This is a genomic window from Pseudarthrobacter sp. Pseusp20, assembly GCF_059492155.1.
Genome location: NZ_CP168521.1, coordinates 895985 through 1011327, shown reverse-complemented (window position 1 = coordinate 1011327; position 115343 = coordinate 895985). Strand labels below are relative to the sequence as shown.

Sequence of the window (115343 nt, the reverse complement as noted above, 5' to 3'; positions counted from 1 at the left end):
GGTTCTCATCACTGGGCATGCCGGTCTATGAAGAAGCGTGAGGTCTGGGTTGTCACCGACAGGTTGAGCGGTGGCGGGGTCCTCCGAATCGCGGGTGCCGCTGAGGTGCATCGAACTTCCGATGCCGGCGAGCTGGCCTGGATTTGGGTACACCCACTCCGTCGTGGTGCAAACAAGAAGTGCACGCATTCGCTGGTAGATCGCCTACGGCACGAGTACGGTACTTTAGTTCCTCTCCCTGAGGACACCGCTAATGGAGACATCACGCAGGCCGGACGTCGGTTCTTAGATCATTACTTTCCTGGTCCGCAGACCTGACCTGTCCGGCGCCGGTCCTCTCACCCATGAGCGCCTCCAATCGAACCTTCCAGGCCGCAGACGCAATTAAATCGATCAAGTGGGTCCCACGGAGTAGGTTGCCATGCGCACGAAGGCCGAAGTCCTGACGGGGGGCCCTCAGTTGCAAACCCGCGTCCAGGAGCCCGAATCCCGGTCTCGGCCTGAATCTAGTGCCGACGGTTCACACTTATGGTAACGCCGGAGGGCGTTACGTTGAGCGTGCCACCGGCATATGCAAGGACCGCTAGCGCCGCGACCGCGAGGCCAACCCCGACGAGGTTGCGCGGTGAGCGGGTACTGTCCCCGGAGACGTGGTTCGTGTCGCCGACGTGGTGACGATGACGTGTCTGGTCGTCCATGTTCGTAGCTCCTATCGTTAGCCGTTGAGTAGACAATGCTACGCATAACTCAGTAAACGATACAAGTGCATACACCTCTGATATTGTTGCCTCTATGAGTCAAGGTATGAGACGCGGAACACCAGCAGCAGAACTCTTCGGTAACCTGCTCGCCATGATCCGAACCGCTGGGACCGCCGACTCCATGCGGTTGCTCGGGCAAAAGATCAGCGCGCCAGCCGCCACCGTCTCCCAGATCGAGAAGGGCCAACGTGCACTCAAGATGCCGAGGATCGCAATGTGGTCCAAGGCTCTCCACATGGACGAAGGTGACCTTCTCGAACTCTGGTGGTTGTCCCAGGGCGAGGTTCTCGTCGGCGATCGGCGCAAGTTCTACACCGAGGCAGGCGAGGGACTCGGCACAGCCATGCTGGATGCCGATATTGTTGAGGTCTTGCGTGAGCGGCCCGATCTGGAACCAATCTATCGTCTCGCTGAACTGATCACAGCAGTCTTGAAGAAGGTTCTTCCGTCCGCGTCGCTCCAGATAGATCCGCTCGAGTTCGAGCCGCTTTACATCGACAATATGTACGCGGGCTTGGCGCTTACCGAGTCGGAGGCAGACGAGCAGAACGAGCATGCCGCAGCCTTTGTCCCTCTACCCGTCATCGGGTGTTACTGGGACACGCCGGGTGGGCGTGATCCTTCAGAGAGATTTCGTCTGCTAGTGCCTCTCCTCCAGAAACCCACGCCGATAGCGCGGCCTCGCGGAAGGTCTGTGAAGTCCGTAGAGCTGGAAGACCTCATCCGTGACCTGTCAGGGCCTGAGCGGGAGCGCGTACGTGGCTACATCGAAGCAATCGTTGAACAACGACGCCCGGAACCTAGGACCGCTTGACGGGCTGCAGTGTCGGACGGCTTCTGCCGTTCGACACTGACCAAATGGGAGCGTTGACAGCAGCCTTAGGGCTTCAAGGCCAGCATGGCACAGGAGGCCTCGTCCGTACCCCCGGGCAGCAGCCGCCGACTACAGGTCTCCGTCGGGTGTGTTGACCCACCGACGTCATCGCGTCGAAGCTTTCTAGGGCCTCCAGGCAGGGTCCGGAAGGAATTCTCCCCAGTCCGTTAATTCCCCATAGGTACGTCCCCGTCCGATGAGTCCGCAGGAATGGTCTCTGTCGAGGACCAGCCGGCTTCCACCGTCAATCAGAACCCACGCAGTCTCGTCCTCGTAACCGTATTCCGCAACGGTGTAATCCTCGCACTGCCCGCCTCCCAGATCGGCGCCGACGCCTCGTAAGTGATGGATCTTGCCTGTTCTAACGAGACGATGGTCCTCCAGCCAGTTACCTCTTAATTCTGACGACCGGAGACGAAAAAGGGCTGACCTTCTATCCACCCCTGCACTGTCCAGCGCCACACTTCAAAGGTGCACCTCGTAGCCACCCCACATCTCGCCTCGTGCTAGGATCAATAGGGGATGTCCGTTGCCCCCGTGTCGTCCGGCAGATCTCCGCCACTCAGGGCCAGCACAGCGGTGCTCTTTCCACTTACTAGGGAAGCGCGGGACTGCAGGAAGCCTTTGGCGACGAAGCGGACAAGAGGACTGCCGTCCTGGGCCAGGGCGTCAAGAACCTCCTGCGGGACGTCCGGGTTCATCGCGACGAGAATGGCCAAGTCGATGCTTCGACCCGCGAGCTCAAAGAGCAAATCCGGTGGGGTTCCGGCATTGAAAGCGACCGCCTGGCGGACTTGGTAGTCGTCGTCGACGGCAAGCGCGCGCATGACTTCGATAGGAGCGTTCGGATTGGCGGCCACCGCACGGCGAACCTGAGCACTCCGCCGTTCGCCACCAAGCATCCTCAGCAGGTCAGCATTTGCCGCCGGGCTGAAAGCCACTGTCATCCTCACTTCCGCCTTCTTATCTGCAACCATCCGCTCCAGGACCGCACGGTCCGGTCCCGACCGCTGTCGGGCCAACACCAGTTCGGCTTCCGCCTCCCGAACAATTTCCTCGGGCGCCGCAGGGTTTTGCATCGCGGCTGTCCGGACACTGTCCGCGGTGTCGCTGAGCAGGGCTTCCAAGATGCTTTGCGGGAGGCTCCGATTCGCGGCCGCCCCGGCCCGGACCTGAGGCTCCTGGTCGTGGGCAAGCTGCTCGAGAACTGCCGCGGTTGTACCCACGTTAGCGGCTATCGATGCCCGAACGCCGGGATCGGGGTCTCCAGCGAGCTGCTCCACCAGGGAGTCTGAAATACGTGGATTCGATGCGACCTCCCGGCGTAGGTCCTCCTCCGTGCTTCGGGCCAGGCGGGCCAGGGTCTTTCCGCTTGTGCGGTCATCGCCAGCCACCATAAGGCGAATGTCGGGGCCGCGCCTTCGGCTCTTCGATAGCCGGTCAAGGGCACCTTCAATCACCGGGGCCGGCAGGTCAACGTTGGGTCGTCCTCTCACTAGTCCAAGTACTTCCAGCAGGGCTTCATCTTCGTCTGCCAGCAGCAGGGATTCTGCGATGGACCCGGCCGCTTCAGCGGGACTTACCGGGTTTTCCAGTACCGCCAGTCGGACATCGCGATGACGGTCCCCGGCCAGACAGGTGAGGGTGGACGGCGGTGTTGCGTGATGTCGGGCCACCGCCGCGCGGACGCTGGCGTCTCTGTCCGAGGCCAATCCGATCAGGGCGGGCTCCGGCGCAGACCCGAGCGACGCGAGCATCACCCGGACTGCGACTGATCTGTGGGCCTTCAAGGCCCCGATAAGTCGCTCGTGATCTTCGGCCTTCAGGGTCGGGTTTTCGGCCAGCATCGCTAGCACCTCAGGCGGGGAGTCTTCCATCAGTAGCAAGAGTGCGCTGTAAGGGGTCGACGGGTGCGCGGCAAGAACGCAGAGTGTTTGGCGCTCATATTCGGCGGCGGTATATGGCCACTCGCGCCGGGGACCCAAACCGGCGGTGCGGAACCGCAGCCTCGCGTCCCTAGATGCCCCGAGATCGGCCAGGAATGCCGTCAAATCATCGGCCCGGTGGTGAACAGAGCGTTCCAACGCGTGCCAGCGTATCTCAGGATCAGGATCGCTGAGAAGTGATGAACGCATCGCGGATTCGATTAGTGGCAGCTGGCCGGCGGCCACCCTTCGCACCCACGCAGGCCGGTCCGCGCGGACAAGATCGGTGAGGACCTCTTCCGGGAGACCAGCCCGCAACCACTCCTGGACGTCCAGGCTCCGGCCAGTCTGCCAGCCCCAGCGGTAGCTCGCCCAGGGAATCGAAAGCTGGGGTCCGCCACCGAGCATGAGGAGGAAGTCCGAAAACCAGCGCGTTTCCAGCGCCGATTCGTCCCGGTCTTGATTGATGCGAATCCGGCTTGGGTCAAGCGTTGTGCCCGTGTGCATCTCCGGGGTTGCCCCGGCGTCCAACGCGGTTCCTGCATCGGTCACATGGGCATCCTGGTCGCCGTCGTGGCTGATGCCACCAGTGACGGCCTTCAGCTGGGGCCGCGGAGCGCGTGGATTCCGCTCTGCGGCGCGCCTAACGGCCAGGCTCCGATCGTGGGCGAGAGCCTCCAGCAGGTCCTCAGGTGCATTCGTGTTGCTGGCAACCCCCTCGCGCACCAGCCAGCGGGCGTCCTCGGCCAACATCCGGACAATGGGCTCCGGCGTCGACTCATTCCGTCCCACGCGGCGGCGGATGTCGGCGTCCTCGTTCCGCGCGAGCTCGGCCAGCATGTCGAATGGGGTGTTCCGGTTGTCGGCGACGTACTGGTGGCGACGCCGCTCCGGTACAGGCTCGCACCGTCCAATCTGTGTCTTGGCGGTCGCCTTGATGAACCCTTGCCGCAGGGATGGCAGCAGTTCCTCTGCGTTCCCGCCCAGGAGATCATTAAGGCTCCAGCTGGGCATCAGCCGCTGGCGCGGCAGCCAAACGCCGACGCGGCGGATTCCGAGGCCGTCTTCCGTGTCCAGCATTACGTAGCCGAGCAGCTGACGCAGGAAGTCTCGGAGTCTGCTGACCGTCAATGTGCTGTAGACCTTGCAGTCGATGAGGGTCAGCCCAATCATCCAGTCCGCGTCAGCGCCACCGACAAGTTCAGACCCGGCGAACTGCGGGTTTGGTTCGTAGCGGACTCCGGTGGCGATTTGCCCCTGCCAGGCTTCCAGCTGATCAGCGTTGGAGGACATCAACGATCGCAGGTTGGCCAGGTCCCGCGGATCAACTTGGTCGGCGAACGCTTGTCCGTCCATTGCCTGGTCGCAGGACGTTCCCAGCAAACCGGTCATCACCACCGCACCCTTCCGGGCCACCTGGTCACAGAAGGCCAGAAGAATGGCCGCCCGGTCTCGGTCTACGTCGTTGGAGGGTTCCTGCAACAGCATGCCCGCGACGTCGAAGGCTTCGGCGAGGATGCGTGTGCGGTGCGCGCCGTTCTCGAGGGAGGGAGCAATGACCGGCAGCACTGAAACGCCGGCGGCTGCCATGGAATGGCGTGGGTCGAAGCCGCCCAGTTCGATGCGTGCGCGAAAGTCGAAAGCCGTGCCAGCCAGGCGGGGGTCAGCCCCTTGGAACGGGGACACCACGGTGCTCATGCTGGCTAGCTCCGGCAGTCCCAAGTCCGCCGCGGCCGTGCGGGACGACTCAGTGCGTCCGACCGAGGCTTCAAGGCGCGGGGATATGCGGTCCAGGTAAGCACGCTCCGGCGACTGCGGGTCCTGGAGCAGCGATGTAAGGCTCATCGCCTGACACTCTATCCGTGCGGGAGGGACGCTGCGCGAGATCCATCAGCACTTGAATGCCGCGGCCGCCAGACGCATTGCTTCCCTTCTCAAACTAACGTTGATTAGTTCAGCGGGCTTGGTTTCAGCTGATTCCCTGCCTGGGAGTTCAAAGCACGGGCCGCCTGCGACGATCTCCACTGGATTCCCGGCACAGACCCAAGCTTCGGCAGAGGAACGGCTGGATACTCCCGAAACAAAGGTGTCTCACTAACCCTCTAGGGTTTGTGAGACCCTACGGTGAGACCGACTTGGTGAGACACTTTTCAACGCTTAAATGTCTCGTGGGGCCCATGTGGACACTAGTCTCAAAAGCTAGAGTTTGTGAGATGGTCCGAGGGCCTGCGGTCGACTACTGCCAGGCGGTGATCGGGAAGACGGGCGACGCCTCCCCTTCCTGGCCAGCAGCCTCCCAGGCGAAACGCTCGTACAAGTCGTCCAGGGCAGTCCACCGGAACAAGTTGCCCGCGGTGTCGATCGCGTAGAACTCGTAGCGGATCCCGTCCACGAGATCCTGGCGAGGAAGGATGGCCCCGCCTCCGGGGATCAGCGTCGGCAGGCCCGGACCGGCGATGACGTAGGCCGGCAGGACGACGCTCTGATCGGCCGGGAAGGTCCCGCCCGATCCGATGTCACGGAAGCCCCCGTCACCGTCCGCCACGGCGTGGCAGTCGTCGGAGTCGATGGTGATGGTGCCCTTGGGAAGCTTCTCCCTGGCTTCCGCGGTCAGGACGCGGCGCTCGGCGGGCAGCAGCGCATTGAAGCCATGGACGATGGATACGAGGGACGGTATGACGGTCATGGCTGACATGTGTGCGGTAGCTGCGGCGGGCCTCCCCGCCGAAGTCAGCTCTGCGGAACCTTCAGCACATAGGTCTTTTCGATGGAGCCTTTGTCCTCCTGGCCGCGTACTTGCCAGCCCCACCAATAGGTTCCGACGTGCTTGCCGAGGAGGGGTGCCTCCTCCGTGAACGTCTTGAAGTGTCCTCGGGCGAGGTGGCGCCGGCTGACACCTTCACTGGCACGCCCTGCCGATCCAGCTGAGCCACCGGAAGTACCGTCAATGACCACTTCATGGAAGGCATCACCTGCGGGGCCGTCCCCTGCCGCTGCGCGCGATCCACGTTCACGCAGTGTGACGTTGCGGCAGTTCATTAGGGCCAGCGCGAAGAAGATTCGGTTCATGACCTCGACAGCCGGTGCCGTCTGCGCGCTTCCTAGGTCGTAGGGAGTGAGCACCATGTTCGACAGGTTCTCCCCTTGCAATTTGGACATGAAGTCAATCGTTTGGGGGGTGACGAATTCCTTGCCGCACAGGAAGCCGTTGTCATCGAGTCGGAACCGAACCTCGTGCTCGAGCTTCGCAGCGATGCCATCAGCGTCCCTGACGTAAGCTTCGATCCAGTACTCGTGGTCGGCGCCCGTCCAGGGGCTCGTCTTGAAGCTGGTCCGCGTCCGGCTACGATGGACCATCGCCCCGATCCGTCGGGCTTTGGGTCGTGACGGAAGGCCGCCAGGGACTTCGGCTTCAATCCAGACTGCTTCGCCGCCCGGCCTTACTGGTCCGATCCTCTCGATAAACGACGGATGCTCCACCCCGGCCGGCAGGAAGTCCATCATCTCCGAGGCATCGACCATGAGCGGAACCCCGAAATCCGGGGTATCGAGGTAGATACTGATTTTGGCCCGGTAGATCTTGAAGTGACGCCTCCACTTCTCCGGCATCCTCTTGGTGTTGAACACCATCTCGCTCTTCTTCACGTCTCCCCCGTACTTCTGCGAATCACATCGCATTCTATGAGACGGGCCAGCTGGCTCGTCCCATCACCACCAGGCAAACGGTCTAACGCCTCGAGGTTGTGCGGAGGCAGAAACGGCGTTATCAGCACGAAAACATTTGCCAACCTAACTATCAGCATGCTTATGATGAACGCAACGGATGGGGATCCGGGGCAAGGGAAACGAAAAGGGTGCGCTCAGCGAACGGGGCGCACCCTTTCCCGTGTCTCCTGCGGAAGCTGCCCACCGAGTAGCCTTGGGTCCAACGACTACTTGGGGGTAGCAATGTTTAGTCTCAGTCCTGTCGTTGGCATCCTAGGCATCCTGTACGCCATCTTCACCGTCGTCGTGGCTGGCCTGGCAGTGTACGCCCTGGTCCTGGCCATCGTGTTCCTCCGACTGCGGATCGCCGAGCTGAAGCGGGCCGGGCGCCCCCGAGGTGGCTCACCGGAATGATTTCGCGAACCAGCTGATGACCCAGGCCAGGCGCAGCGCCCCGGACGCGGAGTGGGTGCTGATGTACCGCAGCGGCATTCCGACGCCGAAGATTGCCGCGGTCGTCGGTGCCGCAGAGTCGACCGTCCGCTACCATCTGGCGGTCGCCGCCCGGCAGGATGCCGGCCTCCGGACGGCCCACAAGGCTGCCCTCTCCACGCGCCAGCGCTTGACGGCCCCCGGCCAACGGAACCTGGACGACATCCTGGCCCTCTATGCGAACGAGGGCCGTCTGCCGGCCAGGGGCGGCACCGACCGGGAACGGGCATTGGCCACGTGGCTGCAGAGGCGCCGGGAAGAGGCCGCGGACGGGGACCTCTCCCCCATCTACGCCCACGCCCTGGACACAATCCCCGGCTGGCGGGAGCAGGCCACCAAGCGGGACGCCGACGAGGCCCGCTGGAAGCAGCGCCTTGGCGAACTGGTCGCCTACCTGGCTGCCGGGAACGAGCTCCCGCGGCATAACAAGACCGACGATCAGGAGGAACGCACCCTCGGGGTTTGGCTGCACACCCAGCGCATCACCCTCCGGGCCGGGAAACTTACCCCGGCCAGGGAGAAGCTTCTGAATGAGACCGTCGCTGGCTGGCGGCAAGGGCGGCCGCGGCGGGGTGCGAACAGCCGCCGTTAGGACCGGTCGGCGTTGTGTGTCGTCAGCTCCGGCAGATCGCCCGCGAAGATCGTCCGCGGGTCAAGGCCCACTGCCTCCAGAATGGCCCGGGCAATGGCAGGCGCGTGTTCGGCCCGGTATTCCACACGTGCCGTGACCCCGTCAGCCTGCTCAATCTGGATTGAAGCCTCGACTCCCCCGCGCGGGACTGGCCGCCATACATCCAAGTGGTCCTCCTGAATGAAAGTGTCCCGGTGGCGGTGCACAAAGAAGTCCTCGGCGGCCATGATCGTCCTCTCCTGAAATGGGCAAGAGAGAACTATAAGCACGCCACCGGACCGACCGCCATAGCGGCTCGACCGCTCTGAAAATCCAGTCCGTTTGGGGTCTTGGACCAATCCGCGGCGCGGATCAGTCTTGTGCCCATGGGCGGAGAATCATTGCCGAAGTAAGTCGTTTTAGTCAGCGGCGGTGCGGCCGGCGGCGAGCGTCGTGGCCCACCAGGCCAGCCCTTCAGCCAGGGCTGTGAGACGGCCTTCGAGGGGCTCGAACACGCTGAAGTCGGCCGGGTCATTGGACCGGAACGCCGGACGAATGACGTCGGGCAGGATGTGCACAGCCTGACGGATTGGTGCCATGTCCAGCTCCACAGCCACCATTCTCAGCTGTTCGATCACCCGGGCGCCGCCGACGCCGCCCCAGCCCACGAAAGCGACCGGTTTGCGCTGCCACTCGAGGAAGGTGTGATCAATGGCGTTCTTCAGCACGGCAGGGTAGCCGTGGTTGTACTCCCCGGTCAGGACGACGAACCCGTCGGCCTCATCCAGCTTCCGACCCAGGCGGGCCATGTCCTCCGTCGGGTAATTGCGCCCGGTGACTGAGGGTGGCTTCTGGTCGAAGAAGGGCAGTGGGTAATCACGGAGGTCCAGCAGTTCCACGTCGAGGCCATGCTCGGCAAGCCGCTGCATCACCCATGGTGCAACCCGTTCGCCGAAGCGCCCGGTCCTGGTTGTTCCCATGATGACGTGAATCTTTGTCACGGGGCACCTCCAACCTTCCCAGCGGTCACTATGAAGAACGCCTTCGTGGCTTCCCACATTCCAGGGGAGAGGGCGCGCGCCGGCCCAGGCTTTCGTGAGCCAGTTACCGCAGCCCCGCCCGCAGCCGCTCTGTAAGGTCATCGAGGGATTCGCGCCATTCGGGTTCGTCGGCGTCGTCCCACAATTCGGCCAGTTCCGACTTCTCCGCGGCCACCCGTTCGACCGCTTCCACGGCCATTTCCACGTCCTCGGCGGTTATCTCAAGACCGTGGGCGGTCACCCAGTCGGTGACGTTCTCCGGCAGGTCCCCCAACGGGTTTCCCTGGCTGGCCGCGGTCACCTCGGCGGCGGCGAGGGCAATGGCCCCGTCCGGCGCCTCCACGTACCGGTCGCCGGCCTTCGCCAGGGCTTGGCGGATGACGTCCGCCCCGCCGGCTTCGAGTTCCTCCAGCCAGTCCAGCGCGTCGTCGTTCTCAAACGGCAGGTAACCCCATGCGCCCATCGTCGTCCCTCTCGATGTCAATTGTGTTGGCACCAATATGGCAGATCCGCACTCATCGCCGAGCAAGTAAGCATCCGAAACGTTCGGGCGTTTCACCCGCAACCTCGTCCCCCAAATCAGGGTCCCCTGGCTCTTGAAAGGAACTGTGGCGGGGACCAGTCTTTTCCCATGAACGGAGAATCATTGCCGCAGGGCGTCGTTCTGGTCCACGGCCTGTGGGGCGTTCCGGAAGACTGGACCTGGGTCAGGCGGGAGCTAGAACGCAGGCACCCGGACGTCCACGTGGAGGTACCGGACCTGCCCTCGCACCGTCTCCCGGACGCGGGGCTGCTGGCTGACGCAGTCGAAGTGCGCGAAGCAATCGCGGCAAGCCCGGCGCCGACAGTGGTCGTTGGCTGGTCCTATGGCACCGACGTCGTAGGTCTAGCCGCCCATAGCGTGCCGAACGTCGCCCGGCTCGTGTATGTTTCCTCGCCGCCCATCAAGGCCCAGCCGGATGAACGCGATGCCAGCTATGTAGACACGATGGAGCATATGCTCCGTGACGAGCACGGCCGGTTCGTCCTGGACGGCGACTGGTGGCTCAACGAGGACGACGCCGGCCGACGGCTTCCCGACGAAGTCCGCGAGAGTCTGAAGGAGCATCCCCGCCGGTACGCCACGAAGAAGACCCGCACCGATCCGGTCCCGGCCGAGGCCTGGACCGAGATCCCCACGACAGTGCTTCTCGGTGCCCGGGACAACCTGACGGGGGCAGATCAAAGAGCCTGGGCGCGGGAAGCGGTCGCCGATGTCCGGGACATCGACACTGATCACTTTGCCCTCTTCAACCTGCCGGAGCTGGTCGCGGAGGTCATCCTGGAACCGTTGCCTGGACCGGCCAAGTAGGCCAACCGTCCACAGGCCCCTGTCTGCGCTCAACTGCGGGCGGCTAGGCTGTGGCCATTCGCTTGAATGACTGAATACCTCAGATGGGGGACCGTTGGATTCAGCAAGAAAAACCGCGCTCACGGCGGGACTGTTCTACCTCGCTACCTTTGCCAGCTCCATTCCTGCCGTCTTCCTTCTGGGACCGGTGCTGAGCGATCCGAACTACGTCACCAGCACAGGCAATGACACCAGCGTGGTCTGGGGCTGCCTGCTCGACCTGGTCAACGCCGCAGCCTGCGTGGGCACCGCAGTGGCCCTGTTCCCGGTGGTTAGGCGGCAGAATGAGAGCCTCGCGCTGGGCTTCGTCACCTCGCGTATGTTCGAAGCCGCCGTTATCGCAATCGGCGTCGTCAGCCTCCTGGCAGTCGTGACCCTGAGGCAGACAGGAACTTCCGGAACAGACCACAGCTCACTGACCGCCGCCGCCCGGGCACTCGTGGACGTGCGGGACTGGACGTTCCTCATAGGACCCGGAATGGTCCCGGCCATCAATGCTCTGCTGCTGGGCTACCTGCTGTTCCGCTCCCGGCTCGTACCGCGCATCATCCCTGTGATGGGCCTCATCGGCGCCCCGCTACTGCTCATCTCGGCAATAACAACCATGTTCGGCATCAACGACCAGCTTTCCGTCCTGTCGGCGGTTGCTACCCTACCGATCTTCCTCTGGGAACTGTCACTGGGGCTCTACCTGACCTTCAAGGGATTCAAGCCGGCAGCTGTCCTCACCGGCCCTGATTCAAGGCCTACGCCCCCTGACCACCACTAGCCCTTACGGCTTTACTCCGGCGGGTGAAGAAGCGGGCCGGGTCGTCAGCGCCCAGGATGTCGTGGTGGAAGGCGATGGCGTCTTTTTACCCGGTGGACCGATACGGACGCTTAGCCGTGACGCCGGACGCCAGGAGGTTGGGGACGCCCGGCTATAAGCCAGGCCAGCCCACCGACCACGCTTCCGAGGACAAGGAGTAGCAACCAGGCGTCCCTGCTGAAAGTCCGCATGTCACGCTCGTCTGTCTGGCTGACTATGTCAGTCTGATCGGAGCCCACCAGGACGGCTTGATTGGTACCCACCTCAGCGACATGCCGAACCTGATGACGGCTTGATTGGTACCCACCTGTGAACGTAGACCCCATCCAATTGGGATCTACCACGGGAGGACCAGGATGGGGTCAAGAGTGGAGTTGTTCGCGGGAATTCGGAGAGACGCCAGGGTTGAGGAGCTGTCGATCCGAGAGCTTGCGCGCAGGTACCAGGTATCAAGGAAGACCGTCAGACGGGCTCTGACTTCACCGGTTCCACCGCCGCGCAAGACTCCGCAGAGAATCTCGCCCCGGCTTGAGCCCTTCAAGTCAGCGATAGATGCAATGTTGATTGAGGACACGACAGCACCGAGGAAGCAGCGCCACACCGCGAAAAGAATCCTTGCCCGGCTGATCGAGGAGCATGCAGCGCAGGATCTGTCCTATTCAACGGTGCGGGATTACGTCAGGGTGCGTCGGGCCCAGATCGATGTTGAAGCGGGCCGGCGGGTTGAAGTGTCTGTCCCGCAGGAACACGCACCAGGCGCCGAGGCCGAGGTTGATTTCGGTGAAGTCTGGGTCGTGTTGAACGGGGTGAAGACGAAATGCCACATGTTCGTGTTCCGATTGTCCCGATCCGGCAAGGCTATCCACCGGATCTATCCCACGCAGGCGCAAGAAGCTTTCCTTGAAGGGCATATCGAGGCGTTCAACGAGATCGGCGGCGTCCCAACGAAACACATCCGGTATGACAACCTGACCTCCGCTGTGACGGCCGTGGTGTTTGGGCAGGGACGGCAGCGGGTCGAGAACGAGAGGTGGGTCCTGTTCAAATCGACCTTCGTTTTTGACGCCTTTTACTGCCAGCCCGGAATCGCGGGGGCTCACGAGAAGGGCGGTGTTGAAGGTGAGGTTGGTTGGTTCCGACGGAACCGTCTCTCGCCCATGCCGGTGGTGGAGTCTCTGGATGAGCTCAACGACAGAATCCGAGTCTGGGAGGCACAGGACGAGCGGCGCAGGATCAGCCACAGGATACGAACGATCGGTGAAGACTTCAGCGCCGAGCAGCCTTTCCTGGCGCCTTTGCCGCTTGAAGGTTTCGACCCCGGGCTGGTCCTGACCCCCAGAGTTGACCGATCTTCGATGATCACAGTCCGGATGGTCAAATACTCCGTCCCGGCCCGGCTCATCGGTAGGAAAGTCCGCGTCTCACTCCGGGCTTCCGAAATCATCGTGTTCGACGGCAACACGGTCGTCGCCCGTCATGCCAGGCTCTCTGTCAAGGGCGGGCAGTCGGTCCAGCTCGATCACTATTTGGAGGTCCTCAGAACCAAACCTGGTGCCCTCCCCGGATCCACGGCCTTGGCCAGGGCGCGCGAGACTGGCGTGTTCACCTCGGCGCATGAGGCGTTCTGGGAAGCATCCCGCAGGGTCAACGGTGACGCGGACGGGACAAGGGAACTGATCGAGGTTCTGTTGCTGCACCGATCCATGGACGCGCTGGATATTCAGGCAGGGATCGCCGCGGCTCTCTCCGTTGGCGCGGTCAGTGGCGATGTCGTGGCTGTAGAGGCACGCAGGCACGCAGCCAGTGTCCTGGCTGAGACCGCAGGCGGGTCCGATTCAGACCGTCGTTCCGGTGCTCGCGACGAAGTGAAAGTGCAACGAGTTGTCAGTCTCACCCAACGCCGCCTCATGGACCCCGCTGCGGTCATTGCCGGCCTGCCTCAGGACAAACGTCCGCTCCCCACGGTCACCATCTATGACGAATTGCTGGCCAAACGCACTCCAACCCCGGCACCCGCAGGAACTGCCCCAAAGGAGAACATCTCATGACACCCACGGCCCCAGCTGCTTCAATCACCCCCGCTCTGCGGAGACGCCGTGGACTCACGGAACAGGCCGCCGTCGCGGCCGTCGACCAAGCCTGCCGGCGGCTGCGCTTACCTACCGTCCGGGCTGTCTTGGATGAGGCCCTTTCCGTAGCAGGGAAGGAACAGCTGAGCTATCAGGGATTTCTGGCCGAACTGTTGTTGGCAGAGTGTGATGACCGGGACAGGCGTTCGTCCGTCAGGCGGGTCAAGGCAGCTGGGTTCCCGAGGGATAAATGGCTTGGTGACTTCGATTTTGAAGCAAATTTCGAACATCAACCCGGCTACCATCCACACTCTGGCCAGTGGCGAATGGATCCGCAAAGGCGCACCCCTGTGCCTGATCGGGGATTCCGGGACCGGAAAATCCCACCTCCTCATCGGACTGGGCACCGCGGCCGCGGAGAAGGGCTTCAGGGTCAAATACACTCTCGCGACCCGGCTCGTGAATGAGCTCGTCGAAGCCGCAGACGAGAAGGTGCTGGCCAAAACCATCGCCCGCTACGGCCGTGTGGATCTGCTCTGCATCGATGAACTTGGCTACATGGAGCTGGATAAACGAGGCGCAGATCTACTCTTCCAAGTCCTTACCGAGAGAGAAGAGAAAGCATCCGTCGCGATCGCCTCCAATGAGTCCTTCTCCGGCTGGACGAAGACCTTCACCGATCCGCGCCTCTGTGCGGCCATTGTGGACCGCCTCACGTTCAATGGGACTATTATTGAAACCGGGACCGATTCCTATCGCCTTGCACATACCATTGCGCAACAATCTGCATGATGTCGCGAAGTTGACCGGGAGTGGGCGGCAAAGCCGGGCAGCCCATGTAAGGTTCATGCGCGGCTGAGGATCGGATTGGACGCTTAGCGCAGGGGCGCCGGGGTTATTCGCGACCCCGTTCCAAGCAAATGGGATAGGGCGGACCGTTACTTCCAACACCCCTTTACCCTGACTGTCTTACCGCGAAAAGAGAGAGCCTGCACCCCTAATCGGGGTGCAGGCTCTCTTTTGACCCAACGCCTTGGTTCTACCTGGGGCGGAAGGTCATTCTGGCGAGGAGACGGACGTCTTCGTAGGTGCTGCCCTCGACCCCGGTGTCTGCTGGATTGAGGCCAGAGCCGTCACCAGCAGAGCCGCCACGGCGAGGAGCACCATCTGCGATTGAGAGCCACCTATGTAGCTTCTGAGAAGAACGTTACCCACAAGGGCTTCACCCCCTGTAACCGTCGCACCAATGACATATGACACGGTCAGGAGCACAGCCGAAACCAGGGCCGCGACGAGTCTTCCCAGCCCAAACAAGCCGCCCAGGACCTGACGCAACAGTAGAACCGCTGTGAAGCTGATAACTACGATAACGAATTGGAGTTCCCACGGAAAACGCGGTGAAACACCGGCCGTCGGTCTTCCCATAAGGTCAGCCACGTAGCCCCCGAGACTGGCATCGATGAAGATGCCTACATAACCAACGACGGTGAGGGCGACCAAGCTAATCAAGCTGGACAGCAATGTTCGAATAGCCATTTGACTCCTATTCAGGGAATTTCACGAAAGAGAAAGTGTCCGCTGTGCCTTCGATGGGAAGCTCACTAACAGCCGGGAGCCCGTCATTGGGACGCTGAAGAACAAGCTGTCCGGATCCTTCCGAACGCACTTGGTGTAGCACTCCGGCCTCTCGGCGGGCAGCGACGGACGTCAGAGCACTGGTATCGACGTCTGCCGGCAACAAGTGAGCAACGACCTGCGAGGCTGGATCGGCGCCTGAGGCCATGGCCGTGAGCCCGCTGTGTACGAACTTTTCAACGGCAATACACGAAGCTGTACTCGCCTGCTCCGGGCCATTCGTTTGGACGATAAGGCAAACCTCACGGCCTGAATGATCCTGACCAGTCGAGTACGTTGCCTTGTCGTCGACCGCGATAACTCTGACAGAGGCTTTGTCCACGCGGCTGATGATTGGTTTGCCCAATTTGTCCGCAGCTGCGGAATCGGTTTGAACCTGCGCGGCGGCGAGAACAGGAACGAGATCCGTTCCGCTGATGCTTCGCTGCTCTCCGGCAAGCGCAGGGGAAACCCCGACGCCAATGCTGACAACCGCAACGGCGCCAACGGAAACGACTAACGCGGATGCTTTAGAAAAATTCATTTTTCCCCCAAAATTTTGAGTAGCTACTAACCAACATACTGATCACAAAGAAGCTGCGGGTTATGACGGGCTTCAGGGTAGGACGTGTTCCACCAGCACTTGCTTTCGCCATAGCGATACAGGGCATGGCTATAACTGGACCAAGCTTCGCCCTGAGCAGCGCCCGTACTGTATGCGTTGCCGTTGGCGTAGTTGTATGTGCCGCCGTAGGACCAGGACTGGAACCCCAATGGCGGCGTGTACCCGACGTGGGTACCCCCGCCGGACAGGTTGTCAATGAACCCGCTGCCACGAACCTGGTTCGCGTAGTTGAAATCAGCGTGGTAGCGGCGGGTGTAGGCCTGAGCCGCCGTTGAGGCCATGATGACGAATACCAGCGCGAGCAGCGCTGCTACTAATAGTGTGATTGGACGTGTGATTTTAGTCTTACTCGCCTCTATTACTAATGCCGAGTTATTCATAGAAACCCCCAAATCTAGCTTTTGCTTCGGACGTGGTGAGGCTAACACGAACTCGGATTCTCCGCTTGTCACGTTCTATTGCCGGCTAGTCTGTGTAATTGACTGGAATTCAAAGAAGAAGTATGCATTTCTGCGTTCGGAAGGCGGAAGGCGGAAGGCGGAAGGCGGAAGGCGGAAGGCGGAAGGCGGAAGGCGGAAGGGCCAAGCTGGATCATGCTCGACCTCGTCCGCTGGCGTGCTTGATGGATGGATCAAAGCCGTCCTCGCGGCCCAACTCGGTTGACACAATCAGTCGTCGCAGACCGTGGTTAGGCGTTGCACTGACCACTGAGGTGCCCTAAACGCTAAACAGCCTCGTCCCACTTCCTCAGAACTAGAAATCCCAGCGCGGAAGAGCGCTCCGCAGTCATGAAATCGAAACGTATCGGTCAATGCCTGTCACCGATCGCATTCAGGCGAGTAGCAGCATTAAGCCGCTGATGCCGACGTGCCTAATGATGGGCCGAGCATACAGATCGATCCATCCTGTCCCAAGTCCGCTCACATGTCTGCGCCAAACTTGGGCTTGCAGAACTGGCATCCGGAACATTGCCCTAGGCCCGCCCATTCAGGAGGTAGGCCGCGCGGAACATCGGGGGAACATGGCGGGGATAGCAAGTATCGGAGCTTGGCTGTTCACGACGCCCGGCCAAACTAGGTTTCCCAGTCCCTTGCAACTGCCGCGCCCCAGGTGGGTGCCAATCAAGCCGTCCTGGTGGGCTCCAATCAAGTTGACACAGTCAGTCTGGCTGAAATCGACGAGGCTGTACGCCCAGATGGCCAGGCACGGGATGAGGACCAGCCAAGGCAGCAACGCGTTGAGACTTGCCGTGCTCACAACACCAGTATGCGCCCGTTTTGCCCGGGCGGCGTGGAGGGCCAAACGGCGGATGCGCCGGGGCGTGTCAGGTGCGGCAGAACCCAGCGGATTTGATAACCCCGATGATCCGGTCAGCTGCACCTTCGGGGATGGCGCCGGCAGGGTTGCCGTCGCGGAAGAAGACACGCTCAACCTGCTCCCGCTTCGCACGCTCCGGCATGCCGCGGGCCATCGTCTTGCACAGCATCATGGCGTTGGGCAGCACCCGTGGTGTATCCAGGGCCGGGTCGATCGCGCGCAGTTCGCCGCGCAGGCTGTTCTCCTGGGCCGGGGTGATCACCACTGGCTTAGCCGCCGAGGGGCCTGGGCTGCTTGCCTCCGCCGCGCCCTGGGCGCAACCGGTCAGGCTGAGAGCCGCCAGGGTCAGCACCGCCGCGAGGGCTGTACTTCTTGTCATGGGGTTCCTCCGGGTGGGTCGTTGGCCGTTTTCCTGCTGGGCGCGCGGCGGCACATTCACAGGGATCATGCGTAGGCCTGGACTACGGAGCGTCTCTTCGGGCCACTGTGGCTAGACTGGGCCGGGTAAGGACGGATTGGGGGATCCGCAGCGGGTTCGCACCCGGTGTTCCGCTGGTCGGTCGCAGCCAGCGAACCAAGGATGCCCGTGACTTTCTTCCAGGATTACTCGATCCCTTCGCCGCCTCCCCGCCCAAGAGTGCCGCAGTTCACTCCGCCCCCTTGGGTCGCGCCTCCCCGGTACGAATTGCCGGCAATCGTTCCTGTGGGACGGTTTGTCTACCAGTCCCCCACCTTCGTACTGGCAATCGAGTCCGCAAAGGTCTCCTCCACCGGGTGCACCTTTGACGTGACATGGATGCTGCGCCGTACTGACCAGGAAGATCGGAAGTGGGCGGAGCTCAACGCCGTCTTCCACCGCCCGGCGCCCCAGGTGCGCGATGGCGGCCTCTCTGCCGATTCCGTACTTCTGTTCGGAGTTCAGTTCCCGGACCGCACGAAGGCCAGCAGCTCATCGCTTGCAATGTACGAGCCAAAATCATTGGACCAAGAACCTGACGGGCCGGTCTTCGAATACCGACCCAGGGGCGGCAACGGCGGCGAGGACGACATGTCCGCCAATGGTGCGCTGTGGCTGTGGCCACTGCCGCCGGCCGGGGACCTGCGCCTGGTCGCGCAGTGGACCGACATGGGCATGCCCGAATCCTCGATCACCCTCGACGGCGCCCAGCTCCGGGGGGCCGCTGCCGGCGCGCAGAAGTACTGGCCGGAAGAGAAACAGGGATGATGGCCCTCGACACCCTGGCCCTGGTCGTAGTCTTCGCGGCGGTCTTCTTCTACGTCCTCTACGGCGTCATCCGCGCCCCGTCCGTGACGGCATCTTTCAAGCCGACGAACGGCGGGAGAAGGCCTCGATTGGTGCCAGCGGGGACCGGACGTGAGCGCCCGCGGCTGGCTCGTGGCCGTCATCGGGACCGCCCTCATTGTCTTCGTACTGCCATACGTCCTGGCAGTCTTCGGGCTGTCCCCCAATGACCGAGACGCTGCTGCTTGTCGCCCTGCTCTGGGCCGGCAGTTGGGCCACCAGCCGCCGGTCTACCCGGAGGGACGCTTAGTAGTCCAGCGGACCTGGCCGGCGGTGGCTCATGGCACTTTGCGGGCTCGCCTTAGCCATAATTGCGGCTGCCAGGAGCGTGAATGCAGCAGCGAGGAGGACGTCGAACAGAATATCTGTGATGCCCACACCTGTGACAGCGGTGATGACTGCCGATACCAGGAAGTACGCCGCGATCATGATGCCGAGCGCGGATCCGATCCGGGCCCAATACGGAAGTGCTCTCTGGTGAACCACAATTCCCCCTTATGTAGTAAAGGGAGCCTAGCGGGGATCACTGCCGAAAACTAGGGCCTCGCCGCGTCAGGGCGCTGCGCCTGCACAAACAGGGGCTTGGGCCGGTCGGGAAGCGATTCACTCACGCCTCTTCGGCCTCCGTGCCCTCGTCCTGAAGCTCGCCAGCGGCGATCCGTTCGGCGGTGCGCCGGTACGCCTCGGCGATGTAGTCCTCAACGTCCTGCCGGCCGATGCGCCACATGGCGCGGCCACCCACCTGAAAGGCCCGAAGCTCGCCCGCCTTGATCAGGGCATGGATCTGGTTCGGCTTCACGTTGAGCTCGTCGGCCACCTGCGTTGGGGTCATGAAGCGAAGGGGCTTCTCGGGTACATCGGTCACCCGGCAATCCTATGCGTGGCAGGTCCTGTGCGGCCGTAGACTCGGCCTATGAGAACGGGGTGGGGGATCCTGGGAACTGGGCTATTGCTTGCGGCCACACTGGCCAATGCCGGCTGCGGCACCGCATGCTCGACCATGGGTTACGTCAGCGTCATCACCGTCAAACTTGAGGGGAATGCGGACGCAGTCGACGAAGTGCAGATGTGCAGCGATGAGGGATGCTCCCAGCGACTGCCGGACTACGGGCCTGCCGTACCCATGAAAACCGTGCAGCCAGGTGTTCCGGGGTCAGACACACCGACCCCGTTTATCCCCGCCACTCCCCCGGCCGCGTTCCTTGGCACGAGGACCGACATCGACACCTGGGCGTTCAGCATCTCCCAAGCTGGCCTGCCCGAGCACGTCACGGTCCGCGCACTCGGCGCAGACAAGGCCTTCCTGGCTGAGCAGCGGAACGATCTGGTATGGACCAGGGTTGGCGGGTCCGAACAGTGCGGTGGACCTGTGACTACTCCGCCGATCATCCTCAGAGTTTCCTGAGATGGCCTAGTACTCGATGGCCTTCCGGTCCATGGACTTCAGGGCCGCGAGCCGGGCTTCCACTTCGGTCTGCTCGCCGAGGTCTTCGAGGGTGGCGAACTGGGCGTCCAGGGAAGAGGCGGAGAGTTCCTGCTGGCCGCGGACGGTGGCTTCCTTCCGGCGGATGTTCTCCTCGTAGCGGCCGATCGCCGACGTCGGGTCTCCGGCGTCCAGGGCTTTGAGGGCGTCGTTGACCTGGGACTGGGTGGCGGCCACCCGGGCCCGGTTGACCAGCTCGTTGCGCTTGGCGGTCAGCTCACCGAGCTTGCCGCGCATCTGGTCCAGGCCCTGCTTGAGCTTGTCGACGACCTCGTTCTGGGTGGCAAGGGACGGCTCCAGTGCCTTGGCGGTGGACTCGGCGGTCATCTGCCGGCCGATGGCCACCTTGGCGAGGGCGTCGAACTTGTCGGCGTCGACGGGGTTGCCGGCGGCGCGGAATTCGTCGGCCTTCTTCGAGGCTGCGATGGCCTTGTTCCCCCAGGTGTTGGCCTCGGTCATGGTCCGGTTGTAGTCGTCCTCGGCCATTCGGAGGTTGCCGATGGTGGTGGCGACGGCTGCCTCGGCTTCGCGAATGTTTTCCGAGTAGTCGCGGACCATCTGGTCCAGCATCTTCTGCGGGTCCTCGGCGGAGTCGAGGAGGGCGTTCAGGTTGGCCTTGGCGAGCTGGGCAACGCGGGCGAAAATACTCTGCTTCACAGGTGTCTTTCTATCAGGAATGGGCTTCGGATCCCATGTGTACGGCACTGGTTGGGGCTTGAATCAGGTCTTATCCCCGCTGCCGGCGGCCGCGGGCCCAGATGACTTCGGTGACGCCGCCCAGGCCCAGCGGGAAGGACACGACGGCAGCCAGGTGACGTGTCAGGTGGTACGGGTCATCCAATGTCGCCCATCCCACGAGGACGCCCGGCAGGGCAACGCAGACGGTGACCCATACCGGGTTTCCCCGGACGTGCGACCACACCGCCGACACTAGGGACACTGTGCAGCCGGTTAAGACGTACCGGCTGCCGGCCCAGGACTCATTTTGCTCCGCCGGCGACGGCAGCCAGAGGTGCCAGCCCCCGCGCACAATCCCGTAGGCGATGAGGACCAGCGAAACGAGGACGAGCAAGACCCAGGCGGCAGTCTGCGCCCACCGGCGCCCGGCCCCAGTGCCGAGCATCCCCGTCTTCACCTATTTCGCAGCCAGGTCATTCCGGCGGAAGGTGCCGGCGATGGAGAGCTTGCGGCCGTATTCGATGGACCCGTACCGGAATAGGTGGACGGCGAGGCGGATGATGAGGGCCCCGACGACCAGGAGCTCGACGATGACGATGGTCGCTTCGACCGGATTGAGGGTGCCGAAGGCGTTGCGGAGCAGCGCGGTGACCGGGGCGGTGAGCGGGAAGTAGGTGAAGACCTGCACGATGAGGGCGCCGGGGTTGGAGATGACGAGGCTGAATGTGTAGAAGGGGATGAACATCATGGCCATCAAAGGCCCGAAGATGGTGCCGGCTTCCTTGGCGGTCGGCATGATCGCCCCTATCGCGACCAGGACGCCGGTGAAGACGGTGAACCCGCCCAGCAGCAGCAGGGCCCCGGTGATCATGGACCCGGGTTCGAAGACCAGGGAGGACAGGTTCAGATCCGGCAGGGCCAGGGAGTCGCGGAAGAACAGGTAAGCGAGCCCGACCGGGGCCAGGAACACCAGGATCTGGACGACCCCGACGGCGAACAGGGAGATGATCTTGCCCGTGATGAGCGTGGTCGGGTTCAGGGTGGTCAGGATCATCTCGGTGACTCGGTTCTCCTTCTCCTCCAGGGTGGAGTTCAGCATCTGGTTGGAGAGCAGAATCATGGAGATGTAGAAGACCACGAGGAACAGCATCGGCGGGATCACTCCCCCGATGCCGGCGGCGACCTGTCCGTCCTTGAACGTCTCCGAGTCGAATTTCACGGTCCCGGTCAGGGCCGCGGTCAACTGGGGTGAGCCGACCTGGTACTGGGCGGAGGCTGCCAGCAGCTGCTTGGCGACGGCCTCGTACTTGCCGTTCTCGAACATTCCCTTGTCGGCCCCGTAGACCTTCACCGGCTCATTAGTGGGGTCCGCCGGGTACAGGAAGAAGGCGTCCGATGCCCCGCTTTTGACTGCCTCGATGGCGGCCTCGGGGTTGTCGGTGTAGGTCCCGCCGGCGACCTTGGCGCCCGGGGCTTTGATGATTCCGGAGGCGTCGCTGTAGGTGAAGGCGAACCGGGCTTCCTTCTGGGCGTCCGCGCTGGCATGCGAGCTGGCATTGGAGGCGTAGACGAGGGCGAAGACGACGATCAGGAGGACCGGGATCGCCAGGGTCGCGATCGCGAAGCCGCGCTTCTTGATGGTCCTCACGAACTCGAAGGCGACCACGGTGCCAAGGTTGTGCCGTGCCAGTGCCATTACTGTGCCTCCGCCATTTCATGCTGTTCGCCGTAGACCTTGATGAAGATTTCATCCAGGGAAACCCGTGCCGGAGTGAAGGACCGGATGCCGGCCCCGGACTCCACGAGCTCGCGCAGGACCGCGGCCTCGCCCGCGCCGGCCCGGGGTGCCAACTCCGCCCGGCCGTCGCTGGCCGAGATGATCTCGTATAGGCCAGAGGCGGGCAGGACGCCGTCATAGGCGACCCGGTAGACGGTGCCGCCGAACTCTTCCTGGACCTCCTCGACCGTGCCGTAGGCGCGGGAGACGCCGTCCTTGAGCAGGATGATCCGGTCGCAGAGCCGTTCGACCTCCTCCATCTGGTGGGTGACCATGATGACGGTCGCCCCGGCCCGCTTGTGCTCTTCGATGATGTCCATCAGCAGCCGCCGGTTCACCGGGTCAAAGCCCTTGGTGGGCTCGTCCAGGATGAGCAGCTCCGGGTTGTTCATAATGGTGACCCCGAGCTGGACTTTCTGCTGCTGGCCGCCGGAGAGCTTGTCCAGCCGGATCTTGGCCTTCTCCGGGATCCCGACCCGCTCCAGGTAGGACTCCGACCAGGACCGGGCCGCGGACTTGGACAGGCCCTTGAGCCGGCCGAAGTAGACCATCACGTCCAGGACCTGTTCCTTCTTGTAGAGGCCTCGCTCTTCCGGAAGGTACCCGAGCCGTGCCCCGTCGCGGGGCTGGAAGAGATTCCCGCCGATGTGCAGGGTCCCGGCGGTGGGCTGGTAGATGCCCAGCAGCCCCCGCAGCGTCGTGGTCTTTCCCGACCCGTTGGACCCCAGGAACCCGAACGTCTCCCCCGCACGGACATCGAACGACAGATCCCGGATGACCGTGGTGTCCCCGAAGTCCATCCGGAAGTCCTGAATGTGCACAAGCGGCTCTGCCGCGTCCCCCAACGTCATGGTCTCAGCCTATCTCTGGCAGGTGGGTCCGTCCCCGTCAGGCATGCGTAGAGGAGGCCTCGGGCCAGTCTTGAGCGAAACTTGCAGGGAACGTGGGCTGGAATTCGGGAACCGGCCTTAGCGTTGGAGCACGCGCCCGTCTGTTTGGTCAGAACCTTGCCCTTGGGACAGGGCCGGCGGCACGCATCCTAGACCCGATGCTGCCCCGTGGCTTCTACATGTCTGGGGGAAATATGAGCTCAACCAGCGCCGACTACCGCGGCCAGATGCCTCGCCATAGCCGGGGTTTCCCAGAACCGGCCTACGCTCTGCTTGCTCCACTCCTGGTTGCGGCGTTGGCTGGCTGCGGAGGTCCGTCCAGCGCGTCAGACCCTGCCCCGACGCCGTCTCCCGCGACTTCGCCTGCCCATGTCGAGCCCGAAATCCATAAGGCTGCCTTCTCATGTGGCCTCAACAGCAGCCCATATGCAACCACCGGCGATGCCGGCTACACCATTACCCTCGAGGGCGCACCGAAAGGCGGCTACAGCGGTCTCAGCATTGGAAAGATAGCCTGCGTTCTCAATGAGCTATCGGTTCCAGACAGTGTGGTGAGCCAGATGGATGGGACTCGAGCCTTGGATGGCACGCAGAAGGCGTCCTGGGGAAAATACTCGGCTACCTGGACATACCATCCCGACAACGGACTTCGGATAATCCTGACAGAGTCAAAGTAGGCAGGCCCTGCATGCGGTATGCCCAGACGGCGTTCCGCTATAGGAACCTCGACCGGGCCAATAAGGGCCTCCAGGGCCAACCAGCGATACCGTTACGTTCAAATCGAGCTTGTTGAGAGGTGGGTTGGAAACCGACCCGGGCGGCAACGGAGGCATTTCCCGTCTGGATGCCCCCAGTCGCTGGCCCAACGATGTCCCCGTACTGCCCTTGCCCAAATCGGTGCAGCACCGTCTGGTGGAGCCCAGACCGGGCACTCATCGGGAAGCGCAAGTCGGCGCCGAGGGTGTCGTCCTGAGACAACCAAGCTCATCCCACGCCGTGGCCGGCTCCGTTTACACCGCTTCCTCCAAGTGGAATTCAACCCGGTACTTCATGAACCGGATGTTCCGTGTCACAGACAGGGCCCGGCGGATCTTGTTGTCGTCTTCTTGGGCGATGATGACACCCTCGACGGTCTGACCGGGTTCGAGTAGTTCGTGCTTGACGTAGCCCATGTAGCGTTGGATCTGACCGACCACGGCGTCACTGGCCCGACCCCGTTTCAGCTCAACCACCAGGAGCTTCCTCCCGTCCTTGCTGATCGCAAGGATGTCCATAGGGCCGGTGTCGGTCAGGTACTGCTGGCCGGTCTGCTCCCCGTCAGAGTAGATGTCGAACTCCCGGCCAAGCGACGTGCTGGCCCAGTTGTGGACCAAAAACTCCTCCAGCTGCTTCTCCAGCTGAAAAGCTAACTGCTCCTGAATCTCCGAGGTGATGGCCGGGGCCGCCGGCTGCACCAGCTGTTCTCCACCCTGCGTCAGGGTGGCCAGCTCCACGGCGTGGGGCGACAGGTCAAGGAGCGTTGCAGGGTACTTCAAGGATGCGGCCAGTGCTTCGCTCACCTCGTCCCGGCTAAATGATCCTGCCCAGTTGACGCGGCGCCGGTGTGGGACGCCGGTTCCGGGATGATATTCGTACCCGCCTGCTATGGTGCCGTAATAACAGTCGGTGCCTCCGGTCTTCGGCGATGCCACAATGAGATCGCCCTCGGTGATCACTTCAGCGGCGCGCCAGAGGCTATTGACGCCCTGGCTGATGGCAATCTTCGCGGCGCCCGGGTTAGTCTCCCGAAAGAGGTCGGATACTGGCGGCCGAAAGCCCTCGAGTCCCCTGCCGAGATGCGGGGTGAGGTCGTGGTCTCCAATGAAATCCACCCCCATGTACCCGGCATCGATCATCTCCCGGGCGTACGAACCGCCCGCACCCTGCCGCACCATCCATGCTGCTGTCATTGCTCTCCGATCTATGGGCCCACAGGCGGGCCGCAATTGAAGGTATCAGGGAGCATGCGGCGGCACACCGGCGGCCCAACGTTCAGCAGGTAACGAAGGCAGGACTCGCGGTCCTGCTCTTCTAAACGTTTTACGCAGGCACAGATTAGCCTTGGACTCTGCGCCGAGGAAGAGCCTCTACCAGCGGGGTAAGGAAAGCTATTCTGGTGCGGCCGTCAAGAAGGTGCGGATCACGATCAGCTTGTGCCCCTCGGGCACGGCAGCTTCTAGAGCCTTCTTCGTAGTTACCGCCTTGCACGGTCGCACGAGGACTGACACTAGCGGCTTCGATGAACGGAGGGGAGAATGACGTATGCCCTGTCGCCGAGCTCCTGAAGAGGTTCCGGTTGCACTCGGTGACAAGCCGAATCAAGAGGAACCAGATTCTTTGTCACACGTTCACGCGGCCGCAGTGGATCCGGCTGACTTGGCAATTTGGATCGCGGCCGCTGAGCTGAGAGTCGTTACCGACCGTCGGCTGGGCAAGATTACCCCGAGCTGGGTAGAGCTGCTCGCGCGTACAAAAATTTGAAGTTGTGCGTTCGCCTGTGCGGCCCCCCGGCCAGGGTCGACAGCCGCGGACCACCCCGGCGGACCAGACGCAACCCACCACGGACCACCCCGACGGACCGGACGCGGACCACTTCCGGGGACAAGACGCGGACCGTTCCCGCAATCCGTCCCTCGTGGATCGTCCGCGGACCAGTCCAAGCGCCAGGACCAGGGCTAAACCGAGAACGTTCGTGAGCTTGTCAGCGGACCAGACCTGACCCGACGTGCCTGTACCAGCAGCGTGCGGACATACTTGGTCCGTCGACCAAGCTGTTTATATCTTGGCGCCCCCAAAGTCACTGTCCGGGAGCGCCATGAGGATGTAGGCAACCGAGACTCACAGAACCCAGACATCGGTTGCCAGTGCATGGCCGTTACCCGGCCCGATTACCCGGTGCCGCGGCTCGGTCTAATTCACAGCCGGGCCCGCTCACTACACGGGCTGGTGTTCGAAGCCGCGAAGTGGACCCTCCCATGTGACACGCAGAGCACGTCAGGCCGCAACTGGCCGTTGCCACCGATTTCGGGGACGTGAGTGCACCAGAATGCACGGTTGCTGGCGCTGTTAGCGAAGCCGTCTCTTGTACAGCAGAGGGGGTAATTGTTGGTGGTCCACGTTGGCTGATCCCTCTGGACCGGGTGGTCCACGGCAGTGGTCCGTAGTTTGGTCCAAGTGGTCCGTGCAGTGGTCCACACCTTCGGATGTGTGCCTAGACACGCCACCGAGACGATGGTTCAGCTGGCCGTCGCTCCCCCGGTTGGCTTCGGGTCGCAGGGTCGGATGCGGGCGCTGCCCCGGTTGGTCCAGGAACAAGGTGGACCAGAAATCGTGGACCAGTTTGGGGCAGTTTCCGGACCAACTGCGGGGCAGCGGGGTCCAGCGGGCGGACCGGTGCTTGGACCACTGTGGACCACCCCGGACCAAGGCTGAGGTGAAAACCCGAACCCATTCTGGAACTGGCCGAGCCGAAGCTCTCGCAGCGCGCAGTCGCGTAGCAGCCGCGGACCTCCAAGACGACGCTGGCGCCCGTCCTCGGCGACCACGGGGAGCCCTGAGCTGTCTCAAAACATAGGGTGTTCCACCCGCCCCCAGGGCTCCCACACACATCCGCTTCGGGGTGGGCCGTAGTAACCCGCCGCAACCTTTTGGCGACGCCCTTCCGACACTGTTCCACCCGCACCCAGGGGCTCCAACACACATCCGCTTCGGGGTGGGCCATAGTAACCGCCGCAGCCTTTTGGCGACGCCCTTCCGACACTGTTCCACCCGCACCCAGGGGCTCCAACACACATCCGCTTCGGGGTGGGCCATAGTAACCGCCGCAGCCTTTTGGCGACGCCCTTCCGACACTGTTCCACCCGCACCCAGGGGCTCCCACACACATCCGCTTCGGGGTGGGCCGTAGTAACCGCCGCAACCTTTTGGCGACGCCCTTCCGACACTGTTCCACCCGCACCCAGGGGCTCCCACACACATCCGCTTCGGGGTGGGCCGTAGTAACCGCCGCAACCTTTTGGCGACGCCCTTCCGACACTGTTCCACCCGCACCCAGGGGCTCCCACGCACATCCGCTTCGGGGTGGGCCGTAGTAACCGCCGCAGCCTTTTGGCGACGCCCTTCCGACACTGTTCCACCCGCACCCAGGGGCTCCCACGCACATCCGCTTCGGGGTGGGCCGTAGTAACCGCCGCAGCCTTTTGGCGACGCCCTTCCGACACTGTTCCACCCGCACCCAGGGGCTCCCACGCACATCCGCTTCGGGGTGGGCCGTAGTAACCGCCGCAGCCTTTTGGCGACGCCCTTCCGACACTGTTCCACCCGCACCCAAGGCTCCCACACACATCCGCTTCGGGGTAGGTCCTGCTTCGCATCATCCTCCCGCCAGTGCGAGATCAGCCACCCGCTCCGGATAACCATCTCGCTGACCATTTCGTGGTTTTTTGGATCTCTATGGAATTATCAAACAGCTCACCAACGAGAATCTCGTGGCGTACTACCGTCTATGCACGAACTCCGGCCACGGCTGTCCGCCGCGAGTACGAACCCATTTTGGCGCGACTCGCAACACGTTCAGGCAAGTGGTTCTGGTGGGTGCATTGAACGCTGCGGCGCGTGGAGTGAGCTCATGCCCAGTAGTGTGCGGCCGCTCTCCAATTGGCGCAGCGCCGGGAGGATCTTTTCGGAATGGCCTTCAAAGACCACCACGGAACGCGGTACGCCAGAGCTCATGGATGTGGAAATCGGTCCACGAAAGTTCTGCTAGGTCGGTGCCGAGCCGGAAGACTCCGCCGCAGCCCGGACATCTTACGGTGAACAGTTGAAATTTAGCCGTCCATGCCAGGTCGAGCCAAACCGACCGGGACCGACCGAGACCGACCGAGACCGACCGGGTGGTCGGTCTAAATTCCGATGCAAAAAGCCCGTGAATAAAGGGAAGTAGGCCCCATCTATCTATCTATACCTACTTACCTACCTTAAAACACACACACATACAGGGCCTCACAGTGATGATGTTTTCTGACTCTGGAATCATTAACATCACTGCTCTCTCATGGAGATGTTGTTCCCCGGTCGGTCTGGTCGGTTTACCCCCTCTCGAGGACCCAAAAACCCCTAGAATCCGCGTCAAAACGGGGTATAAATTAGACCGACCGGGGGTCGGTTTGCGGCCGGTACGCGGTGGGTTTTGGCCCAAAAAGGGTGGGTTTTCGGTCTGAGGGGCCTGTTTCGGCGTTCGCTAGGCTCGATCCCCGAGGGACGAAAAGGCCCGCCTCCTCGTCCAGAAACAGGGCTGCGGGCCGGTCGGTCTAAACCGTCAGCCCATCGCGCAGCTCTCCTCCAGCATCGTGTGGGCGTTGATCCACCTGTCCCGTAGGCGTCGGCGCCGCAGGCTTAGATGCGTTCAGATGGGCCACAACAAGGTGCCGCCACGTTCCAAGCAACTGCTGGCCATGTACCGCTGCCAGTTTGCACTTTCATGGCTCTGAATTCCGACGGGCCCCGCCCTGATCCTGCTGACCCGGAAGATGGAACCTTTAACCGGTTTTGGTCCAGCTGCCGCAACCACGGCTTACAAAGCCTTCGCCGGACTTGACCGCGACGACGGGGCTTTGGGGCGCGAACGTGATGAAGTCATTGTCGATCGTCGCGCCTTGGGCGGTCGTCCGCTCCCAGTAGCAGTTATGCACACCGTTGGCCCCGCTCGGGATGCTGAGCTGGTAGCTGCCTGCGGCGATGTCCTTGCCAACAACGTAGGTTCCGTCCACCATGGACGTTTTCGGTGCTGGAGGTACTCCGCCTGCGACCCTGACCAGCTCGGCGGCGAACGGGGCATCTGGGCACATGGCAGCGGCTGCATTGGCTTCGGCCCTGACCTTCGGTCCGCCCGACGGGTATTCGCCGTACTTGGTGTCCCACCCCTCCTTGGGCGGCAGCGCGCACAGCATCAGGACGTTCCCGAACGCGCCGGAGGGTACGCTGATGTCCCCGCCATCGGCACCGATCTGCTGAACGATGGCGGCTTCATCGGGTTCAAGGGCGAAGCGGTCCCGGTACCAGGTTCCACCAACCCGGAGGTCACAGGACCTGAACTTCGAGAACGAGGGGGCTGCCCAAATCTGCTGAGGAGAGTTGAACAACTGGTTGTCGGACGCACCGATGGCGCTTCCCGTCGTGGAGCATCTGAAGTCGTAGCGCAGGGCGCGTTTCCTCGCAGCTTCCTTCGCGTCAGCAGCGGCCGTCGATTGCGCTTGGGTGCCGTCGATCTTGAGGGTCACCTTCCCGCCGGACTGAACCTGCTCGCCGGCGGCTGGGTCAGACCCGAGGACCTTGGACGTATCGAGGGGAATGCCGGTGAACTTCACCCCGTCACTGCCGACCGCCTCATACACGATCCCGGCACCGACCAGGATGTTCCGCACATCGGGGAAAGACTTACCGGCAACCTCAGGCACGGTCTTCGATGGCGCCGAGGTCGTTGCAGTGGTCGAGGGTGGAGCACTCGGGGACACCCCGCATCCGGTCAGAACAAGCCCGGCGGCAATGACAGCCGTCATCAGAATTTTCAAACCCACATCATCCCCCAAGTGCACACCCCAATTTGGGGCCATCATATGTGCCCTAGACCTCCAGCGTGCGGAAGCTCTCGCCCAAAGGCACATTTGACGGGAAACGAGGAACACCATGGGCTACACGCACTACTTCGCCGGCCTGCGGGCCACACCCGAGGTGATCGACGATGCGCGCCGCATCATCGCGGCCAGTCCGGTCACGATCTGTGGGCCGCAGGGCCGGGGGCTTCCGGTCATGAACGAGGCCGAGGGCATCCGGCTGAACGGCTTCGGGGCCGCCGGCGAGGCGTACGAGACGTTCCACCTGCGAGGTACCGAGGAGCCGAAGCACCCGGGAACGGCCTGGTTCTGCAAGACCGAGAACCGGCCATACGACGAGGTGGTTACCGCCATCCTGATCGCCGCTGCCTTCAGGTCTCCGGAAGTCGCGCCCGGCATGACAAGCGACGGTGAGTGGGACAACTGGTCGGCCGGCGTCGCCCTCTACGAGTCAGCTGTCGGCCCCCTCACTGAGGACGAGAAGCTGGCGTTGGAGCTCGACGTTGAAAGCAAGCGGCCGGAGCAATGACAGGCCTGGGCTTGCGGGGAAAACTAGCCCCGGCACTCCACGCGCTGACGGAGCCCGACCGGACATCACCCTCGAGGAGTTCATCGCCCGCCACACAGACGGATAAAACCCGCCGGTCAGGGGGTCGGACCTTCGACCCCTCCTTGGTCGTTGATGAAGACCTGGACCGCGACCACGTGTGCCTCGGTCAGGCCCTCGTCAGGGTTCGGCTTTTCCAGCAGGACCGGCCGGCTGTAGTTGTGGGCCCACTCGTGCACGTCCGGGCCGAGCACGTCATCGATCCACACGACTGCGTCCCAGTCCGCCTCGCCGTCGGCGTCCATCCGTTCCAGCCACCGCGCCACCGACCGGAGCTTCGGCGTCGGCTGGTCATCGTCGCCGGGCTTGGGCGTAATCGTCACCCGCAGCGGTTCCTCCTCCAGCTGCACGCGCGCTTCCAACGCGGCCACCACCTCCGGCGTCGCCGTCGAAGCCCACGCGATCCGGCCCTTGGTCGCCAGCCGCCGGACCAACGCAGCTTTCGCATCCGCAGCTCCACGTCCGAGGCGTCGCCCTCGCCCTTGATGACTTTGGGGTTCAGCACACCGTCGATGTCGAGAAGGATGATCGGCTTCATGACGTGACACTAGTCCGTCCGCCCGGCCCGGCGATAGCCGCCACCCCGTCCGCCTGTCTGCTCCGCTGGCTGGCTCCCCGGCCGCGAAGCGGACGGCGGGCGATAGCCCCAGTCGGTCTGCGGTTGAGTGCGGGACTTGCCGGTGCTGGGTTGGATGTCGCCATATTTAAGAGGGGTTCAGGAGCTTCGCGCCTTCGCCCAACCCGTGAAGTTTCCCGGCTCGTTCTCCTTCTCGTCCGTCACACTGTCCGCTTTCTTCTCGTTGAACTCTTGGCCGCTGCGCGGCCTGGCTGTTCGTCGGCGCGGTACGCCGGGCGGCGCGAGGACCTGGGCGCTGCGCGCCCGGGTCCGTTGCGGGGCCCGCCCGCCTGTGCCGGCGTCGCTGCGCTCCTTGGGGCACCGGCTGGCTGTCTTCGCTGGATGGCCTGGCCTTCCCTGCGGGGCTGAGGCGGCTGCGCCGCCCGTTGCGTGCCACTCTTCGAAGGCTTCTCGTTTTCCCCGTGGGCTTCTGGCTGGCTGGAAGGCGCTTCGCGCCAGGGAGTTGGCCCTCAAGATCTGCGGATCGTGGTCCGTTGCGCTGCACTCTGCGGTGGCTTTGCGTGGTTCTTGGCCCGGCTGCCGCCGGGCCGCTTCCTTCCCGTCGGCCTGTTCATTGTCGGTCCGTTGTCCTCGCTGCTTCGCAGCGGGGCTTCACGGGGATGGCCTTCCTTCAAGGACGAGGGCTTCGCCCTTGAAGACGGACTTCGTCCGTCGGGGCCCCGGTCCGTTGGCGATGCGGATCGTCCACCGATTCGTGGCACGCCGAGATGACTGAGAGGTTCCCCTCGCTGCTGGCGCAGCGTGTCCCACGTTCCGGTGACTCTGCGCCGAGCGCATCGGTGACCCACACCTTCCCGGGGCGAAGCCCCTTCCACCACCAGGGCTCCGCAGGACGAGGGCATGACCGGTCCACGACGTGCCTGCGCGCAGCGCCATCCAACCGGCTCACGGTCAGCCGAGGCTGGGGACAAAAGTGAAGACGCTCACCACCGCCCACTTCCTCCTCAAAGAGTTATCCACTGAGACATCCCTCCGTCGTTGAGAATATCGACCCGACCCTGAATAGTCCGTGCACAAGCTGATTGTCGCGCAGCACCAACCGCCGGAGGGTCTATATGATGATCGAGCGGCGGCTACGTACCGCTGAAAGATCTATTTGGGGGAATCTTGAGAGCACCACTTGTTTCCGCGCTGCTGATCGCATCCACACTGTTGGTCACAGGATGCGGCGGACCGGGCAGTCCGGCTGCGGCAGAACCGTCCGCGACACTCACGAAGCCTGCTGGCGACACCGTGAAGAAGGTCTCCCTGGACGATACCTGCATGGAGCTGTTCGGTTACACCAGCCTGGCAACAGACGCGATAACGTTCCTCGCAAACGTCTCGTCCCTGAACGCTGACACCGCGAAGCAGGCGGACTCCTTGGACGCCAAGCTCGGGGATGTAGAAGCTAAGGCTCAGTCGGAACTGGCCGAACCCCTCCAGGATTTCCGGTTGGTCTTCCAGGACTTCTCCCAGGCGTGGGCAAACCGCGGCACCTGGGAGCTGGACACTGCATCCATTCAGGCCGCCAAGGACGAGATTTCCGCCGTCTGCAATCCGCGGATTGATGCCCTGGCTTCGCCGGCCCCGGCGACACCGACGGCTGCTCCCGCCTTGACGGCCGAAGAAAAGTTAGTAGCTAGCGTGCGAGCTGCGCACCCTTCAATGAAGTCCACCGACGACGCCAACATGGTCAGCGTTGCGAAAAACTTCTGCACAATTTACGACACCGCCACGGCCAACGGCAAGGCCGGCCAAGCGCCCTCGACCGTAAAGGCGCTGATCACCGCGGCCGCCGGGATCACGTATACGCTCCCGGAGTTGCAGACGATCCACAAGAAAGGCGTAGAGGTTTTCTGCCCGCAGCACACCGACAAGCTAAGCTGACGCGTTCCTCAATACCAGTACCCATCTGGGCATGAGCACATAACCCGACAGCTCTAGGGGATTCCCGCCGCCGGACAGTTCGCCACCGCATGCCATGCCGAGGCGGCCTTGGCAGTGGATCGCGTCCTCTTGTCGGTGAGCTGCAGGATTTCGTTGCCCTCCTCGTCATGCCAACGTGTACATGCCGCCGGTCGACCAGGACCGGCTTGACGCACCAGTCCCCTCCCCCACCGCTGACCGGATGCGCTACACGGCGCTTAGAGCTATCCGGACCTCTCACTGCTCAGCTGACGACACTCACCGCGCAGGATAGGGCCGTGGCCCGAGTCCGAGAAGAGGAGGGCTCCTATCCAGCCAAACCAAGCGTGGGAGGGGCCTGAAGCGGAGGCGTGGGTTCCAACCCCCGCTTCCCGTGATTTGCGGGTCTTGTGTTGCCAAGACGTTGATTGGGGATCGCGGTTATCCCTGGCCTGAGGTTTCTCGGCGTCCGGGGCAACTGCGGTCTGACCCTTGAGTTGCCACCTACGCATGGTGATGAGTGCTGGGACTGAGGTGGGTGCCTAACTTCGAGTCCAGCATCCCCGCCTAACCGATCGCCCAGGGCTACGCCCGCCCCGTCACCGCAGGAGCTGCACCATCGCCACGCTGACCCCACGCCGCGCCGCGGCCGACGCAGTCCATGCTTCCCTCGTCCCCTCCGCCTGCCCCGACGACGAGCTGGCCACCCACTCCCGCCGCGACCCGTACTGGGACCGGCTGTGGGCGCCCGGCTCTCAAGCCACATGGTCCAACCGCCCCCTGCTCCAACAGCGCAAGATGGCCAAGCCGTCATCGGTGAACGCCCGCTATGTCATGGACGAGGAAGAGGCCATGCGCCTGCTCACCATCAATCAGGGCCGGCGCGAACGCCTCGCGGCGTGGGGCGTCATTGATTCCTGGCGGACCGTCTCCGCCGAACAGCTGGCGGCGATCACCGGCAGCCGACTGTTCCTGAACTCGGCGTCCTCCAATCTCGCCGCTTCCATCTCCCTGCACCTGCTCGACGTCGGCACCTACTCAGCGCCCGGCGTCTCGGAAGCCGCTCTGGACCGCAACTGCCTGTACCGTCCGTCGAACTCGGAAGCGTTCGACAAGCTCATTGCACCGGAGCTGACGTGGCCCGAGTGGATCTCCGTCACCGGCGGCTACCCGTGGTCAGGCGGCGGACAGTACGACCGGCACAACGTGCTCTCCACCGAGCTGGCTCTCCGCGCCGCAGAATACCTGCCCATCGGCGCAGTCCTGGGCGAAAAGTTCTCCACCGTCGACCTGCTCGCCGGCACCGGTCTGGGCAAAAAGGTGAAGAACCCCGACAACCGCCGGGCCGACGGCATCATCGTCCGTACCGACGGCATGCGCGTCGCCTTCGAGCTCACCGCGACCACGTCCAAGTCCCTAGAGAACAAGGTCCGCCGCTGGGCACAGCTGATCAGCGAACGTCCCCTGGAAACCTCCGGGCTCACCATCCTCTTCATCGCCGCGCCCCACCCGGACCGTCCCAAGGGCCGCGCCGGCGACCCCCGCCACGAGATCTACCGCCGGGTCGGCGCAGTGCTGAGGGAATTTCCCGGCACCGGCACCGACTCCCCCGCTGCGCGCATCGGCATCGCTGCCTGGGATGAATGGTTCCCGGCACGGCACGAGCTCTCCGAGGACTTTTTCTCCCTCTCCGCCGACTTCGCCCTCAACAGCGTCCACGGCCCGGGCAAATGGGTGAAGCGCAGCCTGCTTGACGAGTACCCTTTCGCCGCCTGGGAAACGTTCGAGGCCACCGCAGTTGTGGAGCATGCCCCGCTGCTGGCGGCCACCCCGCACTGGATGCGCACCGGCGACCGGACCCACCTCATCGGCTCACCCATGGACCGCTACGGACAGACAGCTCCGGTCCCGGTGCCCGTGCGGCCAGAACTCTCCCGCGGCCGCCCCCTCGGACAAGGAACTGGCACCGCAGGCGACGCGAAGCTCCCGTCCAGACTGAGGCTGTAATCTCCACTCGATACCGGGCTTGGTTCGCATGTGGATGGTATAGACCACAACTTCTGAGGACATGAATGAGCACGAACAATTGAGCATCTAGTCCCGCAACAGGACAGTCGAACCATACTAGGATCGCCCCAGACCATCCCGACACCGGGACCTTCAGCAACGGACGGGTCGAACCCCTCGTCACCGGCGCAGAGGCGCTGCTCGGCCGCCGGGACGCTACAGTACCTGTGTGAAGACCGCCCTCATCGCCGTAGCTGCCGCAGCCTTTGCAACAGTGGCCGGGGCTTCGCTCCACATCGCCCGCACCCTGACTACCCCGGCCGGTGAACGCCCGGAGCGAGTCCGCATCCTGGCGGCCGAGCCCGGCACCGTCACCCTTGCCGCCGACACCGACACCCTGGCCCCGGGCATCTTCAGCCTCTACTGGGGCAACCGAGCCGGACACGCCCGCATCGGGCCCATCCTCGCTCACGACCCGCGAGCCGGCACGGTCATACGCTGCGCTGAGCAGGTCTACGCCGGCCAGCTTGAACCCGGCACCTCCGGCTACTGGTCCGGATACGCCTACCCCTCCCCTGACGCGGTCGGACTGGCCGCCAACGACATCACCCTGCCGGGCCCGGCCCCCGCCTGGATGATCCCCGGGCGAGACGCAGACAGATGGGTCATCCACATCCACGGGCTCGGCGGCCGCCGGGCGATTGGTGTCAGGAACGCCCCTTTCTTTGACCGGCTCGGCTTCACCCAACTGCTGATCTCCTACCGCGGGGACGGTGACGCTCCAGCCACCACTGACGGCAAGCACCACCTCGGGCACACCGAGCTGGACGACGTCGAAACTCGCCACCAGCGCCGCCTACGCCGCCAAGTACCCCCAACCAGGTGCGGCTTGCACGATTCCCGGCTGGCCGGCACACCCAGGAATGGAACACCGACCCGCGGCTCTGGGAGGACTGGCTGGCTGGGCTGCCATAGCCCTCGTGCTCAGCTGACTATTGAACGGGCTGTGCCACTTCTTCTTCAAAAGCACCCTTCGGCGCCACCGTTACACGCGTGAATGCAGCAGGGAGGTCAACATCTTTTGACGCCAGGACAAACGTTGCCCGTTCGGCAATCTGGGCCCCATTGATATGCGCGTTATACAGGTCGACGGATTCCTTCTCCAGGGCGTTACCCGTCGCCGCATCGAGGATTTGCCCGTTCAGGCCCCTGTAGTTACCGTCTGCCCCGTACTTCGGTGACCATTGGTCGATGAAGGTGTCCACACCGATAAACGTGTACTTTCGGCCAGCCTGATCGAAGGCGGACACGCTGTACATGTTGATGAAGTCTGTCCCCAGGCGGTTGTCCACGTCGGCTACGAGGTAGGACACCGCGGCCGCGCCGGTCTTCACCCGGAATGCTTCCACGGCGGCGACTTCCTTGTCCGTAGCCGGAGTCGGCAGGGTGAACGCGATCTGCGCCCCGGACTTCGTCGTCAGCTTGAACTTACCGGCTGGCAAGAGCGACGGCTGGTTCGTCGTTGTGGCTGCTGCAGAGGAACTCTGGACTCCGGCCGTGGGTGAATTCTGGGCAGGAGGGCTTGATGAGCATCCGGCAAGCGCCAGGAGCACAAGTGCACACGATAGCTGCCGTTTCATGGTCCACCCCTGGTACTGATCGAGGACTCGTAAAATATTCTTCCACTCCGCTGCTCACGCCTCCAAAGGGCCGCAAGTCCCAAGGGCTTGTACCCTCGCAACCTTCCCTGAGCCGCACCTACGAAGGGCATGAGCACCCACACCGCACGCCAGCCCAAGGGAGTCCCGGTGGTGCACGCGAAAGGGCAGAATCCACGGCAGTCTGGATCCGCAGGAGGAAGCGATCGCGGCCGGGTCTAGGCGGAATGGCCTCCGCCTCCGCCCGGTGATTGCTCCAGGGGGCTCCGTTGGTCCACCCGCGTCCCGGGCCTAACAGTGACTGCAAATCGGCGGACGAGGTTCGCTGGCAGCAATGACTAGATTAACTGGTCGAGCTTCGTCCAGAAGGCTTCCCGGAGCGCCCGACGGACGCCCTGCAGGTCGGTCTTGTACTCACCGATCCGCTGGGCGCAGTCCTTCAGCAGGACCCTGTCGATCTCCACGGGGAGGATGGGCCGGTCGGCCAGGAGATCATTCAGTTCGCCCTGGGTGATGGTGCCGTACCAGCTGGTGGCCACGCTCTCGCCGACCTCGTAGGCGACATCCATAGGGCTGTCCTCGGCCGGCAGGATGGACGGGCCTGTGCCGCCGGAGCTGTAGACCAGATGGGCTTCCGAGCGGTGCGGCCGCGGCGTGGGAAGGACCAGGCGTTCCCGGGACGGCGGCCCCGGCCTGGCCGCCAGATCGGACGGGCGTGGGCCGGGAGCTGGAGATGGTGCAGGTGGTACGGGTGCCGGAGCAGGTGGCTGCCGCAGGGCGGTCAGGTCGGGAGTGGGCCGCGGCTCGTCGGCGACCGTCTTGGTGAAGCAGGCCTCAATCAGCTCGGTGGGCAGCGTGATGATGCTGTCCACGCGCAGCGCCAGGTGCTCGGCCACAGAGGTGACGCCGAGGCGGTGGTTGGGATTGTCCAGCCCGACAAGGACAACCTTCATGCCCAGGTCCTGGGCTTCCTCCACGGCTTCGGCCAGGTCGTCATCCCCGGACATCAGGAACGCCACCGACGCGGCCCGGTTGCGGGCGACACCGACCAGATCCAGGCCGAGCTTGAGGTCCACGCCCTTCTGCTCCCCGTTGAAGGAGATCCGGCCCAGGCGGACCTTCACGTCCGGCAGCAAGCCGATCCGCTTGTGCTCGTCGGTGAACAGGGCGTCCTTGGAGGCGTCGTACCAGTAGACCCGCAGGACATCGAGGCCTGAGTGCTCCGCGGTGCGCTTCAGGATGCCCTGGACGAGCTTCTCGTAGTCGACACGGAACGCCGAGCGCAGGGAGGTTCCGGCGACGTGGGTGCCGCCGACCGCGATGAGGAAGCCGGCATCAACAAAAATCGCACTCTGGGTCATGGGTCCACCGTAGTGAAACACTTCAACCCTTGATACAAGCCATCAACGTTTGACTCCCGTGTCGAACCGACAATAGCCTCCCCCAAGGCCGGCTGCGAAAAAACACCCAGCCGCTCAGCGCTCGATAGTTCTTATCCACTGCGCCGAAACCACACACCTCTTGCTGAGGCTCAGTCGTCTTCCCGATCCCCTTCGTCGACAGCTAAACGCCCATGACAGCTGGCTTTCTCTACCGGTTTGTGACGAGGTCCAGCAACTCAAACGGCTGCGCGGTGCCGTAAGATTCGGTGTTTCATCGAACAAATGGGGAAAAATTGAACAAACCACTCCCGGCCGCCGCCCTGGCGGCCATCTTCGCACTCACCGGCTGCGGCGGCGGAGCAAACGCTGGCCCATCTCCAGCAGCGGAAACATCGGCCGCAGTTGATCCGGCCGATGTCACCTGCAACAAGCTCTTCGACAAAGACGACGAGGGGCGCATGTTCGGCGCCGTTACCTTCCTGAGTAATCTTCCGGACCGCATCATCAAGTCAGATCAAACCAGGGCAAAGATCCTCGCCACCGACCTCGAGTATGTCAGCAATACGGCCAACGATGAGCTGAAGCCGCTCATAAACACCATGGCCAAAACACTTAATGATCTTGCCTCAGCACAGGGAACCAACTACTCGTACGACGCTGAACCTTTCAAGACCGCCGGCAAGAAGATCATCGACGACTGCCCGACCCAAGCCGCATCATATGGACAAGCCAAGCGCGACAAGGAAGCCCAGGCAAAGGCCGCCGCTGACGCCGCTGCAAAAAAGGCAGCTGATGAGGCCGCCGCAAAGGCTGCTGCAGAGGCTGCTGCCGCCCCGAAGGATTACTCCGGTGTCGGCGATGACGTCGTGAACATCACCAAGCACGGCACTGGGGCCGAGGTCGCCATCATTCAGCACAGCGGCGGCAGCAACTTCGCCGTGCACACCTTGGACTCATCCCTCGAGAAGACCGATCTGCTGGTCAACGAGATCGGCCCATACAGCGGCACAGTCCTGTTCGACGTACGTTCCAGCAACGGCCAGACCACGGCCCTGAAGGTTACCGCCGGCGGCGCCTGGACTATCAAGCTGCTTCCTCTGACCAGCGTCCGGAAGCTAGACGGTTCGGCGCCAATGACAGGGCACGGGGATGACGTCTTTTACTACACCGGCGCGGCGAAAGCGGCAACGTTCACGCATAACGGGACGTCCAACATTGCGGTCCATAGCTATGGCACACGGGCGGACCTCCTCGTGAACGAGATCGGCGCCTACACCGGGACGGTGGTTTGGACGCCCGGGCTGTACCAGGTTACCGCCGACGGCGACTGGTCAGCGACCATCAAATAGTCCTCTGGACCGGCACCTTGCCAGACCGTCAAATCGCACGGACAGCCGAGGGCTTAGCAGGCGCTTTACGGACGTTCAGAGAGCCGTCCCGCACCCGAGCGGGGCGGCTCTCGTGCTTGAAAATTGGGTAGCCTCAATGAAGGCGGCAACTGCCTGAGCCAAAAACGATTTGCAGCTAGGGCAGAATGGGCCCATGTGCGGCAGATACGTGATGTCCAAGGCCACAGGTGACCTTCTGTCCTCCTTTGAGGCCAAGGAGGTGGAGGGCACTCCGCCGCCGCCGAGCTGGAACGTGGCGCCCACCCAGGCCGTGCCGATCGTCGCCGAGCGGCTGGACGAGGGCAGCATCGAACGGCACCTCCTCATCGCGAAGTGGGGACTGGTCCCGTCATGGGCGAAGGACGCCAAGATCGGCTCCAGGATGATCAACGCCCGCAGCGAGTCGATCCTGGAGAAGCCCTCGTTCCGGAAGGCCGCGGTCAAGCGCCGGGCGATCATCCCGGCCGAGGGCTACTACGAGTGGCAGAAGACCGATGACGGGAAGAAGATCCCGAACTACCTGTACTCGGAGAAGGAGCCGCTGCTCGGCTTCGCCGGCCTGTACGAGTGGTGGGCCGACCCGTCCCTGCCCGAGGACGACCCGGAACGGTGGCTGCTCAGCTGCACCGTGCTGACCACCACCGCGCAGGACGCCCTGGGCCACGTCCACGACCGCAGCCCGGTCATCATTCCGCGGGACCGCTTCGCCGAATGGCTGGACCCGGACCTGACCGACAGGACCGACGTCCAGCATCTGCTGGACTCCCTGCCGGAGCCGGCCCTGGTCCCGCGGATCGTCAGCACCCGGGTCAACAGCGTCCGGAACAACGGGCCCGAGCTGATTGAGCCGGCCGAGTGAGCGCCTTCAGTGTCACCGTCGCGTTCCCGAACGCCCTGCTGTGGCTCATGGCAGAGGACGACGGGGATCTCGTCATCCCTGACATCGACGGCGTCGCCAACTTGTGGACCAGCCAGAACGCCTGGGGCGTGGCTGTCCAGCACGACGCCGAAGGCGAAGTGGAGCTGACTATCGGGCCGAACCCGCCGGAGGGCCGGTCCCTGATGCGGCTCCATGAGGGCGTCCTGCACACCAGGCGGCGGCTCATCGACGTCCAGACCGTCTACCTCGACAGCATCGCCAAGCTCCGGACCAAAACCCAGGACGCCGCTATCGTCATCTGGGGCGATGACCCGCGTCAGCCGGAACACGTCCACCTCCAGTGCCAGGACATCGAGGAGATCCAGTGATCGAGGACCTGCGGGCCCACTACGCCAAGACCATCGGCACCGAGCCGATCCTGCATGAAATGAACACCCGGTCCGGCAAGCGCATGGGCGTCTTCGAATGGCCGACCGGCACCTCACGGCTGAGTGTCCACTTCTACGCCTCCGCCGGCGCCGGGCACTACTGGAAGGACAATCACCCGCACGCGGTGGAGCTGTTCGCCGGGGTGAACCACGGGAGCCAGGAAGTCCTCGAGGCCTTCGCCGACATGGCCCTGCACGTCCACGACTCCGGTACCGTCCCCCAGCACGGCGTCTTCGTCGCCGGCAACTGGACGATCATCGAGGGCCGCAAATTTACCGGATGGGTCCTCACCGAGCGGCCCGACAACTTCATGCCGAACCTGGACCTTCCCGACGGTGGCCACGTGACCTTCCTGGACGCCCTGCCCGTCTTCCCCGAAGAGGCTGAGTACAGGCACGGCGACCGCTCAGATGACCTCTTGGACATCTGGGAGGCCGAAGGCGTCAGCTCTTGGGATCTGGATCGCGAGTTGCCAGCGGGGATCGAACCGCGGCGGAGCGGTGCCGCCGCCATGCTGGGGCGAGTCTTGGGACGCAGTTAGACACTGCTACCCGCCATACTCTGAGTTGCCAGTGCTCACCTCGGACCCACGGAACAATGGTCTGCAAAAGCAGGGGCGGAAGCAACAGCACCAATGGCGAATCGGCTGCTTCTAAGCTGATCCATGGCGTTTGAGCCCCCCCACGGTAGGGGCCGCTACGATTAGAGGTAGATGTCAGGCTGCCACAAGACCCGTCGCTTCCCCTGTCGGTGGTCAGCGTTAGCCTGTGACTGATGTTGAACTCTTGCAGAGCTGAGGTGGGTGAACCAAATCATGGATCTAGCGTCCGAACGTGCAGCCCTCGTCTCGCTGTTACATCCTCCTCAGGAGTTCAAGTGGGCCCCCCTCCGCGATGTCCTGCTAGAAGACGAGGTTCTGCCCAGTCAGATGCTGGAGGAAAGAGCTCGACGTGGACTGTTTTCTAGTACCACTGAATCGCTGGAGCATTCCTCCGCTCTAATTGCCAAGTGGGAAAGCAGCGGCACCCGTTTTCTTACCTATCTCGATCCCGAATACCCTCGCCAGTTGCGTGAAGTCCACGACCTTCCGCCTTTCGTCTTTGCCCGCGGCGAGCTTAGTCCCCCGGGTGTTAGTGAGCGCGGAATCAGCATCGTTGGATCTAGAGAGGCTTCGGCCGCAGCACTCTCCGACGCTTCCAGCCTCGCCTTTCGACTTGCGCGCATGAGTATCCCGGTGGTGTCCGGGCTTGCTGCAGGCGTTGACTCCGCGGCTCACACTGCAGCACTTCGGGCATCGGGTCGAACTGTGGGGGTCATAGGCACAGGGATCGACCGCTTTTATCCGAAGTCATCAGAACACCTGCAGAAGGAGATCGAGCGTAGGGGCGGGATGGTGTTGTCGCAGTTTTGGCCTGGCACAGGCCCGACTAGGTACAACTTCCCAATGCGGAACGCCGTTATGTCCGCCTTCTCGGCAGCAACGGTGATAGTTGAGGCATCCGAGAAGTCGGGGACAAAGCACCAGGCTATGAGGGCGGTCTCCCATGGCCGGCCCCTGATCCTTTCCGCCGTTGTCGCAGCTACCACCTCCTGGGGCCGTAAACTCTCAAGCGATCCCGATCGGTTGGATGTGACCGTGGTGTCTTCCGTGAGCGAGGCGGCGGAAGTAGCAGCCTTTAAGGCGAGGCCGGTGCGTGCCATACCGCCGATGCCCGTAGAGATGGCTGCAGCTTGGTAGGCCTGCCTGAGCAACTGAAAGGGACGCTCCCAGAGGTAGCTCAGATCATGCGCAACCCGGGTCGGCCTATCGCCAGCGGAGCAGGCAATTCCGGGGCAACCTTACCTAGCCTGGACTACTGCGAGTTGTGTATGCGGCCCATCGAGTTTGGCTACTCATACTGTTACCAATGCCTTACGGCGGTGCGAAAGTTCGGGATGGAAATGCCCGACTTGGTGCTACCACTCACGTATGCCGGGGCGACAGAGCAGTCCAGGCGTGACGTGTATGACTATAAGGGAACGCCCCAGAATGTCGCCGCTGTAAGGCGCCTTTCCATCCTGGTTGCGTATTTCACCAATTTCCACTCAGGATGTGTCCGTCGGCATACGGGTGCCCCTCTGACTTCCGTCGTAAGCGTCCCGTCAGGGCGGAACCGAAATCCCCACCCGTTGAGCGAATTCCTGCGCTACTTCCCCGAGTCGCTGAAAAAGTCCCAAGCAATCTTCACTGGCGTGCCCCGTCAAGGACGAGCGGCGGGAATTAACCCAGATGAGTTCGACTTCTCCAGTGCGCCCACTGGGGATCACTTGCTAATACTCGAAGACTCATGGGTGTCTGGGAGCAATGTGCTGTCACTGGCAGTTCAGGCAAAACGTCAGGGTGCCGCACGAGTGTCGATACTGTCAGTGGCGAGATACCTCACTCCTGACACAGTTACGAGTGAGTGGCTGCAGACCCAAGCTGCGAAGACGCCGTATGACCCATTCTTCTGTCCGGTGACGCGCGGCGCTTGTCCGCAACCCTTAGCAGGAGAGTCACTACCCAACCGGACCTGATCACCTTGCCAGCACGTACACACCGTCTCAATCTGCCACGAGATGCGCCCCTACCCCACCCCTCTTAGTCCGGAAGGACCCCCGTTCTGGCGTTCAAACCGCCCATCCTTCCAACTCAGGTGGTCGGTCGCAAAAGGACCAGCGGCTAGCACCAGGTAGGCGCTCAAGATTCATCCATCAGATTCAACTGATGTGGGACGGAGAGTCTCAACGTGCGCCACCTGACTAAGGACGGTAAAATAGCCATAAATCAACCATGCTGGGGCTAGTTGTGGTCCCACAGAGGCCGACACTACCAGCGAGAACGTGGGTGCGTCCGGGGGGAACCTAGTCTTCAAGAAGCCAAGCCATGTCTATGCCGGATGAGTAGTCGGGCACGAGGTCTGGGCGCTGGATGTAATGCTTTCGCGTTGTCGCAGGTGATGAATGCCCCAACTGTTTCTGCGCTGCCTCATCGCTGAATGCCTCGGCAATAACGCTGCCCACGGTGGATCGAAAGGTATGCGGTGTGATCTTCTCGCTCAGGCAGGCGTCCTTCATCGCTTTCTTGAGATCCGATCGAAAATTGCTCAGCCTAACGAAAGTACCGTTGCGGGTAGGGAACACAGCGTTTGTACGCGTCTCGCCCCTATTTGCATATCGCCGACGCAGCATCTGCTGCAAGACCGGATTAGTCAGCTGGAGCGTCCTGTGGCTTTTCGACGACTTCGGATAACTCTGCCGATAAAAGGCGCCCTTCCGTTCCACGAGCGTTCCACTCACGGTAAAAAGAACCCGGTCACCTTTAACGTGCACGTCGTCCCACCTAGCTCCCAGCGCTTCTCCGATGCGGAGTCCGGTACCTCTAAGCAGCAGGATTACGTCTGACAACCTGCTCGTCGGTCGTGGACCGCCAATCCCTGACTCAGGATGACGCGGCTGCACGGCTTCTTGAACTGCTGCCAACGTGGCAGGCGCCAGTCTAACCGGCACTTTCTGTCTGTTAGGGACTTTCGAAACAAAGCGGACCGGGTTGTCGAGTCGGTGGCCTTGTCGAACGGCGTAGTCCATGATTTGGCTGAGAACCTGCTTGGCCATGTCAGCGGTTCTGTAGCCCTTCCCAGGTTTCTTCTGGTAAATGCCGTGGATAGCCTTCTCGAAATGAGGAGTCCTCAACTCGTCAAGAAGGAAATGCCCGAGGAGCGGAAGTACATGGATGCGCAGGTTGTTCTCGTAGGACGTCCATGTTTGAATTCGTATTTGGTCGGTAGGGGGAGTACCGGTTTGCTTGGCCTCATCAATCTCTACTGGCGCAGGTTTACGCAAGACCAGCCAGTCTTCGGCAACTTCTGCAAAGGTCAGAGAAGTCGCCTGATTTGCCTGCTCGACCTCCTTCTTCAGACGTTCGGCTTCCTCCTTCAGCCGCTCGGACCGTGCTCGGGCCTCAGCGACTGCGCGGCGCATTGCTGCTTCCACAGCAACTTTGGTACGTCCCGCGCGCCTGACCGGGTGTCGAACTCCGGCGTCATCGTTGTAGTAGCTCCTGGCTATCCACCGTCCGTCCGCCCCCTGCTTCGGGTCGTTGCCAAATAACTGCCATGCTGGGGTCTTTGCGCGAGCCATCAGGAGACCTTCTTCGTCTGGTGCTCCACCCAGGTATTTACATCGTCCCTGCGGTAAAGGACGCGGCCACGGCCGATCCGGATGTAGTCAGGGCCGATGTCCTGGCTTGCCCAGTTTGCAAGCGTGGCAGGGCTGAGGCGCATATGCTCAGCGGCTTCCTTGCGCGTCAGCCAGATGGTCTTGTCAGTGTCTTCATTTTGGTAGGTCACGCTGGTCTCTATGCAGGAACCGGCGTGGCGGCTGCTCCGGGTGGGGTGTGCGGCCCGAGGGCACACTTTCGGACACACTTTGAAAAGTGATGAGCAGGGACGTCCGTGAATACTTCGTATGGGAAAAACAGCTAGATGATGGGCTCCATGGCATGAACGGGAATAGGCAGGACCATGCGGGAAACCTTCACTCGTAATGAAAAGGTCATCAGTTCGATTCTGATAGGAAGCTCGGGATAAACCCCGGACAGCCCCTGTTTTCAGGGGTTTCCGGGGTTTTTCGCTGGTTAAGCGGGTAGTACTGCCTGAGGGCAGGGCACATGATGGGAACCCCTCCCGGCCACGATCCAAAGACAGTGCTGGCCGCCCGGAACGTGCGCCAAGCAGGCCCTGGACGTCAGTCCGCCAGGGCTATTGACGGGAGCGAGCTGCCGCTGAAACCACCACAACGCGCCGTTCTACGCCCACTTCGCACGAACCGGGGGCGTTCCCCGAAAACTGCTGCAGCGACTTTGGCGCGAACTCCACACCTGACCATCTGCTCATGGTCGGCGGGCCAATCACCGACACTGCGCAACCCGTCCCGGACCAGCCGCCGCCGCTGTGGGACATGCCCAAATGGACGCCCCGTAACCCCAGTTCCACGTACGGACCCGGACTACAATTGGCCCGTTCGTGCGCTTCGATTCGTCGCCGACCACCCTGGTCATCAATAGAAAGTCCTCAATGACACCCCCTTCTGACCACCCGGTTCCGGCCCAGGTCTCCCTGAAGCAGGACTCAAGCCTGGACCAGGCTCCCCTGGTCCGCTGGCTGCTCGCCAACCAGGTGGCCCCCGCCGGCCCGGAGGCCAAGGAAGACCATAAACCCAACGCCTGGTGGAAGGTCATGTGCCTGACCGGAGTCGACTACTTCTCCACCTTGTCCTACCTGCCAGGCATCGCCGCCCTGGCTGCCGGCGCCCTCTCCCCACTGGCCACGTTGCTGATTGTGGCCCTGACGTTGCTGGGGATGCTTCCCATGTACCGCAGGGTCGCGCAGGAAAGCCCCCACGGGCAAGGATCGGTGGCAATGTTGGAGAAGCTGCTGCCGTTCTGGCGCGGCAAGTTCTTCGTCCTGCTGCTCCTGGGCTTCGTCGCAACCTCCTGGATCATCACGATCACCCTCTCCGGCGCTGACGCGACCGTCCACCTGCTCGAGAACCCGCTCATCCCCGAGGCCCTCAAGGGCAGCGCCGTCATCATCACCGTGATCCTGCTTCTGATCCTCGGCGGGGTGTTCCTGCTCGGCTTCAACGAAGCTGTAGGTGTGGCGATCCCCCTGGTGGCCATCTACCTGCTCCTCAATGCCGCCGTTGTGGTGGCTGGGTTCCTCCACCTGGCCGCGGATCCGTCGCTGGTCAGCGGCTGGACCGACCGGCTGTTCTCCAGCGGCGGCGGCCCGATCGGGCTGGTCAGCCCTGCCATCATCGCCTTCCCGCTGCTGGTCCTGGGCCTGTCCGGCTTCGAAACCGGCGTCTCCATGATGCCGCTGATCAAGGCCACGGGACGCACACCCGAGGAAGCGATGGCCTCCCGGGTCAAAAACACCCGCAAGCTGCTCACCACGGCCGCCCTCATCATGAGCGTCTACCTCATGTCCACCAGCTTCATCACCACGGTCATGATCCCCGCCAAGGAATTCGAGGAGGGTGGACAGGCCAACGGACGCGCCCTCGCGTTCCTCGCCCACGACCTGTTCGGAGCCGGGTTCGGTACCGTCTACGACATCTCCAGCGCCCTGATCCTCTGGTTCGCCGGCGCGTCCGCCATGGCAGGGCTGATCAACATCGTGCCGCGGTACCTGCCCGCCTACGGAATGGCACCGGAATGGGCCCGCGCGGTCCGCCCCGTGGTGTTGGTCTACACCGTCCTGAGCATCGGCATCACCATCGCGTTCCGCGCTGACGTGAACGCCCAGGCCGGCGCGTACGCCACCGGGATCCTGGCCATGATGGTCTCCGGGGCGGTCGCCGTCACGGTCTCGGCCATCCGGCGCCGGAGCAGGGCCGGGGCCGTCGGCTTCGGCATCCTGACCCTGATCCTGCTGTACGCCCTGGGCGACAACGTCCTCGAAAAACCGGACGGGATCGTCATCTCGGCGTTCTTCATCGCCGGGATCATCGCGGTCTCGCTCATCTCGCGGGTCACCCGCTCCACCGAACTGCGCGTGGACACCATTGAATTCGATGAGGCCGCCCGCCAGTTCATCACAGACTCGATTGCCTTCGACGGCGACCTGCACATCATCGCCAACAAGAAGCAAAGCGGTGATAAGGCTGAGTACGCCGAGAAGGAGTACGAACAGCGGGGGCTGAACCCGGTTCCGGGCCCAGCCGACGTTATCTTTCTCGAGGTCGAGATCTCCGACCCGTCGGACTTCACGCACACGCTCCGGGTCGAAGGTCTTGAAGTCGAGGGCTACCGGGTGCTTAGGGTGAAATCCCCGGCCGTGCCAAATGCCATCGCGGCGGTCCTGCTGGCGATGCGGAACTCCACCGGCGTGAAACCGCAGTGCTATTTCGAGTGGTCCGAGGGAAGCCCGGTGGCGCACCTGATGCGTTATCTTTTCCTCGGGCAGGGTGACACCCCGCCGCTGGTGCGGGAGATCCTCCGCGAGATTGAACCCGACCAGGCGGCAAGGCCAGGCATTCACGTCGGCTGACGAGCGCGGCGCGGAAGGCCAAGCCGGTGTCCGCAGGATTGAACGTGAAGGGGGCGCTCCGGCGTCCCCTACCGGCCGCCGAACCTGGTCAGCTACCTTCAGGGCCGCCCTGACAACCGCTCCTGTCCGGGCCGCCCAGGGAAGGGAACTTAGGAACGGCCTGCCCCGAACCGGGACGCCGAGCTGCCACCGCCAGGCCCGGATCCGCACTTTATTACGCCCGCCACCCCGGGTGCAGCGCGAGGTTCAGGGAACGGCAAGAAAGCCAAGGTATCCTCCCCACATGACCACCCGCTTCCAGGCTGCTGTTCCGCGCGCCGCGGCACATGCAAGCAGCTTCGGCCACGTCCTGCCGTACACCCCCGGAGGCCCGGCCCGGCGGGGCAGGACAAGCGCCCACTTCGCTGCGTTGGGGGGATCCCAGGGGTGAACCAGCACGCACCCCGGCACATGAACCAGGACGGGAAAGGACCCGCCCGCAGGACCATCCTCCTGGCAGCCGTGCTGACGTTGTCGGCCGCCGTGCCCGACCTGCAGCCGCAACCAGGGCACCCTTCCGCGGCACAGGACACGTCCGCGGACACCGCCAACGGTCCGGCGGACGGCTCCGCGCCGCTGTCGCATACCGGCTCCGACGGCGACGGGCCGGCATCCAGGACGCCGGCAGGCACCGTGCCCGCCCGGGCACAGATCATCGACACCTATGCGAAGCGCCAGGCCCACTACTGGGGCCTGGAGGCACCCGGCGTCCTGACGCGGCTGCCGCCCGGATCACAGGGCATCGCCCTCACCTTCGACTTTTGCGGCGGTCCCGGCGGCAGCGGTTACGATCAGGTGCTGATTGATACCCTGCGCCAACGGCACGTCCCGGCAACGCTGTTCCTGAATTCGCGGTGGATCACAGCCAACCCGGCCACGGCCCGTCAGCTGGCAGCGGATCCGCTCTTTGAGATCGCCAACCACGGGACGTCCCATAAGCCGTTGTCCACCGTCGGCAACACGGCCTACGGCATCCCGGGCACCAGGAACGCGGGGGAAGTCTATGACGAGGTCATACCCAACGACGGCGTCCTGGCCGGCATCACCGGTAAGCGTCCCCGGTACTTCCGCCCGGGCACCGCGTACATGGATGACATCGCCGTGGACATCCTGAATACCTTGGGCGTGAAGCCGGCAGGCTTCAGCATCAATGGCGACGGCGGCGCCACCTATCCCGCCGCCGTCGTCGCCAAAGAAGTGGGAAAGGCCCGGGCCGGAGATGTGGTCATCTGCCATGGAAACCACCCCAACGGCGGAACGGCGGAAGGCGTGAAGCAGGCGGTGGACAAGCTGCTGGCAGCAGGAATCTCCTTCACCCATCTGCCCTGAGCATGCCTCCGGAGCTCCGCCGGCCGGGTAGGTGCTGATCCATACGTTAGCGAACGCAGGACCCCGTCGATGCGCGATGGCGGGCGCCACCTTCCGGGTTTCGCCGGGAACTAATCCGGCCTGCCCACCACCACCTGGGCCGGGCTGTGGGTGACGTAGCCGTTGGCCCAGGAGAACAGCGCCCTGACTTTCTGCTGGAATCCGGGCAGCAGGGCCAGGTGGACCGCCAGCCAGGACACGAACGCCAGTGGGCCCTGCAGTTGCAGGCGGCGGCGCCCCAGCTCCGCGACCGCTGCGCCGCGTCCCACCATGGCCATATACCCCTTGTCCCAGTACCGGAAAGGCTGGCGCACACCGCCGGTAAGGTCTGCATAGATATTGCGGGCCGCCCACTTGCCTGATTGCTGCGCAACCGACCCGAGCTGCGGCAGTTTGTTTCCAGTGGCATCGGTGATGTTGGCGGAGTCCCCCAGCACGTAAACGCCGTCAAAATCAGGGACTGTCAGATCGGCCTGCACGTCCACCCTGCCGCCCTTGCCCTGTTTCAGGCCGGACCCGGTAATGATCCGGCCGGCCTGGAGGCCACCGGCCCACACCACCACCCGGCCGGGAATAACGGTGCCGTCCTTGAGGGTCACGCCGTCCGGGCGGACCTCACCAACAGGCTGGCCCATGTGCAGCTGTACGCCCAGCTTGGTCAGGCGGTCCCGCGCATACGCCTGCGACTTTTCGGAGAACGCGGCAAGGACGTTCGGAACCATATCCACCAGGTGGACATGGCACCGGGCAGCCAGCCCCGGCGAGAAGTATTTTGGCACGATGTATTTGACGTTCTCCGCCAAGGCGCCTGCAGTTTCCACACCAGTGGGACCCCCGCCCACCACGACCACGTCGGCTTCCGCCCCGGGCTCGCGGTCAGCTTCGTCCAAAACAGCAGTGATCGCGGCGCTCAGGCGCGTTGCGTCCGCCACCGAGTACAGCGGGTAGGCGTGCTCTTCGGCGCCCGGGGTGTTGAAGAAGTTCGGTACGGCCCCGGTGGCGATGACCAGGATCCTGGCCCGGTAGCTGGAGCCGTCTGCGGTGGTGACGGTGCGGTTGGCCGCATCGATAGACGTCACCTCCGCGGTGAGGACGCGGACATTGTTGACCTTGCGGAACTCCGACCTGAGCGGCCGGGTGACCGCCGAGACGCCAATCTGGGATGCAGCCACCTGGTACAGGAGCGGCTGGAACTGCTGGTAATTGTTGGCATCGAGCAACAGCACCCGGACTCCCTTGCGGCCCAACTCCTCAGCCGCCGTCTTTCCGGCGAATCCGCCGCCAACCACGATGACCTGGTATGAATCGTCCATTCGTGCAACTTACCCCTCCGGGCCGATGAGTAACAGAGTGCCGAGGCCACTGGCAGGGCGGCCGGCGTCCGGCGCCCGCCGGGACCGGACGCCGGCGGGAGCACGGCACCTAAGATGGCGGCATGGAAGACGAAGCCCTGGCGGACATTGCGGACAGGCTGTACGGCGGGACGCTGGACGACTTCATAGCGGCCAGGACCGCCGCTGCCAAGGATGCCGGGCGGCAGGACAAGGAACTGGGGGCAGCGGTCCGCGCCCTGCCGAAACCATCCGTCGCCGCGTGGGCGCTCAACATGCTGGCACGGCACCGGCCGGACGTGCTGGCCGCGCTTCGCGGACTTGGCGAGCGCATGCGGGCAGCGCAGGTGTCGCTGGATGCGCCCGCCCTGCGCGAACTGGGCCGGGAGCGCCGCACCATGCTGGCTGACGCCGTCGACGCTGCCCGGTCTGTTGCCCAGGAGCAGGGCCGCTCCATCAGCGACGCGATGGCCGCCGACGTTGAGGAGACCCTGCGGGCACTGACGGCAGACGAGCGTGCGGCGGCTGCGGTGGGCAGCGGCCGGCTGCTGAAAGTCCTGTCAGCCGACGGCATCAACGACGTCGACCTGGACGGGGCGGTGGCCCTCCCCGGGCTGCTCCCGGCCGCGCCGGCCACCGCCCGCGCAAGTGCTCCCCCGGCTCCAAAGACGAAAACGGAGGCGCAGGCAGCGGGGCCAAAGGCAACAGCGGCAAAGACACGCACGACGGCGGAGCACCACACCCAGCCAAAGCCCGCCAAGCCCCGGCTTGAGGCAGTGCGGCAGACTCCCCGGCCGGCCTCGCCGCCGGCGCTGGAAAGGGCCAGGGCCGCGCTGGCCGAGGCCCAGGCCGCTGAAGAGGAGGCCTCCCGGCTCGCGGGCGAGCTGCAGGACCGGGAGGAGCAGACACGTGCGGAAATTGCGTTACTGCAGCAGGAAACGGCTGAGCTTCGAAACCGGCTCAAGGCCGCCGAGGAAAGCCTGGACCGTTCCCGGAAGCGGCTCGCCGCCACCACCGCAGAAGCGAAACAGGCGGTCCGGGCGGCCGACAAAGCCAGCCGCACGGCCATGCTGGCACAGGAACGCGTACTCCGCCTGGCCAGCACCTGAGGGGCGCCAACTACTTGGCATGCCCTCTCGCCCCGGGCATCGGCGGGACCTACTGTGGAGCTATGGACGCCGCAGCAGCACACGCCTTTGCGATCCCGCCGGTATCGGTTCACCGTCCCACCACGGCCGTGGAAGACGCCGTCACCCTCGCGGCCGGCGTCTGGCTCCTCACGGGGACCTACGTTGACGGCTGGGCGCACAACAACCTCCGCGGCCTGGAGACGTTCTTCACACCGTGGCACGCGATCCTCTACTCAGGCTTCGCCGCCTGCGCCCTCTGGATCGGCGCCTTGACCTGGCGCCGGCACGCCCCGGGGACGAGGTGGCGGGAAGCAGTCCCTGCCGGCTATGGGGCAGCCGCGGCCGGCGTACTCCTCTTCCTTGCTTCCGGGCTGGGCGACTTCGCCTGGCATTCGGTGTTCGGCATTGAGCAGAACATCAGCGCCCTGTTCAGCCCGTCCCACCTGGGTCTGGCTACCGGCGGCTTCCTCATTCTTGGTGCACCTTTCTCGGCAGCGTGGCACTCACCTGCCCGGCCATGGGCCCGGCTGGTGCCGGCGTTCGTGAGCGCGATGCTCGCCGGCATGGTTGCAGCTTTCATCCTGCAGGAGTTTGCGGTCTTCTCCCGCCATGGCCTCATCCAGACGTACTCCGGCCCCGCCGGGACCCAGCCGGCGGTGACGGGTCCAACGTCGTCGAGCATCATGGTCTCCTTGGCGACATTCCTGGTCTCGACGTTCGTGCTCTTCGTTCCCATCCTGTTGCTGTCGCTGCGGTGGCGGCTGCCGACCCTGGTGCCGGCGGCGATGGTGCTGGTCCCCTCCGCAGCCCTGCAGATCATGGTGGCCCTGCGGGATGCCTGGCTGTTGCCGGCTGCCCTGGCCGGTTCACTCCTGGTAGGAGTGGTGTGGGCGGTGGCGCGGCCGGTCCCGGACAGTCCCGCGCGGCTCCTGACCGCGGCAGGACTCTCACCTGTCGTCTTCTGGGCCCCCTATTTCGCTACTGTGGCGCTTCACGACCGGGCGCTCAGCTTCCCGCCCGAGATATGGAGCGGAACCCTCACATGGAGCGGGCTGGCAATGCTGTCCGTGGCCGCACTCGTGCTGAAGGTGCGGGCCACCGGCGCCGCAGTCCCGGATCCACGGGCCCTTTAGCCCGCCAGGTGCGCGGCCTGGCTTCAGCCGGGTTGGCAAATCCCAACAACACGCGGCGCTGCTTCCGGTGAATGTCAGACCCCGGTTGCACACTGGATTTATGGAAAACCAAGCCGTACAGGAATTTCACGTAACGTACTTCGACGCCGACTGCGGCCGGGCCCGCTCCGAGTATTTTGACACCCTCGAAGAGGCCGAGCGCTTCGCCTCCCGGCACTGCCACGGCGAAGACAGCTGGGCCGTGGTGGACGCCGTCACCGTGGAGCACGTCCGAATCGCCGCCTGACCGGTTCAGCCAAAAAACCCCGCGGTCCACTGCCCAGGCCAGCCGCGGCCCAGCTCCGCCAACCAGGGTGCAAACCAGGCAGGACAGCCACGCCGGTTACGGGCGCCAGCCTCGCATTAAAGCCGTCAGCCCGCGCTGCCTGGCGGTTGCCGGCAGCACGGGCTGACGTTGGTTCGGCGGAGGTCCCCGGCCGGCTGGGCCGGCACCGCCGGTCGCGGGTTACGCGAAGTCGGAGACCGCGGGATCGGGTCCGATGCGGCCCTCGCCGCCGGCGGTGCGGTCCAGGTTGTTGATGGCTTCAACGTCCCCGGCGTCCAGGGAAACCTCGAGTGCCGCGAAGTTCTCCTTGATGCGGGACTCAGTCACGGACTTGGGGATGACCACGTTGCCGATGGCCAGGTGCCACGCAATGACCACCTGGGCGGGAGTCGCCTGGTGCTTGGCAGCGATCGACGCAACAACAGGGTCCTGCAGCAGTTCCCCGCCCTGGCCCAACGGGGACCATGCCTGGGTCAGGATGCCTTTTTCTGCTCCAAATTCCCGCAGTTCACGCTGGCTGAAGTAGGGGTGCAGTTCGATCTGGTGGATGGCCGGAACCACTCCGGTTTCATCGATCAGGCGCTGCAGGCCCTCGGCGGTGAAGTTGGAGACACCGATGGACTTGACCCGGCCGCGCTTCTGGAGTTCGATCAGCGCCTTCCACGTGTCCACGTATTTGTCCTGCTTGGGCTGCATCCAGTGGATCAGGTAGAGGTCCAGCGTTTCGAGGCCAAGCCGGTCCATGGATTCCTCGAAGGCGGCGAGGGTGGATTCGTACCCCTGGTCCGCGTTCCACAGCTTGGTGGTGATGAAGATCTGTTCCGGTGACAGGCCGGAGCCGGCGATTGCACGGCCAACGCCTGCCTCGTTGCCGTAGATCTTCGCCGTGTCGATGTGCCGGAAGCCGGCTTCGAAGGCCTGGCGGACAACCTTTTCAGCCACGCCGTCCTCAACCTGCCACACACCATAGCCGAGCTGGGGGATCGTGTTTCCGTCGTTGAAAGTCAAGGTAGGTGAAGAAGTCATCTCTTCATCCTGCCAAACGTCCCCCGCTTCAGGCTCCCGTTTGGTTCGATGTCAGCCACACGCGTAACCGCGATATTTACGTCCCAAACCGGGAATATTTGCGCGGCACCGGTCCAGCTACTCCCCGCGAAGCTGCCTCTCGGCGTCGTTCACCTGCTGGAACACCGCCTCAGCCCGGCGCCGGACCGACACCGCACCAACCGGTACCGGCCCCACGGCGAGCCGCAGCATTGCCGCCGCCTCAGCCGTGGTGGCCAGCGAATTGCCCGCCTTGGAGAGGGACCTGTGGACGTCCGCAAGGCCGGCCGGTATGTCCAGGCCGTCACTGGGCGCACGCCGCTGCGCTTCCATGCATACCGTCCGGACACGCTGCAGGAGGCCGGCCAGTTCGTTGGCGATATCCACCAGTTCCCCGTACAGCTGGTCGTCCTCCACCCCTTCGAGCACCTGGTGGAAGCGGTCAAGTCCCCGCTGGAAGCGGTCGTGCGCGCGGCGCCACAACCCCTTGCCCAGTTCAACATCATCCTTGCGCCCCTGCCGCGCGGCGCTGAAAAAGCCCAAGCGGAGCCTACAGGTACTGCCCGGGACCGTGGTCCGGTTCGTCACGCTGGTTGGGCCGTGCCTGCGCCCCCGGCCGTGCTCCGGCCGGGGCGCGCTGCGGCTCGCCGTTTTCGCCGATGACGACGCCGGGCGCAATCATGGTGCCTGGCGGCAGCTGACGCAGCTGCAGCTGCGCGGCGGCGTGTTCGCGGGCGGCGTTCTGCGCCGCGATGGCGGTCTGGATCCCGTGGAACAAGCCCTCAAGCCAACCCACCAGCTGCGCCTGGGCGATCCGGAGCTCGGCGTCGGAGGGCGTGGCGTCGTCCGAGAAGGGCAGGTTGATCCTGTCCAGTTCTGCAACCAGCTCCGGCGCAAGCCCGTCCTCCAGCTCCTTGATGGAGCGGGCGTGGATGGCGGCCAGCCGGCCCCGCGCAGCGTCGTCAAGCGGCGCGGACTTCACCTCTTCGAGAAGCTGGCGGATCATGGTGCCGATCCGCATCACCTTGGCAGGCTCGTCCACCAGATCCTGCAGGCTGCTGCCCCTGGGCTTGCCGTCCGCGGCGGACGGAATCTGCACGGGGTCCTGGGTGTCGTCAACGGGAGTGCCTTCTACCGGGAGGTCCTCAGCTGCCTGAGTGTCGTTGGGATCGCTCATGCGTTCATACTCTCACGGCCCATCCGCCCGGAGTCCACCCGTGAACGCCTGTGGCGGGCTTGTCCGCTGCCGGCTCAATCAGCAGGCCCAATCAGCAGCACCTGCCCTGCGGGTTGTTGTCCTGGCGGTCCGTACGGTCCCGCCAAAACTCGCGTTCGCTGAGGGGCTCCTCCTGGTGCCCGGCTGCCCTGTGGTGCTCGAGGTACTTGGTGTAGGCGTCCGCGCCCATGACGCCGCCCAGGTAGCGGGCGAACCCGCGGAAGCCATTGGCCACCAAAGCCACACCGGTGCCCATCAGTGCCTGGCCCGTTCAAGCCGTGCGTCTGCGGGCACCCTGTCCCACTCGGCTGCCAACTCACGTTCGGCCGTCGTCGGCACCAGTCCGGCGGGGGCGAAGACGCGCGAGGGAACCGCCGGGTCCTCGTTGTCCGTGGTGGCAGTGCCGGCCGCCCTGTCACGGAATGCCTTGACCGTGGCCAGCACCGCCGTGGCAATCACGATGATGCTCAGCACCACGAAGATCACGGACAGCCAGCCCTGGATGGCCGTGTTGCGGACCACAGCTTCCATGGCGGCCCCGGTCTTGGCGGTACCGAACTCGGTCTTGCCGTCCGCCAGCGCCTTGCTGAAGGCGGCGTTGTTCGCGAAGTACCCCACGGCAGGGACGGGCGAGAAGATCTTCAGGTAGCTGGCGGTGATGGTGACCACGGCGGCGAAGGCCAGCGGCAGGGCAACGATCCACAGGTACTTGAAGGTGCCGCGCTTGGCGACGATGGCCAGGCATACAGCCAGCGCGATGGCGGCCAGGAGCTGGTTGGCGATGCCGAACAGCGGGAACAGGGTGTTGATGCCGCCCAGCGGATCGGTCACGCCCATCAGCAGCACGGCACCCCAGGCAGCCACCATGATGGCCGTGCAGAGCCAGGCCCCGGGCCGCCAGGAGGCTTCCTTGAACTTGGGGACGAAGTTGCCGATCGAGTCCTGCAGCATGAAACGTGCAACGCGGGTGCCGGCATCCACGGCGGTGAGGATGAAGAGCGCCTCGAACATGATGGCGAAGTGGTACCAGAACGCCATCATGGCCGTCCCGCCGATGAACTGCTGCATGATGTGCGCCAGCCCGACGGCCAGCGTGGGTGCGCCGCCGGTGCGGGAGACGATGCTCTGCTCCCCAACGTTGGCGGCGGTTTCGCTGAGCAGGCCGGGGGTGATGTTGACGCCGCTCAGGCCCAGGCCGTTGACCCAGGTGGCTGCCGTTTCCACGGTGCCGCCCGTCAGCGCCGTGGGGGCATTCATGGCGAAGTAGAGGCCGCGGTCGATCGAGATGGCTGCTACCAGCGCCATGATGGCCACGAAGGATTCCATCAGCATGCCGCCGTAGCCGATGTACCGGGTCTGCCGTTCCTTCTCCACCAGTTTGGGGGTGGTGCCGGACGAGATCAGGGCGTGGAAACCGGACAGCGCACCACAGGCGATGGTCACGAACAGGAAGGGGAACAGTGCGCCGGAGAACACGGGCCCGTTCTCGCGGCCGGCGAATTCGCTGAAGGCCGGGACGGTGATTTCGGGCCGGACCACGATGATGGCCAGCGCGAGCATCACGATCACGCCGATCTTCATGAAGGTGGAGAGGTAGTCGCGCGGAGCCAGGAGCAGCCATACGGGCAGGATCGCAGCAATGAAGCCGTAAACGATCAGGCCCCAGGCGATGGTGACCTTGTCCAGGTGGAACACGGTGGCGCCCCATTGGGTCTGCGCCACCAGGCCGCCGCCGATGATGGCCGCCATCAGGAGGACGAAGCCGATGATCGAGACCTCCATGACCTTGCCGGGGCGCAGGTAACGGAGGTAGACACCCATGAACAGGGCGATGGGGATGGTCATGCCCACCGAGAACACGCCCCACGGGCTTTCGCCCAGGGCATTAACGACGACGAGCGCCAGGATGGCCACGATGATCACCATGATGAGCAGGGTGGCGATGAGGGCGGCCGTGCCGCCGATGACGCCAAGTTCCTCGCGGGCCATCTGGCCCAGCGACCGGCCGCCGCGGCGCATGGAGAAGAACATGACCAGGTAGTCCTGGACGGCCCCGGCAAGGACGACGCCGAGGATGATCCAGATGGTGCCGGGCAGGTAGCCCATCTGCGCCGCGATGACCGGCCCCACCAGCGGGCCGGCGCCGGCAATGGCGGCGAAGTGGTGGCCGAACAGGACGTTGCGGTCGGTGCGGACGTAGTCCTTGCCGTCTGCCTTGTATTCGGCAGGGGTGGCGCGCCGGTCGTCAGGCTTGGTGATGTAGCGCTCGATCACCTTCGAGTAGAAGCGGTACCCGATGAGGTAGGTGCAGACGGAGGCAAAGACGAACCAGATGGCGTTGACGGTTTCCCCGCGGACGATCGCCAGCATGAACCAGGCCACCCCGCCGAGGAGGGCGATTGCTGCCCAGAGCGCGATCTTGCCTGGCGTCCACCTCCGGTCTTCGGCGTCGAGCCGTGCCTCGTCCACAGCGGGCGGGGGAAGATTCGGGTCAGTCGCCAACCCGCCCTCCGCCCGGGATCCGTTGTTCCGCTGGTCAGGCATTCCGGCCATGTCTCCTCCTTGAGAGTTTTCCCTCGTTTGCTACTGGGCACCCTACCAACGCCGATCCTGCCAAAAGGGTCCGACGGCGGCGCGGCGCCGGCCTGTGCGGCGAGCGGCGGCAGTCCGGCGCTGAATGAGCGGTGACGGACGTACGACGGCGGGCTGCGGCAAAAGCGAAGGCTCCCGTCCGGATTCCGGACGGGAGCCTTCGCCCTTCGCATGGCGGCAGGGACGGTCAGGCGTGGGCGTAGGTGAGGCAGTCGGCGTTGTCGGCTCCCGGCCCGACGTGCACCTCCGGGGCGTTGCACATCAGGTGGTCGTTGTGGACGCACTCGGCCCGCTGGCAGGCTCCCACGTCGGCGAGGACCTTGGGCAGGCCGCCGTGGATGCCGGTCTCGATGAACGTGGCACAGGATGCGTGGTCCTGGCTTCCCCCCACGGTGATGGCATGGGCGGTGCAGCCTTCATGGTCGTTGAATGAACAACGGGTGACACTGCAGTCGGCAACATGGGTCGTCATGAAGTTCCTCCGTAAGTTCCACCGCCCGGGCGGGCGGCTCGTGCACCTACGGTAGGCCTGATCCCGGTGATCAAAAAGACCCAATACTTTGACCTAATGCCCCTCCACCAGGCTGCGCCTGGACAGGGGCAGCCCGGACCGGGTGAAGGCCCAGGCGAGCGCTGCCGCCGTCAAGGGCACTGCCACCAGCAGCGCGGACAGGTGCAGCCAGGGAACCTCGAGGGCTGTCCGCATGTCCGTGGAAAGGACCAGCAGGACCGCGGGCACCGTTCCTGCCAACGTCCCCAGAACGGCTCCAACGCAGCTGGTGAACAGTCCCTGCGCCCCGGCAAGGGCCTTGCGCAGCCTTGGCGAGGCCCCGACGCCGGCGAGGACCGCATGGTCCTTCCGTGCATCAGCCATGGAGAGTCCGGTCGTAATGCCCGCCGCGCTGAAGGTGATCAGCGCAGCCGCGGCCACGATGGACCAGGTGATCCACTGGCTTACCTGCGAAACGCCCGGTTCCGCCTGGAAAGTCATGCCCGGCTGCCCGTAGACGGCGGCGGCCGCAGCGGAGGCCGCATCTGCCTCAGCCTCGGAGGGGTAGGCAGAGAGCTGCACGAGCAGTCCGGCCGGGGCCGCGCGGAGGTCCAGGCGTTCGGCGGTTTCCGGCGAGACAACGCCGTAATAGGGCACCGGGACAGCCGGTTCAAGCACTGCCGCGGCAAGGGAGTCGCTCCTGACGGTTGAGGGGACGGTGCCCGGCCCCGAGGATGCCGGCTCTTGGGTCCGTACGTCCTTTCCCTCGAGCAGTACCCTTCCATCACTGACGAACACCGGGTTCGTCACCACCATCCCGCCGGCGTCCAGCACCGCCGTTGCCTCGGCGGTGGCGCTGCGGCCCAGCGCCGCCCGGATCTCCTCGCCGCCGCCCACCAGGATGGCCCGGCCGGACGGTTGTTCGCTGACCATGGAACCGCGGCACCGCCAGTCGCCCGGGTCCAACACCCTTCCCTTGGGAGTCCTCGGGCATTCATTTGCCTGCGGCCTGGCAAGCGAAAACAGCAGGCAGTTTGACGTATCCGTGCGCGCCGGCAATCCGGGATCAGCCGGGCCCTCGGGGCAGTTGCGCAGGCTCTCCGGCGCCGTGATCACGTGCGTCGATTCGACGGTGCCCAGGGCATCTGCCACCGCAGAGGAGAGCTTATGGACATCCACCCGGACGGGCGGCTTCCTGCTGCCATCGGCCGACGCCGGCGGATCCACCACCAGCGGCAGGTACGCCTGGTTTTCCAGGGCGCCCCAGTAATGTGTTTCCCGCATCCCCGCCTGCTGGCTGGCAGAGAGCACCAGGGCGGCGCTTGCCAGGGTGGCGGCGGCGAGTACCGCGGCCACGGCGGGAACGCTGCGCCCGCGGTTCCGGGCCGAATCCCGGGCCGCCATCCGGAGGGACAGCGGCATCCACTGGCTGCGGGAGGTCAGGCGGAGGACCAGCCAGCCGGTCAGCAGCACCAGGGCAACAACCGCCAGCACGGCGCCGAGGATGAGCACCGTGACCACCAGCGGCAGTTGCTCCGCCAGCCGGTCAGGATCGTTGGTGGACCGTCCCAGCAGCCAGCCCGCCGCCAGCAGCCCGGCAGCGGGCACCAGCGCCACGGTGCCGGCCACGGTTGCCCGCCGCGTCTTCGCCGAGGGGGCCCGGCCGGCTTTGAGGGCACCCAGCACAGCCTGCCGGGACACCTGCCGCGCAGGCACCATCGCCGCGATGGTGCAGGATGCCAGTCCCATGGCCATGGCGGCGAGTGTCAGCAGGAAATCCGGATGCAGCCCTGCCAGCCGTGCCGAGCCGTGCAACCGGACCACGTGGACGACGACGGCAGCGGCTCCCAGCCCCACCGCGGCTCCGGCGGCAACGGCAACGCCGCCCAGCCAGAGTCCACCCGCGGTGACAACAGCGCGGATGGCGGGGCCTTCCGCACCCGAGGATGCCAGCAGTGCCAGCTCACGCACCTGCTGCCTGGCGCCCACGGCGAAGGCAGCACCGGCCAGCAGGCCCACCTCCAGCAGCGCCAGGGCGCCGATCAGGCCGAACCCGGCGTAGACGGCCACCGCTTCCGTGGAATCATCCCGGGGCACGGAACCGGCAACGGTCCGTTCCTCCCGGGACGGCGGGTCCAGCACCACGCTGCGGGACAGCACGCCCACGCCTTTACTGTTGGCTTCCATGACCTGCGGCCAGGTGACCGGCTCCGGACCCACCAGGTAGTAGGACACGGACTGGCGGGTCTGCGGTCCCCTGGCAAGGTCAGAGGGTACCTGTCCTGCCTGCAGGTACAGGAAGCTGGTGCCGTCCGGGAGGCCGGCATCGCGAATGGTGCCCACCGGCACGAAGGTGCCTGCCGACGTCGTAAATTCCTGTCCGAAAGTGAGGTGGAAGCGCGTCATCAGCCCGGGCGACGCCAGCACCTCCGTGCCGTCGCGCGGGGGCCGGCCCGCCAGGAGGCTGAACTTTCCGGTGAAGGCCGGATTGAGGGCATCCACTTCGCGGCCCTGCAGCGAAACAAGTGCTTCCCCCACGCCGGTGGTCAGCTGGAGCAGGCGTTGCGGCAGCACATCGTAGCCCGCGGGAATGGCGTCAAGCGGGTCGGTCCGCCGGAATTCAGGATCGAACCGGCCGGTGCTGGAGGCGACCACACCGTCATTGAGCGGGTCCTGGAGGGAGTCCGCGCTGGGAACGGGCAGGACGCTGAACCTGGCCTGGGTGTTTCCCAGTTCGTAGGTGACGATTTCACCCGGCGTCCGCTGTGAGCTCTGGTAGAGGGTGGCGGCACCCGTCATCCCGGCCACGGGCAGCATGATGAGCAGGATGATGAGGAGGGACCGCCCCTTGTGGCGGGTGATGTCCCGGCGCGCCAGCCGCAGGGCAACCCGAAGGCTGCTCCGGCGGCTTGTGGGCGCCGGAGCAAGGTCCACCGGCATCAGAGACCGGCCTGGGTGAGCAGCATGGTGGGATCGTGCATGGCGGCGGCCTGGTCGATGATCCGCCCGTCCCGAAGGAAAACCACGCGGTCCGCCCAGGCGGCGTGCCTGGCTTCGTGGGTGACGAGCATGACGGCCGCTCCGGCGTCGGCACGGGCCCGCAGGACCTCCATGACCCCTTGGCCCGTTGTCGAATCCAATGCACCTGTAGGTTCATCGGCCAGGATCAGCCGCCGCTGGCCCACGATGGCCCTGGCGATCGCGACGCGCTGCTGCTGGCCGCCGGACATCTGGTCCATGAACCGGTCCGCCAGTTCGGGAATCCCCACTTGCCGCAGCGCATCGGCGGCCTGCCGGTGCGCTTTCCTGGTGGAAGTTCCGTCCAGTTCCAGCGGCAGCGCCACGTTCTCCGCGGCGGTCAGCGTGGGAACCAGGTTGAAGTCCTGGAAGACGTAGCCCACGGCCCGGCGGCGCAGCCGGGCCAGTTCGTTCAGGCCCAGCCCGGCCAGCGGCGTGGACTCAACGTAGACAGCGCCCGACGTCGGCCGGTCCAGTCCGCCGGCAATGGCCAGAAGGGAGGACTTGCCGGAGCCCGACGGGCCCATGACCGCGACGAACTCCCCAGCTGAAATGGTGAGGTCAACGTCGCGGAGGGCGGCGACCGCCGTCGCGCCGTGCCCGAAAGTCCTTCCCACCCTGGCGAGTTCAAGGACCTGCTGCGGCCCCTGCACGCTCACCGGCGGATGTCCGCGTTGAGCGGGGTGTCTTCCGTGGCCCCGTTGGAGGATTTCCGGGCTCCAATTGCCGCCGTGGCCTGCGCCTGCTGGACCATCCTGGCCTCGCAAAGGTCCAGCCAGCGGACTTCCGCTTCGGTCTGGAAGATCAGTGAATCGAGCACCAACAGCCAGGCAGTATCCGTGGCCCGCTGGTTTGCCGCCGTATCGCGGCGCGCCCTGGTGTAGTCCTGCAGGGCGCGGATGGACGCCACGCGCTGGGCCTGGATGATGGCCTGGACATCGACCCCGGGCAGGGTAACGGCGAGCGCAAGCTTGATGGCGAGCTCGTTGCGTGGTGGGCTGTTCCGCTCCACGGGGGCGGCAAACCAGTTCCGCACCTCGTCCTTGCCGGCAGGGGTGATGCTGTACACCACGTGCCCTTCGCCGTCGTCGCCCTCCTTGGCCACCAGGGCATCGCGCTCCAGCCGGTCAAGTGTGGTGTACACCTGCCCGATATTCAGCGGCCACGTGGCCCCGGTGCGGTTCTCGAACTCGACCCGCAGCTGGTAGCCGTAGCGCGGCTGGTCCTGCAACAGGGCAAGGAGGCTGTGGCGAATGGACATTGTGCTCCCCCGGGCTGGTTCCAACCGGTATGCACGAGCCCCCAAGACCCGTGCATACCGCGTATAGGCAGCCTAGCCCCGACTGACGCCCCGGCGCAATACCGGGTATGCAACCGGGGGTTCCTACATGACCAGGAGGACCTTGCCCACGTGGTCGCCGCTGTCGAAATAGCGGTGGGCTGCCGCTACCTGGTCCAGCGGGAAGGTCTTGGCGACCAGCGGACGGATCCGGCCGTCAGCCACCAGCGGCCACACGGCGTCCCGCACCGCAGTCATGATGGCACCCTTTTCCGCTACCGGCCGGGGCCGCAGGGCGGTGGCCACCACGGCTGCCCGCTTCTTCAGCAACAGGCCCAGGTCCAGCTCCCCCTTGGTGCCGCCTTGCAGGCCGATCACCACCAGGCGCCCGTAGTCGGCCAGGGCCTCCACGTTCTGCTTGAGGTACTTGGCCCCCACCACGTCCAGGATGACGTCCGCCCCGTAGCCATCGTTCTGCCGCCGCAGGCTCTCCGGGAAGTCCTCCTCGGCGTAGTTGATGGCGATGTCAGCACCAAGGAACGCCTTGGCGGTGCCCACCTTCTCGTCAGTGCCGGCAGTCGTGGCCACCTTGGCGCCAAAGGCCTTGGCAAGCTGGATGGCCATGGTGCCGATCCCGCCGGTGGCGCCGTGGATGAGGACGGTCTCCCCCGGCTGCAGCTGCGCCGTCATGATCAGGTTCGAATAGACCGTTGCGGCCACTTCCGGCAGCGAGGCCGCTGTGACCAGGTCCACCCCGTCCGGCACCCGCAGTACCTGCTCGGCCGGAACCGCCACCTGCTGGGCATAGCCGCCGCCGGCCAGCAGGGCCACCACCTTGTCCCCCAACGAAAATGGCTTGCTGACGCCAGGGCCAAAGCCTGCGATCCGGCCCGAAACTTCCAGCCCGGGGATCTCGGAGGCACCGGGAGGCGGCGGGTAGAAACCCCGGCGCTGCTGGACATCGGCCCGGTTCAGGCCCGCAGCCACCACGTCAATGAGCACTTCGCCCTGGCCAGGCACCGGCGCATCCACGTCCCGGACTTCCAGCACTTCCGGGCCGCCCGGTTCCGATATGTAGACGGCTTTCATGGACCTCTCCCGTTCCTGACTCAAATCCTGGCTGCAACAAGTGTGCACCGGGCACCTTCCCGCTCCTGTTTTGTTGCAGGCAAGTGCCTATGAAACACTACTAGCTGAGGAAGGTTGTCCGAGCGGCCGAAGGAGCTGGTCTTGAAAACCAGTGTGCGGTAACCCCGTACCAAGAGTTCGAATCTCTTACCTTCCGCACTGGAAACCCCTGGCAGCCGGCACCGGCCGCCAGGGGTTTTGTGTTTTGGGCGCTGCTGCCTTACCGGTCAAGCGTGACAGGGAGTTCGGGTCAGCGTCGCAGGATGGCTGCCGCGATCTCGTCTGCATCCCTGAGGGTGCGCTGGCCGCTGCGGTAGGCGGGGCTGCCCGGCTGGAGGGCTTCGGCCGCGATGGCCGTGCCCCACTGGGTGGAGGACAACTGGAGGCCCAGCACGTACAGGTTTTCCGTCACGGACCCGTTGGAGGCAAGTGGGCGGTACGGGTGGGGCTCCACGTCCAGGCCCGTGGACTCGACGGGGGCACCTTCTGCGGTCATCATGAGCCGTGGACGCACCAGCCCATCGGACAGCATCTGCTCCAGGACCGGCGAATCATTGGCCGACACCCTGTTGCCCGGCGCAAGGGCCTCCACCATGGTCCGTGCCAGGACCGGCGGACCGGCAACCCACGGCGAGGAAGCCGTGAACATCGCGGACTGCCGGTCCACGCCGAACTTGGGGTCGGGTCCAACGAAGCTGACCACCCCTGCCCTGGCCAGTGCGGCGAGCTGTTCGGCGCGCAGCGCCGGCGGCCCGCTGGCAAGGCCTTCCACGAAGGATTCAAACCAGCCGCGCAGCCCGGCGACCCATGATTCATCGGTGATGCCGCCGTCGGCCACCGCCGTTTTGAGGAGGGCCCGCCCGTGGTGCAGGGCGCCGATGGCCATCTTGACGGGGTCGTCCTCGCCGAGCGCGGACCGGCGTGCATCGTCCAGCAGGAACTCCACCACGGCGGCATCGTGCTCGCGCCGGGACGCGAAGGAGCGCCCCGCCAAGGGGGCCGCGAGGCCCGGTAGGTCCAGCCGGTGCCGCGGACCAACGTGGACGGCCAGGACGCTTTCCACGGCGTCTTCCCAGTTGGCGGCGGTGTGGGCGTGCGGCTGCAGGGCTTCCTCCAGCGCTGCCAGGAAAGCCGCCGCATCGGGGACAGCCCCCGGCTGCGAGCGCACCAGGGTTGAGTAGTACGCCCAGAGGGCATCGCGGTGCAGCAGGGGCCACAGGTCGTGGTCGAACGAGGGCCGGATTCCGGCCTTGGCCAGCCGCTCCAGGGCGGCTTCGGTGAGGTAGCGGAGCGTGATGGAGGTGGCGTAATAGCCGTTGAGGGCTGCTTTTGCACGGTAGGGGGTTCCGCGCCGGGACGCCGCGATGATCAGGGGTTCCTGGCCGGACGGTTCGTACTCCAGGCGGCTTCCCGTGGACACGAACTTTCCGCCGCGGCCTTCGGTGAGTTGCCCCATCGTGTCGAAGAAGTTCAGGCCCATCCCGCGGACCAGCACGGGTTTCCCCGCGGGAATCCGTGTCCAGTCCACGTCTGCGGGCACGGCAGGGGGAAAGTACTGCAGGCCCAGCTGCTCGGCCGCGGCGTGCAGGCCGCGCTGTTCCGGATTCAGCCGGGACGGGATGTGCCCCAGGGCGAGCACCACTGCGTTGGCGCGGAGGGCAGCCCCGGCGGCCAGGCCGACGTCGAACATTCCGTCCCCCACCGGACGCACGGACACAGCCGACGTTTCGTGGAATTCGACCGTGACGCCGTCGGGAGCTTTGGCCAGCAGCTCCTCCAGCATGCACTTCAGGTAGCGGCCGTACAGGGCGCGGCTGGGGAAGTCATTGGACCCCAGCACCGCCAGTTCCGCCCGCTCCTCACCGGTGAGGGCCGGCAGCGGATCCCGCTGCTGCCGGGCACGCCACTGGTCGAACGTGGTGCCGGCCACGGGCGCCGGCAGCGACGGTTCCTGGGGAACCAGCGTGGGGTAGAAGGATTGCGTATTCATGAGGAACAGCCGTGACTGGCCGGGCTGCCACACGTGCCCCGGGCCCGCCGGGTAGGGGTCAACCACGTCGATGTGCAGCTGTGCAGGGCCTCCGGCCGCGGCGGCGTGGGCGAGCAGCCGCTCGAGCACGCTGGTGCCACGGGGGCCGCCGCCGATAATGACGGCCCGGTTGCTCTGCGATAATTCCACGGCATCCAGCGTACGGGCTGAAAGCGGAGGATGTGCCGGACGCTTGACTTGCCAGCCTTGGGGGATGTTGTTTGGATGGGGCGCATGACCACCACAGCAGCTGATCAAGCCTCCGCTCCCGGCCCCGGCCAGGACACCTCCGGCACCGCATCCCAGGGAACTGCGCCCGTGCCCGTCGACGAGAATGTGTGGCTGGAGGACATCTACGGCGAGGAACAGCTGGCCTGGGTCAGGGAGCAGAACTCCCGGACCGAGGACCTGCTGGAGGACGCCGGGTACGCCGAACTGGAGACCAGCATCCTGGAGGTCCTGGACTCCACGGACCGGATTGCCATGGTGGGCAAGCGGGGCGAGTGGTACTACAACTTCTGGAAGGACAGCCAGAACCCCAAGGGCCTGTGGCGGCGGACCACCTGGGAGAGCTACCTCACCGATTCCCCCGATTGGGACGTCCTGCTGGACGTGGACGAGCTGTCCCGGACCGAAGGCGAAGAGTGGGTGTTCCACGGCGCCACGTTCCTGCGCCCCGCGGCCGGAGCCCCCTACCGGCTGGCGCTGCTGGCCCTGTCCCCCGACGGCGGCGACGCGAACCGCTACCGCGAGTTCGACGTCGAGGCGCGCGGCTTCGTTGACCCCGCCCGGGGCGGGTTCGACCTGCCGACGGCGAAGGGCAACGTGTCGTGGCTGGATGCCGACACACTCCTGGTTTCCTCCACCGCGGAAGGCCTGCCCAAGACCGCGTCGTCCTACGCCCGCACAGCGGTGACCCTCAAACGCGGCGGTTCCCTGGCCGCTGCCCCGCGCCTTTTCGACGTGCCGGAGGACCACATGATGGCCGTCGCGGCGCACGATTCCACACCCGGATTTGAGCGCACCTTCGCTGTTGACTACATCGACTTCTTCAACCGGACCAACTTTGTGCTCCGGGACGGTGACTGGACGCCGATCGATGTGCCCACCGACGTCAACGTCAGCGCGCACCGGGAATGGCTGCTCTTCCGCCCGCAACAGGACTGGGTCCTCGACGGAACCACCTACCCCTCCGGCGCCCTGCTCGCCGCAAACTTCGAGGACTACCTCGCCGGGAGCCGGCAGCTCACCGTGCTGTTCACCCCCGATGACCACACATCGCTGCAGTCCTGGAGCTGGACCCGCAGCTTCCTGCTGCTGAACCTGCTCAGGGACGTTTCCTCGGAAATCCGGGTCCTGGATCCATCCAGGCCCGCCGGCACCACGGACTGCGGCTGGGCGGCCACCCTCCTTGACGCCTGCCCACCGCTGCATGACGTGAATGCCTACGCCGTGGACGACGAGGACGACGGACCAGCCGACGGCGGCGCCGGCGACGACTTCTGGCTCGTCGCCACGGGTTTCACCACCCCCACCACGCTCATGCGCGGCACCCTGGAGCACCACAGCGCCGGGACGTCCGGCGTGGTGGGCCGGCATGCGGCAATCAAGGCCTCGCCGTCGTTCTTTGCCGACACTGACTATGAAGTGGAGCAGCACTTCGCCGTGTCCGACGACGGCACCCGGGTTCCGTATTTCCAGATTGCTCCGCGGGGGCTGGCTTTGGACGGGCAGAACCCCACCCAGCTGTCCGGCTACGGCGGGTTTGAGGTTTCGCGGACGCCGTCCTACAGCGGCACGGTGGGCCGGGCATGGCTGGAGCGGCGGACCACGCTGTCCGGCGGCGACGGCGGGAAGGCGCCCCACTCCCGCGGCGGAGTGTACGTGGTGGCGAATATCCGGGGCGGCGGGGAGTACGGGCCCGCCTGGCACCGGGCGGCACTGAAGGAAAACCGGCACCGGGCCTACGAGGACTTCGCGGCCGTGGCACGGGACCTCATCTCCCGCGGCGTCACCTCGCCCCGCCGCCTGGGCTGCGTGGGCGGCTCCAACGGCGGCCTCCTGGTGGGCAACATGCTCACCCGGTACCCCGAACTGTTCAGGGCCGTCTCCTGCGGAGTGCCCCTGCTGGACATGCGCCGCTACACCAAGCTCTCCGCCGGGCATTCGTGGATCGCCGAGTACGGTGACCCGGACGTTCCCGAACAGTGGGAGTACATCAGGACCTTCTCGCCCTACCACCTGCTCAAGGACGCGGTGGAGTACCCGGAGACCTTCATCTGGACGGCAACCTCCGATGACCGGGTTGGCCCCGTGCAGGCGCGGAAGATGGCAGCCCGGATGCTGGCCATGGGCATCCCCAACGTCTGGTTCCACGAAGCCCTGGAGGGTGGCCATGCCGGCGCCTCGGACAACCGGCAGGCTGCCGCGCTGCAGGCCCGCAGCCAGCACTTCCTGTGGAAGGCGCTGGCAGGCTGACCGGCGTGGGCCCCTGGCTGGCTGTCCGGAGGGCCGGTTCCGGCCTCCCGGAAATCCGCATCGTCCGCCCCGGGCAACGATTGCCATAGGGCGCCGGGGCCGCGGCCGGCATGCCCGCGGCTGTGGCGGGGACCGTTTTGCACTGCATGGCCGGATCTGCGTATCCTTGGTGGGCTAGGAATAGCAATTGGAGACGTGCCAGAGCGGCCGAATGGACTTCACTGCTAATGAAGGGTCGGGGTTAAACTCGACCGGGGGTTCAAATCCCCCCGTCTCCGCGTTTGGCCCCGGTCCTGGACCGGGGCCTTTTGCGTTTCAGGGTGCCCCTGGCCAGTCCTAAGCCCGTTCGCGAATCAGCGCCTTGAAGGTTCGGAAACGCGAACAAGCTTCTGATACGCCGGGCGTGGGCCCGGTCCGCGGAAAACGCTGTCCGGTAGCCGGACGCTGGGCGCGCAGGCTTTGCCGCAGTGGCAGGATTAGCGCATGGCGGCACGCAGCAACTCAAACCAACCGGATGTGGGCCGGGCGGCATGGAATCCACGCCTGGCGCTTCTGGTGGCGGCAACGTTCTTCATGGAATTCCTGGACGGCACGGTCCTGACCACGGCCATTCCCAGCATTTCGTCGGACTTCGCCATCCCCGCCGCCAACGTCAACATCACCATGACCGCGTACCTGCTGACGGTGGCCGTCGGCATCCCCATCAGCGGCTGGCTGGCGGAGCGGTTCGGCGCCAGGCGGATCTTCTGCGCGGCCATCGCCATCTTCACGCTCGCTTCCCTGGCCTGCGCCCTCAGCCAGGACCTTGCCACGCTGACGCTGAGCCGCATCGCCCAGGGCGTTGGCGGGGCCATGATGGTGCCGGTGGGAACCCTGGTGGTCCTGCGCGGAACGCCGAAATCCGAATTACTGCGTGCCACCGCCTTCCTGGTGTGGCCCGGGCTCCTGGCACCCGTCCTCGCGCCGCTGGTAGGCGGCGCGCTCACCACGTACCTTTCCTGGCATTGGATCTTCCTGGTGAACATTCCCCTTGGTGCCGCCGCATTTGCCGCCGCCCTGCGCCTGGTCCCCTCGGCTCCGGGAGATCCGCACCGGCGGCTGGACTGGCCCGGAATGGCCCTGACCACGGTGGGGGTGGGCGCACTCGTGGCCGGTCTGGAACTGGCCAGCAGCCATCCTGAACTGCCCTGGGCCGGGATCAGTGCCGCCGCCGGGGTTGCCGCCCTGGCCGGGGCCGTGTTCTGGATGCGCAGGACTCCCCATCCGCTGTTCAACCTGCAGGTCTTCCGCACCCGGACCTTCCGGGCCATGGCCACCGGCGGGTTCATTTACCGGGTCACCATCAGTTCAGTGCCGTTCCTGCTGCCCCTGATGTTCCAGACCGGGTTCGGCTGGTCTCCCCTGCATGCCGGGGCGCTGGTGGCGGCCGTGTTCATTGGGAATATCGGGATCAAACCGGCCACCACCCCGCTGATCCGGAAGTTCGGTTTCAAGGCAATGCTGGTGTTCGCCTCGCTGGCCTCCGCCGTCACCTTCGCCCTCTGTGCCCTGCTGACACCGCAGACCCCTGAGGCGTTGATGTTCGTGCTGCTGGTGTGCAGCGGGGCCTTCCGCTCCATCGGTTTCTCGGCTTATGCCTCCGTGCAGTACGCCGACATCCCGCCGGCACAGCTGACCTCCGCCAACACGGTGTCGGCCACCCTGGTACAGCTGGCCACCGGCTCGGGTATCGCGGTGGCAGCCCTGCTTATCCGGACCTTTGACGGGCTGGCCCTCGGACCGCAGGACCCCGCCGGGCCCTTCCGCGGCGCTTTTGTGGCAATGGCCGTCCTGATGCTGGCCAGCACCGCGGACAGCATCCTGCTCCCCCGCCATGCGGGGGCAGCCGTCAGCCGGCCTGGGCCAAAACCAGGGGAAGCACCGCTCCCGCCCCGGCCTGCCGAAGGGCGCGCCCCGCGACGGTAAGGGTCCACCGGCTGTCGGCGAGGTCATCAATCAGCATGACCGTCTGGCCCTGGACGGACTGCAGGGCGGCTTCGAGCTCCGGGCCCACCACCAGCCTGTCCCACACGCCCGCCAGCCGGTAAGCGCTGTTTCCGCCGCGTCCGCCGGTGGGACCGCCGTGCGCCGGCTGCAGATCACCAAGGTAGGGAATGCGCCCGATCTCGGAAATCCCCCTGGCCAGCGAGCCCACCAGCTGCGGTTTGCTGCGGGACGGCATACCCACGATGGCGGCCGGCCTGCCCGCGCCGCTCCAGCCCGGGTTCCGGGCATCGCCGGTTCCCCATTCGCGCAGGACCTGCACGCAGGCCTGGAGCATGCCGGGATCCACCGGCCGGTCCTCCGCGCCGGCGGCAAACAGCTCCCGCAAGGCACCGCCCCACCCCAGGTCGGTCAGCCGGGCCAGGACACGTCCCTCCGAAAGGCCCTCTGCCGGCTTGAGCTTTCCTTTCACCGGTACTCCCAGCCGGTCCATCCCGCTGGGCCACTGAAGGCGCGGTTCAAGGACGCCGCCGGCCCTGCTCAGGGTCTGGCCGGCCGCCGCCGTGGCATCGGCTGCCACGTCTGCCGGGAACCACCGGCCGGCGCAGTTGTCGCACCGCCCGCAGGGACGGGCCGTCTCGTCATCCAGGACCGAGGTGATGTATTCCATCCTGCATCCTGCGGTGTCCTGGTAGATCACCATGGAGTCCTGCTCGTCCACCCGTGCCTCGGCAATGCGGCCGTAGCGTTCGGCGTCATAAACCCAGGGCTGGCCGGTGGACCGCCATCCCCCGCCGACCCGTTCCACCGCCCCGTCCACCGACAACACCTTCAGCAACAGCTCAAGCGGCGTGCGGCGAAGGTCCACCCTGGCCTCCAGCGCCACGGTTGACAGGGCGGTTCCGGCTTCAGCCAAGGCCGTCAGCACGGCTCCGGCCTTCTCCTCGGACGGCATGGACGCGGTGGCGAAGTACTGCCAGATCTCACGGTCCTCCGCGCCCGGGAGCAGCAGGACGTCCGCGTTGGCGGCACCACGTCCGGCACGCCCCACCTGCTGGTAGTAGGCGACGGGCGAGGACGGCGCACCGAGGTGGACGACGAAGCCAAGATCGGGCTTGTCGAAGCCCATCCCCAGGGCGGACGTGGCCACCAGCGCCTTGACCTGGTTGTCCTTCAGTAACTGTTCGGCCCGTTCACGGTCTGCGGGATCGGTCCGTCCGGTGTAGGCGAGTACGTTGTGCCCCGCTTCTGACAACAGGCGGGCGGTGTCCTCGGCCGCGGAAACGGTAAGGGTGTAAATAATCCCGCTGCCCGGAAGATCGGCCAGGTGCGTCAGCAGCCAGCCCAGCCGTTCCTTGGAGTCACGGAGCGACAGGACACCAAGCCGCAGCGAGTCACGGCCCAGGGAGCCGCGGATGGTCAGGACTCCCTCACCGAGCTGCTCTTCGATATCGTGCACCACGCGTGAGTTGGCCGTGGCGGTGGTGGCCAGGACCGGGACGGAATCCGGCAGCCTTGTGATGAGGTCCGCGATCCGGCGGTAGTCGGGGCGGAAGTCGTGCCCCCAGTCGGAAATACAGTGGGCTTCATCGATGACCAGCAGGCCGGTCCGGCGGAGCAGTTCGGGCAGCTGGGTTTCGCGGAACGCGGGATTGGTCAGCCGCTCCGGCGAGACGAGGAGGACGTCCACCTCATCGGCGGCCAATTGGCCACGCACGGCGTCCCACTCCAGCTGGTTGGCGGAGTTGATGGCAACGGCACGCACCCCGGCCCGGGCGGCGGCGGCCACCTGGTCCCGCATCAGGGCAAGCAACGGCGAGACGATCAGGGTAGGCCCGGCGCCCCGGCGCCGCAGCAGCAGGGAGGCCACGAAGTACACAGCCGACTTGCCCCAGCCGGTGCGCTGCACCACCAAAGCCCGCCGCCCGCCGTCGACCAGTGCCTCAATGGCCTCAAACTGCCCGTCATGGAAGACCGCGTCCGGGTGCCCCACCAGGCCCCGCAGGACCTCAAGCGCTTCGGCATGGGTGGCGGTGCCCGGTGCGCCGGGAGCTGCCATGTCTGCAACGGCGGTAGCGGAAACTGTGGACGTGTACTGGTTATCGGCCATTGGTTCAGTATCCCAGCACCCTCCGACACCCTGCACAGCCGCGGGCTGCTATGTGGAAAGCCGGCCGCAAAGCGGACCTGTTACGAAAGAGCTCCCCAATCCACATTGGCCGGAAGCGCTGCCCACGTAAGATAAAGCCCGTGACTAGCGAACAGACAACGACATTTGACCTTTCGGCATCCTTCAAGGCCTACGACGTCCGTGGGATTGTAGGCGAGTCGATCACCGCCGAAATCGTCGAAGCCGTGGGGGCCGCGTTCGTGGATGTCCTGCAGCTCGAAGGCCAGACCATCGTGGTGGGCGGGGACATGCGCCCCTCCTCCCCCGAGTTCACCAAGGCCTTCGCCAACGGAGCGGCAGCCCGCGGCGCCAATGTGGAGCTCCTGGACCTGATCTCCACCGATGAGCTGTACTTTGCCTGCGGGTTCCTCAACCGCGCCGGGGCCACCTTCACCGCCAGCCACAACCCCGCCGAATACAACGGCATCAAGATGGCCAAGGCGGGCGCCGTCCCCATCTCCTCCGAAACCGGCCTCAAGGAGATCCAGGCCCTCGCGGAGCAGTACCTCAACTCCGGGTCCATCCCCGCAGGCGGCACGCGCGGCCTCATCAGTGTCCGCGACGTGCTCAAGGACTACTCCGAGTACCTCCGCAAGCTCGTTGACCTTTCCGCGTCCCGCCCTCTGAAGGTGGTGGTGGATGCAGGCAACGGCATGGCCGGCCTGACCACCCCGGCCGTCCTGGGTGACGCGCTGCTGCCCAAGCTGCCTTTCGACATCGTTCCCCTGTATTTCGAACTGGACGGTTCCTTCCCCAACCACCCGGCCAACCCCCTGGAGCCGGAAAACCTCCGCGACCTGCAGGCAGCTGTCATCGAACACGGCGCGGACATCGGCCTGGCCTTCGACGGCGACGCCGACCGCTGCTTTGTCATCGACGAGAAGGGCGAGCCCGTCTCGCCGTCGGCCATCACCGGCATGGTGGCCCGCCGCGAGATCGCCCGCGCCAAGGCCCAGGGCGAGGAAAAGCCCGCCATCATCCACAACCTGCTGACCTCCCGCGCCGTCGCCGAACTGGTGGAGCACGACGGCGGCCGCGCCGTCCGCACGCGCGTGGGCCACTCCTTCATCAAGGCAGTCATGGCAAAGGAAGGCGCAGTATTCGGCGGCGAGCACTCCGCCCACTTCTACTTCCGCGACTTCTGGAACGCTGACACCGGCATGCTGGCCGCCATGCACGTCCTGGCAGCCCTGGGCGAGCAGGAGGGCCCGCTCTCCGAGCTGGCCCGCGAATACGAGCCGTATGTCAGCTCCGGCGAGATCAACTCCGAGGTGGAGGACAAGCCCGCAGCGGTGGAGCGGGTGCGCCAGGCCTTCGCGGACGAGGACCTCACCGTGGACAACATGGATGGGAGCACGTTCACGGCCAATGACGGCAGCTACTGGTTCAACCTCCGCCCTTCCAACACCGAACCGTTCCTGCGGCTCAATGCCGAGGCAACGGACCGGGCCACCATGGAACGCATCCGCGACCGCGTCCTGTCCCTGGTGCGGGCCTAGCAGCGGATGGCTGACCACACGGGGCAGGCAGCGGGCGGAACCGGCGGGCAGGAAAGCTGGCGCGATTCCGTCTCCGAGGCCACGGCAACTGACCTGGAGAACCTCCTGGGCACGGGCGTCAGCGCGGCCCAGGAGCAGCTCCAGCGCAACGGCGGTTTCCTGCCTTTCGCGCTGACAGTCCAGAATGACGGCGAGGTGCGGCTGGTGGCCGTCTCGCCTGCTGATGCCGCCGACGGCGCGGACGGGGATTTCGACGCGGATGCCATGATCCACGACCTTCAGGCCCTCCTCCGCCAGAACCGGGACGATTTCCGCGCCGCCGCGGTGGTCTGCGACATCCTGCTGGTGGAGGAGGATTCGGACGCCATCCATGTGGCCGCCGAACACCGCGACGGATCCCTGTTTGCGGCCGTGCTGCCATACTCCGCCAACGCAACCACGCAGTCCTGGGAGTTCGGCGAACTGGGCGCGGACGCCAGCGAGCCTGCGATCTGGGTGGACTAGACCGGACCCGCAGCCATGAAGATCAATGCCTTCGCTGACGTCAGCCTGCGAGCACTCATGGTGCTCGCAGCCGTTCCGGACGGCACGCTGCTCACCACCCAGAGCATCGCGGACGCGGTGGGCACACCCTACAACCATGTCAGCAAGGCCATGGCCAAACTGCGGAGCATGGGCCTGATTGAGGTTGTCCGGGGCCGGTCCGGCGGTTCCCGGCTCAGCCATGCGGGCCGGATCGCCTCCGTGGGCCAGATCCTGCGGCAGCTTGATACCCGCACCGATCCTGCCGATTGTGTTGCGCCTGGCGGCAACTGCCCGCTCATTAACGAGTGCAAACTGCGCGGCGCACTGGCCCGCGCCCGCGAAGCCTTCTATGCGGAGCTGGACTCCGTGGTGATCGCGGAACTCCCCCAGGCCCGGCAAATGGCTCCGGTCTTCCAGATGATCGGCCTCCGCCCGGGGCTTTGAACCGACTATCCGAGCGCAGGCTCCCGGTTTGATTTCAAACTTCTACAAGGTGTAGAACTGAGGCAGAAATACTCGTATTTCAAATATGAGTTTTCCTCCGGCCGGACGAAGGCCCCGGCCACTACCTCAGGAGTTCAGATGCTCTCGGACAAGTCCCGCCCCGTCATTGAGGCCACCCTGCCGCTGGTCGGTTCCCGGATCGGATCCATCACCCCCAACTTCTACGCCCGCCTGTTCGCGGCGCACCCCGAACTGATGGATGGCCTGTTCAGCCGCTCCAACCAGCGCTCCGGCAACCAGCAGCAGGCCCTCGCCGGGAGCATCGCCGCCTTCGCCACCCATCTGGTGAACAACCCGGGCACCCTGCCGGAAACTGTCCTTTCGCGCATCGCGCACCGGCACGCCTCCCTGGGCATCACGGAGCCGCAGTACCAGGTGGTCTACGAGCACCTGTTCGCCGCCATCGCCGAGGACCTGGCCGAGGTGATCACTCCTGAAATCGCCGAAGCCTGGACCGAGGTGTACTGGCTGATGGCGGACGCCCTGATCAAGCTCGAAAAGGGCCTCTACGCCGCGCAGGCCAACGACAAAATGTGGACGCCCTGGCGGGTGGCAGCCAAGGCACCGGCAGGAACCGGGTCCATGACCTTCACCCTGGAGCCGGCCGACGACACCCCCGTCACCCCCGCCCTGCCCGGCCAGTACATCAGCGTCAAGGTGGCCCTCCCGGACGGGCTGCGCCAGGTCCGCCAGTACTCCCTCTCCGGCGATGCAGGCACCAGCCGCATCTTCACCACCAAGCTGGACGACGGCGGCGAGGTCTCCCCCGTCCTGCACCACACCGTCCAGGTGGGCGACCTCGTCGAGATCTCCAACCCCTACGGCGAGATCACGCTCAAGGAGGGCGACGGCCCCGTGGTCCTCGCCTCCGCCGGCATTGGCTGCACGCCCACCGCCTCCATCCTCCGCTCCCTCGCCGAATCAGGCTCCGACCGGCAGGTCCTGGTGCTGCATGCCGAAAGCACCCTGGACAGCTGGGCCCTGCGCAGCCAGATGACGGACGACGTCGAGCGCCTGGACGGCGCGGAACTCCAGCTGTGGCTGGAGAAGCCGGTGGAGGGCGCCCGGGAAGGGTTCATGTCCCTGCGCGAAGTGGACCTTCCGGCGGACGCCTCCCTCTACCTCTGCGGCCCCCTGCCGTTCATGAAGAACATCCGCAACGAGGCCATCAACGCCGGCATCCCGGCCACCAAGATCCACTACGAGGTCTTCGGCCCGGACATCTGGCTCGCCAGCTGAAACAGCCATCCAACGACGGCGGCCCCGCACCTTTTCGAAAAAGGTGCGGGGCCGCCGTCGTGGCTTCAGCAGTGACTAGTGCTTGGCCATGCGTTCCTTGAGGGAAGCGAGCTCGGCACGCAGGGCATCCGGGAGTGAATCCCCGAACTTGGCGTACCACTCCTCGATGGAGGCCAGCTCGGCGTCCCATTCCCCGCGGTCCACGCGGACAGCGTCCTCCACGTGGGCGTGGGTCAGGTCAAGGCCGGTGAGGTCAAGTGAATGGCCGGCGGGCACGAAGCCGATGGGGGTTTCGACGGCGTCCGCCTTCCCTTCGATCCGCTCGATGGCCCACTTCAGGACGCGGGCGTTGTCGCCGAAGCCGGGCCAGGCAAATCCACCGTCGGCGGTGCGGCGGAACCAGTTCACCAGGAAGATGTGCGGCAGGCGTTCGGGGTTGGCCTTCCCGGAGACGCTGATCCAGTGCTTCAGGTAGTCGCCGGCGTCGTAACCGATGAAGGGCAGCATGGCCATCGGGTCGCGGCGGAGCACGCCGACCTGTCCGGCGGCTGCGGCCGTGGTCTCGGAGGAAAGGGTGGACCCCATGAAGATGCCGTTGGTCCAGCTGCGTGCCTCGGTGACCAGGGGAACGGTGGTCTTGCGGCGGCCGCCGAACAGGATGGCCGAGAGCTCCACGCCTTCCGGGCTGTAGTATTCCTCGGCAAGCATGTCCACCTGCGAGATGGGGGTGCAGAAACGGGAGTTCGGGTGGGCGGCGGGACGGCCCGAATCGGGGGTCCAGGAGTTGCCCTGCCAGTCGGTCAGGTGCGCCGGAACCTCGTCGGTCATGCCCTCCCACCAGACGCCGCCGTCGTCGGTCAATGCCACGTTGGTGAAGATGCTGTGGCCCTTGGCAATGGCGCGCATGGCGTTCGGATTGGTGCCCCAGCCGGTGCCGGGGGCTACGCCGAAGAGGCCGGCCTCCGGGTTGGTGGCGCGCAGCTCGCCTTCCTTGCCGATCCGCATCCAGGTGATGTCGTCGCCAAGGGTTTCGACTTCCCAGCCTTCAATGGTGGGGTCGAGCAGGGCAAGGTTGGTCTTGCCGCAGGCCGAGGGAAAGGCCGCGGACATGTAGTACGACTTCTTCTCCGGCGAGGTGAGCTTGAGGATGAGCATGTGCTCGGCCAGCCAGCCCTCGTCACGCGCCATGACCGAGGCGATGCGCAGGGCGTAGCACTTCTTCCCAAGGAGGGCGTTGCCGCCGTAGCCGGAGCCAAAGGACCAGATGGAGCGCTCTTCGGGGAAGTGGACAATCCATTTGTCCGGGTTGCAGGGCCACGGCACGTCGTCCTGGCCGGGGGCCAGCGGTGCGCCGAGGGAGTGCAGGGCCGGAACGAAGAAGGCGTTGGTGGCCGTGATCCTGTCCAGGACCTCGGTGCCGATGTTCGCCATGATGCGCATGGAAGCGACAACGTAGGCACTGTCGGTGATTTCCACGCCGAACTTGGGGTCCTCTGCGTCGAGGTGGCCCATGACGAACGGGATGACGTACATGGTGCGGCCGCGCATGGAACCGGCGAACAGCCCGCGCAGCTTCTCCTTCATCTCCCGCGGTTCCATCCAGTTATTGGTGAAGCCGGCGTCACGCCGGTTTTCCGAGCAGATGAAGGTCTGTTCCTCGACGCGGGCGACGTCGGCGGGATCGGAGAACGCAGCGAAGGAGTTCGGGAAGAGGTCCTGGTTGAGCCTGGTCAGGGTGCCGGCAGCAACAAGCTCGTCGGTAAGGCGGGTGTTTTCCTCTTCGGACCCGTCAACCCAGTAAATGCGGTCCGGCTGCGTAAGCTCAGCAACCTCTTCGACCCATGCCAGCAGGCCGGCATGTGTGGTGGGTGCTTTCTCAAGCAGCGGCTTCTGCGCCAGATCGCCCATTGCAGTTCCCTTCCTCGGGTTCATCGGTGTGAGCTAAATGCTATGGTCCGGACCAGTGGAGTTTTTGGGGAGCTTGACTGACATCTCCGGTCCCCAAAAGTGAATTCCGCGGAAAATCAAGGAATTATTCCCGCAAAAACACCGATTAAGTGACAAAGGTCACCTATACCGGTCTAGTTGCGGAGATTACAGTCGGTTCGATTTGGCACTACGGGCCCTGCTCGCGTAAAGTAATTCGAGGTTCGGGGAGAGCGGTTCTTCTCCCGGGACACGGAATGCGCCCATAGCTCAGCTGGATAGAGCGTCTGTCTACGGAACAGAAGGTCAGGGGTTCGAATCCCTTTGGGCGCACCAACAAGGTCCGCACCGGCTCGCCGGTGCGGACCTTTTTTGTGCAGCCGGGCCCGTGATCCCCGGCTAGGCTTTGCACATGATGCCCGACGCCGCTGAGCGCGAATTTGATGTTGTTGTTATCGGCGCAGGCGCCGTGGGGGAAAACGTGGCCGGCCGCGTTGTGGAGGGCGGGCTCACCGCCGTGCTCGTGGAAGCGGAACTGGTGGGCGGCGAATGCTCCTACTGGGCCTGCATGCCATCGAAGGCACTCCTGCGGCCCGGCACCGCGCTGCACGGAGCACAGACGACGCCGGGCGCCAAGGAAGCAGTCACCCGTACCCTCGATGCCGCGGCCGTCCTGGAACGCCGAAACTATTTCACCTCCAACTGGCAGGACGACAGCCAGGTCTCATGGGTGGAGGACACCGGCATCGACCTGGTGCGCGGCCATGCATGGCTGACCGCCCCCAGGGCGGTGGAGGTGGCAGGCCTGGACGGTACCCGCCACCTGCTGCGGGCGCGGCATGCCGTAGTACTCGCCACCGGCTCCACCCCCAACACCCCGCCCATCGACGGTCTGCAGGATGTACAGGTCTGGGGAACCCGTGAAGCCACATCGGCGGCCGAGGTTCCGGAGCGCCTGGCAGTATTGGGCGGCGGCGTGGCCGGCGCCGAACTGGCCCAGGCCTTCGCCCGCCTGGGCTCCAGCGTGACCCTGGTGGCGCGCAGCGGGCTGCTGGGCAACTTTCCGGAGGAGGCCGCGGCACTGGTTGCGGCAGGACTGCGCGCGGACGGCGTCGAACTACGCTTGAACACCGCCACCAAGCGCATCAGCGAGAACGGCGACGGCACCCTCACCGTCAGCCTGGGCGACGGAACCGACGTCACGGCCGAGAAGGTCCTGGTCTCAACGGGCCGGCATCCGGCCCTCGAAGGCCTGGGCCTGGAGAGCGTCGGGTTCGAGCCGGACGGCTCCGGGCACCTTTCGCTCACCACGGACACCTCCGGCCTGGTCCAGGGAACCCCCGGTGACGAACCCTGGCTGTACGCGGTGGGAGACGCCGCCGGCCATAACCTTTTCACCCACCAGGGCAAGTACGAGGCGCGGGCCACCGCTGACGCCATTGCCGCACGGGCCAGGGGCGAGCTCAAGGGCACGCCCGGCGAGTGGACCCGCTTCGCCCAGACGGCCAACCAGCACGCCGTGCCCAGCGTCGTCTTCACGGACCCCGAGCTGGCCAGCGTGGGACGCACCCTGCAGGCGGCCAGGAAGGACGGGTACAACGCATCCTCGGTGGAGCTGCCCATCCAGGTGGCCGGATCGTCGCTCCATTCGGAGAACTACGAAGGCTGGGCCCAACTGGTGGTTGATGAAGACCGACGGGTCCTCCTTGGCGCAACGTTCGCCGGCCCGGACGTGGCGGAACTGCTGCACGCGGCCACGATCGCCGTGGTGGGCGAGGTGCCGCTGGACCGCCTCTGGCATGCCGTCCCCTCCTACCCCACTATCAGCGAGGTGTGGCTGCGGCTGCTGGAGAAGTACGGCCTGTGACCCTTATTTGAACTGACCAGTCAGTTCGGTTAGCCTTGATGCAGACCATTCCTGCGAAAGGCAAGCCTTGCTCTCAGCACTCCAGCTCCATGCCAAAGGACGCCGGGACCCGCTGCTTCCGCCAACCTCGCTGGCCGTGGGCCGCGGCGAACTGCTGCTCGTTACCGGTGACCGCCAGGACCAGCGCACCGCCTTGTCCCTCCTGCTCAGCGGGAGGATGAAGGCTTCGGGCGGCCAGGTCGGCTGGGACAACAGTTCCCGGACCAAGCAGCTCCGCCTGGCAGCGGCCCTGGTGGACTCCCCCGGCGTCAATGAACCTGAAGAACACCTCAGCGTCCGCGACCTGGTGACCGAGGACCTGGCCCTGATACCCCGGCGCTACCGTGGGGCATTGCTCAGCGGCCCGTGGCTCAAGGTCAACCGGTTCGAGGACATCGCGGGCCTCTGGACGGAACAGCTTGAACCCCGCCGGCGGCTCGAACTCCTCACGGCGCTGGCCCTGGCCAACCCCCGCACGGACCTGCTGGTGGTGGATTCCCCGGACCGCCACAGTGCAGATGAGCTCACCTGGCTGCCGCGCCTGCAGCAGCTGGCGTACGACGGCGGGCGGCCGCTTGCCGTCGTTGCGGCCGTCAGCGCCGTCCCCGGCTCATGGGACGGGCCCGTCGCCGCCATCGGCAACGCCGCCCCGGAGCCGGCCCCTGCCGCGGAAGCCGGGCCGGACCCGGAAAACCAGGAAACCCCACTCGAAACAGAGGTTGCCAAGTGACTGTCCTGCGGCTGGCCCGCTCCGAACTCAAGCGCATGACCGGCGGCCTGCTCCCCAAGCTGACCATTCTGGCGCTGACCATGGTCCCCCTCCTCTACGGCGCGGTGTACCTCTACGCGAACTGGGATCCGTACGGCCACCTCAACAACCTGGACGCAGCCCTGGTGGTGGAGGATGCGGGCGCAACCACGGCGGACGGCAGCCGGCTTGAGGCCGGAACAAAAGTGGCGGACAGCCTGGTGGAAGGCAATGTCTTCCACTGGGTGCCGGTGGCCAGCTCCACGGAGGCCGACGCGGGTGTGAGCAGCGGGCAGTACGCCTTCGCACTGAAGATCCCCAAGGACTTTTCGGCCAACCTGGTATCGCCCGGCAGCTTCGACTCGGCCAGCCAGGCCATGTTGAACGTGACCACGAACGACGCCAACAACTACCTCCTGAGCACGATCGTGGACAAGCTGACCACTGCCGTGCACTCCAGTGTCGCCAAGGAGGTGGGTGAGGAGACCGCCAACCAGCTGCTCACCGGGTTCGGCACCATCCACTCCAAGATGGTCCAGGCCGCGGACGGTGCCACCCGGCTGGCAGACGGCGTGGCCACGCTCAGGGACGGAACGGTCACCCTCCACGAGGGGACCTCGGCCCTGAGCAGCGGGGCGGACCAGTTGTACGCCGGCCAGCTGAAGCTGCGGGACGGCGCCAACCAGCTGACCGACGGCGCGGGGCAGCTCAGCAGCGGACTGTCAGTCCTGAAGGACAAGACGGCCACCCTGCCAACCGATACCCAGACCCTCGCGTCCGGCGCCGCCCAGGTGGCTGCCGGGAACGCCCAGTTGAACGCCAAGGTCCAGGATGTGGCGGCGCAGCTGGAGGCAGCGGACCAGGGACTGCGCTCCCGGGTGGTGGAGTCCAACAGCAGGCTCGTCGCCTCGGGCGTCCTGACGCAGGAGCAGGCGGACAAGGTGCTGGCGGATTTCGACGCCGCCGCGGCATCCAGCCCCGTGGCAGCGGCCAAAAGCAGGATCCAGACGGATGCGGCCCAGGTCCAGCAGCTGGCCAGCGGTTCCGAGGCGGTCAGTGTCGGCGCAGCCCAGCTGGCAGCCGGGATGCCGGCCCTCAGGGACGCGATCGCGCAGGCCTCGGCAGGGGCTGACCAGCTGCACACGGGCGCTGCCGCGCTGGCAGCCGGTGAGCAGTCCGCCGTCGACGGTGCCGCCGGCCTTGCGGACGGAGCACGGAAGGTGGATGCGGGGGCGGCGCAGGTGTCCGACGGAGCGGCCCAGGCCGCGACGGGGTCCGGTACTCTCGCCGACGAGATCGGGAAGGGCGCCGGCCAGGTCCCCAACCCGGACGATGCCCAGAAGAGCAACCTGTCCCAGGTCATGGCCGATCCTGTGGCGGTCAGCAACGTCTCGCAGGCCAAGGCCGGATCGTACGGTGCGGGGCTGGCGCCGTTCTTCCTCACGCTCGCCCTGTGGATCGGGATCTTCATGCTGGTCCAGGCCATGCGCCCCATCACCCAGCGGGCACTGGCCTCCAACGCGCCGTCGTGGAAGGTCGCGTTGGGCGGCTGGCTTCCCTTCCTGCTGGTCTCGGTGGTGCAGGCGTCGCTGCTGACCCTGGTGGTGGACGTAGCCCTGGGCCTGGACCCGGCGCACCCGGTCCTGATGTGGCTGTTCATGCTCGCCGCTGCCATGGCGTTCAGCGCGCTCATCCAGGGTGTGGTGGCGCTGCTGGGTTCGCCGGGCAAGCTGGTGGTGCTCATCCTGCTGGTCCTGCAGCTGGTGTCATCCGGCGGCACGTTCCCGTGGCAGACCACCCCGCAGCCGCTGCACGTGGTGCATCAGGTCCTGCCCATGGGTTACGTGGTGACCGGGATGCGGCACCTGATTTACGGCGGTGACCTGTCCATGATTGCCCCCACGCTGGCGGGCCTGCTGGGCTACACCCTGCTGGGGGCGGCCATGTCCACCCTCGCAGTACGCAAGAACAAATACTGGACGCTCAAGACACTGAAACCGGAGATCGCGGTATGAGCACCGAACCCACGGCCGCGGGCAAAGGGCTCCGGCCCGCCCGCACCAACGCCACCCGCCAGAAACTGTTCGATGCCTCCATGGAGCTGATCGGCGAGCGCGGCGCGGCCAGTGTCACGGTGGATGAGATCGCAGCGGCGGCCGGGGTCTCCAAGGGCACCGTCTACTACAACTTCGGCAGCAAATCGGAGCTGATCGCGCAGCTTCTGCGGCACGGTGTGGACATCCTCAAGGCGCAGCTGCTCGAGGCCGCGGACAGCGAAGGCACCGGCCGGGACCCCTTGCTGGCCATGGAAGCGATGATCGGCCAGGCCATGGATTTCATGGCCGAGTACCCTTCCTTCGCCCGCCTGTGGGTCAGCGAGAACTGGCGGATCCCCAGCGAATGGCAGGGCACCTTCTCGGTCCTGCGCCGCGAGCTCCTGGAGGTCATTGGCCAGGCCGTGGAGAGGGTGGCCAAGACCTATCCCGTGGACGAATCGGTGTCCCGGGGCAGCCTGGAGACGGCCATCTTTGGGGCCTGCTTCGTAGTGGGCCTGGACCGGCAGACCTACAACCCCGAGCGCACCCGTGACCAAAGTGTTGCAGCAATCATGGCCATCATGCGCGGCTACGTCCTCAAGGAGCCGGCTCCTCGGGGATGATGGAGCACATGCGCCATACGGGGAAGAGCGGAAAGTTCGCGGTCATCTGCGGCGTCGTCGCTGCGGGGCTGCTGGTACTCACGGCGATGACACTGGCCGAACCGGTCTTCCTGGCTTTCCTGGGCGTCCTGGGGCTGGCCTACCTCGGCGCGCTTGCCGAGATCCTGGTCAGGCGGCGGCGGTTTGCCCTGCTGGCCGCGGGCGCCGGGACCGCCCTGGCACTCGGCTTCTCCCTGGCGTTCGTCAGCACGTGGGAGCTGGCGTTCAGCGGCCAGTCCTCATTCCTGGGCACCCCACTCCCCACGGACGACCCCGACAACTACTTCGTGGGTGCCGCCTGCGCCCTTGCCGGAACCTTCGGGATCCTCTTCCTGGGTGCCTTATGGCCGGGAAGGGGCCAGGCAATGCCGGCCCGCAGGCCTTCCTCCGCCAGGCGCGGAAGTCCCCAGGCAACGCGCCCCTCCGCGCGCTCCGGCAACCAGGCCTCCGCCCCTCAGCGGGCCTCCGTCACCCGTAGACCGTCCGGCGGCTCTTCGACCGCAGCCAGGCGCCCGTCGTCGTCCGCCTCCCCCTCAGCCAGGCCGGCACCCAGGTCCGGGAGCGGCTCCGCTTCCCGGCGCTGACGCCGTCTGCCCGCACCGGTGAGCACCGCCGTCGCCACCCCGCCCAGGAGGAGCAGCCCGCCCGCCAGCTCCGTTGGCGACGGCACCTCCCCGAGCACCAGCCATGCAGCACTCATGCCCACCACGGGGACCAGCAAGGTGAACGGAACAACAGCCGACGACGGGTGGCTGGCCAGGAGCCGGTTCCAGATTCCGTAGCCCACCAATGAGGCGAAAACAGCGGTGTAGAGGGCGCTGAGCATGGTTGGCCCCTGGAGATTGGACAGCGAGTCCCACACGGCGCCCGGCCCGTCAACCACCAGCGACAACGCCCCCAGCGGCAGTGGCACCACAGCTCCGGACCAGACAACCAGCCCCAGGCCGGAGGCAGCCCTGGCCTTCCGGGCAATGACGTTTCCGGCTGCCCAGGACAGTGCCGCCGCCAGGACGATGACCAGCGGCAGGAGCGGTGCCACGGCGCTTCGTCCCACGGCCACCAGGGCGAGTCCTGCTACCCCCAGCCCGACACCCGCCAGCTGGCGTGCGCTGGGCCGCTCATGCAGGAACCCGGCGGCGAGCAGGACGGTCAGGAGCACCTGTGCCTGAAGCACCAGCGAGGCAAGACCGGCCGGCATGCCAAGCGCCATGGCAAGGTACAGAAGGCCAAACTGGCCGGCGCTCATGAAAAGTCCGACGCCGATAATGGCCTTCCAGCCCACGTCCGGCTTCCTGACGAAGAAGATCCAGGGGACAACCACCAGGACGAAACGCAGCGCGACGAACAGCAACGGGGGAAAATTCCGGCCGCCTGCGTGGAGCCCGATGTCGATGGCCACGAAATTCAGGCCCCACAGCAGGGCTACAAGGACGGCAAGGAGGGATTCGCGCAGGCTCACGCTCCCACTCTGGCAGAGGTATCAATGAAGCACCAGCGCGTAATTCAGCACTGAATCGTGTACGTTTTCTTCATGATCGACATCGGGTCGCTGCGCGCCCTTGCGGCAATCGAGCAGCATGGGACGGTTATTGCGGCGGCGGAAGCCATGGGATTCAGCCCGTCCGCCGTGTCCCAGCAGGTGAAGAAGTTGGAGAAAGAGGGCGGCTTCGCCGTCCTGGAACGCCGCGGCCGCGGGGTTCTGCTCACCGAGCGGGGGCTGGCCCTGGCGGCTTATGGGCGGCGCATCCTGGCAGAGCTGGAGGAGTTGGAGTCCACGCTGCTGGCAGACCCGGCGAAGCCCAGCGGCAGCCTCCGCATCGTTTCCTTTTCCACTGCCTGCCGCGGACTGGTGGGGCCTTTGCTGGCCCAGGTTGGGCAGTCGGGGGTGGCGCTCGACATTTCCGTCCTGGCGGAGGACCCGCGCGAGGCCGTGGCCAGGGTAGCCAACGGCGAAGCCGACCTGGGCCTGGTGCACAACTGGAACTCCGTGCCGCTGGTGATCCCTGAGCACCTGGCGCTGGAGTGGCTGTGCGAGGACGTGGCCGATGTCCTGGTCCACCGCGGGCATCCACTCGCGCTTAGGGCGGAAGTTGACCCTGCCCAGCTTGTCGACGAGCGCTGGATCAGTACGCCGGCCGGCGCGATCTGCAATGAAGCGCTCCTGCGGATCTTCGCCGACCTGGGCCGGGTTCCGGACATCAGGGTTTACGATCCGGATTTTGCCACGCACATCGCTTTCGTGGAGCAGGGCGTGGCGGTTGCCCTGGTGCCCCGGCTGGGACGCCCGGCGCTGCCTCCGGACGTCGTCGCAATTCCAGTGGTCAATCCGGTCCAGGCGCGGCAGGTGGGGCTGGTCCATCGCAGGACCATGACGGCCAGTCCGGGCATCAGGCACGTCGCGGCGCTGCTGCGCGGCATCGCGGCGGATGGGCCAGGAGCCGGTGAGGCTGGGAGCCAGTGAGCCCGGTAGCTGGTGAGGCTGGGACTAGTGGGCCCGGGGCACCTTGAAGCGGGTGATCCGGGCATCCTGCCCATCGAGTTCCGCCCACGTTTTCTCCGTCTCCAGGACCGTAAGCGCATTGGTGGGAAAGCGGGTGGCGGCGTCCATGTAGGCGTCGTGGTCGGAGTCGCGTGAGGCGAGGTGCATGGCCAGGTCCTGCACGCCGGGCAGGTGCGCGATCACCATCAGGGTGGTCACGGTGTCCGGCACGTGGTTGACCACGGTGAGCATCCGGAGGGCCGAGGCCGCATACAGGCCGTCTTCCAGCTTGGGCGTCGGCGCTTTGTCGCCGAGTTCGGAGCAGACCCAGGTGCAGGTCTGCCGCGTGCGCAGCGCGCTGGAGCACAGGATGAAGTCCGGGACGATGTTGTGCTTGAGCAGCCAGCGGCCGGCCAGCGGCGCCTCCCGGTGCCCGCGCTCCTCGAGCGGCCGCTCATGGTCGGCCACCCCGCCGGGCCAGTCGGCCTTGGCGTGGCGCATGATCACAAGGCGTCGGACATGGTGCGAACTCATGGCCCAAGCCTAGCCCCAGCAAAAGCAGAGGGCGCCCGCAAATACAGGCCTCAGCAACAGAGAACCGCACCAAAGCATGCCCACAGTGACACAAGGACCCCCAGAGGGCGGGCGCCTCCCGTACAGAGGAACTAGATCGAGTACTCCGGAGCGGCCCAGACAACAACTTCCGGGTGCTCGTAGAACCGGTAGCCCTGGCCGCGGACGGTGCGGACGGTGTTGGCGAGGCGGCCCAGTTTGGAGCGGAGGCGGCGGATGTGGACGTCGATGGTGCGCTCGTTGGGAACCTCTTCGGCGTTGCGCCAGAGACCTTCGAGCAGTTCGTCACGGCCCACGGTGCGGGTTCCGTTTTCGACGAGGTAGTTGAGGAGTTCGAACTCCTTGAACGTCAGGTTCAGGGATTCGCCGTCGAGGTGGACTTCGCGGCGGGCGAGGTCGATGAGCACGCCGGAGGGGCGGGGTTCCTGCGGCTGGGCAGGGCGCGGGGTTTCCGAGCGCTGGCGGGAGTTCACGGTGGGGTCGCCGAAGGTGGAACGGACGACGTCGAGAGCGGAACCGGGGGTGCCGGCCGGGGCTACTGCGACGGCGGCGTAGCTTTCGGCGCCGGAGACCAGCGACTGGGCGTATGCGCGGATTTCCTGCGCGAGCTTGGCGATGGAGGTTCCGGCTGCTGCCGCGGTCTCCTCGTCGATGCCCATGTAGAGGACGAATCCGCGGGCGACGTTCTCGTTGGCGACAGGGCGGACCTGGTTGGCGCCGGCCACGACGGGGGTGGGAGCGGTCACCGGCGCGGAGTCTGCGGGATGTACGGCGCGGAGCTGCCCGTATGAGTTGGGGTTGTATCCCTGCGGGGCGAAACCCTGGCCGGGGAAGCTGCTTCCGGGAGTGGAGGGAGCGAGTGCCGGGCGCGGGCCGAAACCGGGACGAAGGCCGGAGGGCTGGCCTGCCTTGGCGGCGTTACGGACTGAGATGTGGACGTATCCGGATGCAACTGACATGAAATGCTTACCTCAATGTGAAATGGCCGTTTTCGCGGCTCGAATGCTGGCTTCCCCGTCACAGGAACCGGGGATGGGCGCCCGACGCTGGGCTTGGGGGCGAATGCCTAAGAACTTCGTTGGGTGGGAAGGTCAGGCGTGCATTCGACAACAGCGCATGTCGGCAGCAGCGGATGTGCTGGGCCAATATTCTGCGGCTGCAGGTGCTGTTGAGTTCTTGTTCACATTGGAAGTGTGCAGCGTAACAATGCCAACTTGCAAGTAACAATGGACCAAATCGTCCGCATTGTGAGACGAAACGCAGAATTGTGCGGTAGATCACTATTTCGGAAGAGGGATTTATTTTTGATGCTTATCCGATGAAGGGCCTTCTATCTAGCCGTTTTGAGAACATTATTCGCTCGAATCAGATTTGACCGAATCTCTCTGAAATTCAACCGTTTGACATAGAATCGGCTGGACAGGCCCCTCTCCTGTCCAGCCGACATTCCCTCTCTTCCCGAATTTTTTTGCCGCGGGACCGTCGGGTGCCCGGCCCCACATGGTTTGCCCCGTTCGTCTTTGCGTGTCAGTTACTGCTTGCTCCGGAGCCCGGAGTGGTTGCCATGCCGGATGTTGCCAGCTGGATGGTCTGGGCGGTGTAGGTGTCCGAATCCTTCACGGCCGTCACCCGGACGCCCGCTCCCGTGGTCACGTTGGACATGCTGAGCGTGCTGCTGGTGGATGCACTGCCCCGCTGCCGCATTCCCTGCGTGACCTGCACGCCGGAACCGACCGCATAGGTGCGGGAGAAGCCGTCCCCGCTCTTGACGGTCAGGGAGGTCGCGGAAACCTCCGTGACCGTGCCTGTCTGGCCCGCCATGGTCACGTAGTTCGAATCCTGGAGGACCACGTATTCGGAGTGGACGGCAGCGTTCAGGCCGGCCGCTCCCATCCCCAGGCCACTGGGGCCGCCGTCCATGCCCATTCCGCCGTCCATGCCCATTCCGCCGTCCATGCCCATTCCGCCGTCCATGCCGCTTTGGCCGCCGGGGCCCATCATGCCGCCCTGTCCGGTCATGCCGCTTTGTCCTCCCGGGCCCAACTGGCCCGCGGCACCTGTGCCCTGGCCGTTGTTCGCGGACGCCGCAGTGGCACCGTTTCCGGCAGCGTAGGCGCCGGCACCGGCCGCGGCGCCCACAACCACCGCCACGCCGCCTACCAACAGGCCCTTCTTCGCGGTCCAGTTTCCTTTCCCGGAACGGGAAGACGTGCCGGAGGCGTACGGCTGCGGCACGCCCCACCCACCGCCGGCGTTTGGCGCCTGGCCAGGTGCCGCCGTCGTTCCCCAGCCTGCGGAAGGCGCAGCGGAAGCGGATGAACCCCAACCCTGCACAGGCTGCCCCTGGGGTGATCGGGCCGGCTCCCCGCGGCCGCTGGTACTGCCTGTGGGGACACCCCATCCTGTGGCTGCCCCATCGCGGTCGGTGCCGTCGGCTGCCCCGCCCCAGACTGGAGCCGGCTGGGGCGCGTGTCCTGATGCGCCGGGTTGCCCCGATGCCCCGGGGACGGCGCGGTCATCTTGCTGATCCATGGCTTTCTCCAAGAAGTTGAAACTGATGGTGGTGATGCTGTTGTTCCAACAGGGTCTGCCGCCATGCTGTGCGGCGGCTGTGCGGCAGGCCAAGCCTGCCTGTGACCTTCGGGGCCGCATTCCCAGGGCAGAGCTTGCGTTGGGTTCAGGTGGCTAGGCTGGACCTCACAGCTGGAGCACAGCAACGGCAAAGCGTCGGCAAACCGACAGATCGGAGAGTTGTCCCATGGCATCCCCGCACTCCATGACCAACAACCTTCCCCAGCTCACCCACCCGGACGGGTCGCCGATCCGTGCCCTGGTGGTGGATGACGAGCCGAGCCTGTCCGAGCTCATGAGCATGGGCCTGCGCATGGCGGGCTGGTCTGTGGCCGTGGCAGCGGACGGTCCCACTGCCGTCAAGCTCGCCAAGGACTTCCACCCGGATGTCCTGGTGCTGGACGTCATGCTGCCGGGGTTCGACGGCGTGGAGCTGCTGGGCAGGATCCGCGCCTTTGCGCCGGAGGTGCCTGCGCTCTTCCTGACGGCCAAAGACGACGTCCAGGACCGCATTGTGGGACTGGCCGCCGGCGGGGACGACTACGTCACCAAGCCCTTCAGCATGGAGGAAGTCCTGCTGCGCCTGCACCGGCTGGTGCAGCGTTCCGGCGTGGCCGCCATGGACACTGCCGAACTGGTGGTCGGCGACCTGGTGCTCAATGTGGACACCCGTGAAGTCACCCGTGCCGGGGAAGGGATCCAGCTGACGGCAACACAGTTCGAGCTCCTCCGGTACCTGATGGAAAACCCCAAGCGCGTGGTCAGCAAGGCCCAGATCCTGGACCACGTCTGGGATTACGACTTCGGCGGCCAGGCGAACATCGTGGAACTGTACATTTCCTACCTGCGCAAGAAGATCGAAGCCAACCATCCGCCGATGATCCACACCGTGCGCGGAGCAGGCTACGTCATCAAGCCCGCAGACTAGCCAAAGGAAACGCGTGTCTCTTTCCGGTGTCCCCCGGCCCACCGGCCGGTCCTGGTTCAACCCGTCCACCTGGCACCTCCGCACCCGCCTGATCCTGCTCTCCATGGCGCTCCTGGTGGCCATCTCCAGCGCCATCGGCGTGGTCAGCTACGCCTCCATGGATGTGGTCCTGACCAACCAGCTGGACTCGCAGCTGATGCTGGCCTCCCGCGGACGGCCGCCGGAGGGCAACCCGTCCGGCCGACCGGACCCCCTCGATGCCCGGGGCCAGAGTGTGGGGACGCTCAACGCACGGGTGGTGGGCGGCCAGGTCAGCCGGGAGGCGGGCTTCCTGTCTTCCGATGCCACCCGCACGGCGCTGACTTCCGCCGATGTGGCCACCCTGCAGGCGTTGCCCCGCAATGGCCTTCCCGTGGACCGCAAGCTGTCCAACGGCGATTACCGGCTGATGGCCACGGCCACCCCTTACGGCGACGTGGTGATCACCGGCCTGCCGCTGGCAACGAAACAAAGCACCGAGGCCTCGCTGGTGCTCACGATGGTGCTGGTGTCACTGGGCGGCCTGGTCGTGATCGGGCTTGCGGGCACTGCCTTGATCCGCCGGACCATGCGTCCGCTGGAACAGCTGTCCGACGTCGCCACCAAGGTCTCCAAACTGCCCCTCGACGCCGGCGAGGTGGCGCTTGCCGTGCGCGTACCGCCCTCCGCAGCGCATCCCACCACCGAGGTGGGCAGCGTGGGCCATGCCCTGAACCTGATGCTGGACAACGTCTCCAGCGCCCTGGAAGCCCGGCAGCGCAGCGAGATGAAGGTGCGCCAGTTCGTTGCGGACGCTTCCCATGAGCTCAGGACGCCCCTGACCGCCATCCGCGGGTACACCGAGCTGATGCGCATGACCGAGACCTTTACCGAGGACGGCCGGAAGTCACTGGGCCGCGTCCAAAGCCAGTCCGAGCGCATGACCGCGCTGGTGGAGGACCTGCTCCTGCTGGCCAGGCTTGATGAGGGCAAGGCAACCGAAACCACCGATGTGGACCTTACCCAGCTGGTGGTGGAAACCGTCAGCGATGAAAAGGTCATGGCCCCGGACCACACGTGGCAGCTGACGCTGCCCGACGAGCCCGTCACGGTCCGCGGGGATGCCACCCAGCTGCACCAGGTGCTGGCCAACCTGCTGTCCAACGCCCGGAAGCACACACCGGCCGGCACCACCGTAACCACCGGGTTGATGCGCTCGGCCGATGGGAGCGTGGTGGTGACGGTTACCGACGACGGGCCCGGCATCCCCGCCGAATTCCAGGGCAACATCTTTTCGCGCTTCACCCGGGCCGACGCCGCCCGCTCAGGCTCAGAAGGCTCGTCGGGCCTGGGCCTGTCCATCGTCGAATCCATCGTCATGGCCCACGGAGGCACGGTGGAACTGGTGTCCCGGCCAGGCAGGACCGAGTTTGCGGTCCGCCTTCCCGTGCCCGGACCCGCCGCCGCCTGACCGCCACACACGCACAGGGCGGTGGCCACTGAAGGCCAAGCCCGCGCCAATTGCACAGCGCCAGTTGCACAGCGCCGGTTGCACAGCGCCAGTTACACAGGCACATCACAGGTTGCGCCTAAAGCCCTCAAATCCTGCGGCGCCACTCTTGATCCATGACGCTCACCGACTCCACTTCAGGAACCCTGCCGGACGCCGCGGTGGCCCCGGCGGGCCTTCCTCCCCGCGGACATGCCGTACGGCGCGCACCCGTGGACACCCGCGCCACCGTTCCGGTCCTTGACGTGACCATTCCCGTTTTCAATGAGGAACGTGACCTTGAGGAATGCCTCCGCCGGCTCCACGGGCACCTGCTGGATACCTTTCCGCACAGCTTCCGGATCACCGTGGCGGACAACGCCAGCACGGATGGAACCCTGAAGATCGCCGAGCGGCTGGCCCGGGAGTTCCCTGAGCTCGTGGCGGTCCACCTGGATGAGAAGGGCCGCGGCAACGCCCTGCGCAAAGTGTGGCTGGCCTCCCCGTCACCGGTGCTGGCCTACATGGACGTGGACCTTTCCACCGACCTCGCCGCCCTGCCGCCGCTGCTGGCGCCCCTGATTTCCGGGCATTCGGACCTCGCCATCGGAACCCGGCTGACCCGCAACTCCCGCGTCGTCCGCGGGCCCAAGCGGGAGTTCATCTCACGCAGCTACAACATGATGCTGCACTCGTTCATGGGCGCGCGGTTCAGCGACGCGCAGTGCGGGTTCAAAGCCATCCGCGCCGACGTCGCCCAGCAGATCCTGCCCTACACCGTGGACAACTCCTGGTTCTTCGACACCGAGCTTTTGGTCCTCGCCGAACGCTGCGGCCTGCGTGTCCATGAGGTCCCCGTTGACTGGATCGACGATCCCGATTCCAGCGTGGACGTGGTACGCACAGCACTGGCCGACGTGAGGGGAATGGCCCGCCTCACCCGCGACCTGGTCTACGGCCGCATCCCGGTCCCGGAGCTGCGCGCAGCCCTGGCACGGGGTCCGATCCCGGCATCCTCGCGGTCCGGTGAGCAGACACGCGCCAGCAGCCTTTTCGGCCAGCTGGTCCGGTTCGCCGCGATTGGCGCCGCCTCAACCCTGGCGTACCTGCTGATCTTCGTGTTCTGCCGGGGATTCATGGACCCGCAGTTGGCCAACTTCCTTGCACTGCTGATCACCGCCGTGGCCAACACTGGCGCCAACAGGCGCTTCACGTTCGGCATCCAGGGCGGCAACCCGGTCCGGCACCACTTCGAAGGGCTGATCGTGTTCGGCATCGGCCTGCTGCTCACCTCCGGAGCACTCGCCTTTGTACACCGGACGACGACGCCTGACCGGTGGGTGGAAGTCCTCACCGTTGTGGCGGCGAACCTGGCAGCCACGGCGGTCCGGTTCCTGCTGTTCCGGCTCTGGGTGTTCCGCGGCAACCACGGCAACCGGACCACGAAAGACGCCCCCACTTCGACAGAATCGGCAGCATCATGACCTCCACCATTTCGCCGGCGGACGCCGGCTCACCCGCCGGCCGGCAGCCGTCGCCATCCGGCCACGCTGTCTCCTCCCCCGGGGCGGCCGATACCGCACCCCGCTGGACCCGCTACGCCTTCGGTGCGCAGCCCCGCTGGGTGAGGCCTTCCGCCGTGGGGCTCCTGGCAGCCACGGCGGTCCTGTATCTGTGGAACCTGGCAGCAACCGGCTACGGAAACTCCTTCTATGCAGCCGCCATCCAGGCCGGCACCAAGGACTGGACGGCGTTCCTTTTCGGCTCGCTGGACGCAGGGAACGCCATCACGGTGGACAAGCCGCCGGCAGCACTCTGGATCCCCGCCCTCGCAGGGCGCATCTTCGGTTTTTCACCACTGAGCATGCTGGTGCCGGAAGCACTCATGGGGGTGGCCGCCGTCGGGTTCCTCTACTTGGCCGTCAAACGCGTCTCGGGACCTGCCGCAGGCCTGCTGGCCGGCGGGGCCCTGGCGCTGACGCCGGTGGCTGCGCTCATGTTCAAGTTCAACAACCCGGACGCCATGCTCACCCTGTGCCTGGTGCTTGCTGCCTACTTCACCACCCGCGCCATTGAGAGGGCGGGTTGGAAGTGGCTGGTGGCCGCCGGTGCCGTGATTGGCCTGGCCTTCCTCACCAAGATGCTGCAGGGCTTCCTGATCGTTCCCGCTCTGGGACTGGCCTACCTGTGGGCCGCACCCACGCCGGTGGGGCGCCGGCTGGTGCACCTGCTTGGCGCGCTGGGCGGAATCGTCGTGGTTGCCGGCAGCTACATCGCCCTGTTCCAGCTGACACCGGCCTCCGTGCGGCCGTACATGGCAGGGTCCAGCACCAACAGCTTCCTTGAACTGACGTTCGGCTACAACGGGCTGGCCCGTCTCACCGGTTCCGGCGAGGGCATGCCCGGCGGGGCCGGGGATGCTGCTGCCGGCGGTCCCGGAGGCGGCTTCGGCGGCGGCAACGCCGGATTCGGCGGGGCGGCCGGGCTGCTGCGGATGTTCGGCACCAGCTTTGGCGGTGAGGTCTCGTGGCTTCTGCCCGCCGCCCTGGTCCTGCTGGTGGCAGGCCTCTGGTTCACCCGACGGGAAGTACGCACTTCCCCGGGGCGGGCAGCACTGATCCTGTGGGGCGGCTGGCTCCTAGTCACGGCTGGGGTCTTCAGCTTCATGAGCGGCATTGTCCACCCCTACTACTCCGTGGCACTGGCGCCGGCGATCGCAGCGCTGGTGGGCATCGGCGCAGTGGAGCTCTGGCGTGGCCGCAGCTACTGGCCGGCCCGGATCGTCCTCGCCGTGACCGTCCTCGGCACCTCTGTGTGGTCGGCAGTCCTGCTGGGCCGCGACACGTCGTGGCTCCCCTGGCTGCGGGTCGCCATCATCGTGCTCGGCGTCCTCGCCGCCGCCGCAATCCTCCTCCGCCTCGACGCACTGGGCACCTCGAAACTGGGCGCCTCCGGACGGTTCCGCCGGGCCGGTGCGGCCGCCGTCGTCGTCGTATCCCTCCTGGCCGGCGGTCTTGGGACAGCGGGGTGGACCCTCGCCACCGCTGCTTCCGCCCACTCCGGTTCCATTCCGACGTCGGGCCCGGCGGGTTCGTCCGCGGGTGGCTTCGGCAACCGTGCCGCTGGATTCGGCGGCGCACGGGCTGACGGCAGGGAGGCCGCCACTGACGCTGCCAACGGCGCGGGTGGACTCGATCCCTTCGGCGGCATCGACGGCGCAGCCGGCCCCGGAGGTGCCGGGGGTGCCGGGGGCGCCGGCGGCCCGGGCGAAGGATCCGCAGATGCGGCGGTGGCGGCACTCCTGAAGGCCACCACCACGAAGTGGTCCGCGATCGTCTCCGGCGCCAGCCAGGCAGCCAGCCTGGAACTCGCCACGAACACCAACGTCATTGCCCTGGGCGGTTGGAACGGCGGGGACCCCTACCCCACGCTCGCCCAGTTCCAGGACATGGTGGCCAAGGGCGAGATCGGCTACTTCATCCAAGGCGGTGGCATGGGAGGCGGCGGCATGGGTGGCCGCGGCAATTCAGAGGTGGCCGCCTGGGTCCAGGCCAACTTCCAGGCCCAGACCGTAGGCAACTCCACCGTGTACCAACTCACCAAGTAGGACTCAATGGCCAGCCATTACCCAGCGTCCGTCCACACTGCGTCGGTCCACACCGGACACCCTGCCGGCGCTCCTGCCGCCGCGCATCATCCTGTCCCGGCCCGCTTCCGGCCGGACCCGCGGGCGCTCCGGCGGCGGCTGGAACTGGCAGCGGTGCTGGCCGGGACCGCCGTGCTGTACTTGTGGAACCTTGGAGCATCCGGCTGGGCCAACGCGTTCTATTCCGCCGCGGCCCAGGCCGGATCGCAGGACTGGGCGGCCTGGTTTTTCGGCTCCTCCGACGCCGCCAACGCCATCACGGTGGACAAGCCGCCGGCGTCGTTGTGGGTCATGGGGTTGTCCGTCCGGATCTTCGGCCTCAGTTCCTGGAGCATCCTGGTCCCCCAGGCGCTGATGGGCGTCGGCACCGCCTGGCTGCTCTACCTGGCCGTACGGCGGGCCGCGGCGCCTGCCACGGCCGATCCACGGCTGGCGCACCGCGCAGGACTGATCGCCGCGGCCGTCCTGGCCCTCACCCCCGTTGCCACGCTGATGTTCCGCTTCAACAACCCGGACGCCCTGCTGGTGCTGCTCATGACGGCAGCCGCCTACGCGGTCCTCCGTGCAGTCCAGGAGGACCGGTTGCGCTGGCTCCTGCTGGCCGGAGTGTTCCTGGGCTTCGGCTTCCTGGCCAAGCAGCTGCAGGTCCTGCTGGTGGTTCCGGGATTCGCCATCGCCTACGCGCTGGCAGGCCCGCACAGGCTCCCGCGGCGCCTGCTCCGGCTGGCCGCGGCGGGAGCGGCCATGGTGGCCTCTGCCGGGTGGTGGCTCCTGGCGGTGGAGCTGACGCCGGCCGGCCTGCGTCCCTACATCGGCGGATCGCAAAACAACTCCATCCTGGAGCTCACGCTGGGTTACAACGGGCTGGGCCGGCTGACGGGCGACGAGACCGGCAGTGTGGGCGGCGGCAACGGCTGGGGAGATCCCGGGCTGCTCCGGATGTTCAACAGCGAGTTCGGCGGCCAGATCGCGTGGCTGCTGCCGTCCGCCCTGATCCTTGCGGCGGGCCTGCTGTGGTTGGGCCGGCGGGCACCGCGGACGGATGCGGTCCGCACCGCCGTCATCATCTGGGGCTTGTGGGTGCTGGTGACGGGCCTGGTCTTCAGCTTCATGGCGGGCATCATCCACCCTTACTACGCCGTGGCGCTGGCGCCGGGGATCGCCGGGCTTGCGGGGCTGGGCACGGTCCTCCTGTGGCAGCACCGGCAGCAGCCACCCGCCGCACTCCTGCTGGCCGCAGCGGTGGCCGCGGCCGCCCTGATGGCCTTCCAGCTGCTTGGCACCACGTCCGCCTACGGCGCGGGGCTGCGTTGGCTGGTCCTTTCCGGAGGCTTGGCGGCCGCAGCGGGCGTGGCGTTCGGCAGGTTCCTGCGCTGGCGTGCCGTGCAGCGGACGACGGCGGCGCTCGCCATTGCGGCGTCGCTCACCGGGCCGCTGGCGTACTCCCTTTCCACGGCGTCGACAACGCACAGCGGGGCGATAGTCAGTGCCGGGCCGTCGTCGGGCTTCGGCCCTGGCGGGACGGGCCCTGGCCGGACCGGCCTTGGCGGGACCGGGACAGGCAGCACCAGGCAGCCAGCAACCCAGGGAAACACGGCCCGCCAGCAGGGCGCGCCCGGAGGAACACTTCCCGGCGGAACCGCTGCTGCAAGTGGTCGCGGAGGCGGAGCCTTGGGAGGCCTCTTGGGCGCCCCAACGCCGTCCGCGGAACTCGTGGCAGCACTCAGGAATGGCGCCTCAGGCTACACCTGGGCAGCGGCAGTGGTGGGTTCGAACAACGCTGCCGGTTACCAGTTGGCAACGGAACTGCCGGTCATGGCGGTGGGTGGGTTCAACGGCACAGATCCCGCCCCTACCTTGGCGGAGTTCCAGGATCTGGTGTCCCAGGGAAAGATCCACTACTTCATCACAGGCGGAACCATCCGGGCCAGTACCGGTTCGGACGCTGCCGCCCAGATCGCCCAGTGGGTGGCGAACAACTTCACGGCGCAGAGCATTGGCGGCACCACCGTCTACCTGTTGGCTGGGTAACGGGAACTGTAACGGTCGGCGCGCTGCGCTCATGAAATGGGGCGGCCATACCCCAATGGGACCGAGGTTACGAACGGGGAATCCGGCAAATCAACGCGCTGAGGATCGTGACTTCCGTTACCTAAATGTGACTTTCGCGTGCACTTCCTGTAGCGTCGATTGGGTGCGGCCCCCGTTCGGGCCCGCATATCCCGGGTCGACGCCAAGCTCTGCCGCTTCCCCGGATTCCGATTGAGCTACGGCAGAGGCGGGGGACCCACCGTCCCGGGCATTGAATGCCCTTGGGGTTAAGCCAGTACGTGATCTTTCCGTACGGCCGGATGCCCTCATCCGAACCCGACAGCTAACTCCGCAGGTGTGAGAGGCGATCAATCATGTCCAAAAACACGGCAGAAGCACGCCTGCTGCAGGCCAAGGCTAAACACAGGGCCGCGCAGCAGGCCAAGAAGACCACCCTGGGCCAGCGCGCCGCCGTCCTTGCAGCATCGTGCGCGGTGCTGGTGGGGGTAGGCGCGGCAGGACAGGCCACCAGCAGCATGACTCCGGTGTCATCCACCGCGTCCAACCCTTCCACGTCAGCGTCCGACGCTCAAATGAGCATCGAGAAGAGCGAGATCCGCTCCAACCCGGCAGCAAGCCCCGCGCCCGCTGCCATCAGCGTGGCACCGCAGGCAGCGGAACCGGCCCCCGCAGCGGCACCGGCAGCACCCGCAGCGCCTGCCCCGGCCCCGGCGCCTGAGCCCGCCCCCGCACCTGAGCCGGCTCGCGCCGTCGCGGTTAACGATCCTGCAGGCGCCCAAGCGTACGCCGCCAGCCAGCTGGGGGCGTTTGGCTGGGGACCGGACCAGATGCAGTGCCTGCAGACGCTGTGGACCAAGGAGTCCGACTGGACCACCACGGCCACCAATTCCAGCAGCGGGGCATACGGCATCGTCCAGTCCCTGCCCGCTGAGAAGATGGCAAGCGCCGGCGCGGACTACCTCACCAACTACCGCACGCAGATCAATTGGGGCCTGGACTACATCAAGAAGAGCTACCAGTCGCCCTGTGGTGCCCTGAACTTCCACCTGGCCCACAACTGGTACTAGGCACTCCTCCCCCCGGCGGCAGCGATGCCGGGGGAACTGCACCAAAGCGGCGGGCCGCATCATCATGATGCGGCCCGCCGCTTTGGTTAACCAGCGCCCGGTCCGGCGTCCTGTCCGGTGTTCCCGCCAGCGCCCTGCCCGGCGTTCCGCCACGGGATGTACTGGACAGCCCACTTGTTTCCGTCCGGATCGGCGAAGTACACGAAGTGGCCCCAGTCCTGGACGTCCACATCGCTGACATCCACGCCGTTGCTCTTGAGCTGGTCATGCGCCGCATTGATGTCGTCGACCACCATCTGCAGGTTGGAGCCCGTGCCGGGCGGGGCGTCGACGAGTCCTTCGCCGATGCAGATGGAGCAGGCCGAGCCCGGCGGCGTCAACTGCACAAAGCGGATGGAGTCCGACGGCCGCTCGTCGTAGTCGGCGTTAAAGCCCACTTTGTTGACGTAGAAGTCCTTGGCACGGTCAACGTCGGATACGGGGACAAAGACAAGCTCGAGTTTCCAGTCCATCTGCACAGGCTAGCGGCGGGACACCCGTTGGGAAAGAGCCCGTTCAAACAGGGCCGAAGTGCTACCCGGCGATGCCGTAGAGGCGGTCGCCGGCGTCGCCCAGCCCGGGGACAATGTAGGACTTCTCGTTGAGCTTCTCGTCGATGGAGGCCAGGACGATGTGCACGTTGGCCCCTGACAGTTCCTCCTCCAGCCGCGCCAGGCCCTCGGGGGCGGCCAGCAGGCAGATGCAGGTGACGTCGGAAGCGCCGCGCTTGAACAGGAACTTGATGGCTTCGCGCAGGGTTCCGCCCGTGGCCAGCATGGGGTCCAGGACGAAAACCTGGCGGCCGGTGAGGTCCTCCGGCAGGCGCTCCGCGTAGGTGATGATGTCCATTGTCTCCTCGTCCCGGGCCATGCCCAGGAAACCCACTTCAGCGGTGGGAACCAGCTTGGTCATGCCTTCCAGCATTCCCAGGCCGGCGCGCAGGATGGGAACCACCAGCGGGGTGGGCTTGGTGAAGGCGGTGCCGACGGTGGTGCTGACGGGCGTCTCGATGGTGACGGGCTCGGTGCGGACCTCCCGAGTGGCTTCGTAGGCCAGCAGGGTCACCAGCTCTTCCGTCAGCTGGCGGAAGACCGGCGACGGCGTGTTCTTGTCCCTCAGGACAGTGAGCTTGTGGGCGACCAGGGGGTGGTCAACAACGAGAGTGCGCATCCCCCAAAACTATCACTCGGCGCTGCCCTTCCCGCGTCCGGAGTGTTCGCCGTCGTGCAGTTCCTCGGCCACCACGTCCCGGACGATGGGACGGTCGAACGACGGCGCTGCCCCTGCGTGCTCGCGCCTTCGGACCAGGTGGAACAGCCGGTGGGCCAGGATAACGATTGCCACCCAGGCCAGGCCCAGGATCCAGCCGGCCATAACGTCCGTGAGCCAGTGGTGGCCCAGGAAGACCCGGCTCAGGCCCATGGCGATGATGAAGATCGAGCCGGCGGTGATGGCGGTAACCCGGACCCGCATGGTGTGGAACTGAAGGCAGATGAGGTAGATCACCAGACTGATCACCACGGTGGTGTTCAGGGTGTGCCCGCTGGGGAAGGATGGCGAATCCTCGTAAGGGGGGACGGCGTCCGCATGGTCGGGCCGGGTACGGCCCACCAGCTTCTTGCCGAACGTGGTGGCGGTGACGGACGCTGCCGCTGCACCGCCGATCAGGACCAGCGGACGCCAGTTCCGGCTCAGGAAGGTCAACCACGCGGTGAGGATGCTGGCCAGGATGGGCATCCCGATGCCGCCGCCGATGTTGGTGAAACCGGTGACAAAGGAGTCAAGGCCGGGGCTGCGGAGGCCTTCGGCAAAGGCAAGGGCAGGCTTGTCCAGGTTGGCCAGGCCAGCGGAGTCCACCACATCGTCGTAGACCTCTGCCCCAAGCAGCGCCAGGGACACGATGACCACACCGCCCACAAGGATGGTGAGGATCAACGCCGCATAGGGTTTGAACCAAATACCCAATCGGTCCCGAAGAGTGTCCATGGTGCCTCCCGGCATCGGCAAGTAACCTGACTAACCCCGAAACTATCATTGAGCCATGCCCTTGCCCGAAAAGAAACACGAGGCCTGGATGGGCCTTGCCCTGGCGGAGGCCCGCCGTGCGCTCGACACGGAGGACGTGCCCATCGGCGCCGTAGTGATAGGGCCCGACGGCGACGTTCTGGGTTCGGGACGCAACCAGCGGGAGGAGCTGGGCGACCCCACAGCCCACGCCGAGGTGGTGGCCATCAGGGAGGCGGCCGGACGGCTGCAGGAACGGGCACGGCTCGGCGGCGGCCAGGGCGACGGGTGGCGCTTGTCCGACTGCACGCTGGTGGTCACCCTGGAACCCTGCGCCATGTGTGCGGGCGCAATCGTCCTGGCGAGGATTCCCCGGGTTGTGTTCGGGGCCTGGGATGAGAAGGCCGGCGCTGCGGGATCGGTATTCGATATCCTCCGCGAGCGCCGGCTGAACCACTGGGTTGAGGTGTATCCCGGGGTCCGCGGGGAAGAGTGCGCTTTACTGCTGCGCGAATTTTTCGCCGCCCACCGGAGCAGCCTCTAGCCCTGCCGCTCCCCGTGTCCGCCGGGTCCCTCCAGGAGGGCCAGCACGTCCTGCGCTGGTTCGCTCCATCCCGGCAGCCTGGTCCGCGCATCGAGCGCAGCTGAACGCCATTTTTCCTGGGTCTTTCCATCCACCAGCCAACCCCGCAGTGCATTGGCCAGGCGGCCGGGACTCTCCTGTCCGCCGTCTGGAAGGGTAAGCACTGCCCCCGGAAGGCGGGGTTCGCCGTCGGCCGTTCCCAGCCCGCCCATGCCAAGCGCCTCCACCGCCCCGGTCCCGGCACGGACCAGAACAGGAATGCCGTGGGCCAGGGATTCGGTGACGGCCATACCGAAAGCCTCCAGCCGCGACACCAGCAGGGTCAGGTCCGTCCGCGCCCATTCGGCCTCCAGGGCTTCGCCAATGAGCTCGCCGGTGAGCTGCACCCGCCGCTGGAGCCCGTGGGCAGTAATGGCAGCCCGGACCTCCCGTGCGTAGTCCGGGTCCGCCTGCTCGGAGCCCACGAACGACGCAGTCCACTCAAGGTCCTGGATCCGGGCCAGGGCATGCACGGACAGCAGCTGGTCCTTGTTGGGCAGCAGCGCGGCGATAACCGCCACGTGCGGCGGCCTGGATCCCTGGGCCAGGGGTGCGGGGTTGACGCCGGGAAGGACAACGGTGACCCGGGAAAGCCCCCTTTCCAGGAGGAGGGATGCAGACGACGTGCTGGTGCAGATCACGCCGGTTGCCGCACGGAGGGCTCTCGCTTCGCGTTCCAGGGCCGCAGCCCCGGAGCTTTCCTCAACGGGCATATGCACCAGGACCCACGTTTCCCCGCCCGCCTTCGCGGCGTATTCGAGTTCATCCGGGGCACCTACCGCCACCAGGCCGTCCACGATGGCCACCGCGTCCCCGTGGTGTGCCTCAGGTTCCCATGCTCCGAGGAGGGTGCCCAGCCGGCGTCGTTCCTTGGCGCCGGCGTCCGGCCAGTTGCCCTCCACGGCAACCACCTCCACCTCCGCGCCCCGTACCTGCAGGCCCGCAACCAGGCGCGCGTTGTAGACGTTGCCGCCTGAGCTGTGGCGGATATTGCCGGGAACCAGCAGCCGGATGGGACGCATGGCTACGCGGTGAGGTCCAGGGAAAAGGTGGCCCAGGCGTCAGGATTCTCGCGCAGGGTGACCTCCAGTCCTGCGAGCTCACGGCCGTCGTCGTTGTCCTTGATCTCTGCGGCCACCTTCCGGGCGATGTACTCGGCGAGGGCTTCCGTAGTGCTGAGCTTGCCCTCGAAGTCCGGGTGCTCGTCCAGGTTGCGGTAGTTCAGGCCGGCGAGCACCTCCTCGATGATGGTCCCGGCGGCGCCGATGTCCAGGACGATCGCGTCGGCATTCAGGGCGCGACGGCGGAAGGCCACCTCGGCGACGAAGGTTGCACCGTGCAGGCCCTGGGCGGGGCCGAAAGCCTCACGGGGAAGGCTGTGGGCAATCATGAAGTGGCGGCGGATGGTCAGGCTGAACATTGTTACCTCAAGTCTTTGGGGGTGTGGGTGGCTGGGCTGGGCGCGGGACTGCCGGCAGGGTATTCGACGACGTGGCACAGGGCTTCCAGGCTGCCGTCCGCCAGGCTCTGGACCACGCCAGGCAGGTCCTCGAACCGGGACGATCCCGTCAGGAACGCGTCGAAGACGGGGTCCTTTAGCAGCGATACGGCCAGGTCCAGGCGGTCCGCATTGGTGCGCCTGTGGCGCCGGGAACGCGCCACCATGCCCACCTGGCTCGCCCTGATGGACAGCCGCCGGGCGTGGAAGTCCTCCCCCAGCGGCACAGTGACCTCACGGTTGGCATACCAGGACATTTCGATGATTTCGCCTTCATCGCCGGCGAGCTGCAGGCTGCGCTCCAGGCCTTCCTGCGAGGCCGAGCAGTGGAACACGATGTCGCAGTCCGCCAGGGCGTCATCGGGGTGGGCGAAGTCCACGCCCAGGGTGTCCGCGAGCTTTTTCCTGCCCGGATCGAGGTCCACCAACTGCAGGCGCTGCAACGGGAAGGTGCGCAGCAGCGTAGCCACCATGCCGCCCACCAGGCCGGCTCCGACAACGGCAATCCGGTCGCCCAGCCGAGGCCCGGCTTCCCACAGGGCGTTGACTGCGGTTTCCACCGTGCCGGTGAGGACCGCCCGCCGGGATGGAACGCTGTCGGGAACCCTGGTTAGAGAGGTCACCGGCACCACATAGAGGTCCTGATGCGGATTCAGGCAAAAGACGCGCCGGCCCTTCCACTCCTCAGGACCTTCCTCCACGACTCCCACCGAGAGGTAGCCGAATTTCACCGGCCCTGGGAACGTTCCCTCCTGGCGTGGGGCACGCATCTCTTCCGCGACACGTGGCGGCACGGCTCCGGCGTGGACCACCATTTCGGTGCCCTTGCTGATGCCGGAGTACAGGGCACGCACCAAAGCTTCGCCCGGCCCCGGCGCGGGCACTTCTTCGGCCCTGAGCTCGCCGTGTTCCTTGGCGGTGGTCCAGTAAGCGGTTGCGTGGATCGGAGTCTGTGAATTTGTCATCTTGCTGATGAATCTAACCGGATGCGCGGTGGCGGGGAAAGTCCGACGGCGGATGGCGGGGTTTGGTGCCGCGCGGCGGCGTCCGTGCCGGCATCAAGGCGGGGCGGGTGCGGAGGGTGGCGCCGGGACGTGGACCTGCCGCAACTTGTGCGGGCGGACCGGACTGAAGACGCGGCAGTGCAGCAGCTTCGGCTTAGACGCCGAGGTGTTTAAGCAGTGCCTCTTCGAGGAGGCTTCGTTCGCCGGGCAGGAACCCGGGTGGCCACGTTGGTGGTTCCCAGTCCTGGTGTTCGCTTGTGTAGTGGCGGCCGGTGGGTGAGGTCCAGCCGGGTGGTTCGTTCGTGCTGGCCGGGGTGGGTTTCCAGGCGGTGGTGTGCCGGAGCCGGTGGTGCTTCGGGCAGGGCTGTCCCAGGTTGCTGATTCCGGTGGTGCCGCCGTGGTGCCAGGCGAGGAGATGGTCGGCCTCCGTGTCCAGGGAGGTGTTGCTGCAGCCCGGGAACGGGCATTTCCCGTCCCGCATCCGCAGCCAGGCCCGCATCGCCCTGGGAACCCGGTAACTCTTCCGGCCAATCTCCAACGGCGCCCCGTCCCGGGGATCCACCAACACCCGGTAAAACGAGCCCGCCCCGTCCGCGACCAGTCGCCGCGCCATCGACGCCGGCACCGGACCATACCCGTCCAGCATCGCCGGCTCATCGGTCAAACCCATCAGCGCGAACACCGGAACCGTAACCAGCACCTCGGCGCGGACCGGCGACGGCTGGTGGCCAGTTCCCGATGCGGCGCTGGTCCCGCTCCTGCTGGTGCTGCCGCCCCGGGTGTTGCCGCTGCCGAGGATGGCTGCGGTGAAACTGTCGGCCCGCAGCTGGGGCATGGTCCTGTCCTCGCCCGGCCCCTGCAAGCCCCGTGCGGCAGCGGTGAGCCGGTTCCATCCAGCCTGGGCCTGGTCCGCGGGCAGGTACGCGCCCAGCCACGCCATCCCGTCCCGGTCCGGCCGGAACTCCACCCGCCGCTCCGCCACACCCCTGGCGTGCCGCTTCTCGATCGATTCGGCGTGGTGGCGTTCCCGCCAGGTCCGGGCCTTGACCCGGAACCGGTGCGCCGGCAGCTCCCCGGCAGGGCAGCCGCGGGCGGCGTCCTGTGCTTCAGGGTCCAGGAAATGCGCCTCCAACGCCGCCGCCCCCACCGCATCAAGGCTCGCCGTTTCGTCGGCCAGCACTACCGCGTGCTGCCATGACAGGGTCCCGGACTGCAACGCCTCCAAAGTCCGCGGCAAGCTGCTGGTCAGGGCGTGGGAAGTGGCCAGGAACGACGCCGCCGCCCGCGGACCCAACGCCAGCACGCACCCGATCTCCGCCGCGACCGCCATCTCCTGCGCCACCACCGGCGCGTCCGGGCCCGCCACAGCATGCGCAGCCTCCGCGTACGCCACCGCAGCCTTCGCCTTCACCCCCGCAACCCGCGCCTCCACCTCCCGGGCCCCGGCAAGAATCTCCAGGCACCCATCCGCCAAACCGGCCAGCGGATCAGAAAACGCATCAGCATCCGCGAACGCCTCCAGACCCGCCCCATCCACCTCAGCCTGAAGCACAGCAAGGGCAGCACGAATCTCCTCGAACGCCCTCACCACCGCCGCTTTCCCCATAAACCCATCATGGCAAGGGGGTCCGACAATTATGATCCTGCTCCAACGCCCATCCCCCAGGCAGCGCTGGGTTGGATGAAACCCGCAATAGGCACCCACTGTGCGTCCGTTTTGGGGATGCAGGCCTTGCTCCGGTACCCTATTGAGGTTGGTGACGTGTCCGAGCGGCCGAAGGTGCAACACTCGAAATGTTGTTTGGTGTAAAAGCCAACGTGGGTTCAAATCCCACCGTCACCGCCATATAGGAAAAGGCCCTGGGCTCCCTTGTACATCAAGGAAACCAGGGCCTTTTGCTTTCCCCGGGCCATATGTCCTCAGCGGCCAAAGCGTCAGCGCGCGGGATCGATCATCGTCATGCCCGCGACCTTAACAGTGTCGAACTGCGGGAGCATGTCAGCGGCCTCGGTCAGCCCGATAACGCGTTCGATGAGCTTCTGCGGTTCCAGTGACCCCGACTCGATGAGGGCGAGCATCTGCGGGTAGTCGGCCGCAGCCATCCCGTGGCTTCCGAACACATCCAGTTCCCAGGCAATAACGCGCGCCATAGGCACGCGGGGGTGACCCTCTATGGGCGGGAGGAGGCCGATCTGGACATGCCGTCCACGGCGACGAAGGCTCAGGAGCGCGTCGGCGCACGTCTGCTCGCTGCCGACAGCATCAATGGAGACATGGGATCCTCCCGTGATCGCATGCACCTGTGCGGGGATGTCCGAGCCGTCCGCGACCAATACGTGGTCTGCGCCGAGGGAAGCGGCCACCTCCAGGGCGGCGGGGTTCCGGTCGACAGCCACAACCTTTCCGCCGAGCGCCTTCGCAACCATGACGGCGCTGAGCCCCACACCGCCTGCCCCGACGATGGTGACCCACTCATCGGCCGCAAGCCGGGCCCGGCCCGTGAGCGCCCGGTAGGCAGTGGCGAAGCGGCATCCCAGGCTGGCCGCTGCTTCGAAGCTGACCCCTTCGGGAATTGCCACGAGGTTGGTGTCGGCCGCATGGATCACAACTTGCTCGGCAAAGGAACCCCAATGGGTGAAGCCTGGCTGCTGCTGCTCCGGGCAGACCTGCGCGTTGCCGCCGAGGCACCATTCGCAGGCGCCGCAGCCTTCCACAAAGGGTGCGGTCACGCGGTCGCCAACCGTCCATCTGGTCACACCCGAACCAACCACGGCCACAACGCCGGCGAACTCATGGCCTGGAACGTGCGGCAGAGCGATGTCGTCGTGGCCTACCCATGCGTGCCAGTCACTGCGGCATAATCCGGTGGCCACGACGGTGATCACCACACCGCCGGCAGGCGCCTCCGGGGCGTCGACCTCGTGAACCGCCAGCGGCCCGGCAATGCTGTTCATGACAATCGCGCGCATAGTGTCCTCCAGGCATCGAATTCGTCCCGTCCTGTTCAGCCGGGAGTCCGGCGACATCTTCGCACGCGGCGATGGTGCATCGAAAACCCTCCCCTGTGTCCTGCCGCGAAGCCGCACATGCTGGCCAGCCACGGATGCTGCCGGGAGCATTGGCGTCACTGCCGGTCTCCGCAGGATTAGAGAATCCGCTGATACATCCGGTGGTCCTGCCACCTGCCGGCTATCCGGAGGTAGTCGGGGGCCGTTCCGTAAGCCACGAAGCCATTCTTTTCCAGCACTCTTTGCGACGCCGTGTTGTGCACCAGGGTTGCTGCCTCGAGTCGGTGAAGTCCCAATGCAGCGTGTGAAATATTGACGGCCGCCGCTACTGCCGCCGTCATAAGCCCTTTTCCTTGGGCTGTGCGGGAAATCCAGTAACCAACGTGCGCGTTCTGGAATGCGCCACGCACGATTGAGCTGAGGGTCAGCAGCCCGACGATACCGTCATGTTGTGCCAGCACCATGGGAAGTGCCGTGCCCGAATCGAGTTCAACAAGCCGCCGCTCAACCACGTCCCGCTGGCCCTGGACGGTGTAGAACTCCTCGGGCCGGACAGGCTCCCACGGGGCGAGATATGACCGGTTCTCCTGAAACGCCGCTGCCAGCGCCTCTGCGTCCGACGCCCGGACGGGACGGAGCACAACACCTTCGGCAATCACACAGGAAAAGTCCACTGCTTCACACTACGCCGAGCCCATATAGGCGCCCACGTCCAGGACGGCGTCACTGCGGGGTCGACAACGGCGGACGCCCCTGCGCTTCCGTCTCGACGCGCTTTTTGATGCCCAGGAGCATGGCGCGGTCCATGACCAGGTAGCCGGGTCGAAGAAGGAAGTCCGTCACACGAAGCCCGGCAGGGCGTCCCGGGCCCGTGCGCGTCCTGAGCAGCAGCCTGGTACCGGCAGCACCTGCATCGTGGAGGACGAACTGCCAGGTTCCTGTCACTTTTCCGGGCGGGGCACCAGGGCTTGAGTCCAGAACAAGGTGTCGGCCCTCCTCCAACTCCACCACGCGCGGCCCGCGCCGGCCGCCCGGGTAACCTTCCGGCGTGAAGGCGATGATGTCCCCCACCTGCAGGTCCTGCCACTCCGGATGAATGCGGTCCGCGTTCGTAACACCCAGGTGCAGCAATCCGTTCTCCATCGCCGTGTAGGAATACAGCCCCGCCCGGTCCACACCCATTTGCACTATCCAGGGCCACACCTGGTCGGGACGGGCGGAGACAGTGACCGCCATGGTCTGGATGTCCTCGGGATCGGGAATCAATTCGTCCCCCGGAAGGGGCATTGTTCTTTCGGGCTCCGTGGTTCCCCATGTCCCCAGGGCACGCGGCACGAGGGCGTGCGTGAGAAACCCGGCAGCGGCCGCAGCACCAAGGAATCCGGAAAGCCGGCGGCGGGAAGGGGTGGATGAATGATTCGTGCCTGTCTTCGGCCGAATGAAGGCCAGGACATCCGACGCCGTGCTGCTCATGGCACGCCTCCCTTTGGTTGAGGTGGTTCCGCGATGCCTTGCAGCCTACAAACCATCATCTGGCCGCCACAGAGTCCAAGGCCCCCCTTGCGGCCGCCCTGCAACGACTGACGTCCCAGGCAGGCAACTGCCTGGCAACCACCCATCAAGAAGTCATCAGGCAGTGCGAAGAACGTGGCGGTCTCCGGAACCCAGCCCTGGCCTTCCGGGCATGAAGGAGGCGCCACCGCTGTTGCGGCGGCGCCTCCTTCTTCAGTACCTGCTCAAAGCCGGGTGTCGAACGACCCGCAAAATACGTTCTCGTTGAACGTTCCCTGGAACGCGGACTTGCCCTGGATCTTCTCTACCGCGGCACGGATGGCTTCCCGAGTCCCGGCATGCGCGTGGATTGCCGTCTTCACCATGGGCACGTCAATCAGGTGGTTCGGCTGGTTGAGGGACACGAACACCGTGGGCACCTCCGTGACGTACCACGGGATCTCCGCGGCCATCGGCGAGGACCACTTGATCCGGATGGCGGCCTCCTGGGCGAAGCCCTTGACGTTGGCAAAGACAAACGCGGCGTCGTACTTTGCCGCGTAGTCCCCGGTGGCTTCCTCGGAGATGACGGACATGAAGTTCACCCCGGTCTCCCCCGCCGCCTCGCGCTGTTCAGCCGTCCGGTACAAGAACACTTCGAAGCCGGCGGCCTCCAGTTCCTCCTTCACCACGTCCAGGTAGGCCAGCGGATCTGCCCGCGTGAAGTCGGCACCGCCGGAAATGCCGTACAACCGGATCCGCGGATGAGTCCCGGGGGTGATGGGCAGGTTCCCTGCCGTGTCCTTGACCAGTGTGACGGTCTTGTCGGCGATCTCGGCCGCAATCGCCCGGTGCGCCTGACTGCCGATCACGGCCAGCGCCTCGGCCGGCGGCACCAACTGGTCAGCGGATTTCAGGTGCAGCCCCAAGGATGCCTTCAGTCCGAGGATCCGCCGCAGGGCGTCGTGCAGCCGCTGCTCGGTGATGACCCCGGACTTGTATCCGTCCAGCATGTACTGGAAGTCCTCGGCGGGGTTTCGGAAGAACAGGAACATGTCGCAGCCGGCCGCAATCGTTGCCGGAACCAGGTCCTTCCGCTTCATCGCCTGCGTCAGGCCCACCATCTGCGAGGCGTCGGTGAGGACCAGGCCATTGAAGCCCAGTTCGCCGCGCAGCAGGTCCTGCAGCAGTTCCGGGGACAACGTGGCCGGCAGGATCCCGGCATCAGGAAGACCCGGCCGGAAATGCCGCGAGACCTCCGGCGCCCCAATGTGGCCCACCATGATGGACTGCACGCCGTGCGCAATCATTTCCCGGTACACGTGCCCATAGGTCCGGTTCCATTCCTCGTACCCGAGGGTGTTGTAGGACGTGACCACGTGCTGGTCCCGCTCGTCGATGCCGTCGCCCGGGAAGTGCTTCATGGCGCAGGCAGTGGGTGATTCGCTGATGCCGTCGAAGTACTCCTTGGCGCGCTCCACCACCACCTCCGGCGTATTGCCGAAGGACCGTGTGGAAATGACGGTGTTCCGCCAGTTGTAGTGGATGTCCACGATCGGCGCGAAGGCCCAATTGCAGCCCAGGGCAGCCGTCTCCACGCCTGCCACCTGCCCCATCTGCCGGGCGATGTTCCTGTCCGGGTGCGAGCCTGCCTGCAGGTGCGTGGATACGAACGTGCCGTCGTCGCAGCTGCCGGCCCCGCCCATCTCCGGGTTGGAGGCAATCAGCAAGGGAATCCGGGACTTGGACTGCGCGTAGCGGATATGTTCCTGGACGGCGGCGGACGGGCCGGGCCGGTACCGCATGCCGCCCACGTGGTAGTTTTCCAGCACCCCGTCGAGGTATCCGGGCGAGTAGTCGTTGTTGTGGTTGATGAACAGCTGCCCGATCTTTTCCTCGAGCGTCATGGCACCAATGGTGCCTTCCACCCAGGCGATCGCGCCGGCGTCGAGCATGAATGGCGCTGCCGCAAGGTCGACGTCGAACTGGCGCGGCCTGGTGCCCGCGGCCCCCTTGGCAGGAGGTACGACGGCGGCAATCCCCTTGAGTGCCTCCGCCACCACGTCCTGAACGGGTACGGCGATGTCAACCACCACGCCGCGCTCGTCTTCCTGCAGAGGTTCCAGTGTGGCGAGTTGGGATTCCAGCAGCGCCGGAGGCATGAAGTGCCCGGTCCGTCCCTCGGTCCGCGCCTTCAGAACCTCCTTGCGGCCGTCCAGGTGCAGGAAGACGGTGTCCGGGGCCTGTTCCCGGATGGCGTCCCGGTAGCTTCGGCGCAGGGCAGAACACGCCAGGACCAGCCCACCGTCGCCCGCAGCCGCCAGCTTGCTGCCCACCGTTGCGAGCCATGGCCAGCGGTCCTCGTCCGTCAGCGGTGTGCCCGCAGCCATTTTCGCGACGTTCTCCACGGGGTGGAGGGAATCGCCGTCAACGAACGGGACGCCCAGTTCGCGGGCGACGAGGTCACCGATGGTGGTCTTGCCGCAGCCGGAGACGCCCATGACGATAATGCGATGTTTGATCATTGTTTGGTCCTTGCCAGTCGTGGCGGTCTTACCAGTCGTGGACGGTGCCGTCGACGAGGCGGTTGTAGGGCAGGTAGGCCTGCTGGTAGGGGTAGGCCGCGGCGGCTTCTTCGTTGAATTCGACGCCGATGCCCGGCTTGTCGCCCGGGTGCAGGTACCCATCCACAAACGTCATGGACTGCTCGAAGACCTCGTTGGTCTTGGCCGAGTGCTGCATGTACTCCTGGATCCCGTAGTTGTGGATCGCCAACCCCACGTGCAGTTGCGCCGCGAACCCCACCGGGGATATATCGGTCGGACCGTGGAAACCGGACTTGATCTGGTACTGCGCCGCGAAATCCATCACCTTCTTCAACGGGCTGATCCCACCGAAGTGCGTGGACGCCGCCCGCACATAATCAATCAACTGCTCCTTGATCAGCGTCTGGAAGTCAAACACCGTATTGAAGATCTCCCCGATCGCCAACGGCGTGGTGGTGTGCTGCCGCACCAGGCGCAGCCCCTCCTGGTTCTCCGCCGGCGTGCAGTCCTCCAGCCAGAACAAGTCATACGGCTCCAGCGCCTTGCCCAGCTTCGCCGCCTGGATCGGCGTCATCCGGTGATGCCCGTCATGCAGCAACGGGATCTCCGGGCCGAACTCGTTCCGGACCGCCTCGAAGACCGTGGGCAGGTGCCGCAGATACGCCCGGGTATCCCAGTCCTCCTCCTGCGGGAACGCACCCCGCCCGGCCGGCTCATAGTCATACCGCTCCCCCGACGCCTGCGCCTGCGCCGCAACCCCATAAACGGCCTTGATCCCCGGGATCGCCGTCTGGATCCGGATCGACTTGTACCCCAACTCCAGATGCTCCCGCACCGAATCAAACAACGACTCAATATCCGCACCCGAAGCATGCCCATACGCCCGCAACCCGTTCCGCGACGCACCACCCAGCAACTGGTACACCGGCAACCCGGCCACCTTGCCCTTGATATCCCACAACGCCATATCCACCGCAGCGATCGCCGCCATCGTCACTGGACCCCGCCGCCAATACGCACTCCGGTACAGGAACTGCCACGTATCCTCAATCCGGTGCGGATCCTTGCCAATGAGCAACTGCGCCACGTGTTCCTTCAGGTAGGCGGCGACGGCGAGCTCGCGGCCGTTCAGGGTGGCGTCGCCAATGCCCGTCACGCCCTCGTCCGTGGTGATCCGGAGGGTCACGAAGTTTCGGGTGGGGCTGGTAACGAACACTTCCGCGGCAATGATTTTCACAGCTGGTCCTTTCGGAGACGGTCGGTCGGAGGGGGCGTTGTGGCGTGGAGGAGTGTTTTCGGTGGTTAGTGGAGTTCCGCGTGGGTGGCGGCCTGCCGGCTTGTACCGGCGGCGGCTACAGCCTGGCGGGCTTTGATCTCGGCGACGATTTCCGCGTGGGCAGTGTCAGTGAGCCTGTAGAACTTCATGATGGCCATGCCCAGCCCACAGAGGACCAGGGGCACCAGTCCTGCGGCAAGCTGCAGCCCTTGGATGGTGGCCTCGCTTTGGCCGCTGTCCGACCGGACGTAGCCGGCGCTGGCAATGGCGTAGGCCATGACGGCTCCGCCCAGCGCCTGGCCCATCTTCCGGGTGAAGGAGAAGAGGGAGTAGATGATGCCTTCGGTTCGGACACCCGTACGTGCTTCGCCATACTCCACAGTGTCCGCCTCCAGTGCCCACACCACGATGTTCATCATCTGCACGCCCAGGAGGCTGATGACGAGCCCGGTAAAGGCCAGGTAGGTCAACGAGTGCGGGGCCAGCATGACCACCAGCGAACCGAGCACCACCAGGCCTCCGGCTGCCAGGTACAGGGCCTTCTTCCCCCAGCGCCGGACCATGGCCGGCGTGAGCACGATGACCACCACGGCCAGGACCACGTTGATGACGGCCATGGGCTGGGCAAGGCTGACATTCTGCAGCACGTCCCGCAGGTAGTAGACCTGGATGGTGGACAGCCCCGTGCTGGCGGTAAGCATCAGCAGGGATGAAATGCAGAGCATGAGCAGTGGACGGTTGCCCTTCAGGGTGGCCAGGGACTGCTTGAAGGTCACCTTGGGAACCTCGCGGTGGACCACTTCCCGGGTAGTGAAGACGGTCAGCAGGTAGAGCGCCATGCCCACCACTACGAAGGCAATGGTCAGCGTGGTGAAGAGTGGCTGCAGCTGCGCGGCACCCTGTTTGGTGAGCGGCGTGATGAAGAACAGCAGGCCGGAACCCACAACGAGTGAACCGCAGGAGCGGGCAGCGCCCAGTTTGGCACGCTCCGCCGGCTGCTGCGTCATGGCGCCGGCCAGCGAGCCGTACGGGATATTGACCATGGAGTATGCCAGGCCCAGGCCGGCGTAGGTCAGGTAGGCATACGCAAGCTTGCCGTCATGGCTCCAGTCCGCCGGGACGGAGAAGGTCAGGGCACTCATGATCAGCAGGGGAAGGCCACCGAAGAGGATGAAGGGGCGGAACTTGCCCAGCTTCCTGTGGAAGGTGCGGTCAACGATCCGGCCCGCGAAGATGTCCGCAAAAGCATCAAAGACGCGCACCAGGAGGAAGAGGGTGCCTGCTGCCGCCGCTGAGATACCGGCGACGTCCGTGTAGTACAGCAGGAGGTAGGTGGTGGAGAGGGTGAATGCAAGATTGTTGGCAAGATCCCCCGCGCCATAGCCGAGGATGCTGAGCTTGGTCAGACTGTTCATTTTGAGAGTCCTAACGCGTCATTGCGGTGGTGGCCAAGAGAAGAAGTGCGGGCCGCGTGGGCGCGCCGGGTGTTGCTCCGGCAGTAATACTAACGAAACGGCAAACCCAGTGGCAACCGGTTGCCAAAAATTGCCATAATTTCGTTTCACACAAAATCTGCCCGGCACGCGCACGTGCCGGGCAGATTTGACTCATGATTATTCGGAAGCGGAACGCCCGGCAGCGGTGCCGCACAGGCTTTCCACCAGTCCCACCACACCGGCATCCCCTGCCAAGGCAGGATCGACAACTGCCAGCAGCGCCTTGGTTCGCTCAGTGCCTGGCAGCCGGTTGGCGGCTGTCACGGCCTGCTCCAGAGGGTCCTGGAACGGGGAGGCGGTGGCACTGTAGTCCATCCACACGGCAATCATCAGCGCCGCCGCGGCACCGGACCGTCCGGCGGCGCGTTCAGCCTGCAGCACCGGGACAGCGCGCATCCGAAGTTTGGTACTACCGTCCATGGCGATCTGGGCCAGGTTATGGGCGATCCTCGCGTTGCTGAAACGGGCCAGGAGAGCCTGCCGGTACTCGGGTATCCGCAGGTCGGCGGGGCCGGCAAGGTTCGTTTCTGCTTCGTCCCAGAAAGCCTCCACTGCCCGCCTGCACCAGGGGTCGGCCAATGCCTCCGCGACGGTCGCATGGCCCCGCAACTGGCCCGCATAAGCCAGCAGTGAGTGTGCGCCGTTCAGCAGCCACAGTTTCCGGTTCTCGTAGGGTTCGATGTCCTGGACGAACAGGGCACCTGCGTCCTCCCATCGCGGGCGGCCCGCGGGGAAGTCCCCGCTGAGCACCCAGCTTGAAAAGGGTTCAGCCACCACCGGGGAATTGTCCACGTAACCGCAGGCTTCCCGGACGGCGGCGAGGTCCCCTTCCGTGGTCCTGGGCGTGATCCGGTCCACGGATGTGCTCACGAAGCTGACATTGCCCGTGACCCACGCGGCGAATTCGGAATCCCAGGCCCCGGCAAACCCCGCCACTGCCTGCCGTGCCACCGTGCCGTTGTTGGACAGGTTGTCGCAGCAGACAATCGCGATCGGCCCGGAACCGGCATCCCGGCGGGCGGCGAGCGCAAGCACCAGCCGTCCCAACGGCGTGGTGGGCCGTCCGCTGCCAGAACCCAGCAGCGCAAGGTCGGCGGCGACGTCGGGCGCCTTGGTGTCCAGCTTGCCGTCCGCACCCAACCCGTAGGCGGCCTCGGTGATGGTCAGCGTAACCAGGGCGGTCTCCGGTGCAGCCACGAGGGCGGCAAGCCGCTCGATGTCCGCACCGTCCAGGGCCTCCACGATGCTGCCCATGACAGTAAAGGAGTCGCCCTCGTCTGCGCGTTCCACCAGCGTGTAGAGACCATCCTGTTCAGCCAGGGCAAGGGCCGCATCCGGCCGGCGGCCAGTGAAGGCGGCGATCCCCCAACCGGCGGAATCTGATGCCTGTTGGGTGTACCAGGCCTGGTGCGAACGGTGGAAGGCGCCCAGCCCCAGGTGGACAATGCGGACCGGCGCCTTGGGCACCTGACGGAGCGTCCGGTTCAGCCGCGGAAGCTCCGCAGTGGGCGGCGTGGCCGACGGAGGGGACGTAAAGGGGGCACTCACAGCTTGAACACCCGGCGGGGCGAGGCGTCCACGATGTCCACGATCAGTTCGTGCGCCCGCTCTTCGGTGACCCGGTGCTCGGCCACGAGCCGCGCCAGGAAGGAGGCTTCGATCCGCCGGGCCGTGTCATGGCGGGCCGGGATGGAGCAAAAGGCCCGGGTGTCATCGATGAAGCCGGAGGACCGGGAGAAGCCCGCCGTCTCCGTCACGGCAGACCGGAAACGGAGCATGGC

98 protein-coding genes, 4 tRNA genes, 1 pseudogene and 1 riboswitch (2 of these 104 running past the window's edge) are annotated in these 115343 nt (G+C 65.5%); of the genes and pseudogenes, 46 read left to right on the top strand and 57 right to left on the bottom strand.

Annotation, left to right across the window (positions count from 1 at the left end):
- Both ACEN9K_RS04865 and ACEN9K_RS04860 read left to right on the top strand, forming a co-directional pair.
- On the top strand, positions 1-41 hold the end of the coding sequence (locus ACEN9K_RS04865; protein WP_495635281.1) for a hypothetical protein. It extends 196 nt beyond the left edge of the window; the window shows 41 of its 237 coding nt (coding positions 197-237); its start codon lies off the left edge, out of view; its stop codon occupies positions 39-41.
- A gap of 811 nt (positions 42-852) precedes the next feature.
- Positions 853-1575, top strand: a complete 723-nt coding sequence (locus ACEN9K_RS04860) for a hypothetical protein (RefSeq protein WP_495635280.1) — start codon at positions 853-855, stop codon at positions 1573-1575.
- Between the two features lie 572 nt (positions 1576-2147).
- On the opposite strand, the gene ACEN9K_RS04855 is transcribed toward ACEN9K_RS04860, so the two are convergent.
- From ACEN9K_RS04855 to ACEN9K_RS04845, 3 genes are all read right to left on the bottom strand, one after another.
- A complete protein-coding gene (locus ACEN9K_RS04855) occupies positions 2148-5258 on the bottom strand; it encodes a variant leucine-rich repeat-containing protein (RefSeq protein ID WP_495635279.1) in 3111 nt (1036 codons plus the stop codon).
- A 538-nt stretch (positions 5259-5796) separates the two neighbouring features.
- Positions 5797-6246, bottom strand: a complete 450-nt coding sequence (locus ACEN9K_RS04850) for a hypothetical protein (protein ID WP_495635278.1) — start codon at positions 6244-6246, stop codon at positions 5797-5799.
- A gap of 44 nt (positions 6247-6290) precedes the next feature.
- A complete protein-coding gene (locus tag ACEN9K_RS04845) occupies positions 6291-7205 on the bottom strand; it encodes a hypothetical protein (protein WP_495635277.1) in 915 nt (304 codons plus the stop codon).
- 303 nt (positions 7206-7508) lie between these two features.
- Here ACEN9K_RS04845 and ACEN9K_RS04840 point away from each other — a divergent pair, with 303 nt between their 5' ends.
- Together ACEN9K_RS04840 and ACEN9K_RS04835 are read left to right on the top strand one after the other, a co-directional pair.
- Positions 7509-7679 (top strand): hypothetical protein, encoded by a 171-nt coding sequence (locus ACEN9K_RS04840; protein WP_376976119.1) that lies wholly within the window; start codon positions 7509-7511, stop codon positions 7677-7679.
- Between the two features lie 16 nt (positions 7680-7695).
- Entirely contained in the window at positions 7696-8349 is a 654-nt protein-coding gene (locus tag ACEN9K_RS04835; protein WP_376976121.1) for a helicase associated domain-containing protein, read from the top strand.
- Here the strand turns inward: ACEN9K_RS04835 and ACEN9K_RS04830 are convergent.
- From ACEN9K_RS04830 to ACEN9K_RS04820, 3 genes are all read right to left on the bottom strand, one after another.
- Entirely contained in the window at positions 8346-8615 is a 270-nt protein-coding gene (locus tag ACEN9K_RS04830; RefSeq protein WP_376976123.1) for a hypothetical protein, read from the bottom strand. The two genes, ACEN9K_RS04835 and ACEN9K_RS04830, sit on opposite strands and share 4 nt — an antisense overlap.
- A gap of 171 nt (positions 8616-8786) precedes the next feature.
- A complete protein-coding gene (locus ACEN9K_RS04825; protein ID WP_307357035.1) occupies positions 8787-9368 on the bottom strand; it encodes an NADPH-dependent FMN reductase in 582 nt (193 codons plus the stop codon).
- A 103-nt stretch (positions 9369-9471) separates the two neighbouring features.
- Positions 9472-9870, bottom strand: a complete 399-nt coding sequence (locus ACEN9K_RS04820; protein ID WP_376976125.1) for a DUF4259 domain-containing protein — start codon at positions 9868-9870, stop codon at positions 9472-9474.
- 168 nt (positions 9871-10038) lie between these two features.
- Between ACEN9K_RS04820 and ACEN9K_RS04815 the strand changes: the two genes are divergently transcribed.
- Together ACEN9K_RS04815 and ACEN9K_RS04810 are read left to right on the top strand one after the other, a co-directional pair.
- A complete protein-coding gene (locus ACEN9K_RS04815; RefSeq protein WP_495635276.1) occupies positions 10039-10758 on the top strand; it encodes an alpha/beta fold hydrolase in 720 nt (239 codons plus the stop codon).
- Between the two features lie 94 nt (positions 10759-10852).
- Positions 10853-11566 (top strand): DUF4386 domain-containing protein, encoded by a 714-nt coding sequence (locus tag ACEN9K_RS04810; protein ID WP_307357042.1) that lies wholly within the window; start codon positions 10853-10855, stop codon positions 11564-11566.
- 110 nt (positions 11567-11676) lie between these two features.
- Here the strand turns inward: ACEN9K_RS04810 and ACEN9K_RS04805 are convergent, their stop codons facing one another.
- Entirely contained in the window at positions 11677-11796 is a 120-nt protein-coding gene (locus tag ACEN9K_RS04805; protein WP_495635678.1) for a PLDc N-terminal domain-containing protein, read from the bottom strand.
- 165 nt (positions 11797-11961) lie between these two features.
- Here ACEN9K_RS04805 and istA point away from each other — a divergent pair, with 165 nt between their 5' ends.
- Complete coding sequence (gene istA, locus ACEN9K_RS04800) at positions 11962-13653, top strand: IS21 family transposase (RefSeq protein ID WP_307356774.1); 1692 nt, start codon at positions 11962-11964, stop codon at positions 13651-13653.
- Positions 13650-14466: pseudogene (gene istB / locus ACEN9K_RS04795) on the top strand (IS21-like element helper ATPase IstB). The gene istA and the pseudogene istB overlap by 4 nt, the downstream one beginning before the upstream one ends.
- A 264-nt stretch (positions 14467-14730) precedes the next feature.
- Here the strand turns inward: istB and ACEN9K_RS04790 are convergent.
- The 4 genes from ACEN9K_RS04790 to ACEN9K_RS04775 all read right to left on the bottom strand — a co-directional run bounded on the left by ACEN9K_RS04790 (position 14731) and on the right by ACEN9K_RS04775 (position 17609).
- Positions 14731-15210, bottom strand: a complete 480-nt coding sequence (locus tag ACEN9K_RS04790) for a hypothetical protein (RefSeq protein WP_307356770.1) — start codon at positions 15208-15210, stop codon at positions 14731-14733.
- A gap of 7 nt (positions 15211-15217) precedes the next feature.
- Entirely contained in the window at positions 15218-15832 is a 615-nt protein-coding gene (locus ACEN9K_RS04785; RefSeq protein ID WP_495635275.1) for a hypothetical protein, read from the bottom strand.
- Positions 15833-15858: 26 nt separating this feature from the next.
- Positions 15859-16293: a hypothetical protein gene (locus tag ACEN9K_RS04780; RefSeq protein WP_307356767.1), complete on the bottom strand. Its 435-nt coding sequence runs from the start codon at positions 16291-16293 to the stop codon at positions 15859-15861.
- A 944-nt stretch (positions 16294-17237) separates the two neighbouring features.
- Positions 17238-17609 carry a hypothetical protein gene (locus ACEN9K_RS04775; protein ID WP_495635274.1) on the bottom strand — a complete coding sequence of 124 codons (372 nt, stop codon included), beginning with the start codon at positions 17607-17609 and terminating at the stop codon, positions 17238-17240.
- A gap of 324 nt (positions 17610-17933) precedes the next feature.
- Here ACEN9K_RS04775 and ACEN9K_RS04770 point away from each other — a divergent pair, with 324 nt between their 5' ends.
- The gene (locus ACEN9K_RS04770; RefSeq protein WP_495635273.1) at positions 17934-18455 is read left to right on the top strand and encodes a hypothetical protein; all 522 of its coding nucleotides are present in this window, start codon (positions 17934-17936) and stop codon (positions 18453-18455) included.
- A 324-nt stretch (positions 18456-18779) separates the two neighbouring features.
- Here the strand turns inward: ACEN9K_RS04770 and ACEN9K_RS04765 are convergent, their stop codons facing one another.
- Positions 18780-19019, bottom strand: a complete 240-nt coding sequence (locus ACEN9K_RS04765) for a hypothetical protein (protein WP_495635272.1) — start codon at positions 19017-19019, stop codon at positions 18780-18782.
- A 121-nt stretch (positions 19020-19140) separates the two neighbouring features.
- Positions 19141-19398, bottom strand: a complete 258-nt coding sequence (locus tag ACEN9K_RS04760; RefSeq protein WP_495635271.1) for a helix-turn-helix domain-containing protein — start codon at positions 19396-19398, stop codon at positions 19141-19143.
- Positions 19399-19446: 48 nt separating this feature from the next.
- Here ACEN9K_RS04760 and ACEN9K_RS04755 point away from each other — a divergent pair, with 48 nt between their 5' ends.
- The gene (locus tag ACEN9K_RS04755; RefSeq protein ID WP_376976132.1) at positions 19447-19938 is read left to right on the top strand and encodes a hypothetical protein; all 492 of its coding nucleotides are present in this window, start codon (positions 19447-19449) and stop codon (positions 19936-19938) included.
- A 6-nt stretch (positions 19939-19944) separates the two neighbouring features.
- Here the strand turns inward: ACEN9K_RS04755 and ACEN9K_RS04750 are convergent, their stop codons facing one another.
- From ACEN9K_RS04750 to ACEN9K_RS04725, 6 genes are all read right to left on the bottom strand, one after another.
- Positions 19945-20673, bottom strand: a complete 729-nt coding sequence (locus ACEN9K_RS04750) for a PspA/IM30 family protein (protein WP_495635270.1) — start codon at positions 20671-20673, stop codon at positions 19945-19947.
- A 70-nt stretch (positions 20674-20743) separates the two neighbouring features.
- Positions 20744-21139 carry a hypothetical protein gene (locus tag ACEN9K_RS04745; RefSeq protein ID WP_495635269.1) on the bottom strand — a complete coding sequence of 132 codons (396 nt, stop codon included), beginning with the start codon at positions 21137-21139 and terminating at the stop codon, positions 20744-20746.
- Positions 21140-21151: 12 nt separating this feature from the next.
- Positions 21152-22390 (bottom strand): ABC transporter permease, encoded by a 1239-nt coding sequence (locus ACEN9K_RS04740; RefSeq protein ID WP_495635268.1) that lies wholly within the window; start codon positions 22388-22390, stop codon positions 21152-21154.
- Positions 22390-23322: an ABC transporter ATP-binding protein gene (locus ACEN9K_RS04735; RefSeq protein WP_495635267.1), complete on the bottom strand. Its 933-nt coding sequence runs from the start codon at positions 23320-23322 to the stop codon at positions 22390-22392. The genes ACEN9K_RS04740 and ACEN9K_RS04735 overlap by 1 nt, the downstream gene beginning before the upstream one ends.
- A gap of 1049 nt (positions 23323-24371) precedes the next feature.
- Complete coding sequence (locus tag ACEN9K_RS04730) at positions 24372-25310, bottom strand: endonuclease NucS domain-containing protein (RefSeq protein WP_495635266.1); 939 nt, start codon at positions 25308-25310, stop codon at positions 24372-24374.
- 3627 nt (positions 25311-28937) lie between these two features.
- Entirely contained in the window at positions 28938-29993 is a 1056-nt protein-coding gene (locus ACEN9K_RS04725; RefSeq protein WP_495635265.1) for a PASTA domain-containing protein, read from the bottom strand.
- Between the two features lie 91 nt (positions 29994-30084).
- On the opposite strand from ACEN9K_RS04725, the gene ACEN9K_RS04720 reads away from it, so the two are divergent.
- On the top strand, positions 30085-30540 hold the full coding sequence (locus ACEN9K_RS04720; protein ID WP_495635264.1) for a hypothetical protein: 456 nt from the start codon (positions 30085-30087) through the stop codon (positions 30538-30540).
- A 116-nt stretch (positions 30541-30656) separates the two neighbouring features.
- Here ACEN9K_RS04720 and ACEN9K_RS04715 read toward each other — a convergent pair whose 3' ends face one another.
- Entirely contained in the window at positions 30657-30968 is a 312-nt protein-coding gene (locus ACEN9K_RS04715; RefSeq protein WP_495635263.1) for an HAD domain-containing protein, read from the bottom strand.
- A gap of 1520 nt (positions 30969-32488) precedes the next feature.
- On the opposite strand from ACEN9K_RS04715, the gene ACEN9K_RS04710 reads away from it, so the two are divergent.
- From ACEN9K_RS04710 to ACEN9K_RS04700, 3 genes are all read left to right on the top strand, one after another.
- The gene (locus ACEN9K_RS04710; protein ID WP_495635262.1) at positions 32489-33124 is read left to right on the top strand and encodes a hypothetical protein; all 636 of its coding nucleotides are present in this window, start codon (positions 32489-32491) and stop codon (positions 33122-33124) included.
- A gap of 816 nt (positions 33125-33940) precedes the next feature.
- Positions 33941-35149 carry a hypothetical protein gene (locus ACEN9K_RS04705; protein WP_495635261.1) on the top strand — a complete coding sequence of 403 codons (1209 nt, stop codon included), beginning with the start codon at positions 33941-33943 and terminating at the stop codon, positions 35147-35149.
- Between the two features lie 229 nt (positions 35150-35378).
- On the top strand, positions 35379-36206 hold the full coding sequence (locus tag ACEN9K_RS04700; RefSeq protein WP_495635260.1) for a DUF8805 domain-containing protein: 828 nt from the start codon (positions 35379-35381) through the stop codon (positions 36204-36206).
- On the opposite strand, the gene ACEN9K_RS04695 is transcribed toward ACEN9K_RS04700, so the two are convergent.
- Positions 36142-36651 carry a hypothetical protein gene (locus ACEN9K_RS04695; RefSeq protein WP_495635259.1) on the bottom strand — a complete coding sequence of 170 codons (510 nt, stop codon included), beginning with the start codon at positions 36649-36651 and terminating at the stop codon, positions 36142-36144. The two genes, ACEN9K_RS04700 and ACEN9K_RS04695, sit on opposite strands and share 65 nt — an antisense overlap.
- A gap of 494 nt (positions 36652-37145) precedes the next feature.
- A complete protein-coding gene (locus tag ACEN9K_RS04690) occupies positions 37146-38168 on the bottom strand; it encodes an NYN domain-containing protein (protein WP_495635258.1) in 1023 nt (340 codons plus the stop codon).
- Positions 38169-38482: 314 nt separating this feature from the next.
- On the opposite strand from ACEN9K_RS04690, the gene ACEN9K_RS04685 reads away from it, so the two are divergent.
- From ACEN9K_RS04685 to ACEN9K_RS04665, 5 genes are all read left to right on the top strand, one after another.
- Entirely contained in the window at positions 38483-39538 is a 1056-nt protein-coding gene (locus ACEN9K_RS04685) for a hypothetical protein (RefSeq protein WP_495635257.1), read from the top strand.
- A 193-nt stretch (positions 39539-39731) separates the two neighbouring features.
- A complete protein-coding gene (locus ACEN9K_RS04680) occupies positions 39732-40436 on the top strand; it encodes an SOS response-associated peptidase (protein WP_495635256.1) in 705 nt (234 codons plus the stop codon).
- Positions 40433-40825 carry a hypothetical protein gene (locus ACEN9K_RS04675; protein WP_495635255.1) on the top strand — a complete coding sequence of 131 codons (393 nt, stop codon included), beginning with the start codon at positions 40433-40435 and terminating at the stop codon, positions 40823-40825. The genes ACEN9K_RS04680 and ACEN9K_RS04675 overlap by 4 nt, the downstream gene beginning before the upstream one ends.
- Positions 40822-41427: a suppressor of fused domain protein gene (locus ACEN9K_RS04670; protein ID WP_495635254.1), complete on the top strand. Its 606-nt coding sequence runs from the start codon at positions 40822-40824 to the stop codon at positions 41425-41427. Before ACEN9K_RS04675 ends, ACEN9K_RS04670 begins: the two co-directional genes overlap by 4 nt.
- 273 nt (positions 41428-41700) lie before the next feature.
- Entirely contained in the window at positions 41701-42624 is a 924-nt protein-coding gene (locus ACEN9K_RS04665) for a DNA-processing protein DprA (RefSeq protein WP_495635253.1), read from the top strand.
- A gap of 1145 nt (positions 42625-43769) precedes the next feature.
- Here ACEN9K_RS04665 and ACEN9K_RS04660 read toward each other — a convergent pair.
- The gene (locus ACEN9K_RS04660; RefSeq protein WP_495635252.1) at positions 43770-45044 is read right to left on the bottom strand and encodes a tyrosine-type recombinase/integrase; all 1275 of its coding nucleotides are present in this window, start codon (positions 45042-45044) and stop codon (positions 43770-43772) included.
- Complete coding sequence (locus ACEN9K_RS04655; protein WP_495635251.1) at positions 45044-45253, bottom strand: helix-turn-helix transcriptional regulator; 210 nt, start codon at positions 45251-45253, stop codon at positions 45044-45046. Before ACEN9K_RS04655 ends, ACEN9K_RS04660 begins: the two co-directional genes overlap by 1 nt.
- Before the next feature lie 726 nt (positions 45254-45979).
- Here ACEN9K_RS04655 and ACEN9K_RS04650 point away from each other — a divergent pair.
- Positions 45980-47956 carry an APC family permease gene (locus tag ACEN9K_RS04650; RefSeq protein ID WP_495635250.1) on the top strand — a complete coding sequence of 659 codons (1977 nt, stop codon included), beginning with the start codon at positions 45980-45982 and terminating at the stop codon, positions 47954-47956.
- A gap of 426 nt (positions 47957-48382) precedes the next feature.
- The gene (locus tag ACEN9K_RS04645; RefSeq protein ID WP_495635249.1) at positions 48383-49324 is read left to right on the top strand and encodes a polysaccharide deacetylase family protein; all 942 of its coding nucleotides are present in this window, start codon (positions 48383-48385) and stop codon (positions 49322-49324) included.
- Between the two features lie 110 nt (positions 49325-49434).
- Here ACEN9K_RS04645 and ACEN9K_RS04640 read toward each other — a convergent pair whose 3' ends face one another.
- Positions 49435-50676 carry an NAD(P)/FAD-dependent oxidoreductase gene (locus ACEN9K_RS04640; protein ID WP_018771203.1) on the bottom strand — a complete coding sequence of 414 codons (1242 nt, stop codon included), beginning with the start codon at positions 50674-50676 and terminating at the stop codon, positions 49435-49437.
- A 122-nt stretch (positions 50677-50798) separates the two neighbouring features.
- Between ACEN9K_RS04640 and ACEN9K_RS04635 the strand changes: the two genes are divergently transcribed.
- The 3 genes from ACEN9K_RS04635 (at position 50799) to ACEN9K_RS04625 (ending at position 53243) form a co-directional block, all read left to right on the top strand.
- Positions 50799-51803 carry a hypothetical protein gene (locus tag ACEN9K_RS04635; protein ID WP_495635248.1) on the top strand — a complete coding sequence of 335 codons (1005 nt, stop codon included), beginning with the start codon at positions 50799-50801 and terminating at the stop codon, positions 51801-51803.
- Between the two features lie 62 nt (positions 51804-51865).
- Entirely contained in the window at positions 51866-52957 is a 1092-nt protein-coding gene (locus ACEN9K_RS04630; protein ID WP_495635247.1) for a hypothetical protein, read from the top strand.
- A gap of 100 nt (positions 52958-53057) precedes the next feature.
- The gene (locus ACEN9K_RS04625) at positions 53058-53243 is read left to right on the top strand and encodes a hypothetical protein (RefSeq protein ID WP_018771206.1); all 186 of its coding nucleotides are present in this window, start codon (positions 53058-53060) and stop codon (positions 53241-53243) included.
- A gap of 219 nt (positions 53244-53462) precedes the next feature.
- Here the strand turns inward: ACEN9K_RS04625 and ACEN9K_RS04620 are convergent, their stop codons facing one another.
- From ACEN9K_RS04620 to ACEN9K_RS04575, 10 genes are all read right to left on the bottom strand, one after another.
- The gene (locus tag ACEN9K_RS04620; protein WP_026266063.1) at positions 53463-54308 is read right to left on the bottom strand and encodes an aldo/keto reductase; all 846 of its coding nucleotides are present in this window, start codon (positions 54306-54308) and stop codon (positions 53463-53465) included.
- A 117-nt stretch (positions 54309-54425) separates the two neighbouring features.
- Positions 54426-54869: a hypothetical protein gene (locus ACEN9K_RS04615; RefSeq protein WP_018771208.1), complete on the bottom strand. Its 444-nt coding sequence runs from the start codon at positions 54867-54869 to the stop codon at positions 54426-54428.
- A 7-nt stretch (positions 54870-54876) separates the two neighbouring features.
- On the bottom strand, positions 54877-55503 hold the full coding sequence (locus ACEN9K_RS04610) for a bacterial proteasome activator family protein (protein WP_018771209.1): 627 nt from the start codon (positions 55501-55503) through the stop codon (positions 54877-54879).
- Positions 55504-55594: 91 nt separating this feature from the next.
- Positions 55595-55798 carry a YbdD/YjiX family protein gene (locus ACEN9K_RS04605; RefSeq protein ID WP_018771210.1) on the bottom strand — a complete coding sequence of 68 codons (204 nt, stop codon included), beginning with the start codon at positions 55796-55798 and terminating at the stop codon, positions 55595-55597.
- Positions 55798-58095 (bottom strand): carbon starvation CstA family protein, encoded by a 2298-nt coding sequence (locus ACEN9K_RS04600; protein WP_018771211.1) that lies wholly within the window; start codon positions 58093-58095, stop codon positions 55798-55800. The genes ACEN9K_RS04605 and ACEN9K_RS04600 overlap by 1 nt, the downstream gene beginning before the upstream one ends.
- Before the next feature lie 226 nt (positions 58096-58321).
- Positions 58322-58606, bottom strand: a complete 285-nt coding sequence (locus ACEN9K_RS04595; protein ID WP_018771212.1) for a DUF1540 domain-containing protein — start codon at positions 58604-58606, stop codon at positions 58322-58324.
- A gap of 93 nt (positions 58607-58699) precedes the next feature.
- Positions 58700-61564, bottom strand: coding sequence for an ABC transporter permease family protein (locus ACEN9K_RS04590; protein ID WP_018771213.1), 2865 nt, complete (start codon positions 61562-61564; stop codon positions 58700-58702).
- Positions 61564-62301, bottom strand: coding sequence for an ABC transporter ATP-binding protein (locus ACEN9K_RS04585; protein WP_056389255.1), 738 nt, complete (start codon positions 62299-62301; stop codon positions 61564-61566). The genes ACEN9K_RS04590 and ACEN9K_RS04585 overlap by 1 nt, the downstream gene beginning before the upstream one ends.
- On the bottom strand, positions 62298-62903 hold the full coding sequence (locus tag ACEN9K_RS04580; protein ID WP_018771215.1) for a PadR family transcriptional regulator: 606 nt from the start codon (positions 62901-62903) through the stop codon (positions 62298-62300). Before ACEN9K_RS04580 ends, ACEN9K_RS04585 begins: the two co-directional genes overlap by 4 nt.
- Before the next feature lie 123 nt (positions 62904-63026).
- On the bottom strand, positions 63027-64010 hold the full coding sequence (locus ACEN9K_RS04575; protein WP_018771216.1) for an NAD(P)H-quinone oxidoreductase: 984 nt from the start codon (positions 64008-64010) through the stop codon (positions 63027-63029).
- 108 nt (positions 64011-64118) lie between these two features.
- On the opposite strand from ACEN9K_RS04575, the gene ACEN9K_RS04570 reads away from it, so the two are divergent.
- Positions 64119-64206 (top strand) — tRNA-Ser (locus ACEN9K_RS04570).
- A gap of 93 nt (positions 64207-64299) precedes the next feature.
- Here the strand turns inward: ACEN9K_RS04570 and ACEN9K_RS04565 are convergent.
- Positions 64300-66228, bottom strand: coding sequence for an FAD/NAD(P)-binding protein (locus ACEN9K_RS04565; protein ID WP_018771217.1), 1929 nt, complete (start codon positions 66226-66228; stop codon positions 64300-64302).
- Positions 66229-66312: 84 nt separating this feature from the next.
- Between ACEN9K_RS04565 and ACEN9K_RS04560 the strand changes: the two genes are divergently transcribed.
- The 3 genes from ACEN9K_RS04560 (at position 66313) to ACEN9K_RS04550 (ending at position 70521) form a co-directional block, all read left to right on the top strand.
- Positions 66313-68556, top strand: a complete 2244-nt coding sequence (locus ACEN9K_RS04560) for a prolyl oligopeptidase family serine peptidase (RefSeq protein WP_018771218.1) — start codon at positions 66313-66315, stop codon at positions 68554-68556.
- A gap of 189 nt (positions 68557-68745) precedes the next feature.
- A tRNA-Ser gene (locus ACEN9K_RS04555) sits at positions 68746-68834 on the top strand.
- Positions 68835-69039: 205 nt separating this feature from the next.
- The gene (locus ACEN9K_RS04550; protein WP_495635246.1) at positions 69040-70521 is read left to right on the top strand and encodes an MFS transporter; all 1482 of its coding nucleotides are present in this window, start codon (positions 69040-69042) and stop codon (positions 70519-70521) included.
- Here the strand turns inward: ACEN9K_RS04550 and ACEN9K_RS04545 are convergent.
- Positions 70445-72649, bottom strand: a complete 2205-nt coding sequence (locus tag ACEN9K_RS04545) for a RecQ family ATP-dependent DNA helicase (RefSeq protein WP_495635245.1) — start codon at positions 72647-72649, stop codon at positions 70445-70447. The two genes, ACEN9K_RS04550 and ACEN9K_RS04545, sit on opposite strands and share 77 nt — an antisense overlap.
- Positions 72650-72789: 140 nt before the next feature.
- Here ACEN9K_RS04545 and ACEN9K_RS04540 point away from each other — a divergent pair, with 140 nt between their 5' ends.
- The 4 genes from ACEN9K_RS04540 to ACEN9K_RS04525 all read left to right on the top strand — a co-directional run bounded on the left by ACEN9K_RS04540 (position 72790) and on the right by ACEN9K_RS04525 (position 76476).
- Positions 72790-74208, top strand: coding sequence for a phosphomannomutase/phosphoglucomutase (locus ACEN9K_RS04540; protein ID WP_134165835.1), 1419 nt, complete (start codon positions 72790-72792; stop codon positions 74206-74208).
- 6 nt (positions 74209-74214) lie between these two features.
- On the top strand, positions 74215-74712 hold the full coding sequence (locus ACEN9K_RS04535; protein WP_144600277.1) for a hypothetical protein: 498 nt from the start codon (positions 74215-74217) through the stop codon (positions 74710-74712).
- 15 nt (positions 74713-74727) lie between these two features.
- Positions 74728-75177: an RrF2 family transcriptional regulator gene (locus tag ACEN9K_RS04530; RefSeq protein WP_018771223.1), complete on the top strand. Its 450-nt coding sequence runs from the start codon at positions 74728-74730 to the stop codon at positions 75175-75177.
- A 138-nt stretch (positions 75178-75315) separates the two neighbouring features.
- Positions 75316-76476 (top strand): globin domain-containing protein, encoded by a 1161-nt coding sequence (locus ACEN9K_RS04525; RefSeq protein WP_134165837.1) that lies wholly within the window; start codon positions 75316-75318, stop codon positions 76474-76476.
- A gap of 75 nt (positions 76477-76551) precedes the next feature.
- On the opposite strand, the gene ACEN9K_RS04520 is transcribed toward ACEN9K_RS04525, so the two are convergent.
- A complete protein-coding gene (locus tag ACEN9K_RS04520) occupies positions 76552-78384 on the bottom strand; it encodes a phosphoenolpyruvate carboxykinase (GTP) (RefSeq protein ID WP_018771225.1) in 1833 nt (610 codons plus the stop codon).
- 277 nt (positions 78385-78661) lie between these two features.
- On the opposite strand from ACEN9K_RS04520, the gene ACEN9K_RS04515 reads away from it, so the two are divergent.
- From ACEN9K_RS04515 to ACEN9K_RS04495, 5 genes are all read left to right on the top strand, one after another.
- Positions 78662-78738: transfer RNA gene (locus ACEN9K_RS04515), tRNA-Arg, on the top strand.
- A 76-nt stretch (positions 78739-78814) separates the two neighbouring features.
- A complete protein-coding gene (locus tag ACEN9K_RS04510) occupies positions 78815-80269 on the top strand; it encodes a dihydrolipoyl dehydrogenase family protein (protein ID WP_056389281.1) in 1455 nt (484 codons plus the stop codon).
- Positions 80270-80336: 67 nt separating this feature from the next.
- Positions 80337-81038, top strand: a complete 702-nt coding sequence (locus ACEN9K_RS04505; RefSeq protein WP_018771227.1) for a hypothetical protein — start codon at positions 80337-80339, stop codon at positions 81036-81038.
- Positions 81035-83071 (top strand): YhgE/Pip domain-containing protein, encoded by a 2037-nt coding sequence (locus tag ACEN9K_RS04500; RefSeq protein WP_144600273.1) that lies wholly within the window; start codon positions 81035-81037, stop codon positions 83069-83071. The genes ACEN9K_RS04505 and ACEN9K_RS04500 overlap by 4 nt, the downstream gene beginning before the upstream one ends.
- Positions 83068-83715 carry a TetR/AcrR family transcriptional regulator gene (locus tag ACEN9K_RS04495; protein WP_223993839.1) on the top strand — a complete coding sequence of 216 codons (648 nt, stop codon included), beginning with the start codon at positions 83068-83070 and terminating at the stop codon, positions 83713-83715. The genes ACEN9K_RS04500 and ACEN9K_RS04495 overlap by 4 nt, the downstream gene beginning before the upstream one ends.
- 493 nt (positions 83716-84208) lie before the next feature.
- On the opposite strand, the gene ACEN9K_RS04490 is transcribed toward ACEN9K_RS04495, so the two are convergent.
- Positions 84209-85213, bottom strand: coding sequence for an EamA family transporter (locus ACEN9K_RS04490; protein WP_144600272.1), 1005 nt, complete (start codon positions 85211-85213; stop codon positions 84209-84211).
- A 72-nt stretch (positions 85214-85285) separates the two neighbouring features.
- Between ACEN9K_RS04490 and ACEN9K_RS04485 the strand changes: the two genes are divergently transcribed.
- On the top strand, positions 85286-86215 hold the full coding sequence (locus ACEN9K_RS04485) for a LysR family transcriptional regulator (protein WP_223995109.1): 930 nt from the start codon (positions 85286-85288) through the stop codon (positions 86213-86215).
- Positions 86216-86239: 24 nt separating this feature from the next.
- Here the strand turns inward: ACEN9K_RS04485 and ACEN9K_RS04480 are convergent, their stop codons facing one another.
- From ACEN9K_RS04480 to ACEN9K_RS04470, 3 genes are all read right to left on the bottom strand, one after another.
- Entirely contained in the window at positions 86240-86767 is a 528-nt protein-coding gene (locus tag ACEN9K_RS04480; RefSeq protein WP_026266065.1) for a SixA phosphatase family protein, read from the bottom strand.
- A gap of 131 nt (positions 86768-86898) precedes the next feature.
- Positions 86899-87765: a winged helix-turn-helix domain-containing protein gene (locus ACEN9K_RS04475; RefSeq protein ID WP_018771233.1), complete on the bottom strand. Its 867-nt coding sequence runs from the start codon at positions 87763-87765 to the stop codon at positions 86899-86901.
- A gap of 568 nt (positions 87766-88333) precedes the next feature.
- Positions 88334-89338 carry a hypothetical protein gene (locus tag ACEN9K_RS04470; RefSeq protein WP_495635244.1) on the bottom strand — a complete coding sequence of 335 codons (1005 nt, stop codon included), beginning with the start codon at positions 89336-89338 and terminating at the stop codon, positions 88334-88336.
- A 226-nt stretch (positions 89339-89564) separates the two neighbouring features.
- Between ACEN9K_RS04470 and ACEN9K_RS04465 the strand changes: the two genes are divergently transcribed.
- The 6 genes from ACEN9K_RS04465 to ACEN9K_RS04440 all read left to right on the top strand — a co-directional run bounded on the left by ACEN9K_RS04465 (position 89565) and on the right by ACEN9K_RS04440 (position 98577).
- Positions 89565-90305 (top strand): response regulator transcription factor, encoded by a 741-nt coding sequence (locus tag ACEN9K_RS04465; RefSeq protein ID WP_018771234.1) that lies wholly within the window; start codon positions 89565-89567, stop codon positions 90303-90305.
- A 13-nt stretch (positions 90306-90318) separates the two neighbouring features.
- Positions 90319-91794 (top strand): sensor histidine kinase, encoded by a 1476-nt coding sequence (locus tag ACEN9K_RS04460; protein WP_018771235.1) that lies wholly within the window; start codon positions 90319-90321, stop codon positions 91792-91794.
- A 155-nt stretch (positions 91795-91949) separates the two neighbouring features.
- Positions 91950-93296 (top strand): bifunctional glycosyltransferase family 2/GtrA family protein, encoded by a 1347-nt coding sequence (locus ACEN9K_RS04455; protein ID WP_495635243.1) that lies wholly within the window; start codon positions 91950-91952, stop codon positions 93294-93296.
- Positions 93293-95419: an ArnT family glycosyltransferase gene (locus ACEN9K_RS04450; protein WP_495635242.1), complete on the top strand. Its 2127-nt coding sequence runs from the start codon at positions 93293-93295 to the stop codon at positions 95417-95419. Before ACEN9K_RS04455 ends, ACEN9K_RS04450 begins: the two co-directional genes overlap by 4 nt.
- Before the next feature lie 6 nt (positions 95420-95425).
- Entirely contained in the window at positions 95426-97489 is a 2064-nt protein-coding gene (locus tag ACEN9K_RS04445; protein WP_495635241.1) for an ArnT family glycosyltransferase, read from the top strand.
- Between the two features lie 208 nt (positions 97490-97697).
- Positions 97698-97858: riboswitch (cyclic di-AMP (ydaO/yuaA leader) on the top strand.
- Positions 97859-97863: 5 nt separating this feature from the next.
- On the top strand, positions 97864-98577 hold the full coding sequence (locus tag ACEN9K_RS04440; RefSeq protein ID WP_018771239.1) for an aggregation-promoting factor C-terminal-like domain-containing protein: 714 nt from the start codon (positions 97864-97866) through the stop codon (positions 98575-98577).
- Positions 98578-98663: 86 nt separating this feature from the next.
- Here the strand turns inward: ACEN9K_RS04440 and ACEN9K_RS04435 are convergent, their stop codons facing one another.
- From ACEN9K_RS04435 to ACEN9K_RS04425, 3 genes are all read right to left on the bottom strand, one after another.
- Entirely contained in the window at positions 98664-99089 is a 426-nt protein-coding gene (locus ACEN9K_RS04435; protein ID WP_056389305.1) for a VOC family protein, read from the bottom strand.
- Between the two features lie 61 nt (positions 99090-99150).
- Positions 99151-99786, bottom strand: coding sequence for a uracil phosphoribosyltransferase (gene upp, locus ACEN9K_RS04430; protein WP_495635240.1), 636 nt, complete (start codon positions 99784-99786; stop codon positions 99151-99153).
- A 12-nt stretch (positions 99787-99798) separates the two neighbouring features.
- Positions 99799-100602, bottom strand: a complete 804-nt coding sequence (locus ACEN9K_RS04425; protein WP_043425400.1) for a phosphatase PAP2 family protein — start codon at positions 100600-100602, stop codon at positions 99799-99801.
- A gap of 55 nt (positions 100603-100657) precedes the next feature.
- Between ACEN9K_RS04425 and tadA the strand changes: the two genes are divergently transcribed.
- Positions 100658-101164: a tRNA adenosine(34) deaminase TadA gene (tadA, locus tag ACEN9K_RS04420; protein ID WP_144600265.1), complete on the top strand. Its 507-nt coding sequence runs from the start codon at positions 100658-100660 to the stop codon at positions 101162-101164.
- On the opposite strand, the gene ACEN9K_RS04415 is transcribed toward tadA, so the two are convergent.
- From ACEN9K_RS04415 to ACEN9K_RS04400, 4 genes are all read right to left on the bottom strand, one after another.
- On the bottom strand, positions 101161-102264 hold the full coding sequence (locus tag ACEN9K_RS04415) for a glycosyltransferase family 4 protein (RefSeq protein ID WP_495635239.1): 1104 nt from the start codon (positions 102262-102264) through the stop codon (positions 101161-101163). The genes tadA and ACEN9K_RS04415 overlap by 4 nt on opposite strands.
- Before the next feature lie 2 nt (positions 102265-102266).
- The gene (locus ACEN9K_RS04410) at positions 102267-102662 is read right to left on the bottom strand and encodes a 6-pyruvoyl trahydropterin synthase family protein (protein WP_018771245.1); all 396 of its coding nucleotides are present in this window, start codon (positions 102660-102662) and stop codon (positions 102267-102269) included.
- A 2-nt stretch (positions 102663-102664) separates the two neighbouring features.
- Positions 102665-103705 (bottom strand): zinc-dependent alcohol dehydrogenase, encoded by a 1041-nt coding sequence (locus ACEN9K_RS04405; RefSeq protein ID WP_056389314.1) that lies wholly within the window; start codon positions 103703-103705, stop codon positions 102665-102667.
- Between the two features lie 193 nt (positions 103706-103898).
- Positions 103899-105350 carry an HNH endonuclease signature motif containing protein gene (locus ACEN9K_RS04400; RefSeq protein WP_495635238.1) on the bottom strand — a complete coding sequence of 484 codons (1452 nt, stop codon included), beginning with the start codon at positions 105348-105350 and terminating at the stop codon, positions 103899-103901.
- Between the two features lie 150 nt (positions 105351-105500).
- Between ACEN9K_RS04400 and ACEN9K_RS04395 the strand changes: the two genes are divergently transcribed.
- Positions 105501-105590: transfer RNA gene (locus ACEN9K_RS04395), tRNA-Ser, on the top strand.
- A gap of 89 nt (positions 105591-105679) precedes the next feature.
- On the opposite strand, the gene ACEN9K_RS04390 is transcribed toward ACEN9K_RS04395, so the two are convergent.
- From ACEN9K_RS04390 to uxaC, 8 genes are all read right to left on the bottom strand, one after another.
- On the bottom strand, positions 105680-106714 hold the full coding sequence (locus ACEN9K_RS04390; protein ID WP_056392115.1) for a zinc-binding dehydrogenase: 1035 nt from the start codon (positions 106712-106714) through the stop codon (positions 105680-105682).
- Positions 106715-106890: 176 nt separating this feature from the next.
- Positions 106891-107412: a GNAT family N-acetyltransferase gene (locus ACEN9K_RS04385; protein WP_495635237.1), complete on the bottom strand. Its 522-nt coding sequence runs from the start codon at positions 107410-107412 to the stop codon at positions 106891-106893.
- 64 nt (positions 107413-107476) lie between these two features.
- On the bottom strand, positions 107477-108226 hold the full coding sequence (locus ACEN9K_RS04380; protein ID WP_223993808.1) for an SRPBCC family protein: 750 nt from the start codon (positions 108224-108226) through the stop codon (positions 107477-107479).
- 263 nt (positions 108227-108489) lie between these two features.
- Complete coding sequence (locus tag ACEN9K_RS04375; protein WP_495635236.1) at positions 108490-110769, bottom strand: gluconokinase, GntK/IdnK-type; 2280 nt, start codon at positions 110767-110769, stop codon at positions 108490-108492.
- Between the two features lie 28 nt (positions 110770-110797).
- Positions 110798-112027 carry a D-mannonate dehydratase ManD gene (gene manD, locus ACEN9K_RS04370; RefSeq protein WP_223993805.1) on the bottom strand — a complete coding sequence of 410 codons (1230 nt, stop codon included), beginning with the start codon at positions 112025-112027 and terminating at the stop codon, positions 110798-110800.
- 65 nt (positions 112028-112092) lie between these two features.
- Entirely contained in the window at positions 112093-113481 is a 1389-nt protein-coding gene (gene uidB, locus ACEN9K_RS04365; RefSeq protein WP_495635235.1) for a glucuronide transporter, read from the bottom strand.
- Positions 113482-113679: 198 nt separating this feature from the next.
- On the bottom strand, positions 113680-115029 hold the full coding sequence (locus ACEN9K_RS04360) for a mannitol dehydrogenase family protein (protein ID WP_261377428.1): 1350 nt from the start codon (positions 115027-115029) through the stop codon (positions 113680-113682).
- A 77-nt stretch (positions 115030-115106) separates the two neighbouring features.
- On the bottom strand, positions 115107-115343 hold the 3' portion of the coding sequence (gene uxaC, locus ACEN9K_RS04355) for a glucuronate isomerase (protein WP_495635234.1). 1167 nt of this gene lie beyond the right edge of the window; 237 of the gene's 1404 nt are visible here — the last part of the coding sequence; the start codon falls outside the window, past its right edge; its stop codon occupies positions 115107-115109.

Bases quoted from the DNA above. Each gene is read 5' to 3' on its own strand.
- ACEN9K_RS04495 (WP_223993839.1), top strand. From the start codon at position 83,068: ATGAGCACCGAACCCACGGCCGCGGGCAAAGGGCTCCGGCCCGCCCGC.
- ACEN9K_RS04705 (WP_495635261.1), top strand. From the start codon at position 33,941: ATGGCCAAGCCGTCATCGGTGAACGCCCGCTATGTCATGGACGAGGAA.
- ACEN9K_RS04720 (WP_495635264.1), top strand. From the start codon at position 30,085: ATGGGCTACACGCACTACTTCGCCGGCCTGCGGGCCACACCCGAGGTG.
- ACEN9K_RS04440 (WP_018771239.1), top strand. From the start codon at position 97,864: ATGTCCAAAAACACGGCAGAAGCACGCCTGCTGCAGGCCAAGGCTAAA.
- ACEN9K_RS04815 (WP_495635276.1), top strand. From the start codon at position 10,039: ATGAACGGAGAATCATTGCCGCAGGGCGTCGTTCTGGTCCACGGCCTG.
- ACEN9K_RS04690 (WP_495635258.1), bottom strand. From the start codon at position 38,168: ATGACCCAGAGTGCGATTTTTGTTGATGCCGGCTTCCTCATCGCGGTC.
- ACEN9K_RS04410 (WP_018771245.1), bottom strand. From the start codon at position 102,662: ATGTTCAGCCTGACCATCCGCCGCCACTTCATGATTGCCCACAGCCTT.
- ACEN9K_RS04775 (WP_495635274.1), bottom strand. From the start codon at position 17,609: ATGACAAGAAGTACAGCCCTCGCGGCGGTGCTGACCCTGGCGGCTCTC.
- ACEN9K_RS04375 (WP_495635236.1), bottom strand. From the start codon at position 110,769: ATGATCAAACATCGCATTATCGTCATGGGCGTCTCCGGCTGCGGCAAG.
- ACEN9K_RS04560 (WP_018771218.1), top strand. From the start codon at position 66,313: ATGACCACCACAGCAGCTGATCAAGCCTCCGCTCCCGGCCCCGGCCAG.
- ACEN9K_RS04415 (WP_495635239.1), bottom strand. From the start codon at position 102,264: ATGCGTCCCATCCGGCTGCTGGTTCCCGGCAATATCCGCCACAGCTCA.
- ACEN9K_RS04445 (WP_495635241.1), top strand. From the start codon at position 95,426: ATGGCCAGCCATTACCCAGCGTCCGTCCACACTGCGTCGGTCCACACC.
- ACEN9K_RS04830 (WP_376976123.1), bottom strand. From the start codon at position 8,615: ATGGCCGCCGAGGACTTCTTTGTGCACCGCCACCGGGACACTTTCATT.
- ACEN9K_RS04595 (WP_018771212.1), bottom strand. From the start codon at position 58,606: ATGACGACCCATGTTGCCGACTGCAGTGTCACCCGTTGTTCATTCAAC.
- ACEN9K_RS04625 (WP_018771206.1), top strand. From the start codon at position 53,058: ATGGAAAACCAAGCCGTACAGGAATTTCACGTAACGTACTTCGACGCC.
- ACEN9K_RS04665 (WP_495635253.1), top strand. From the start codon at position 41,701: ATGGATCTAGCGTCCGAACGTGCAGCCCTCGTCTCGCTGTTACATCCT.
- ACEN9K_RS04755 (WP_376976132.1), top strand. From the start codon at position 19,447: ATGAGAACGGGGTGGGGGATCCTGGGAACTGGGCTATTGCTTGCGGCC.
- ACEN9K_RS04650 (WP_495635250.1), top strand. From the start codon at position 45,980: ATGACACCCCCTTCTGACCACCCGGTTCCGGCCCAGGTCTCCCTGAAG.
- ACEN9K_RS04520 (WP_018771225.1), bottom strand. From the start codon at position 78,384: ATGGGCGATCTGGCGCAGAAGCCGCTGCTTGAGAAAGCACCCACCACA.
- ACEN9K_RS04840 (WP_376976119.1), top strand. From the start codon at position 7,509: ATGTTTAGTCTCAGTCCTGTCGTTGGCATCCTAGGCATCCTGTACGCC.
- ACEN9K_RS04480 (WP_026266065.1), bottom strand. From the start codon at position 86,767: ATGAGTTCGCACCATGTCCGACGCCTTGTGATCATGCGCCACGCCAAG.
- ACEN9K_RS04455 (WP_495635243.1), top strand. From the start codon at position 91,950: ATGACGCTCACCGACTCCACTTCAGGAACCCTGCCGGACGCCGCGGTG.
- ACEN9K_RS04470 (WP_495635244.1), bottom strand. From the start codon at position 89,338: ATGGATCAGCAAGATGACCGCGCCGTCCCCGGGGCATCGGGGCAACCC.
- ACEN9K_RS04450 (WP_495635242.1), top strand. From the start codon at position 93,293: ATGACCTCCACCATTTCGCCGGCGGACGCCGGCTCACCCGCCGGCCGG.
- ACEN9K_RS04680 (WP_495635256.1), top strand. From the start codon at position 39,732: ATGTGCGGCAGATACGTGATGTCCAAGGCCACAGGTGACCTTCTGTCC.
- ACEN9K_RS04660 (WP_495635252.1), bottom strand. From the start codon at position 45,044: ATGGCTCGCGCAAAGACCCCAGCATGGCAGTTATTTGGCAACGACCCG.
- tadA (WP_144600265.1), top strand. From the start codon at position 100,658: ATGCCCTTGCCCGAAAAGAAACACGAGGCCTGGATGGGCCTTGCCCTG.
- ACEN9K_RS04610 (WP_018771209.1), bottom strand. From the start codon at position 55,503: ATGAGCGATCCCAACGACACTCAGGCAGCTGAGGACCTCCCGGTAGAA.
- ACEN9K_RS04855 (WP_495635279.1), bottom strand. From the start codon at position 5,258: ATGAGCACCGTGGTGTCCCCGTTCCAAGGGGCTGACCCCCGCCTGGCT.
- ACEN9K_RS04820 (WP_376976125.1), bottom strand. From the start codon at position 9,870: ATGGGCGCATGGGGTTACCTGCCGTTTGAGAACGACGACGCGCTGGAC.
- ACEN9K_RS04485 (WP_223995109.1), top strand. From the start codon at position 85,286: ATGATCGACATCGGGTCGCTGCGCGCCCTTGCGGCAATCGAGCAGCAT.
- ACEN9K_RS04390 (WP_056392115.1), bottom strand. From the start codon at position 106,714: ATGCGCGCGATTGTCATGAACAGCATTGCCGGGCCGCTGGCGGTTCAC.
- ACEN9K_RS04640 (WP_018771203.1), bottom strand. From the start codon at position 50,676: ATGGACGATTCATACCAGGTCATCGTGGTTGGCGGCGGATTCGCCGGA.
- ACEN9K_RS04475 (WP_018771233.1), bottom strand. From the start codon at position 87,765: ATGTCAGTTGCATCCGGATACGTCCACATCTCAGTCCGTAACGCCGCC.
- ACEN9K_RS04835 (WP_376976121.1), top strand. From the start codon at position 7,696: ATGACCCAGGCCAGGCGCAGCGCCCCGGACGCGGAGTGGGTGCTGATG.
- ACEN9K_RS04850 (WP_495635278.1), bottom strand. From the start codon at position 6,246: ATGACCGTCATACCGTCCCTCGTATCCATCGTCCATGGCTTCAATGCG.
- ACEN9K_RS04580 (WP_018771215.1), bottom strand. From the start codon at position 62,903: ATGTCCATTCGCCACAGCCTCCTTGCCCTGTTGCAGGACCAGCCGCGC.
- ACEN9K_RS04545 (WP_495635245.1), bottom strand. From the start codon at position 72,649: ATGGCCGATAACCAGTACACGTCCACAGTTTCCGCTACCGCCGTTGCA.
- ACEN9K_RS04400 (WP_495635238.1), bottom strand. From the start codon at position 105,350: ATGGGGAAAGCGGCGGTGGTGAGGGCGTTCGAGGAGATTCGTGCTGCC.
- ACEN9K_RS04735 (WP_495635267.1), bottom strand. From the start codon at position 23,322: ATGACGTTGGGGGACGCGGCAGAGCCGCTTGTGCACATTCAGGACTTC.
- ACEN9K_RS04535 (WP_144600277.1), top strand. From the start codon at position 74,215: ATGGCTGACCACACGGGGCAGGCAGCGGGCGGAACCGGCGGGCAGGAA.
- ACEN9K_RS04745 (WP_495635269.1), bottom strand. From the start codon at position 21,139: ATGCTCGGCACTGGGGCCGGGCGCCGGTGGGCGCAGACTGCCGCCTGG.
- ACEN9K_RS04590 (WP_018771213.1), bottom strand. From the start codon at position 61,564: ATGCCGGTGGACCTTGCTCCGGCGCCCACAAGCCGCCGGAGCAGCCTT.
- ACEN9K_RS04790 (WP_307356770.1), bottom strand. From the start codon at position 15,210: ATGGCTATTCGAACATTGCTGTCCAGCTTGATTAGCTTGGTCGCCCTC.
- ACEN9K_RS04380 (WP_223993808.1), bottom strand. From the start codon at position 108,226: ATGAGCAGCACGGCGTCGGATGTCCTGGCCTTCATTCGGCCGAAGACA.
- ACEN9K_RS04730 (WP_495635266.1), bottom strand. From the start codon at position 25,310: ATGACAGCAGCATGGATGGTGCGGCAGGGTGCGGGCGGTTCGTACGCC.
- ACEN9K_RS04635 (WP_495635248.1), top strand. From the start codon at position 50,799: ATGGAAGACGAAGCCCTGGCGGACATTGCGGACAGGCTGTACGGCGGG.
- ACEN9K_RS04740 (WP_495635268.1), bottom strand. From the start codon at position 22,390: ATGGCACTGGCACGGCACAACCTTGGCACCGTGGTCGCCTTCGAGTTC.
- ACEN9K_RS04525 (WP_134165837.1), top strand. From the start codon at position 75,316: ATGCTCTCGGACAAGTCCCGCCCCGTCATTGAGGCCACCCTGCCGCTG.
- ACEN9K_RS04575 (WP_018771216.1), bottom strand. From the start codon at position 64,010: ATGAAAGCCGTCTACATATCGGAACCGGGCGGCCCGGAAGTGCTGGAA.
- istA (WP_307356774.1), top strand. From the start codon at position 11,962: ATGGGGTCAAGAGTGGAGTTGTTCGCGGGAATTCGGAGAGACGCCAGG.
- ACEN9K_RS04550 (WP_495635246.1), top strand. From the start codon at position 69,040: ATGGCGGCACGCAGCAACTCAAACCAACCGGATGTGGGCCGGGCGGCA.
- ACEN9K_RS04530 (WP_018771223.1), top strand. From the start codon at position 74,728: ATGAAGATCAATGCCTTCGCTGACGTCAGCCTGCGAGCACTCATGGTG.
- upp (WP_495635240.1), bottom strand. From the start codon at position 99,786: ATGCGCACTCTCGTTGTTGACCACCCCCTGGTCGCCCACAAGCTCACT.
- ACEN9K_RS04435 (WP_056389305.1), bottom strand. From the start codon at position 99,089: ATGGACTGGAAACTCGAGCTTGTCTTTGTCCCCGTATCCGACGTTGAC.
- ACEN9K_RS04425 (WP_043425400.1), bottom strand. From the start codon at position 100,602: ATGGACACTCTTCGGGACCGATTGGGTATTTGGTTCAAACCCTATGCG.
- ACEN9K_RS04785 (WP_495635275.1), bottom strand. From the start codon at position 15,832: ATGAATTTTTCTAAAGCATCCGCGTTAGTCGTTTCCGTTGGCGCCGTT.
- ACEN9K_RS04805 (WP_495635678.1), bottom strand. From the start codon at position 11,796: ATGCGGACTTTCAGCAGGGACGCCTGGTTGCTACTCCTTGTCCTCGGA.
- ACEN9K_RS04605 (WP_018771210.1), bottom strand. From the start codon at position 55,798: ATGGGCACCGGTGTGGCTTTGGTGGCCAATGGCTTCCGCGGGTTCGCC.
- ACEN9K_RS04620 (WP_026266063.1), bottom strand. From the start codon at position 54,308: ATGACTTCTTCACCTACCTTGACTTTCAACGACGGAAACACGATCCCC.
- ACEN9K_RS04780 (WP_307356767.1), bottom strand. From the start codon at position 16,293: ATGAATAACTCGGCATTAGTAATAGAGGCGAGTAAGACTAAAATCACA.
- ACEN9K_RS04600 (WP_018771211.1), bottom strand. From the start codon at position 58,095: ATGGCCGGAATGCCTGACCAGCGGAACAACGGATCCCGGGCGGAGGGC.
- uidB (WP_495635235.1), bottom strand. From the start codon at position 113,481: ATGAACAGTCTGACCAAGCTCAGCATCCTCGGCTATGGCGCGGGGGAT.
- ACEN9K_RS04510 (WP_056389281.1), top strand. From the start codon at position 78,815: ATGATGCCCGACGCCGCTGAGCGCGAATTTGATGTTGTTGTTATCGGC.
- ACEN9K_RS04465 (WP_018771234.1), top strand. From the start codon at position 89,565: ATGGCATCCCCGCACTCCATGACCAACAACCTTCCCCAGCTCACCCAC.
- ACEN9K_RS04630 (WP_495635247.1), top strand. From the start codon at position 51,866: ATGGACGCCGCAGCAGCACACGCCTTTGCGATCCCGCCGGTATCGGTT.
- ACEN9K_RS04405 (WP_056389314.1), bottom strand. From the start codon at position 103,705: ATGACAAATTCACAGACTCCGATCCACGCAACCGCTTACTGGACCACC.
- ACEN9K_RS04860 (WP_495635280.1), top strand. From the start codon at position 853: ATGATCCGAACCGCTGGGACCGCCGACTCCATGCGGTTGCTCGGGCAA.